Below are 114,465 nucleotides of genomic sequence, written 5' to 3'. Positions count from 1 at the left end.
GTCCCCGCCGATCTCGGCCTTGAGCATCTGCAGGGAGGCGCCGTAACCGGGCCGGAAGAGGTAGTCGAGGACCTGGCCGCGTTGCGGCTCGGGATAGTCGATCAGGAGTCTGCTGTTGCCGCCTCCCCCGCTGATCGCGCCGACGCCGTCGAAGGTCCGTCCGCCGGACGCGCCGTTGAGGGTGATGGAGGTGGCCGCCCGGGCCGGAGCGGCGGCTGTGCCCACGACGCCGCCGGCGGCCAGGACGAGGCCCGCGACCACGGCCGTCGGGACACGCAGGCGCACTAACAGCCGTGCGATTGCTGACACGGTGGGTTCCTTTCGCAGGTGGGGGGTGACCACGTCCGGTGCGGTCGGCGGACGGTTCAGCGGAGGAAGAAGTCCTGGTTGGTGCCGGGTGTGTTCTTGCACTGCCACTGGTCGAGTTGCTGGCCCGCGGTGCTGCCGGCGCCGTAGACGTCCAGGCACAGACCGCTGTTGCGGTTCTGGAAGGCGTAGGAGCCGTCGGACTGGCGGACGGGCAGCCAGAGACCGTTGGCCGCTGTGCCGGGGGGCTGTTGGACGATGTCCGGGGTGCCTGCCGTCGTGGAACTGCCGGCGACCGCCACGTCCTGGCCGGAGCTCTGGGCGCGCAGTTCGCCGTATCCGCCCGAGGTCGGCACGAACTGGAACTGCTGGTTGCTCTGCCCGTTGCAGGTCCACTGGTCGATCGCGGCGCCCGCACCGCTTGAGGCGCCGTACACGTCGAGGCACAAGTTGTTGTTGGCGACGACGAGTTGGTGGTAGCCGGCCGGGAAGCTCTCGCCGCCGGAGGAGGCGGGGGTGAGGTACACGGCGAACGCGTCGTGCGTGCCCTGGAACGTCAACGGGACGGTGATCGAGCCGCCCGAGGCGCTCAGGTTCTGGTCGTAGGCGGTCTGTGGCGCGGCGAGCGGTGCCTGGTCCGGGATGCGGTGCACGGTGACGTGCACGCTGCCGGCGCTGGTCAGCCAGGGGACGGACGACAGGCCGTTGAAGGTGACGGACGCGGTGCCGGAGTTGCCGTTCGCGTCGCCGATGATCGCCACCGCACGCTTGTTGGTGGGGTCCGCGGAGGCGGAGATCGCGGTCGAGCCGACCTGGCCGGAGGTGTCGACGAGGGTGCCGGTCATGTCGGCGTAGTCGCGAAGCGCCCACCAGTTGCCGGTCGGCTGCCAGGTGCCGCCGCTCTGGGTGAGGACTCCTGTCAGGTTGGGGGTGACGCAGCAGACCCAGTTGCCGCGCATCGCGTTGGTGTATCCGGACTGCGCAAACCGCGCCAGGTACCAGGCCGTCACCCCGGCGGTCTGCCGGTCGGCGGGCTGGTACTCGTTCGCGGACAGCGGCAGCGGGCCGATGCCCGCCGTGGTCAGGGCGCTGTTGAGGGACTGGGAGACGGTGACCGGGTCGTCGACATCCCCTTCGTCGTGGTTGGTGATCATGTCGGGTACCGTCCCGGCCGCTTTCACGTGCGCGAGCCAGGTCCGCCATTCACCCGGGTTGCTCTGCGGGGTGAACGCGAGGGAGGGTCCCACGATCTGCGCCGAGGGGGCGAGGCGCCGGATCTCCCGGTAGGCGGTGTCCCACATCTGGAAGTACTGGGCGCTGTTCACACCCCGGGTCCAGAAGGCGGAGATGTCCGGCTCGTTCCAGATGTCGTAGGCGAACGTCAGCCCCGATGCCTGCAGTGGCCCCACGGTGGAGTCGATGAAGCTGATCCAGTTGGAGCAGTCGCCGTTGTCGCACGGGTACCTCGTGGTGGACGGCTGCCCGCCGTTGGCGCCGTAGATGTCGCTGACCAGGACCTGGTACTGCGCGTGGTACGGCGGCTGGGTGAGCCGTTTCGCCTGTGCGACGATCGAGTCGAGGTCGGCCCGAGTGGCCGATCCGTACTGGTAGTTGTCCCTGATCCAGCCGCCGGAGAACCAGCCGCCGCCGCGGAACGCGTTGATCCCCAGCGGCTTGATGAACTGGTCCGCCGGCTGGCTGCCGTCCTGGGTGAAACCGTAGAGGAACCCCTCACCCACGCCGGTCGACGGGCCCCGCGTCGACGCCAGGTTCACGCTCAGCGCCTCGCCCGAGACGGCCCGGCTCTCGGCCGTCGCCGTCAGCTGCAGCACGAACGCCAAGACGATGCCGACGGCCAGTATGAGACGGCCGGGTCTCGCTCTCGTCCTCATTCGGTCCTCCTGGGTCACGTGTCACGGGGTCAGTTCAGTGACCACTGCTGGTTGGATCCGCCGTTGCAGGTCCACAGTTCGACGGGGGTGCCGTTGGCGGTGGCGGCGCCGGTCACGTCCAGGCACAGGCCGGACTGGGCGCTGGTGACGGTGCCGTTGGCGTTGACGTTCCACTGCTGGTTGGCCTGGCCGTTGCAGGTCCAGGTGATGACCTTGGTGCCGGGGCTGGCGCCTTGGTTGGAGGCGTCCAGGCACAGCCGGCTGCTGCCGGAGGACACGGCGAGCTCGCGGGAGTCGGTCCGGGACCAGGTCTGTTGCGCCGCTCCGGTGCAGTCCCGGATCTGCGTCTGCGTGCCCGGGGTCGTGGACGCGCCCGGCACCTCCAGGCACTTGCCCGCGCCGACCGCGTGCAGCGCGGTCGACGTACCGCCGCCGCCCCCTGCGCCGTAGCCGGCCGCGGTGACGGCGGACTGGACGGCGTTCTCGGTGGCGTCGGAGGGATAGCCCGCCGTGATCGCGCCCTCGAAGAACTCGCCCACGCCGTTGGGGCTGTTGTCGCCCCCGGTGCCGAGCAGGACCGAACTGTCGACCTTCATCGGTGAGTAGCCGTTCGGCAGGGGTCCGGAGTAGGTGGTGGTCAGGCCGCCGCTCGCGCCGTTGCCGTATTTGAGAGTGAAGTTGCTGGTGCCGTTGTTCTTCAGCCACGCGCTGACGAACGGGTAGTGCACGCCCTGGTTGTTCGGGTCCTTGTTGGAGCCGGTGTTGGTGTGGAACATGCCGTTCTCCAGGTCGGCCTCGACCCACGGGCCGGTGCCGGTGCAGCCGCCGAACCAGCAGGCGGTGCCCCAGTAGATGGCGTTCATGGTGGCGTTGCCGGTGTCGGTGTGGGAGTTCTCACCGCTGCCGTAGTCGAAGCAGCACCACTGGCTGGTGTAGTTCGACGAGGTGACCATGTAGATGCCTTCGGGCTGGGCCCCGGTGGGCACCCCGCTCGCGTGGTCGATCCGGTAGCCGACGCCGGGTGTGACCTTGACGCCGAACACCTGGTGGCCGGCGGCGGTCACCGGCAGGGCCATGGCGTCCGCGCCTACGTCGGAACCGCCCGGCCCGGGCCCCTTCCAGTAGCCGCCCCAGGAGATCGGCATGTCGTTGTGCCGGGCGCTCTGGTCGTAGATCTTCGTGATCGTGCAGGACGTGCCCGAGCAGAACGACACCTGGGAGGCACTGTCCGCGTATCCGCCGGCACCGAGCACTCCGATGTCGCGGTAGCTGTGGTCGGAGGCCCGCTGGATCTGGTACAGCGGGCCGTTGTAGGCGGCGTAGAGCGCCCTGGTCGTGGCGTGTGCCGTCACGCAGGGCGTACCGCCCGCGGCGTAGAGGTCGCACGGGAGCGACACGTCCGCCGCGCTGTGGGCCGCCGGGTGGGCGACGACCGCCGTACCGGCCCGCGGAGACGTGGCGAACGCCGGTGCGCCGAACGCGGCCACCACCATCGCCAGGGCAACAAGGAGCACGGCTTTCCATCGCCTGCTTCGGCGATCACCGGTTGGTTCGAGCATGGAGACCTCCTCCTGGGTTCGAATGCGGAGTCATCCCAACGTCCACCGCTGGCTGCTGGCGCCGTTGCAGGTCCGCAGCTCGGCGAGGGTTCCGTCGGCGGTGGCCCCTGCGGCGACGTCCAGGCACAGGCCCGACTGGACGCCGGTGATCGTGCCGTTGGCGTTCAGCGTCCACTGCTGGTTGCTCTGGCCGTTGCACGACCAGATCTCCACCTTCGTGCCCGGAGTGGTCTGGTTGTTGTAGGCGTCCAGGCACATCTGGTCGCTGCCGGAGTAGACGGTCAACTGGTCGGACGCGGAGTGCGTCCATGTCTGGTTGGCACCGCCGTTGCAGCTCCAGATCTGCACCTGGGTGCCGGCGGTCCTGGTCGAGTTGGGTACGTCCAGGCACTTGCCCGCGCCCACCGCGTGCACCGCGCCGGTCACGCTGGTGCCGCCGCCGCTGGTGCCGCCCGCGACCCGGTACATCACGGTGCCGTGCGCAGGGACCGAGGCACTGATCGTGCCCGAGGTGGTGGAGGACGCCCCCGACCACAGGTCGGTCAGGGTGTAGGCGGACGCCCCGGTCTTGCCGATCGCGGCCGCGGTCGTGGAGATGGTCGCTGTCGAGCCCGTCTCGTTGAACAGCGCCACCGACACGTCTCCGTTGGCCAGGGGCTTGGCCAGCACGTCCCGGCCGCCCGAGGAGGAGACCATGGTGCCCTGCTTGCCGAGGGGGTCCTGGTCGACCGCGATCACCCGGGAGTTGGTCAGTGTGGACAGGGTCTCCGCACTGGCCGAAGGGATGTTGGTGCCCGCGATCAGCGGTGCGGCCATCTCCGCCCACAGGCTGAACTCGCTGCGGCTCTCGGTGGCCGTCATCGAGCCGTTGCCGACCTCCAGCATGTCCGGGTCGTTCCAGTGGCCCGGTCCCGCGTAGGAAGCGAGTCCCACGTTGCTGTGGAAGATGGACAGCATGCTGGCGAAGTTGGCGCTGATGTCCCCGGTGGTGCGCCAGCTGTTGCCCACGCCCGCGCCCCAGGTCCACACGGTGTCCTGGCCCCAGTTGCACAGGCTGTACAGGATCGGCCGGCCGGTGGCCGCCAGGGCGTCCCGCATCGCGGTGTACCGGCTCTGCGCGGAGACCCCGTTGTTGTTGCAGTTGTCGTACTTCAGGTAGTCCACGCCCCACGACGCGAACGACTGGGCGTCCGTGCTCTCGTGCCCCAGGCTGCCCGGATACCCGGCGCAGGTCGCGGTGCCCGCGTCCTCGTAGATCCCCAGCTTCAGCCCCAGGGAGTGCACGTAGTCGGCGGTGCCCTTGATGCCGTCGGGGAACTTGGCCGGGTCCGGCACCAGACGGCCGCCGGAATCGCGGTTGTGGGTCATCCAGCAGTCGTCGATGTTGACGTAGGAGTAGCCCGCTGCCTGCATGCCGTTGGTGTGCATCGCCTGCGCGGTGGACTTGATCAGCGATTCGGAGACGTTGCAGCCGTACGCGTTCCAGTCGTTGAAGCCCATCTGCGGGGTGAGTGCCAGCCCGTTGCCCAGCGCGGCGGCGGGCTGCGCCGTGCCGAGACAGACGAGGGGTACGCCCATGCAGAACAGCGCGATGGAGAACGCGACCGCCAATATTCGGGTGATCATGCGCATGTCATTAACTCCTGGGCCGAGTTGCGGCAGAACTCGCCGTGGGACAGAAGGACTCAGCGGTACCCGGCCGCGGTGATGTTGGCCTGCACCGCGTTGTCGGTCGCGTCGGAGGGGTAGCCGGCGACGATGGCCCCCTCGTAGAAGGTGCCGGCGCTCAGGTTGGCGCCACCACCGGGCTTGCAGCAGTCACCGCCGCTGCCGAGGACGATGGCGCCCTGCTTCTTCATCGGGCTGTATCCGCCGGGAAGTCCGCCGTCCCACAGGGTGGTCAGGCTGCCGGACTGCGCGTTGCCGCCCTTCAGGGCGAACCTCGACGTCCCGTTGTTCTTCAGCATCGCGGTGACGAACTTGACGGAAAAGGCCCGCTGGTTGCTGTTCCAGGACTGGCTGCCCCCGGAGTACAGGCCCCATTCGAGGTCGGCCTGGACCCAGGGACCGCTTCCCGAGCAGCCGCCGAACCAGCACTGGGTGCCGAAGTTGATCGCGTCCATCGCCCCGGCCGCGTCGGCCTTCCGGGTCGTCTCGCTGTTGCCGTAGTCGAAGCAGCAGCCGCTGTTGACGTGCGTGCCGCTGGTCACCATGTACGCCCCTTCGGGCGCGCTGCCGGTCGGCACGCCCGTCAGATGACCGTCCCGCCAGTAGCTGTTCCCGGGATTGATGTACAGCGAGTACGCCTTGGTGCCCCCAGCGGTCAGTGACTCCGAGGTCGCCTTCGCGGGACTGCTCTGACTCGACCCCGGTACCTGGGCCGATCCCTGGTACCACAGGTCGTTGCCGCGTCCGGACTGGTCGTAGACGACCGTGATCACGCAGGAGGTGCCCCCGCAGAACGAGTCCTGCACCGCCGCGTCGGCGAACCCGCCGGCCGCCCGCACACCGATGTTCCTGGTCGTGTTGTCCGAGGCGCGCCTGACCTGGTACAGGCTGCCGCTGTACGACCCGTAGAGCGCCCGCACGGTGCTGTGCGCGGCCACGCACGGCGTACCGCCCGTGGAGTAGAGGTCGCACGGGCCCGACCCGCCGGTCGGCGGCGGAGGTGGCGGTGTCGGGGTGCTCCACTTCTGGTTGCTCTGGCCGTTGCAGGTCCACAGGATGACGGCGGTGCCGTTGGCCGTGCCCGCCCCGTTGACGTCCAGACACAGGCCGGACTGGAGACCGGTGACGGAGCCGTCGGAGTTCTGTCGCCACGCCTGGTTCGGCTGCCCGTTGCACGACCAGATGATCACCGGGGTTCCCGGCGCGGTCCGGTTGTCGTAGGCGTCCGCACAGCGGGTGCCGCTCATCGTCCTCAGCTCGCCCGCCGAGGTGAACTCGAACGCCTGGTTCGGCTGGTTGTCACAGTCCTGGATGTCCAGCGCCGTTCCCGGCGCATCGACATTGCCCTTGACGTCCAGACACCGCCCCGACGCCGAACTCACCAAGGGCGCCGGTGTCGATGCGAGGGCGGGGGCCGGTGCGGACCATGTCTGCGATGTCGCCAGCATCATGGCCAGCAGCGCCATCACGCCTACGGCGGCGAACGCCGGCAAGCGTGGTCTGCGAGCCGCAGGACTGCGAAGGGAAGAGGGTGAAGGCCGCATTCTGTTCCTCGGGGATGTGGGGGAAGGGGACAGAGGGTGCTGTGCCTGACCGAACGGGATGGTGGCGGGGCACTCGATAGCACCCACAGGAAACACTCAGACATCCCATGTCATAGTGATTCCATAGGCCTCTCATAGAGTCAATACGCCCGGCGCTCCCAATTGAATTCTGATCCATCCCATGTATTGCCCCTGGTCAGTCCGTTATGAGGGCATGCCGGAACCCGCGTCCGGCGACGGCCGCCGTGCCGGACGCGGGGTGTTCGTTCCGGGTCACCTCACTTGAAGTTCCAGTGCTGGTTGGCGCCGCCGTTGGAGTCCCAGATCTGGACCGGGGCCCCGTTGCCGGTCTGCCCGCTGGGGACCTCCAGCGCCCGGCCCGAGGCGACGTTGATCAGGGTGTACGAACCGTCGCCGTTGACGCTCGCCCGCCAGTGCTGGTTCGCACCGCCGTTGGAGTCCCAGATCGCCATCCGGGTGCCGTTGCCCGTCTGGCCGCCGGGCTCGTCGAGGACCCGCCCGCTGGCGATGTTCGTCAGCGTGTAGGAGCCGTCGCTGTTCTGACTCGCCCGCCACTGCTGATTCGCTGCAGTGCCGTTGGCGTCCCAGATCTGCACGGTGGTGCCGTTCGCCGTCTGTCCGCCCGGCACGTCCAGCACCCGCCCCGCGGCGACATCGCTCAGCGAGTACACCTGGCCCGAGACGATGCCGCCGCCCGGGTTGCCCGTACCGCCGCCGAGCGCGGACAGGGAGGCGTCGTAGGCCGGCTTCTTGTTGCCGTTGTTGTCGAACAGCAGCGGGTTCTCCCCGGTCCGCCACGAGTCGCTGTCCCTGATCCCCCACACCGTGATGCCGGTGCAGCGGGCGACGTTCATGCAGGCCCTGACCGTGTTCGCGTAGGCCGTCGACGAGGCCTGGGCGATGTCGAGTTCGGTGATCTGGACGTCGACGCCGAGGGCGGCGAAGTTGGACAGGGTGGTCTGGAAACTGGCGGGCGGGCCACCGGCGCCGAAGTGGCTCTGGAGGCCGACGCAGTCGATGGGCACACCGCGCGCCTTGAAGTCCTTGACCATGTTGTAGACGCCCTGGGTCTTGGCGTCGGTCCAGTTCTCGATGTTGTAGTCGTTGTAGCAGAGCTTGGCCGCAGGGTCGGCGGCCCGCGCGGTGCGGAACGCCTCCTCGATGAAGCCATTGCCCAGCACGTCATGGAACACCGAACTGCGCTGCTGGCCGCTGCCGTTGTCGGCAAAGGCCTCGTTGACCACGTCCCAGGCGTAGATCTTGCCCTTGTAGTGGTTCATCTCGGTGGTGATGTGGTTGTTCATCACGCTGCGCAGCGTGTTCGCGTCCCTGATGGAGCTGACCCAGCCGGGCAGTTGCTGGTACCACACCGTGGTGTGGCCGCGCATCCGTTGACCGTGCGCGATGGCGTGATTGACGATCTGGTCGGCCGGGCCGAAGTTGAAGTTGCCGCGGGACGGTTCGATGGTGTCCCACTTCATCTCGTTCTCCGGGGTGATCATGTTGAATTCCCGGTCGAGAATCGTGGAGTACGTCGAGTTGCCGAGTTTCCCGGCAGGCACGGCTGTGCCGAAATAGCGGCCGCTGTCGGCCGCGGCCGCGCCCAGCGTGCTGGAGGCCGCGTGTGCGGCGGGGCTCGCCGGCCCGGCCAGGGCCAGTACGGTGCCGGCTATCAAACCGGTGGCCGCGGCCAGGGCCTTGCGGAGTTGGGGCTCTACATTGAGCCAGGACATGAGGAATCATTCTCCTTTTGTGTGGGGAGGCGGACACCGGTCACGAGACGGTGCCGCGGTGGAGTGGGGTCACGGGGTTCAGGTGACCGGCAGAGCGGTCCACTGCTGGTTGGCGCCGCCGTTGCAGTCCCACAGGGCCAGTTGCGTACCGTCGGTGGTGGACGCGCCGGGGTCGTCGAGGCAGCGTCCGGAGACCGGATTGCGGTAGCCGCCGTTGTACGTCTGCCATTGCTGGTTGGTTCCGCCGTTGCAGTCCCAGATCTCGATCTTGGTGCCGTTGGCGGTACCGCGGCCGGTGGCGTCGAGGCACTTCCCGAGCGCCCGCAGGGTGCCGTCGGAGCGCGCGGACCACGTTTGCGCGGCGGAGCCGTCACAGGACCGGATCTCCGCGGCGGTCCCGTTGGCGCTGTTGCCGCCGCCCACCCCCAGGCACTGCCCCGCGATCCCGGAACGCACCTGCCCGACCGCGGAATCCGGCGGCTTGATCCAGCCTGCCGCGTCCGCGGCCTGGATCCCCGCGTTGAAAGCGTCCGCCATCTTGATGAAGCCGCTGTCGTTGGGGTGCAGGGCGTCGGACAGGTCCGCGGCGGTCAGGGCGCTCATGTCCACCAGACGTACGTGCTTGCCGGCAGCCTGCTCGGCCTGGACGATCCCGGGCAACTTGGCGTTGAACGCGGGCCGGTTGGCCTCCTCGGTGCCGCTGGTGGAGATGATCACGGTGCCGACGAGCACGGTCGCGTCGGGTGTGGCTCTGGTGATCTGGTCGATGAGCGCGCGGAGCCGGTCGGCCGCGGTCGGGATCTGGTAGCTGCCGTTGAGGTCGTTGGTGCCGATCTCCAGGGTGACCACGTTCGGCCGGTAACGGGCCAGCACGGAGTCCGCGATGCCGGCGATCTGGTCGATCCGCCAGCCGGAGTGGCCCTCGTTGTCCGGGTCGGACATGGTGCCGTTGCGCCCCGAGCCGACGAAGTCCAAGGTGTGTCCCTCGGCCGTCAGCTTGTTCGCAAGAAAGGACCGGTAGCTGTTCCCGGAGGAGCTGCCGACGCCCCAGGTGATCGAGTCGCCCAACGGCATCAGCCGCAGGGGCGTGGGCGCGGCGGCCAGCGTTGCGGAGTGCGGCGCCTCGGCGGCGGCGGCCGCGGCGGGCCACGCGGCGCCCATTCCGAGGGCGACCGCCAGCGCCGCGGCCAAGGGTGCCCAGTACTTCATCATCAGTGTTCCTCACTGGGTGGGGACAGTGGGTGGGGGTGAACGAACCGCCGGTCCGTGCAGGCGCTCCAGAGGCGCGAGCAGGTCAGCGGGGGGTGAAGTCCTGGTTGGTGCCGGGTGCGTTCTTGCACTGCCACTGGTCCAGTTGTTGGCCCAGGTTGCTGCCGCCGCCGTAGACGTCCAGGCACAGACCGCTGCTCTGGTTCCTGAAGGAGTACGAGCCGTCGGTCTGCGCCACCGGCAGCCACAGAGTGCTGGACGCTCCGCTCGCGGCCTGCTGCACGATGTTCGGCGTACCGGCGGTCGTGGAGCCGCCCGCCACCGCCACGACCTGTCCGGAGCTCTGCGCGCGCAGTTGCCCGTAGCCGCCCGAGCCCGGCACGAACTCGAATTGCTGGTTGCTCTGCCCGTTGCAGGTCCACTGGTCGATCGCGGCGCCCGCGCTGGTGGAGTTGCCGTACACGTCCAGGCACAGGCTGTTGCTGCCGATCACCAACTGGTGTTGGCCCGTGGGAAAGCCGCCGCCGCCCGAGGACTGGACGCCCGCCTGCTGGATGACGTCTCGGGCGCCCTGAGGCCAGTTGGTGCCGCTGACCAGGACGTTGCCGGTGAGCACGTTGTTGTGCGGAGGGCCGGTGGCCACGTAGGTGTTGCCGCCGTTGTACCAGTTGCCGGAGAACGTGCTGTCGTCGGTGTGGTTGTTGGCGTTGGCGTTGGTGAGCGCCCAGTTGCCCGCGTCCTGCACCACGTTGGCGGACACCTTCAGGTAGCGGGAGCCCTCGTCGAGGTACAGGGCGGTGGTGCGGTTGTTGTCGTACATGTAGTTGTCGGAGATCACCGAGCCGGGGGCCGCGGACAGGCTGTAGATGCTGCCGCCGTCGAACATCGCGTTCTTGGTGTCGAAGACCAGGTTGTGGGAGACGGTGTTGTTCTTCAGCGTCGTGGGAGTGCTGTAGATCGGCTGGTAGGTGTACGTGCCCCGGTTGACGTAGTCCTGACTGCCGCCCGGGTCGTTCATCCCCCAGCCCCAGCCGATGTCGATCCCGTCGTAGGGCAGGTGGTCGCACTGGTTGTGGGTGATCGTCGCGTTCGTGACGTAGGTGGACAGGATTCCCGCGGTCTCCTTGTAGTCGGTGCCCACCCCGCTGACCTTGTTGTTGCTGATGGTGATGTTCTGGTTGGTCATCTGCGGGTTGGCGGGGTGGTGCGCGTCCGGCTGGATCCCGCCGACCTGGATGCCGCTGCCGGCGAGGTCGGTGAACGTGTTGCCGGTGACGGTGACGCCGTTCGCCCCGAGTCCGGTGCCGGAGGCCGTGGCGACGCCGTCGTTGCCCACGCCCAGTCCGGCCTGCCCGAGTTCGGAGAACGTGTCACCCGAGAACGTGATGCCGGTGGCGGCGGAGACCTGGACGGCCGCGGGCATCTGCACCCAGTGGTTCCGGGTGGCCTCGAACTGTGTGCACCCCGACTTGCAGGTGCTCAGCCAGTTGGCGGGCATCGCGTAGGCACCAGTGATGTGCGCGCCGCTCTGCTGGTCCGCGTATCCGTCGGGTCCGCTCGGGCCCAGCCAGGAGGTCCCGGTGAACCGGATGCCGGTGAATCCGAGGCCGGTCGCGGGTGAGCCGTAGCTGCCACTGATGCCCAACAGGCTCTGCAGCCGGGGCAGTTCGACGTCGAGGCTGTTCGGGTTCTGCCCCGACTGGGCCCGGTAGTAGAGGTCGCCGGTGGACGAGTCGAGGTACCACTGCCCGGCTTGCTTGAGGAAGGCGTAGTTGTTCTCCAGGTACATGGTCCCGCCGGCGAACGGCGCGTTGATGGTGTCGTAGCCCCAGGAGTTGTTGTTCCATGCGGGCTGCTGCATGGTGATGGTCCTGCCGCTGATCGACTGGACCGGCGCGTAGCGGTCGGTGAAGGAGTTGAGGCTCTCGACTTCCATGTGGCTCTGGTCGGAGAGACCGGCCAGGTAGTCGAGGGAGGAGTCGATGGCAGTCAGGCCGGTCTGGGTGAAGGTGAAGCCGGAGCGGGGCACCTGGATCGCCGCGCGCGGTGCCTGCTTGCCGTTCACGTACAGCTGACGCGTATTGACGTCGGTGCCGACGTGGGCCGACCAGATGTTGCTGTTCTGATCATGCACCTGCCAACCAGATATCTGCTGGGCGCCGCTCACGACCGGCTGCTGCCCGGCCATGGCCTGGTAGGTGATCGTGTGGCCGTTCTGGCCGCCGTCGCCGGAGCCGAAGGTCAGCGGCTTGGACTGCCGGTAGGTGCCACCGGCCAGGTGGACCACGACGTCAGAATCGGCCGAGAGCCGGTGCGCGGGCTGCCGCGCCTGGTCGATCGTCGCGAACGGCTGCTCAGCGGTGCCGTTCCCGCCGGGAGCCGCACCCGGGGCCACGTACAGGTCGGCGGCCGCTGCCTGGCGCTCGGCCGGTACGGCGAACGCGGCCCCGGCCATGGGCAGGCTCGCGGCGAGTAGGGCGAACAGAGCTACGGGGGCGGCCCAAAGGCCGCGGAGCGCTCTGGCTCCGGACATCGTCATCCTCCAGTGGGGGGCGGTGGCGCCTGGTGTGGGGCCCAGTGGTTGTTCGGCCGCCGGGGCCGCCTGCATGACCAGCCCCCTCCGGCTGGGGCGAGGGAGCGGGTCACGGGCGTTGGGCCGGCGAAGGCCCGTGTCCGGCGGAGAGCTGGAGCCGTTCCTCTCAGCTGAGGTTCCATCGCTGGTTGGAACCGCCGTTGCAGGTCCACAGTTCGGCCAAGGCGCCGTTGGCCGTGGAGGCACCGGTGACGTCGAGGCAGAGTCCGGACTGAGTGCCGGTGACGCTGCCGTCGGAGTTCAGCTGCCACTGCTGGTTGGCGCCGCCGTTGCACGGCCAGGTCACCACCTTGGTGCCGGCGGTGGTCTGGTTGTTGTACGCGTCCAGGCACAGCTGGCTGCTGCCGCTGTATACGGTCAACTGGTTGGCGGAGGTGCGCGTCCAGCTCTGGTTGGCGCCACCGCTGCAGTCCCAGATCTGCAACTGCGTGCCGGCCGTGGTGGACGAATTCGGGACGTCCAGGCACTTGCCCGCGCCCACCGCGTGCAGGGCGCCGGTGCCCGTCCCGCCGGTCGAATTGCTGTATCCGGCCGCGGTGATGTTGGCCTGAACCGCGTTCTCGGTGGCGTCCGACGGGTAGCCGGAGGTCATCACGCCCTCATAGAAGGTGCCTTGGGCGCCCTTGCTGTTGTCACCACCGATGCCCAGGATGATGGCGCCCTGCTTCCGCATCGGGTTGTAGCCCGCGACATTGGGGCGCGGACCGTCGTAGAACGTGGACAGGCTGCCCGACTGCGCGTTGCCACCGCGGATCGCCCAGTGGTTCGGGCCGCCTTTGACGATGGCGGTCGTGTACCGGTAGTTGATCGTCGGGTCGTTCGCGTTGTAGTGCTGGTTCACCCCGGAGAACAGGCCGTTCTCCAGGTCGGCCATGACCCAGGGGCCATTGCCCGCACCGTAGCCCCAGACCTTGATATTGCCGAAGTAGATGGCCTCCATGGTGCCGTTGCCGTCGTCGTTGCTGTCCGTCTCGGCATTGCCGTAGTCGAAGCAGCAGCCGCCGTTGTAGTGCGTGCCGTCGAAGATCGCGTACATGCCCTCGGGGTTGTCCCCGGTCGCGATGCCGTTGGTGTGGTTGTTGCGGTATCCCGTACCGGGTGCCACGAAGACGCCGTAGGCCTTGTGACCGCCCACCGTGGTGGGCGCGGCCGTCGCGTTCGCGAGGTTGTCGGGACCACCCGCGGCACCGCCGCCGGGCGCCTGGGTCAGGTTGTTTGCGCGACCGGACTGGTCGTAGATGATCGAGATCAGACAGGTCGTCCCCGAGCAGAACGAGTCCTGCGCGGCGGCATCGACGTACCCGCCCGCACTCAGAACGCCGACGTCGCGGGTGGTGTTGTCCGAGGCGCGCCGGACCTGGTAGAGCGGCCCGTTGTACGAGGCGTACAGCGCGCGTGTCGTGCTGTGGGCCGCCACACAGGGCGTTCCGCCGGCCGCGTAGAGATCACACGGTCCGGAGGTGGCGGCGCGGGCCGTCCCGGTCGTGGCCGTGGCGCCGGCCAGCGCGCCGACGGCGAGCACGGCCGCGGCCCCCGCCCGGGCGAATGTTTTCGGCGTAGAGGTGCGGGAGCGCTCCCACGAACGGACAGATGCCTGGTCCGGCCCATTTCCCGGCCTTCCGCGGCGCCGTATCGCAGCGAGCAGTCGTTGGACGCCACCGCGCCCGAACAGCGCGTGGCGTTCGGTCCCTGTGGTACCTGTCGTTCCCATCCGATCTCCCTACCGTGCCAGCGGATCCAGTCGGGTTCTGTGCTGGGAGCGCTGACACATGCGGCAGCGCTTGAAGGTGCCGTTCTTGCAGTGGGATTGCAGAGAGGTTTCGGGGGGAGACGGTGCTCCCGATTCCGTAGGGCTGTCAAGAGTCCGGACATCCTCTGTCCGACTCCTGCGCGGAATCGGTTCGATCGCCGATCTTCCCGGATTCCCTTCCACCGGGCCCCTCAGGCAGGTTCGGCGTGAGGGTGGACGAGCGGTGGTGCGCGCTGTCGTCGGGGCGGCGCGGCGGGTCGCGGGGGTCCGATCGACGGCCGGGCTCCGCTCGCTCGGGCGCACCCCTGCAACGGCGCTGAGCAGGAACGTGGCCGTCGAATATGGCTGACGAGGGGTCAGCACGCACCGAATCGGCTGATGCGCCGGCCCTTCACCCGTGCGTGGGCACCGCCTTCGCTGTGCGGCACGTCATTGACCCCATGTTCCGCCGGTCGCAGCATCCCGTCGAAGCGCTTGCGTGGAACCGATTCGATTCCGGCCACGGAAGGTGTGCGACGCCGAGGGGCGTGACGGGCCCGGCAGTCAGGCGTGTTACTCCCTGCGTACTCGTTGCGGTCGGGCGTTCTGGGTGTTCGGCTTCAGTGCGGCAGTAGAGCGCTACGGCACTGTGGCGCAAAGGTGACGAGTCCGCGGGGCGCGGCAAGCCCGGGCCTTCCAACGTGAAGGTGGGCACGCGGTTATTGATCACGCGGCGAGCGTGAGTTCAGCGGTGTGCCGTCGACGTTCGTATTCGTTGGGGCTGAGGTGGCCGTTGGCGGAGTGCCGACGGCGGGTGTTGTAGCAGGTCAGCCAGGCACATACCGTCCTTCTGCAGGCGCCGGGGTCACCGTAGTCGTGGGCACCCTGGAGGGTCTCGCATTTCAGGGACACGTGCAAGCTTTCGCAGGCCGCGTTGTCGGCGCTGGTGCCGACCGCGCCCATCAACCGGGCGAGGCCGAGCTGATCGCAGAGGCCGGCGAAGGCCCTCGATCCGTACTGGGCGAGTTCAACCAGTCGTTGCAACACCGGGCTGTTGCAGCGAGCGTAGCTGCTCTTCGAAGACCTCGTCGGGTGTCCGCCAGCCGACGACCTTGCGGCTGAAGCAGTCCAGCACAGTCGCGAGATAGAGGAACTCCCCGCCTGCGAGCGGGAGATACGTGATGTCGCCCATGTACAAGCGTCCTGGTTCGGCGGCGGTGAAGTCCCGCTGGAACAGTTCCGGGAACCGGTGAGGTGGCCGGGTCCGCGACGGTGGTGCGGACGCGTCTGCGCAGGCGGATGTCGGTGATGGAGAACCTCCGCGTGATGGGCATCTCCCGCCACTGCCCATCGGTCTTGAACCGCCAGATCACACCCTCGAACTGCTGCCGCAGCCGCTCGGGGTAGGGGCCGTACTCGCCAATCGGCAGGTACGGCCCGATGAACTCCCATTCCCTGTCAGTCAGTTGCACTGGCGTCACGCAAGGAGATCTACCGGTTCAGGCCCCGGCGCGAGGGCAGCTCCCGCAGAATGATCACGGCCCTATATGCGACCTACGATCAGTCGAGACCACGATGAGCAGCCCACAACGCCCCGGCATGGCTGGCAGCGTCAGAGACCAGGGCCGCCAGTTCGGGTTTATCGGGGACTGGGAACGAGACATATGCGCCCCGACCACCAGCGACTGGTCTGCCATAGGCCTTCACAGCGAGGTGACCGTCCGGGAGGAGCCGAACGTTGAGCGTGGTCAGCGTGAATGCTTCACCGCGTCGAGTGTCCGTCCAGCGGAGCGCCTGCGGGATCACGACATTGATCGCCAGAGCACTTACTTCCAGATCGCTGCTCATGGACGGATGATCTCACGCGAGTCGCCGCAGGCGCGATCATGAGGGCTTCCAGGAACCTCCTGGGTCAAGCGATCATCCGCAGCGTTCACGGCAAGGCCCGCCTGTCACGCCTCTACAACGGTCACTCAACCCGCGACGGCTTGACCGTGTCACTGGGCGAGCACGTGGCCATACTCGAGCTGCTCCACCATCGTGACGCCGCGGAAGCCGCCCTCGCGATGCGCGAGTTCATCGCTCGGGCATGGGCGAGCCGCCGACCGGCCCCGCAGCCGTGACGTCACCGACGGGCCCCAGGTCCGCCGGCACCAACAGGCTGGGTTCTCCGGTCATGCCGCCGGCCGATCGCTGAATGGCCGGTCGCCGGTATCGACGATCAGGGCCGGCGACTCATCACCTTCTGACAGCTGCCAGGCATGCGCCGGCGCAACGGTCAGCCGAACAGGCGTCGCTGGATCTCTCGTCGGTAGTCTTCCAGCGTCCGGTCGAGGTGGACGGCCGTGGCCTCGGCGGCCTCGTCGGGGCGGCCGTCGCGAATGGCGCGGTAGATCGCCTCATGCTCCTCGACCGCGGCCGCGGTGCCCTCGCCGAAGGTGTCGTGGACGATCGCGCTGGACTGACGCTGCAGTCGGCGGGCGTCGCGCACCGCGTTGCCGAGAAAGGTGTTGTGCGAAGCCGCGGCCACCGCCGCGTGGAAATCGTCGTCCGCCTGGTTGAAGACGTCGATCTCGCCGTGGACGTAGCCGTGCCGGCACTGCTGCATGGCCACCTCGATGGTGTGCAGTTCGGCGGGCGTGGCCCGAGTGGCCGCGAGCTGTGCGGCAGCCGTCTCCTGAACCCGGCGGAACTCGAACAGCATCAGCACGTGATCGAGGTCCACGGGACGGAAGAAGCCGCCCCGGCGACTGCTGATCAGCATGCCGTCGTCGTCCGCGACGAACAGTCCGCGGCCCTTGTGCGCCCGCACCCGGCCGAGCGCCGAGAGGATCTTCACGGCATCTCGGACAACACCCCGGCCGATGCCCAGCTGCTGGGCCAGGTCCTTCTCGGTGGGGATCCGGTCGCCGGGGACCAGGCGCGATTCGGCGATGAACGCGATGATCCGCTCCGCCACGACCTCGTATCCGGGCCGGTAGTCGCGCCGCTCGTCCGCGCCGTTCACCTCTGCCGCCACGCAGGGCGTGTCGTTCATGTGTCCTGCCTCCGGCTACTGCGACGACGACTGATCATCCTTAAACCGCGTTCATCGTAACCCAAGCGATCTAATAAGTCGTACTCATTTTGGGCTCTTGATCGCGGATTCGCGTACGAATCAGGAGTATTAGTGCCGTTTTAGCAGCGTATATGACTCGCCGTAGTCAGCTTGGCCTGCACGCCGAATCTCAAGAAAAGACCTACACACCCCTTGACTGACTCTTCGGTATGGCGGCTAATTTCTTCCGCGGCGGTAATGACAGAGCCGTCAGCCTCACGCAAACCGAGTGGAGTCGCTCATGTCCGTCTACAAGTCCTCGGCCGGCCAGGAGACAGGGACCAGCAGGAGGCGTGCCGCGTTGCTGGCGGGCTGTGCCGCCACCGTGCTGCTCACCGTGACCGCCTGTGGCGGCGGTGGCGGCACGACCGGCACGACCAAGGACGGCTTCGCCCAAGCCGCCCAGAACGACGGGGCGTTGACCGTCTGGGTGGATGCGACCCGCATGGACGCCGCGAAGCAGTACCAGGCATCGCACCCGGACGTGAAGATGGACATCGTCAACTACGACGGCGACGCGAACGGCTCGAACTACCTCCAGACGAAGGTCCAGTTGTTCAACCGCACCCAAAAGGGCTGGCCGGACGTCGTCTTCAGTTCCCAGAACAACGAGGCGAGCTGGGCGGTGGACGCCGGCTTCGCGGCGCCGCTGAACAAGGGCCTGATCCCGGACGCGACCCTGGGCGGGTTCGCCAAGGGCGCCAACGACGTCTGCACGGTCGACGGCACCCTGTACTGCCTGCGCAACGACCTCTCCCAGGCGGTGCTCTGGTACAACGCACCGCTGCTGAAGAAGTTCGGCTACACGGTCCCGACGACCTGGGAGGAGTTCCAGGCGCTCGGCGAAAAGGTCGCCAAGGAGCACCCCGGCTACCTCGTGGGCGACGCCGGTGACTCCTTCACCCCCGAGATCTACCTGTGGGCGAGCAAGTGCGGCGCCAACCACATCACCGGCCCCAAGTCCGTCTCGGTCAACACCACCAGCGAGGCCTGCACCAAGATGGCCAAGCTGCTGGACGTACTGATCAAGAACAAGACCATGTCCATCAGCGGCGTCTTCAGCACCGACTTCGGCAAGAACAACGCCGACAAGGTCCTGCTCATGCCGGGCCCGGCGTGGTACGGCGGCGCGGTGTTCAAGGACGGCCTCAAGACCCCGGCGAAGCAGATCGCGGTGGCACCTGTCCCGCAGTGGCAGGGAGACACCTCGCCGTCCACCGGCAACGTCGGCGGCGGCACCTGGCTGCTGTCCCAGCACTCCAGCCACATCAAGTCGGCCACCGACTTCCTGAAGTGGGTCACCACCGACAACGCCTACCAGGGTGAGAAGGCGCCGGGCTTCCCGGCCTACGCGCCCGCCGCCGAGAACTGGCTCAAGGCACAGGCCGCCTCGGGGTACTTCGCCGGGGACCTCACGCCGCTCAAGGACGCCTCCTCGCAGGTGTGGTCCGAGTGGGGCTCGGGACAGTTCAGCCAGGAGGCGATCTGGGCCGCGACCGTCAAGCCCGGCATCACACAGGGAAAGACCATCGAATCGCTGCTGCCCGCCTGGCAGGACTCGATCGTCAAGTACGCCAAGTCCAACGGCTACAAGGTCTCCCAGTGACCGTCGCGCACTCCTCGGCCGGCTCTGTCCGCAGGCGCCCTCGCGGCACCTCCCGGCAGAGCCGGGCAGGCGCGGCATTCGTCGCCGGCTACGTACTGCTGCTGATCGCCTTCGGCGTCCTTCCGACCTGTTACGCCATCTACTTCGCGTTCACCGACGCCGGAGGCACCTTCACCGGCATCTCCAACTTCGTCACCACGGCACAGGACTTCCGCTTCGTCGACTCCCTGAGCCACGTGGCCCTGTACCTGGTCTTCTGGCTCCTGTCCCTCGTGGTGTTCGTGGTGGTCCTGGCGCTGCTCCTGCACAAACTGTCCTCCGGGCCGCTCAGTCAGGCACTGCGCTTCCTCTACTACATCCCCGGCGCCCTCGCCGGCGCCGCGAGCGTCCTGGTGTGGCTGTTCATGCTCGACCCGACGGTCAGCCCGGTCAGCTCCCTGCTGGGGACGCTGGGATTCCACACCTTCGGCGAGGTCATCGCCCCGGGGAACCTGGCGCTGCTGTTCACGATCATCGCGTTCTGGACCGGCGCGGGCGGCTGGATCGTCGTCATGTACGGCGCACTCAACAACATCCCCCAGGACGTCATGGAGGCCGCCCGGATCGACGGCGCGAACGGCTGGCAGACCGCCTGGCGGGTGCAGATCCCCATGCTCCGCAAATGGATCGTGTACATGGTGATCCTGGCCTTCGCGGGCGGCGCCCAGCTCTTCGTCGAGCCGCAGCTGCTCTCCCTCGCCAGCACGGGCGTGGCCGGACGCGACTACTCGCTCAACCAGCTCACCTACGACTTCGCCTTCCAGATGAACAACATCAACGGCGCCGCCGCCGTCTCGGTGGAACTCCTGGTCGTCAGCATGTCGGTCGCCGGTGTCTTCGTCGCACGATCGGGGTTCTTCGATGCCGACTGAAACACGACCCACTCCCCATGCCGGCGCCCCACGCACGGAACGGGATACGAACGTCATGAGCCCAAGCCGACACGGGGAAACGCGGCACCGCAGCCGCCCCCAGCGGCACGTGGCCTCGCGGCTGCTGGCGGGCTCGGTGCTCGTCGTCTTCGTGGTGTTCTTCGTGCTCCCGGTCATCTGGCTGCTGCTCGCGGCGACCAAGACCGACCAGCAGCTGGTCCACGACAACCCCCTGTCCTTCGGGTCCTGGCACGCCCTGTCGGCCAACTGGCACGCGCTCACCGCCTTCCAGGACGACGCCATCCTGCTGTGGCTGCGCAACTCCGCCGTCTACGCCGCGATCTCGCTGGTCATCACGCTCGGCCTGGCCATTCCGGCCGGGTACGCGCTGGCGATGACCGAGTTCCGCGGCCGGCGCACGCTGCTGATCGCGACCCTGGTCGTGATGCTGATGCCGAACGCCACGCTGGTGGTGCCGCTGTTCCTGGAGCTCAACGCGGTGCGCCTGATCGGCACGATGTGGTCGATCATCCTGCCGTACTCGTTCTACCCGTTCGGCGTGTATCTGACGTACATCTACTTCACCACCGCCGTGCCCAAGGACCTGCTGGCAGCGGCGCGCATGGACGGCTGCTCGGAGTTCGGCGTCTTCCGGCACATCGCGCTGCCACTGGCCACCCCGGTCATTGCGCTGGTGGGCTTCTTCAGCTTCGTCGCCAACTGGACGAACTACTTCCTGCCCTACGTGATGCTCCCCGACAGCAACCAGATGCCCATCCAGGTGGGCGTTGGAAGCCTGCTCAGCAACGTGCCGTCGTTCAACCCGACCGTCGGCAACCTCGCCATCCAACGCCCGCAACTGGCACTGGCCACGCTGGTCGCCATCACACCGGTACTCGTCGTGTTCCTGTTCGCCCAGCGCTTCCTGGTCAGCGGAATGCTCGCCGGCGCCACCAAGGAGTAACAGCTCTCATGCCCCACAGCCTCGACCCCCACTCATCCGGAGACGACACCCCGGCCTGCGACCGGCCCGCACCCGACATCTCGGCCGGAGTTCCGTTGCTCGAACCCCCCGGCTGGGCCATCGCCCAGCGCGCTCTGTTCGACCTCCTCGACGACGCCTGGCGCCGCTTCGCCCGCGACTTCACCGGCCCCGACGGACGGCTGAACTACACCGGCCCGCTCACCACCCGCGACGGCGTGGACGACTTCTACGAGGTGTTCTTCAACTGGCCCCAGCTGTACCTCCTCGGCGGCGCCGACGACCTGCTGCCCGCCAGCGAGAAGCACTGGGAGGGCGTGACCCGGCAGCTGACCGAACTGGACATGCTGCGCGACGAGTTCGAGCGCGGCTACGACTGGTTCCACCAGGGCGAGAGCCTGCTGCTGCTCTACTTCCTGTCCATGGCCGCCCCCGACCGCTGGCGTGAGCGCGCCCTGCGCTTCGCCGAGCTGTACGTCGACCCCGCCAACGGCAACTACGACCCCGCCCACCGCATCATCACCCGCCCGCACAACGGCAGCGACCCCGAGCGCACCGGCCTGTTCGACGGCGACGTCTACCCCTGGCTGCCCAAGGAGGCGCAGACGTACGGCTTCCCCCTCGACTGGATCCCCGAGGCCGCGAACGGCCCCTTCCCCCTGTCGGCGGACCCGCGCCTCGGAAACCAGATGCGCGACCGGACGGGCGTCGGCGACACCGCGGTCAACCTCGCCGCGGCCGGCCTGGTCCTCAACGCCTGGATCCTGTCCGGCCAGGAGCGCTACCGCGCCTGGATCATCGAGTACGTGGGCGCCTGGCGCGAACGCACCCGCGAACAGGGCGGCCTGATCCCGGACAACGTCGGCCCGGACGGCGACGTCGGCAGCCTGCTGGAGGGGCGCTGGTACGGCGGCCACTACGGCTGGTCCTGGCCGCACGGCTGGCACAGCGTCGGACACGCGGCCTGCGTGGCCGCACTCGCGGCGGCCACGGTCACCGGCGACGACGACTACCTCTCCATGGTCGCCACCTCACTCGACACCCTCATAGGCCACGCCAAGGTCATGCCCTACACCGAGGCCGACTCCAGCCTGCCCTCCAAGTGGGCGGTGGAACTCGGGCCGGACCGTCACACGCCCACACCGCACCTGCCGTTCCGCCACAACGACTCCGGCTGGTTCGACTACAACCCGGCCACTCCCCCCGTGCCAGTGGCCCTGTGGCACCACACCTCCTCCCAGGCCGACCGGGCCCGGCTGGAGGGACTGCGCGAAGCGGACGCAATCGACTGGCGCACCGTGCGGCCGTTCCGGTCCAAGGAGGACTCCGGTCACGAGAAGGCGTGGTTCGCCTTCCTCGCCGGCGACGACCCCGGCTACCCCGAGCGGATCCTCGCGGCCGCCCAGGCCCAGGTCCGCCACCGGCTGCGGCGCATCGACCGCTACGGCGACCTGGACGTGCCCGAGGCCGACATCCATGTGTGGCAGCTGTGCAACCCGGTGGTCACCGAGGCCCTGGTGCAGCTGACCTGGGGCGGCCCCCAGGTGCTGTACCAGGGCGGTCTCCAACAGGCGCGGCTGCGCTACCACGACGCCGACGCCCGCCGCGCCGGCCTGCCCGCCGACGTCGCCGCCCTGGTCACCTCCATCGACCCCGAGGCAACCACCGTCGAACTCGTCAACCTCTCCCCCGGCAGAGACCGCACGGTCATCGTCCAGGCGGGCGCGTTCGCCGAGCACACCATCACCGGCATCCGGTACACGACCTGCGCCGACGACGGCTGGATCGGCGACATGTACGACTACGGACACACCGAGCCGGTCATCTCCGAGGCCGAAGTGCCGTGCGACGGTCCGTATCTGACGGTCCGTCTGCCCGCCTCCACCCGTATCCGGCTCACCCTGCGGCTCGGCCTGCGCACCGGCACACCCAGCTACCGCACACCGTTCGACGGCTCCAACTCCCATGACATGACAGGGGAATCGGCGTGAAGCGCATCGCCCAGACCATCAGGCTCCGGCCCGAACACCGCGAGGAGTACCTCCGGCTCCACTCCGCCGTGTGGCCCGGCGTCGAAGCCGCCCTGCTCCGGGCGGACATCCGCAACTACAGCATCTTCCTCCACGGTGACGTGCTGTTCGCCTACATGGAGTACCACGGCGACGACTTCGAGGCGGACATGTCCTCCATCGAGGCCGATCCCGAGACCCAGCGCTGGTGGAAGCTCACCGACCCCTGCCAGGAGCCCTTCCCCGACCGGGGCGAGGGCCGCCAGTGGAGCGAGCTCCCCGAGATCTGGCACCTGAGCCCGCCCGGCGACGACGCCACCGCCTGACCCGGCCCGCACCAGCCCGACCCGACTGGGACCACCCGTGAACGCACCCGTGCTCGTCGACGCCCACCACCACCTGTGGGACCTCTCCCAACGTCCGCAGCCCTGGCTGGACGACCCCGGCGTGGCATCGATCCGCCGTACCTTCACCCCGAATGACCTGCGCTCCACCGCCACTCACCCCATCGCGGGCCGGCACCTGCACGGCACGGTGGTCGTCCAGTGCGTCGCGGAGGTCGCCGAGACCGAGGACCTGCTCGCGCTCGCCGCACAGGAGCCGCTGATCCAGGCCGTGGTCGGCTGGGCCGACCTGACGTCCTCGTCGATCGGGGACGTGCTCGACGCGCTGCTCGCCGGGCCGGGCGGCGGGTACCTGCGCTCCCTGCGACACCTCGTCCAGAGCGAGACGGACCCTCACTGGCTGCAACGCCCCGATGTGGAAAGAGGATTGCGGGCGGCCCGGGACCGCGGACTGCACTACGACGTGCTCGTACGCGACCACCAGCTCGATCAGGCGATCCGCCTCGCGGAACGCCTCCCCGACCTGCCCCAGGTCCTCAACCACGCGGGCAAGCCGGACATCGCCCGACAGGACATCGCGGACTGGGAACGCGGGATCCGGCAGCTGGCCGCACACCCGCAGGTGGTGTGCAAGGTCTCCGGGCTGATCACGGAGGCCGACCACTCCCGCTGGACCACCGCCGACATCCGCCCCGCCTGGGACGTACTGGTCTCCGCCTTCGGGCCCGAGCGGCTGATGTTCGGCTCGGACTGGCCGGTCGCCGACCTCGCCGGCAGCTGGAACCGGTGGGCCGCCACCGTGGACGAACTGCTCACCGGCTGGAGCGAGAGCGACGTCGACGCACTCCTGGTCGGCACCGCGAGAGCGTTCTACGGCCTTGCCCCCGCCGTCGCAGAGGGCGACGCCCCCGCTGCGACGACCTGACCCCACCCCACCCTGCTGCACCGCACCGCACCGCACCGCACCGACCAGCGTCGGACACACCGTCACGGAGGCCGTTCCCTGGCTTCCGCATACCCCGGTGCGCGCCGAAGGGACTCCGACCTCCCATGACACTAGCCGCCCGATATCTGTCCGCCCGCACCCTCGACACGGCCCCGGCCCTCAGCGCGCCGCCGGGACCCGGTGAGGTGGAGCTGGCCCCCGCCTACGTCGGCATCTGCGGAACCGACCTGCACATCTTCCACGGCGACATGGACGCCCCGGTCGCCGTGCCCGCCGTCCTCGGGCACGAGATGGCCGGCCATGTCGTCCGGGTGGGCCCGGACGTCGAAAACTGGGCACCCGGCGACGCGGTCACCGTGATGCCGCTGCTCTGGGACGACGCCTGCGCGGCCTGCCGCAACGGCCACCAGCACATCTGCCAGCACCTGGACTTCATCGGCATCGACTCCCCCGGCGCCATGCAGCAGCGCTGGACCGTGCCCGCCTCCACTCTCATACGACTGCCCGACTCCCTCCCCCTGGACCGGGCCGCCCTCGTCGAACCCACCGCGGTCGCCGTGCACGACGTCGGCCGGGCCGAAGTGCGCGACGGCGAGCGGGTCGTCGTCGGTGGCGGCCCGGTCGGCGTCCTGATCGCACTGGTGGCCCGGGCCGCCGGGGCGGACGTACGAGTGGTCGAGCTGAGCGCCCACCGGAGGCTGCTCGCCGAGGAGCTGGGGCTGACCGCGTGGAACCCGGCCGACGACGACGTGCCGGTACTGGTGCGGGAGTGGACCGGGGACGCGGGGGCGGACGTCGCCTTCGAGGTGCTCGGCGTGCGCGGCCGGCTGTGTCTCGTCGCCATCCACCCCCGCCCCCGCGAGATCAACCTGCACCGCTTCTTCTGGCGCGAACTCACCCTCGTCGGGGCCCGGTTGTACGACCGCTCCGACTTCGAGAGGGCGGTGGCACTGGTCGCGGACGGCACCGTTCCGGCAGAGCGGATGATCAGCAAGGTCGTCCCGCTCACCCAGGCACCGGCCGCCTTCGAAGCGCTGGAAGGCGGCGGAGACGTGATGAAGATCCTCGTGGACTGCACCGACGACAGCGACGACGCCCGGAGAGCCGCCGTATGACCGCCTTCGACCTCACCGGGAAGCTCGCCGTCGTCACCGGGGCCCGGCGCGGGATCGGCCGGGCCATGGCCCGCGCACTCGCCGAGGTGGCGGACCTGCTGCCCGACGTCACGGTGCTGGCCACAACTCTGCGCGAGGTGCCCTCGGCCGGCGTCAACGACTGCTCCTCGGCCGCCTGGTCCGCGGAGACCCGTTACGTCACTGGACCGCGCATGCCGGGCCTGCACGTGTTGGACCGCATCGGCTCCGGCGACGGCTTCGCCGCCGGACTCATCCACGGCCTGCTCACCGGGGCGGGCCTCGAACGGGCCCTCGCCTACGGCACCGCCCACGGCGCCCTCACCATGACCACCCCCGGCGACGTCTCCATGGCCACCCTCACCGAGGTCGAAGCTCTCATCGCCGGCGGCAGCGCCCACGTCCGACGCTGACCGGCACTCCCACCCGTAATCCCAGGAGCACATCGTGCACCACCGCACCATCCCCGACACGTCCCTCCGCCTCACCGAACTCGGCTTCGGTGCCTCTGTGATCGGCAACCTGTACCGGATCACGTCGGCCGAAGAAGCGTCAGCAGCGGTCGAGACGGCCTGGAACGCCGGCATCCGCTACTTCGACACCGCGCCCCACTACGGCCTCGGTCTCTCCGAACGACGCCTCGGCACCACACTGCGGAACCACCCACGCGAGCAGTACGTCGTCTCCTCCAAGGTGGGCCGCCTGCTCGTCCCCAATGAACAGCCACGAGGCGTCGACACCGAGGGCTTCGTCGTACGCGACGACCTTCGCCGCCAGTGGGACTTCAGCCGCGACGGCGTACTTCGCTCCATCGACGACACCCTCACCCGCACCGGCCTGGACCGCCTCGACATCGTCTACCTCCACGACCCTGACGATCACTGGCCACAAGCCGCCGACGAGGCCATGCCCACCCTCGCCGACCTGCGCGACCAGGGTGTGATCGGAGCCATCGGCGCCGGCATGAACCAGTCCGCCATGCTCGCCCGCTTCCTGCGCGAGACCGCAGCCGACGTGGTCATGCTCGCCGGCCGCTACACCCTCCTCGACCAGACTGCCCTCGACGACGTCCTGCCCGCCGCACAGGAGACCGGCAAAAGCGTCGTCGCCGTCGGCGTCTTCAACTCCGGGCTGCTCTCCCGCGACCGGCCCACCGAAGATCTGAAGTACAACTACCAGGACTCCCCGACGGACCTCGTCACCCGTGCCCGGACGATCGCCGAAGTCTGCGAAGCCCACGGCACCACCCTGCCCGCCGCCGCCATCGCCTTCCCTCTGACCCATCCCAGCACCGTCAACGTCACCCTCGGCATGCGCAATCCCGACCAGGTGACACGCAACGCGGAACTCCATCGGAGCACCATCCCGGAGGCTCTCTGGGACGATCTCCGCTCCCAGGGACTGATCAGGTCCGACGCGCCCACCGGCTACGGCGACTTGATTCCGCACGGCACGGGTGGTCCCCATACATAGAACCCCCGGTGTCCCTGACCGACAGGTGATCGCGGCAGCCGAATCGGTGGGTGGGCACAGTCCACGCACTCCGTGCCTACCCACCGCGCCGAACGGGGCTCCGCCGCAAGCGCGCTGACCACGTCCCGGAGCCGATTTTTTGTACGCCTGCCGCAAAATCAGGGCTGGGATCCCGAGGCGGGTCGAGCCCGCGCACCCGTCAGGGCCGCGCGACGAAGCCTGCCCGAGCCACACGCGATCAGTCGATTCCACCGCCGGGCCGGACATGACGATGTGCAGGCGCTGCCCCTGGGAATCAAACTTGTACTGCGAACCGGGCACGTCTCATCGTGGCAAACACCGGTGCGACCTACGGGGAGACGGTCGTTCAACAGCTCCTCCCATTCCAGCGCCTGTCACTGGCTCCAGGCCAGTCGGAGCGCATCGAAGTGCAAGCACCCCTCGCCCGTCTCCACTACACCCGCCCCGGCGGCACCCGCGGCAGGAGAGGCGGAACTTCCGCCCGATCAGCGTGCGCACCCGCGCGGCGGTGCACACCTGATTGTCGCTCCAGCCGTGCGCGGCCGGCCTTTCCTCCAGCCAGACGGTGAGCCTGGCCTGCAGATCGGGGCCGAGCCGGCAGTCGTAGCCCAGCGGCCCGTGGGAGAGCAGACGCCCCCGTCCGGATACCGCATCCTTCCGGACTCCCAGCCAAGACGGACCCTGTCACCAGGTCCGACGAAAGCCCAGACGCTGTAAAGCCAAGGTCAATGAACGACAAGCTCAGCCGCGGTAGTGATCGACCAGGACCGGCCCGCACCGCGACGGAGCTCTCGGCGAGCTACTACTGCTGCAGGGCCTGGGTGAAGGCCGGCAGGATCCGAACGGGAAGAGGGCGTCGCGACCGGCCGCCCGGCACTCCGCATATGATAGATGCAGTTAACTATCTAACGTCGGCAGGTGAGTGATGAGTCGGGTTTCGCAGGCACAAGCGCTCGAGAACCGCAGGCGCGCGGTCACCTCGGCCTCCAAGCTGTTCCGGGAACGCGGCGTGAACGGCATCAGCGTCGCCGATCTGATGAAATCCATCGGGCTGACCACGGGTGGCTTCTACAAGCAGTTCCCGTCCAAGGAGGCCCTGGTGGCCGAGGCGGCTCAAGCTGCTTTCGGCGACCTGGACGTACTCCTGGCAGGTTTCGACGCGGACCACGGCGATCACGACACCGCGCGCGCCGCCCTGGTCGACTTCTACCTGTCGGCCGAGCACCGTGACCAGCCCGGCACCGGCTGTCCCACCGCGGGATTCGCAGGGGACATGGCTCGCGAGCCCACAGCCGGGGACGTGCGCGAAACATACGCGGCCGGAGTCCAGGACTTCGCCGCATGGATGTCCACCGACGCCAACGGCGGCCTGCCCGTGGTGGCCACCCTGGTCGGCGCGATCCTGCTCGCCCGCGCCACGGCGGGCACAGAACTGTCGGAGAAGATCCTGGAATCGACCCACAAAGCCCTGACCGCGTCACAGAACCCTGAACCGGAATCCTGAGGTCGCGCGGACACCCTCCAGGAAGTGCGGGGTACGGATGGTCGTGCACGCGAGGGAGAGTTCGGCGTCCAGGCACTGGCACAAGGTGCGCTGCCTGCCCCGGGCCAGCAGGGCGTGGGTGATCTCCAGGCTCTGCTGCGACGCGGACTCCAAGGCGGCCAGTGCGGTTGCCGCCCAAGGGGTGTCGAGGTGGCGCAGGCGTTTGTCGATCTCGCCGAGGGTCGGCGCGCCGAACGCCCGGTCCACGTCCCCTCGTACCTGTGGGCCGCCCTACCGCAAGAGGTCTCCGAGCGAGCCCACGAGCCGCTTCCGGAGTGAACGTCAACGAGATGCAGGTGCGGTGAACTCCCGCCGATCGAACGACAGCCGCAGCCCCGTCGACTCGGTCGGATCAGCGCCATGCCGCAGCCGAAGACCCCCCTCACGATCGCCCGGGCCTGAGGCCGGCCCCGAGGCTCGGCCGCGATTCAGCGAGGCAGCAGGACCGCGACCTGCCGCCGGATGTCCTGCACGATCTCCTCGACGTGAGCCCGCGACGAACGAGCAGGGCTGCGGCTTCTGCTGCGTACGTGCTCGCTTCCTGCCGGGTGTCAGCGTCGCTGGTTGGCGACGCCGATGTAGTGCCCCAGACGGTATTCGGAGTCGATGCCGGCCTGCTCGACGACGGCCTGCGTGCCGGCAGCTCGGGTGAGGAAACCGGGGAGGGTGAGGGAGTGACTGAACTCGCCGTACGCGGCGACCAGGTCCGCGTCGGGGGGCAGGGATGCCCGGTTGATCTGGGCTTTGGCTGCGGCGAGTGAGGTGCGGTCGAAGGAGGCGAGCCGGGCGACGACGGTGTCGACGAAGGCGTCGAGTTCGCTGTCGGGGAGGGCGCGGGTGATCCAGCCCCAGCGTTCGGCGGTGTCGGCGTCGTAGTCGTCGCTGGTGAGGATGACTTCCAGGGCGCGGTCGCGTCCGATGGCGCGAGGGAGCCGTTCGGTCCCGCCGCCGCCGGGCAGCAGTCCGCTGCCGACCTCGGGCTGCCCGAAGATCGCTTGCTCCCGGCTGGCGTAACGCAGATCGAGGGCGAGGGCGAGCTCGTTCCCACCGCCGCGGGTGCGTCCACGGATGGCCGCGATGGTGATGTAGGGCGCCTTGGAGAGTTCCAGGACCAGATTCGTCCATGCCGGCACCGCGGCCCGGTCCTCAGGGGCGGGGAAGTCGGCGGCAGCTGCCAGGTCGAAGTGGTTGTAGAAGAAGTCGGGGGTGGCGCTGTCGAACACCACGACCTGGATGTCCGGGTCCGTGGCCAGTTCTCCGACGATCTCGATGAGGCGCAGAACGGTCTCACCCGCGATGAGGTTGACGGGCGGGTTAGCGAAGGTGATCTTCGCGACCTGCGGTGAGGTGCGCTCGTATTGGATGGTGCTGTGCTCGCTCATGGCTGGCTCCGGATGCGGATGCGGATGGGTATCGGGCGACGACAGGGGCGAGGGGAGGGCCGGGAAGCCCGGGGTGGATCAATTTCCGAGCAATTCCGGCGGTCCCGCGTCCCAACTGTCCTTCCCGTCTGCGCTTCCCACCTGTGCCGCTCACTGCTCGTAGTGCGGGAGGATGACGCCGTTCTTGACGTAGGTGAGGGTGGCGGTGACGTCGTAGGCGTGGATCGCGGAGGCCTGCGGTGCCAGCCGGCTGGACAGGTCCTCGATCACGTGGCCGGTGAAGAAGGCGTCGCGTGCCGCGGTGTCGGTGAACCCGAGGCTGACCGAGGCGTGGAAGCGCTGGTCGGGGGGGTTGTCGTGGGCGACATGCGGAGTGTCCCAGAGCTTTTCGATCCAGGGCAGGAACGTCTGCGTGCGCAGCTCCTTCAGTACTCCGGTGCCGGCGAGCGCGGGAGCGAGCTGTTCGTTGACGAACTTACGGAAGGCGCCGGCACCGTCTCTGCGGCGCAGGTAGAGGAGAGTGCGGACGCCGACCGTCTCTCCGGGGCCCGCGACGTCGTACCACCGGGAGGAGTTCGGCGGTCCGGTGTAGAGCAGGGTGCGGCGGAACACGTTGATCTCGTCGGCATAGGCCAGCTTCGTCTGCTCGCGCCCTTTCAGGGGTGCGAGCGCCGACTGGAAGGTGACTTCCGCAACGCCGTCGATCTTCCGGTCGGCGGGGATCGCGGTCTGGACCCCGTCGATGGCCGGCCACCGGCCCGTGTTGTGCTCGGCGAGGTGGATCTGCCGGTACTCATCCAGGCCCGGGGTGGCGGAGATGATCCCTGAGTGCGGGCCCTTCCAGTGGTCCATGCCGCTCTGGCGGGGCTGGTCGGTGCGCACCCACAGCAGGATCGAGGAGGTGAGGGGCTTCTTCACTTCCGGGGGTGCGACGGACGGTGACGTGCTCATGGTGGTGCCTTTCTCTTCCCTGTCAGGCAGCGGCGGTGGTCATCGGGCGAGGAATTCGACCGCCACGGGGGCGAACTCCTGGTGGTACTGGAAGATGCCGCCGTGCCCGGAGTCGGGGTAGATGATCACCTGGCTGTCCTTGATTCGCCGATGCAGGTCACCCGACAGGACCGAGGGCACCATACGGTCGTTGTCGCCGTTGGCGATCAGGGTGGGCTGCGTGATCGACGACAGGTCGTCGGGGGTGGAGCGCCCCCACTTCTTGATCGCCTTCAGCTGCGTCTGGAACGCCTTGGTGCTGATCTTCGCGTCGCGGTCGACGGTGCGCTCGTTCAGCCGGTTGACGAACGCGCGCCCGGCGGCCTTGCCGACGGCGTCACGGTTGAAGAACAGGAACTCCTTGGGGTCCGAGCGGGTCAGGGTGGCGCGCAGGATGTCGTAGTAGGTGGTGGTGGCGACCTTGTCGATGTCCTTGCCGCCCCTGGGCCCGGTGCCGGTGAGGACGAGCTTGCGGACCAGCTCGGGGTGCTTCACCACCAGGGCCTGGGCGATCATGCCGCCGAGGGAGAAGGAGAAGACGTCGATCTTGTCGTAGCCGAGGGCCTTGATGAAGGTGTAGGCGTCGTCGGCCATCGCCTCGACACTGTCCGGCACCTGGCCGGTGGACGCCCCGACACCACGGTTGTCGAAGGTGATGACGTGACGGCCCTTCGCGACGGGGTCGACGATGCGGGGGTCCCAGTTGTCCAGGGTCGCGGCGAGGTGGACGAAGAAGACGACGGGGATGCCGCCCTTCGGTCCCAGCTCACGGTAGGCGTAGGTGACGCCACCGGCGCTGACCGTGCGGGCCGGGGCCTTCGCGTAGGAGGTGATGACGGCGTCGTTCGGGCTGTTGGTGCTGCTCATGACGGATTCTCCTTGTGCGTTTTGAGTCGTTGCGTGTCTTGAGTCGCTGCGTGTTCTGTGGCGCTGCGGGTTTTGTGGCGCTGGTTTTGTGGGGCCCGTCGCGGTTGCGGCGGGTCAGCTGTTGGCGATGACGGCCTTGCCGCGGATGCCGCCCTGAGACAGGGACTGCAGCGCCTGGGGGGTCTGGTCGAAGCCGACCACCTTCCCCACCACCGGACGCAGGACGCCCTGGTCAATGAGGCCGGCGATCTGGCGGAGCTGGTCTCCGCTGGCACGCATGAGCAGGAACTCGTACCTCACCCCGAGCTTCTTCGCCTGCCTGCGGATCTTGCCGCTCAGGCCTGCGACCGCCAGGCGCAGCAGCGGGTTCAGGCCGGCTTCGCGGGCGAACGCGGGGTCCGGGGGGCCGGCGATCCCGATGGCCTTGCCGCCGGGCTTGAGCACCCGCAGGGACTTGGCGAGGGTCTCCCCACCGAGGCTGTCCAGCACCAGGTCGTAGCCGGTCAGGAGCTGTTCGAAGTCCTGGGTGCGGTAATCGATCACCGTGTCCGCGCCGAGTGCGCGCACGAAGTCCGCGTTGGAACCGCTGGCGGTCGTGGCGACGCTCGCACCGAGGTGCGCGGCGAGCTGGATCGCGATCGAGCCGACCCCGCCGGCGCCGGCGTGGATGAGAACCTTCTGTCCGGGCCGCACCTTCCCGCGCTCCACCAGCGCCTGCCACGCCGTGAGCGCCGCCAGCGGGAGCGAGCCGGCCTCGTCCATGCTGATGGAGGCGGGCTTGAGCGCCAGGTCGCTCTCCGCGACGGCGATGCGCTCGGCGAACGTGCCGATGCGGTCCTGGTCGGGGCGTGCGTAGACCTCGTCTCCGGGCTTGAAGCCGCGAACCGCCGTCCCGACGCTGATGACAGTGCCCGCGACGTCGTTGCCCAGGATCAGCGGCAGCTTGTAGGGCAGGATCTGCTTGAACTCACCGGCGCGGATCTTCTCGTCCAGCGGGTTGAGCCCGGCGGCCTCCACTCGCACCAGCACGTCGTGCTCCCCGACGGTGGGCTCGGGGACGTCCGCCTCCTGCAGCGGCTCCTTGTACTTGGTGACGACGAACGCTCTCATGGGGCGCCACTCCTTGCCTTAGTCCTATTTATTCAGGTCTGGCCAGATCGGCCACTCCGCGGCGAAACCCCGGGGTCTCGCCTCACCCGGTCGATCCGAGTAGACTCAACTATGAGTCTACTCAGATTTATTGTCAAGGGAGGTCCCCATGGGACGCGGCCGGATGCCGACCGGGCGGCGCGAGCAGGCCAAACAGGCCAAGCGCGAGCGCATCATGACCGCGGCCCGCGAACTGTTCGCCGAACACGGCGTCGGCGGGGTCACGACGCAGCAGATCGCCGCCCGAGCCGATGTCGCGATCGGGACGCTCTACCTGTACGCGTCCACGAAGGCCGAGTTGCTGATCATGGTGCAGAACGAGAAGTTCGCCGCCGCCATCGACGCCGGCCTCGCCACCGCGAACGCCGCCGTCGACAAGCAGGGCGTGCTGGAGCCGGTCGTCGCCCTCATCCGCCCCGTGGTGGAGTGCGTGCGGGAACACATCGAGAACGGCCGCACCTACCTGCACGAACTCGTCTTCGGCGATCCGGCCGAGCCCTACCGGCAAGCGGGCCTGGCCCTTGCCGGCCGCCTCGAGGACGGCATCACCGGCCTACTCGTCCGCGACGAGCACATCAGTGCCGCCGACGCGGAAACGCTGGCGCGGGTGATCTCCGCGATCATCCACCTCAGCACCACCGCCACCGTGCACCTGCACCGCAGCGACGAAGCCGTCCTCACCGACATCCGCGACCAGATCCACGCCACCCTGGCACCCCACCACCGCGCCGTATGACCGCCCTCCCCACGAGCCGACCCTCGAACCCCGACTTGACCAAGGGGGCACCTCACGAGCGCGCACTACGGCGTTGTCGCCCTCGGAGCCGGCCCAGCGGGTACGTCACCGCGATCCGCGCCGCGCAACCCGACAGGACCACTCGGCCGTTGTCAGGCCCCCGGGCCCAGCGCCTCCGACCGGTCACTGTTGCCGTGTGTCAGTGACGCGAGAATTCCCTTGCGGCAGACATCGAGAATTTCGTCCGCCGGCGGAGAACCGTCAGGGCATGCCCGCGACAACATGACCGCGCCGACCGAATGGGCGAGCCTGCATGGTTCTTGGCGGATGTGATCGCCCTCGGCGCCCCATATCTACTGGTCCTCACCTGGCGGATACGCCGTGCAGGCGCACGCACCGCCTCGCGAACCGCCCCAGCCAGGACCTCGATGTCGCCACCGAGAACCCAGCGCCGATGGCCGACATCGTGGCGACGCCCCGTGCCGGCCTGGAAGCACGGGCCCGCAGGTAGAAGCACTGGAGACGGCCCCGCTGTCCGCCCGTTTGACCCTGCCCGACACGGCAACTGGGAAGAACTGCGAAGTCGACATCCACACAAGGAAATCCTCTGGCCGCCGGGCACCCAGAGCCCGTACGGCCCCGTGCCGGCGAAGGAGAAGGTGATCGAATGCGCCGAGTGGGCAGCACCAGCTGCCTACATCCCCACACCGCGCACCCTCTCATCACCTCCGCCCGGCGGTGGGTTACCGCCCTCCGCCCAAGATCCACGCCGAGTACGAGAAGTTTCGAGTCGGCGCGTGCAATGGACGGTCAGAAGCCTGTCCGGAAAACGCGAGGCCCCTCAGTTCTTGCTGCACGGGGAAACACCGGACCGGACGGGGAGCGTCGGGCCGCCTTGGCCATAACCGTCACGGCGGCTCAGCGGTGAATGCCGTTCTTTGCCGCCTGGCTCTGCAGAGCCGTTGCCAGAGCGGGCTTCTGTCCCAGAGCCAGGAACGCCAGCGGCACGGAACCATTGCGCGCGATCTCGAACCTGTGAAAAGTCAACCAGACCGACAGGGTGGCCGTCTGGTTCAGCCCGGTCACGTTGCTCCATGCCACCGCATCCCGTACACCGCCGAACAGGTTGGTGACGACCAGGCCTCCCGCGCAGACGTAGCACCTGCTGATCCCGAACCTGGCGGTCGCGCGATTCCACGCCAGTCCGAGGTCGAACAGGGCGAGCACCACGGCCATCGTGACGGCACCCTTGACGATTGCCGCTGACGGTCTGCTGACGAACAACTTGACGAGTACGACCCCAGCCAGCGCCACGACGCCCCGCCGCGCCATCTGCAGGAGAGCGCCTCCTACTCCCGCGATGGCATAACTCCCGCGCTGCTCACCGAGGCCAAGCCCGTTCACGTCCTGTCGCATGATCAATCGCCCCCTCCGGAACGAACCACGAATCCGATGCACAGCAGTCGAGGGAAGGTCCCTGCCGTGATTCACGCGAGTCACGCTGGTGACCGTCGGTCGGGCCATCGCCGGGTCTTCTCGATGAGTTGAGCGAGCAGCCGGGCGCGGGGGACGATCCGCGACACCTCGACGTGCTCGGTGTCCGCGTGGGCGCCGCCGCCCACCGCGCCCAGGCCGTCCAGCGTCGGACAGCCCGCCGCCGCGGTGTAGTTGGCATCCGAGGCGCCGCCGACGGCTGCCGCCCGCAGGGGCTCCTGGTCCAGTCCCGTCGCGATACGGGAGGCGAGGGCGAACAGGTCGGTGGAGGACACCGGATCCATGGGCGGCCGCTGTGCGCCGCCCAGGATCTCCAGCCGCGCACCGGGTACGCGGGCCGCGAGCGCGTGCATGAGCTCGTCGATCCATTCCTGCGCGTCCACGCTCGGAACGCGTACGTCCACTGCCACCCGCGCCCGTGCGGGCACCGTGTTGCGCGTGCTGCCGGCCGACAGCAGGGTGGGGGTGACGGTGGAGACGCCCAGGACGGGGTGGGCGGCCCCGACAGCGCCCATCGCGGCCCCGATGCCGGCGACGGCCAGCAACTGGTGGGCGGCCTCGACGGCTGCGTTGACCCCTCGGTGCGGTTCCAGTCCCGCATGCGCGGCGTGGCCGTGCACCACGACCTCGTACCGCGAGGTCCCCTTGCGGGCGGTCTTGAGCGCGCCCTTCTCGTCCGCGGCCGCCTCCAGCACGAGGGCGGCCCGGCACGCCCGCGCCGCCTCCTCGATCAGCTTTCGTGAGGTCGGTGAGCCGACCTCCTCGTCCCCGGTGACCAGCACGTGCACCCCGTCCATGGAGGGCAGCGAGGCCAGGGCGTGGAACATCTGCACCAGGCCGGCCTTCATGTCCAGGACCCCGGGTCCCCGTGCGATCCCGTCGGCCACCGACCAGGGATGTGTCCGGAGCGAGCCGATGGGCCAGACCGTGTCGTGGTGCCCCAACAGCAGCACCCGCGGAGTGCCGAAGGCCCACCGCAGATGGGTCACCCCGTCGATGACGACGGTCTCCGGCTCTGTCCCCAGGAGCCTTTTGCCGAGGGCGCCGACCACCTCGGCGCTGCGCGTCACCGACGCGTGGTCGGTGGAGAAGGACTCGCAGGTGACGAGCTCCTCCAGATCGGCCAGCATCACCGGCAGGGCGAGAGCGGGCCCCCGGCGCCGGCCTCGCCCCTGCTCAACTCCCTGTCGCGACAACACACTTCCCCCTACATCTCACGGGCGGTTGGGGCAGCGACCCACTCCCCTTCCGGTGCGCCGCCGCGTGACCGACGTTAGGACCGACCATGGCATGACACCAGCGACTGGATTGCATGAGATCCATGCGCCAGAGGAATGTGTTCGGGCAGGATGGCCGATGGCCGGACGAGGGTCTGGCGGCGGGGAGAAACGTGTACGAGATCGATGCGCTGCGGCTGCTCGTGACAGTGGCCGAGACCGGTTCGTTCACGCATGCCGCCGTCCGGCTCAACTACACGCAGTCCGCGGTGTCCCGGCGTATCGCCACGCTGGAACAGCAGGCGGGCGGGCCATTGTTCGAACGACTACCGAGGGGCGTACGGCTCAACCCCGCCGGGCGGGCGCTGCACCGGCACGCCGTGGAGGTGCTCGACCGGCTGGCGCGGGCGCAGCGGGAACTCGCCGTACTGCACACGGGTCACGGCGGGCTGCTGCACGTGGGCGCGTTCGCCACCGCCAACATCCAGCTGGTGCCCACCGCCCTGCGTGCCCTGCAGGAGGCCAGGCCGGACGTCGAGGTCGTCGCGATCGAGGGCCCGACCCACACGCTGATGCAGCGCCTCACGGACGGGACACTGGACCTCGCCGTCGTCAGCGACTACCCGTCCGGGCTGCAGTCGGCCGACGGTGTCACCACCACCGAACTGTGCGAGGACGAACTGCTCGTCGCCCTCCCGCGCAAGCACCACCTGGCCGAAGCCGAGACGCTCGGCCTGCGCGAACTACGCGACGAACCCTGGGTGCAAAGCGCCTACGGCGACCGCCCTACGATGCTCGCCGACGCCTGCGCCCGGGCCGGCTTCACCCCCAAGAAGATCATCAGGATCGCGGAGTGGACCGGAAAATTCGGCTACGTCGCCGCCGGACTCGGCGTGGCCCTGGTCCCCTCCCTGGCCGCCTGGGCCGTCCCCGACGAAATCGTCCTGCGTCGCCTCGACGACCCCGCCCTGCGCCGCACCCTCCACGCGGCCCTGCCGGCCACCCCACTGCCGGCGGCACTGAAGCTGCGGGACCTGCTGCGTGACAGCGCCGGCTGACCCCCTTGACGACCACTGCCTTCGCCACAGGGACTTCCTGGTCCGCGCCGACGCGAGCAACGGCACGGCGACCTTCACCAAGGACGCCACCTACTGCGCCCGGCCTATTTCCGTCACCGGCTCCGTCAGCCTGGAGTCGTTCAACTACCCTCGCCGCTACCTCCGCCACTACAACTTCGGGCTGCGCATCGACACCTTCCAGGACATCGCGACCTTCTGGCGCTCGCCGTCCTGCTGCATCAGCTCACGTGCACCGTCCACTGCCCTCCAGCGGCTTCTTCAGCCGAGGTGAAGGACGGTCAGGGCGGTGGTCCAGTCGGTGACTATGGCCTGCTGCGCGGCCGCGAGCGTGACCTGGCCCTTGCAGACCGCGGTGTGCAGCTTCGTCTCCACCGGGTCCTTCTTGTTGTTCACCCCGGCACCCTTCCTGTGGCCGGGGTCGGCCGGCTCCACCCACAGGTTCCGCGGATCGTTCGGGTCACCGCCGAGCTGCAGACTGATCAGGTGGTCGTACTCCGCATCACCCATGCGGCCGGTGAAGCCGTAGGAGGCGGCGTTGAGCTTCTTCTCCTTGCCCGTCACATACGTGGACGGACGCACGCCCGAGGTGTAGCCGCCCTTGCGGCATATCGTCGACTTCAGGTTCGCCTGCGTGACCGCCGGAGAGATCGCGCCCGGCGTGCAGGCAGGGTCCTCAAGGGGCTCGCCGTGCTCGGAGCGGTAGTGGCACGAGCCGACGGCCGGCTGCTGCTGCACGCTGTAGTGCTTCTGCGGGCCCGCCCCCACCGCGATCGCCCGCCCTGACCCGGCAGGCGCGCCGGGCACAGGGTTCTGAGTACTGGACGGTGTCGCTGTCGGTGTGCCGAGTTGGACGGACGAACAGCCCGTCATCAGGAGGCAGACAAGCAGGACGGGGAATACGGCACTGCGGACAGGAGGCATGACGATCCTTCACGGGCAGGTAATAGTTGAGCAGATGCTCCCCCATCACCACCCGGTCCTACCCGCCGGGGTGCGGCGTGCAGGCGCACGACCGCCATGCGATCCTCGGGCGGCATCTACCTGACGGGCCGCGCAAACTCCCCCACTTCATCCTTCCAGCTCATCGCGTCACAAACGGGTTCGCCATCCAGGCCGGCATCCGGTCGGCCCGGCGCGAGCTGCCGGCCCTCGCCGAGCAGGACGGGATCCTCCTGCTCGAGGACAACCCGTACGGCATGTTCCATGACGGCTCGGGACGCGTGCCGCCCCTCAAGTCACTGGACACGGGCGGCGGGTGGTCCACCTCGGGCCTTCGCGAAGCCCGTACTGCCCGGCGCCCTGGTGGGCCATGTGGTGGCCGGCCAGCGGGTCGGGCACGGACAGCGGCGGGTCCAAGGGTTCGCCGAGCAGCTGTCGAAGATCAAGAGCATGATCGCGGTGCACACCTCCCCCATCAGCCAGGCCGTCGTCGTCGGCGCACTCCTGGAGATCCACTTCAGCCTGGAGAGGGTGACCTCGCAGTCTCGGCAGGTTTGTCAGCGCAGTCTCGCGCCTGTCCTGAACGGCCTGGAGGCACTCTTCGGCCTGCAGGGCGGTTTCAAGTTCCGGGATTGGGTGGATCGTCCGCGTTGAGCGGGAGTTGACGCGGCAACAGCACAGGCACGAGACCGGTGATCATCAGGTGTCTACGCCAGCTGATCACATTGAGGTCCCGTGCCTGCCGCTCCATCTTTCCCGATTCCTGCCGTCCTGGCGAAACTGGCCCCCACCAGCACGACACCGGTCGCCTGCGCGCCCACCTCCAGCGCGTACCCGACCCGCGTTCGCGTCGCGGACGGTGGTATCCAGTGCTCGGCCTGCTGATCTGCGCCTGCACAGTCGTCTCCGGCGCCCGGACCATCACCGAAATCACCGAGTGGGGACAGCGCGCCAGCAACGGGGTACTGGAAGAACTCGGCATCCGCCGCCACCTGCCCGGACGTCGCCGCGCCCCGTCAAAGGCCACCCTCACCCGCCTCCTGGCCGCCCTCGACGGCAGGACCTCCAACAGCACCGGCCACGCGCGGGAGCGGGAGCGGGGTCCGCTCCTGGGCTTCGGAAACAGGGTGCGACGGGGGCATTCACGGATGCCCCACTGGGCACTATGGTGTGGGAGCGCTCCCACCGGTGGCACCGTGGTGATCAGCAGAGGGGATCCCCACATGACGATCGGACCCGTCGGCTGGGGCCGGACGCGGCGTGGCCTTGCTGCCGTCACCGGTGCACTGATCCCTTCCGGCCGATCCGGCCGGCCCGCGCGGTGACGGGTGTGCGGGCCGCCTGACCGTCTCCCGTTCCCCGTCCCCCAGCGAAAGAGGGATGTGTGATGAGACAACACCATCGGCCGCCGCGCCGCCGACGCCCGGCGTTGTGGTGCGTGGCCGCCGTGGCGCTGCTGACCGGCGCAGTGGGAACGCCGCCGGCCGCGGCGGCCGCCCCTCGACCTACGGCGGCCGTTGCCTCGCCGGCCTCCGGCACCGATGGCGTCACCGCGGGCAACGCCGCGATCGCCTCGGTCGACCTGGCCGGCACGTGGGGCTTCACCCCGGCGGGCCGGTCGGCGACGTCGATCACCGTGCCGGGCGGCGGCTGGTACAAGCAGGGCTTCACCGATGTGAACGAGGCGGCGTACTCCCGCACCATCACCGTGCCGGACTCCGGGCAGCCGCAGTCGACGTGGATCGAGTTCGGCGCGGTGAACCACCAGGCGACCCTGTCGGTCGACGGGCGGACGGTGGCGACCAGGACCACCGCCTTCACACCGTCGAACTTCGACATCAGCGCGTACGCGGCACCGGGTACCACGCACACCATCACGGTCGATGTGAAGGGCAGGGGCGCCCTGAAGAACCCCGCGAACGGCAGGTATCTGGTGCCCGACGCGGCCGACTGGGCCGAGGCCGTACCGCAGGGGATCTTCCGTTCGACGTTCCTGCGCGTGTATCCGGCGGTGTACGTCAGCGACACGTTCGTCCGTACGTCCGTGGCCAATCAGACCCTCACCTACGACGCGTCGGTGACCAACACCTCCGGCGCCGCGCGGACGGTGACGCTGACCGGTTCGCTCGCATCGGACAACGCCACGTCGTTCAACTACCCGGCGCTGCCGAGCAGCACGGTGACCGTGGCCGCCCACTCGACCGTCAAGGTGACGGTCGGGCCGGTGGCGTGGAACCTGGGCTCCTCCTCGTACTGGTGGCCCAACGTCCCCTACCGGCAGGGGTATCGCGCCCACCTGCACCGCCTGACGGTCCACGCGGCGACCGACGACGGCCGCACCAGCGACGCGACCTACCGCTTCGGATTCCGGGAGAGCAGCCAGAACGGCGAGTACTACTACCTCAACGGCGTGCGGGTGAACTTCCGCGGCGACAACCTCCAGGGCGCGGACTTCGACCGCATCAACAACGGCGGCAAGGGCGACGCCTACGACACCCTGCCCGGCTTCCTCGCGCCCTCCTCGGGAAACGGCGGCTGGCCGCAGGCGGTCGACAACTACCAGCGGCTGAACTACAACGTGGTCCGCATTCATCAGGAGCCGGCCAGCCCCTACATGCTCGACGTGGCCGACGAGATGGGCCTGATGATCATCGACGAGACCGGCATCCGCGGCTCCAACAGCCTTCAGGACTTCGTCGCCGGGCACGACAACATGGTCGACCACGCCCGCGCGCTGACCCTGCGCGACCGCAACCACCCGGCGATCATCCGCTGGAGCCAGAGCAACGAGCCCGGCAGCAGCGGTATGGACTCGGAGCAGTTCGAGAAGGACCTGTACGCGGCGATGAACGGCAACGACGGCACCCGGCCGGTCAGCGTCGACGCGTGGGTCGGCGCTCCGGCCAACCCCTACCCCACCATGACGTACGCCAACTTCGATGTCTTCGGGCACTACTTGGACGGTTTCGGCGCCTACGGCGAGAAGGTCGTGTCGGTGCCCGGCCGGCCCGACGGCGAGGGCGAGTACATCTGGCCGAAGTGCAACACCAAGCAGGGCTTCGAGTGGTTCGCCACCACGATGGCGGCCAAGCGCGGCAAGGACGCCAGCGACTTGCGCCCTTACACCCTGCTGTCCGCCTGGGCGGGCGTCATATCCGGCGTCCGCACCACCGACTTCACCCCCGAAGAGGGCGGCCATCCCGTCTACGGCGCCGACAACCTCTCCGACCCGTGGAGCAATCCGCAGTTCCAGCGGGTGCAGGCCGCGTTCAACCCGCTCGCCGCGATCGACCTGCCCTACTGGTCGGCCTCCGGCGCGTCGGACTCCAACGGCACCTTCCCGCTCCCGCAAGCCGTCCCCGGATACGCCGCCAACACCACCGTGAACCGTACGATCTCGGTGTTCAACGACGACTTCACCGGCACCGCCGTGGGCTTCGCCTGGAGCGCCCGCCTCGACAGCGCCACCGGCCCGGTGATCGCCTCCGGGAACACCACCCTCACCGTCCCGCTCGGCTCGAAGGCGACGCAGACCGTGTCGTTCACCGCGCCGTCCAGCGGCTCACGGGTCTACCTCGTCCTGTCCACCAGCAAAGCCGGGACGACCGTGTTCAGCGACGCGGTCGAGTACTTCACGTTGAGCGGCGGCGGGAGCACCGGTCCCGCGCCGGGCACGTACCGCATCGTCAACCGCAACAGCGGCAAACCGCTCGCCATCACCGGCAACTCCACGGCCGACGGCGCCCCGGCCGTCCAGCAGACCGGGAACGCGACCTGGACCCTCGGTTCCGCCCAGGACGGCGCCTACACCCTGCGATACACCGCGAGCGGCAAAATGCTCGACGTCAACGCCTCCTCCACCACGGCCGGACTGCAACTGCAGCAGTGGTCCGCCAACGGCGGCACGAACCAGCAGTGGTACCTCCGGCCCACCGGCGACGGCTACTACACCATCGTCAGCCGCGCCAGCAGCCTGGCCGCCGACGTGTCCGGCCAGTCGACCAGCGACGGCGCCCAAGTCGTGCAGTGGACCGCCAACAATGGCACCAACCAGCAATGGCAACTGACACCGGCCTGAGCCGGCGGCCCGCCTGCAGGATGTGCCGCCACCTTCCCGTGGCGGCACATCCGGGGCCTGTCCGGCGCGGCGGCGCGCACCAGGGCCGGCCGGCTGCTGGACAGGCTGGGCCTGGTGGTCGGACGCAACGCGTCGCTGCGCACTCTGTCCAAGGGCAACGCCCAGAAGGTCGCGCTCGCCCAGGCGCTGCTCGTCGAACCCGCTCTGCTGGTCCTGGACGAGCCGTGGTCGGGCCTGGACGCCTCCGGCACGGGCGCGAGGAGGGCTGCCCTGTGATCGCCCTGGCCCAGCAGGTCGGGTCGGGTGAGCGACTGTCGCAGTTGGTGGCCGTGGCGTTCCACACCGGCACCCACACCGAGGCCGAAGCTCCCACCACGACCAGCGTCGGAAGGGCGGGCACCCACAGCGCTCCGGAAGGACTCGCGGCGATGAGCGTCCTGCCCAACCCGAACCGGGCGAGCATCCGGTCGGCCGTCCACGCACCGCCGACGCCGCCGAGACCGACCAGGGTGAACAGGACCCCGACGTTCCCGGACCGAGCTCCGGTGTCCGACAGGCGCAGAGCAAGGACACCTTGGATGCCGCGGTGTTGCCCAGGTTGCGGATCACCGCGGCCGGGAGCCCCCCGATCGACGGTTCACCGAACCGTCGCCGCCTCTCCTGTCTGTGGCCGCCGTGTTCGTCAGCCGCCCGCCGAGGAGGTCGCCGTCGCGGTATCCAGTGGCCTCCTCCATGCGTGGCAGCCCACTCCTGTTGGCGTGAGCGGATGTCGGCGTCAGTGCCGGGCGGGGCTCGCCGGGTGGTCGCGGCCGACTGTCAGGCGGGCCGGCTGGTAGGGAACGTACGCCGCGCCGTCCAGATGCAGTGCGGTGGCGGACCGTTGGAGCGCGGTCGCGGTCGCGGCGTCGTTCCAGCGACCAGTGCCGACGCGGTGTTCGAGGGCGTGCAGGGCGGCTACGGTCTCGGCGGTGGTGAACGCGCAGTGCCCCTGGCGCTCGACGTAGGCCTGGCGAAGCAGCGCGCCGTCGCCTGAGGCGCGCACCTGGTCACCGAACCGCCGTTCCTGTTCGACCGGGACGAGGTTGTCGGCCGTCGTGTGCACGTTCAGCAGCGGCACGCCGAGGCCTTGGCCGGCGGAGGAGGTGCGCTGCGCGGTACGGACCGCGGCGGGGTCGGCGGTGACCGAGGCACTCCGGGTCAGGGATGTCAGGTCGGCGCCCAGGTCGAGTCCGGCCGCCCGGTACAGGGCGCGGACCTGCGGGGCGTAGACGGAACCGGCGAGCAGACGGCCGTAGTCGACGCCCCGGTTCCAGGAGTTGTTGCCGCCGACGGACTGCTCGATGGCATACCGGCCGCCTTCGACGAACGACAGGATGCCCTGGGCGAACCAGGCGTATTGCTGTTCCTGTTGGTCCGCCCAGTCGGTCGGGGCGGGCCGGTCCTTGCCGGGCGCCCAGGCGGGCAGATTGAGGAAGGCGGCCGCGAGGGCGATCCGGGCGCGGCCCTGCGGGGTGGCCTGCGCGGCGGTGACTGCGTCGGTGAGCTTCTGGGCGGTGGCGGCCGCGTCGGTGGCGGCGACGAAGCGGACCAGGGGAACGTCCTGCCCCGGCAGGAGCAGGCGGGCCACGGTGTATTCGGCGTCGAGCTGGTAGTTCTCCAGATCGTTGGCGCCCGCGACCAGGCCGCACAGTCCGAGCGCTCCGTCGACGCGCCCGGCGCCGTCGCGGGCGATCTGCGCGTTGACGAGTCCGCCCATGGACTGGCCAACGGCCAGGGTGCGCCGTGGGGTGCCGATTTTCGCGGTGACGGCGTCGAGGGTGGCGAACTGGTCGCGTTCGGCGCTGTTGAGGGCCCACATCGAGCCATTGGGGTCGTACGAGGACCCGGCCATCGCGTAGCCCTGGTCGAGCAACTCGGTTCGCATGGCGGCGGAGGGGGCGTTCTGGGCGACAGTGGGGCCGAAGCCGTGGCTGAACAGCAGGAGGGTGCCGTTCCAGCGTTCGGGGACGTCCGCGATCCAGGTGGCGCCGTCGGAGAGGGTGCCGGTGAGGCGGGTGGTGTCCGCGGTGTCCGCCTGGGCGGGGAGGGTGGTGAGGGCCGCGGATGTCAGCGTGGCCAGGGCGGCCAGGGCGATGCGCAGACGGGTGCGGCGAGCGTGGAGACGGATGCTTGCGGGCATGGGAGCGGCTCCTGTGGGGGTGTGGAGCGGTGGCCGGAAACAGATACTCAGTGCGCTGAACGAAGCGTCGAGGAATGTAGGGCTTGGTTCTAGCGTGCGTCACAATGATGCACAACCTCCCTGGCAGTGTGTTCATGTATCGCCCACCCCCTCGCCTTCGCGCCACCGGCGGACCACTCCCCCGGTTTCCCGAGGGGGCCCGGGCGCGGGCGACCCCCGACTATCCGGTGTGCGGAGGCACCAATAACGGCCCGTCAACCCGTCTACCACCGGCGGCTGCCGCACCGGCCACCTGGGCAGGACCAACAACTGAGCGCAGTCCCTGTGCAGAAACGGCTGGTGCGCCGACGTCTACGGCCTCTGCTTCGAGCGCGCGCGAGTGATCGCGCACCCGGATGCGTACGGGTTGACGTGGCCTCGCGGCCTGGTGGCAGATCGTCAGGAAGGCCTCGCAGGGGCCGTCCTCCGATCCGGGCTCGGCTGCGTGCGGGAGCGGCAGCGCCAGCGGCCGGCGTACGGCGTGCCCGTCCCGAGACGGCTCGTTGAAGGGCTCGCACCACGGCGCATCGCTGTTATTGGACCCATCGATGACCGGCGCCCCTGATGCGGGATGTACCCGGACTCGTGATGGGAGCGCTCCCCAACCCGGTGGTCAACGGGTGGCACCGTCGGCACTCGTGGGTTCGAGAGCCGTCGAAGCACTGCAGGCGTTCGTTCAGGCAGCAGTTGCGCCTGGACCGGCACTCGCATCGGTCGCAACGAAGCCCGTCGAACTGTCCGTTCGTGGCGCACCGGTCGGCAGAAGTCGACGGTGATTCGCCAACTGCTGTGCATGAACCGGGGTTTGCTGTTCGGCGCTGATCCTTGGATGCCTACTACGCCGCCAAGTCGGGCGACACTGCGGCGAAGACGACGGCGAAGGCACTCCTGGACGGCATGTGGAACAACTACCAGGACAGCCTGGGCATCGCGGTGCCGGAGAACCGGGCGGACTACAACCGCTTCGGTGACACCGTCCACGTCCCCAGCACCTTCAACGGCGCGATGCCGAACGGGGACAAGGTCAACTCGGCCTCGACCTTCACCTCACTCCGGTCGTTCCACAAGAGCGACCCGGCCTGGCCGAAGATCGAGGTCTATCCGAAGGGCGGCACGGTGCCGTCGTTCACGTATCACCGGTTCTGGGCCCAGGCGGACATCGCCCTGGCCATGGGCTCGTACGCGGAACTCCTCGAATAGCCCGCCGCTGAGGCCGCCTACGTGACCCCGTCACCGGACGACGGGGTCACCCGGCCGGGCGGCCCCCGCCCCCCTGGGGACCGCCCGGCCCTCGGGCTCGAACAACTGTCGAGCCACGTTCCACCCGCCCCACCTGCCGCTTCGGGAATGACCTCAAGACACCGAAGCGCATCTCCTTGTCAGGAACATGATCCTCTCCTACAGTCCCAGCGAGGCATCCGATTGGGAGCGCTCCCACTCCCAGGCGGAAGCCCTCGCCCCCCACATCCATCGCGGAGGACCCGCATGCAACCGTCACGTCACCAAGTCCGCAGGATGCGCGCCCTCTGCGGTGCGCTGCTGACCACGCTCGTCGCGCTGGCCTCGCTGCTCACGGGTGCCTCGGCCTCCCAGGCCGACACGTCGATCTGCGAGGCGTTCGGCACCACCACGATCCAGGGTCGTTACGTCGTGATGAACAACCGCTGGGGCACCAGCGCCACCCAATGCATCTCCGTCACAAACTCGGGCTTCAGGCTCACCCAGGCCGACGGCTCGGTCCCGACCAACGGCGCCCCGAAGTCGTACCCGGCCGTGTACAACGGCTGCCACTACACCAACTGCTCACCCGGCACGAACCTCCCGGCCCGGCTCAACTCCATCGCGAGCGCGCCCTCGAGCATCTCCTACAGCTACGTGAGCGGTGCGGTCTACGACGCCGCCTACGACATCTGGCTGGACCCGACCCCCCGCACCGACGGCGTAAACCGCACCGAGATCATGATCTGGCTCAACCGCGTGGGATCCGTGCAGCCGGTGGGCTCGCCCGTCGGCTCCGCCACCGTGGCCGGGCGCCAGTGGCAGGTGTGGTCCGGCAACAACGGCTCCAATGACGTCCTGTCCTTCGTCGCGCCCTCCGCGATCAACAGCTGGAACTTCGACGTGATGGACTTCGTGCGGCAGGCCGTCTCCCGCGGACTCGCCCAGAACAGCTGGTACCTGACGAGCATTCAGGCGGGCTTCGAGCCCTGGCAGAACGGCGCGGGCCTGGCCGTGAACTCGTTCTCCTCCACGGTGAACCTCGGCGGCAGCACCCCCGGCGACCCCGGCACCCCCAGCGGTCCCGCCGCGTGCAAGGTGACCTACGGCACCAGTGTCTGGCAGGACGGCTTCACCGCCGACGTCACCGTGTCCAACACGGGTTCCTCCCCGGTCAACGGGTGGAACGTCGCGTTCGCACTGCCCTCGGGGCAGCGGATCACCAACGCGTGGAATGCCACCGTCTCCTCGTCGACGGGGTCCGTGACGGCCGCCAACGCCGCGCACAACGCGTCCATCACGCCCGGCGGACAGGTCTCCTTCGGGTTCCAGGGCACCTACAGCGGCACTTTCGCCAAGCCGGCTGCCTTCAGCCTCAACGGAACGTCCTGCACAACGGCGTAACGCAGGACGGTTCACCCGCCCGGGACCTGCCCGACCGGCCACGTGCCGGCAGGGCGGGTCCCCCTCTCCTTCGCGCGAACCGCCCCGACTCCTTCGGCTCGACTCCTCCGGCTCGGGTGAGGTGCGTAGAGCAACCGCCCCTGAACGACCAGAACCCCACACCCCCTTGGCCGACTCGGCACGGGTTCCGCACGGAAGCCGTGTGCCCGGTTCCGTCGGCCCGTAAGATCGGTGATCTCTTGGGGGAGGTGGTCATGGGCACGCGAAGCCCCGGCACGCCGACGCTGGAAGAGGTGGCCGCTCACGCCGGGGTGGGGCGGGGCACCGTCTCCCGTGTCATCAACAACGCGGCGGGCGTGAAGGACTCGACGCGCCGAGCCGTGCAGCAAGCCATCGACGAACTGGGGTATGTCCCCAATCTGGCGGCCCGCTCGCTGGCCGGCCAGCGAAGCAACGCCGTCGCTCTCGTCCTGACCGAACCCGACTGGAGAGTGTTCGCGGAACCCTTCTTCTCGGAGATCGTCCGCTCACTCGGCGACGCGCTGGCGGACATCGGGATGCAGCTGATGCTGACCCTGGTCCGCTCGGACGCCGACCGCAAGCGCTTCCTGGAGTACGCGCGCGGCAGCCGGGTCGACGGAGTGCTGCTGCTGTCCGTGCATGCCGGGGACCGGCTGCCGGACATGCTCGCCGAGGCACGGTTGCCGACCGTGATGCTGGGACGCCGCTCGGGCGACGAGTACGTCAGTTACGTGGACGCGGACAACCTGGGAGGTGCCCGCAGCGCCGTCTCCCACCTGGTGTCACGGGGCCGCAGGACGATCGCCACCATCACCGGGCCGCTGGACATGGACGCCGCCCAGTGCAGGCTGCGCGGCTATCAGGACGCTCTGGCGCTGGCCGGTCTCGACAGTGAGAAGACCCTGGTGGCCGAGGGCGACTTCACACAGGACAGCGGGCACCGTGCCATGACGGAACTGCTCGAACGGCGCCCGGACATCGACGGCGTCCTCGCCGCGTCGGACACCACGGCCGCGGGAGCCCTGCAAGCACTGCGCGCGGCAGGGCGACGCGTGCCGCAGGACGTCGCCGTGATCGGATTCGACGACTTCCCGCTCGCCCAGCGCACCGAACCACGGCTCACCACGGTGCGTCAGCCGCTGGAGGAGATGGGCCGGGCGATGATCCGGCTGCTCCTGGACGACATGGAGGAACCGTCGGTGGCCTACCGCCACGTCATCCTCCGTACGGCGCTGGTGGTCCGCGAGTCGACCTGAGCAACGCCCCCTGTCCTGACCCGCACTTGACCGTCAGGAGTTCGGGAGCGCTCCCGATCCTCGCATCCCCTCGATTCCTTCGCATCCCCGCGCATGCCTGGCAGACGTTCGGACAGGCCGCGCAAAGTCGTCGGCAACCTTTTCGCCGTGGGTGGCCACTGACAGGTGCACCATCGGCTCGATCCTGAACGGACAGGTACTGATGACAACGAGGCAGGCCGCAGGGCAGCGCAGGCGCAGACGCAGACTCGTGCTGGGCTCCACGGTGGCGCTGACCGCCACGAGCGTTCTCGTCTACCTGGTCGTGGCGTTGCTCCCCGGCCACAAGATCGACGCGGGGCCGGCTTCGGCCACACCCCTCCTCACCACCCGGCCCGAAGCCGCCGCAACCGCCGGGACACCATCTCCGAGCGCGACGCCGAGCCCGTCGGCGAGCCCGAGTGCGAGCCGCTCCGCCACCCCGAAGGCGACGGCGGCCGGCAAGGCGGCGAAGCCGTCGCCCAAGGGCGCCCAGAAGTCCTCGCGCACGTCCACCACGGCTCCCTCTGCAGGACGGATCCGGCCCAACACCTCGTATCAGGGTGTCGCGACCGCCTACGAGGCCGGTGTCGGGGACGGGGCCTGTTTGTTCGGTCCGAGCCCGGACATGATGATCGCGGCGATGAACACCACCGACTACGAGACCGCCAGGGCCTGCGGCGCGTACGTGCTCGTCCGCGCGGCAAACGGCAAGTCGATCACGGTGCGGATCACCAACGAATGCCCTCTGCCCTGCGCTCCCGGGCAGATCGACCTCAGCCAACAGGCCTTTGCCAAGCTCGCCGACCTCAAGGTCGGCCGGCTCGCCATCACCTGGAGCCTGGTGAGCCCCGCCTCGGTCGGCACGATGTCCATCCGGTACAAGACCGGGTCCAGCGTCTACTGGTGCGGCATCCAGGTGATCGGTCACCGCAACCCGGTCGCACGGCTGGAGGTCAGTACCGGGGGCGGCTGGCGGCAGTTGCCCCGTACCGGCTTCAACTACTTCATCTCGGAGGACGGCACCGGCTGTGGCAAGGCGATCAGAGTCACCGACATCTACGGGGAACAGCTGACCGTCAGCGGACTCGCCGTGCAGGCGAACGTCGTACAGAAGACGCAAGTCCAGTTCGCCCAACACTGATCCCGGCAGCCGTCCGAGCCGGCCACGGCCCGAAGACGGCACCTTGAGCAGGCGGCCGCACAGAGTTCTGTGCGGCCGCTTTGCAGCTGGGGCGCGATCCCCCACCGTTCTTCGCCGGGGCCCATATCCGGGCCGGCGCCTTCCCTGTCAGCTGTGGTGATCCGCCGTCGGCCTCGGAGCGTCCGAACGCGCGGGAGCCGGGCCGGCCGCGGTCGCACTCATCGCGACGGAGAGGGACTTGACGCCGCCGTGGGCGGTGAGTCCGCCGTCGACGGGGATGTCGGCGCCGGTGATGAAGGACGATTCGTCGGACAGGAGGAAGGCCACGAGGGGGGCGACCTCGTCCACGGTGCCGGTGCGGCCCAGCGGGGTCTCGCGGATGTTCGCCTCGCGGAAGGCAGGCGCGGCGGAGGCGGTCATCTCGGTCTCGATGAACCCGGGGTGGATGGTGTTGACGCGGATCCCGCGCGGGCCGAGTTCTGTGGCGGCGGCCTTCGACAGGCCGCGCAGCGCCCATTTGCTCGTCGTGTAGGCGACCGGGTAGTGGCCGGTGAGCGCGGCGGTGGAGCCGACGTTGACGATGGACGAGCCGGGCGGCATGAGGGGCGTCAGGTGCTGGATGGCGAGGAGCGGGCCGGTGACGTTGACGGCGTGGATACGGGCGAGGTCGTCCGGGGTCACCTCGCCGAGGCGGGCGCGCCAGGTGATGCCGGCGTTGTTGACCAGGCCGTGCACCGCACCGTACGTCTCCCTCAGTTCGGCGGCGAGTTGGGCCCACTGGGCCTCGTCGGTGACGTCCAGGAGACGGCAGTGGGGGGCCTGGGTCACGTCGGTGGCGATGACGTGGGCTCCCTCGCGGGCCAGGGCCTCAGCCTCGGCGGCGCCCTGGCCGCGGGCGGCGCCGGTGACGACGACGACCTTGCCGAGGAGTCTTTTGGTGCGCGGGGTGTTCACGGCCGTTCCCGGGTGCGGCGGCGGGCGGTGGGCAGGGGCACCGGATTCTCGCCCGGGACCACGGTGTTGGAGACGGTGCCGATGCCCTCGACGGTGAGCGTGACGGTGTCGCCCGGCTTCAGTGGCGGCGGGGACTGTTCGCCCCGGACGCCCCACAGCTCGGCGAGGCAGCCGCCGTTGCCGCAGGTGCCCGAGCCGAGCACGTCGCCGGGGCGGACGACGGTGCCGCGTGAGGCGTAGGCGGCCATCTCCTCGAAGGTCCAGCTCATGTTGGACAGCAGGTCCTTGCCGACGACCTGACCGTTCACCTCGGCGGTCAGCGCCAGGCGCAGGAAACCGTCCCTGTCGCGGTAGGGCTCCAGCTCGTCGGCGGTGACCAGGTACGGGCCCAGGGTGGAGGCCGTGTCCTTGCCCTTGCACGGGCCGAGGCGGACCTGCATCTCGCGGGACTGGAGGTCGCGCGCGGACCAGTCGTTGAAGACTGTGTAGCCGATGATGTGCTTCCGGGCCTGCTCGGGAGTCAGGTCCCGCCCCTGGCGGCCGATGACGGCGGCGACCTCCAGCTCGAAGTCGAGGACGGCGCTGCCCGGCGGTACGGGGACGTCGTCGTGGGCGCCGAGGACCGCGTACGGGTTGGTGAAGTAGAACGTCGGGGCGTCGTACCAGGCCTCGGGCACCCCGCCGACACCGTCCACGGACCGCCGTACCCCTTCGACGTGCTCCTCGAAGGTGACGAAGTCTCGCACGGTGGGCGGCTGGAGCGGAGGAAGGAGCCGCACCTCGGACACATGGGGGCCGGGCGGGACGTCGAGTGTGGAGGCCCCGATGTCCAGGAGCGCGTCGAGTCCGTCGCCGGAGCCGATCAGCTCCGTGAGCGAGCGCGCCGCGGGAACGGGGAGGAGAGTGCCGTCGTCCTCCACGACGGCGACCCGGCGCTGCTCTCGGTGTTCATAGGTGGCGAAACGCATGCACGGCTCCAGGCTCCGACAATCGTGGAAAGCGATGAGGGTCGGGGAGGTCAGACCGGCGGGGCGACGAACACGCCGCGGTCGACGTCGTTGAAGGACTCCTTGGCGACCAGTTCGTTCATGGGGTTCGCGGTGCCCCACTGGTCGGTGACTTCGGGCTGGGAGAAGTCGTAGACGTGCGGGTGCCAGGTGTCCTCGTCCAGCAGCTCCAGCTCCGTCGTGTACTCGACGGTGTTGCCGTGCGGGTCGAGGAAGTACGTGAAGGTGTTGTCGCCCGCCACGTGCCGGCCGGGGCCCCAGACCTTCTGGATGCCGGCGCGCATCACCCGGCCGGAGCCGCGCATGTACTCGTCCAGGCCGCGCATCTCGAAGGAGACGTGGTGCAGGGAGGTGTGCGGGCCCTTGGCGATGGCCATGGAGTGGTGCTGGTTGCTGATCCGCATGAAGTGCATGACGTCGCCGACGTACGGCGAGCTGAGCGTGTCGGTGTGACGGAAGCCGAGGTGACGCTCGTACCACGCACGGGTCGCGTCGAGGTCCGGCGAGTTCAGCACGACGTGCGACAGCTTGACCGGGATGGCCTCCTTCTCCTCGATCCTGCGGTGCTGCCGTGCGTCCACGTCGGCGGAGACCTCGATGGTGCGGCCGTCGATGTCGAAGAAGCGGAAGCCGTAGCCGCCTCCGGGCGTGTCCACCTTGCCCGGCTGGGAGATCAACTGGACTTCGCCCGCCAGCAGTTGCTCGGCGAGGGTGTCCACGTCCGCGGCGGAGCCGGCTCCGTAGGAGACCAGGTCGAGGCGCTTCTCCTCGGCCTTGCGCAGGCGTACGACGTACTGTTCGGGGCTGCCCTCGGCGGCGAGGAAGGCGATCCCGGAGTCCTCGACCACCTTGGTCAGGCCCCAGACACCGGCGTAGAAGTCGAGTTGCTTGTCGTAGTCGGGGACGGCGAGGTCGACGTGCCGCAGATGGGTCAGCGGATATGCGCTCATGGTGGGGGGTCCTTCTCTGTGAGTTTCAGGTCAGGCCGAGCAGGGCCGCCGCGTTCCCGCCGCGCACGGCATGGAAGTCGGCGTCGGGAAGGCGTGCGGCGCGCACTGCGCCGACGGGGTCCTCGGTGCCCATGTCGAAGGGGAAGTCGGAGCCGAGCAGTACGCGGTCCGCGCCGGTCGCGCCGATCAGCGCCCGCAGGACGTGCGGGTCGTGGACCAGGGAGTCGAAGTACAGGCGTTTGAGGTAGCTGCTGGGCGGGTGGGCGCAGTCCGCGCCCGCGTCGGAGCGGGCGGACCAGGCGTGGTCGGAGCGGCCGATGTGGGTGGGCAGATAGCCGCCGCCGTGTGCGGCGATCAGCTTCAGCTCCGGGTGCCGGTCGAGGACCCCCGAGAAGATCAGGTGCGAGAGCGCGACGGCGTTCTCGGTGGGCTGGCCGACGGTGTTGGACAGGTACCACTGGTCCAGGCGCTCGTCGAGGGTGCAGCCGAAGGGGTGCAGGAAGAGAATCGCGCCGCTCGCGGCGGCCCGGGCCCACAGGGGCTCGTACGCCGGGTCGGACAGCTCCCGTCCCGGGGCGTGGCTGGAGATCTCGACGCCCAGCAGCCCCTGGTCCAGGGCCTGGTCGAGGGCCCGCACCGCCTGCCCGGGGTGCTGGAGCGGGACCAGCCCGAGTCCCCGAAGCCGGTCGGGCGCCTGGGCGCAGTGCGCGGCCGTGGCCTCGGCAGCGAGCCGGCACACTTTCTCGGCCGTCTCCTCGTCCGCCCAGTAGTGGTAGTGCGACGGCGAGGGGCTGACCACCTGCACGTCCACGCCCTGTGCGTCCATCGCTGCCAGCCGCAGGCGCACGTCGGTGGCCCTTGGGAGGACGGCGCGGACCATGGGGCCGCTGACCGCGAGGGACGCGGGGCCGTTGCGGCGGGCCTCCAGGTCCCTGGCCTCGGCCAGACCGGGATGCCCGGCCACGAGGGCCTCGACCTCGGGGATCAGCAGGTGCGCGTGTACGTCGACGGTCGGGGAAAGGGGTGCGTCGGTGTCCGGTGAGGAGGGGTGGCCGGGCTCGCGCCCTCCCCCGGCGGCGGGTGGCGGGTGGGCTGTCACGGCAGCTCCTTGAGCGTGGTCATGGTGGCGTCGATCAGGCCGGGAACGTCACCGTGGACTCCGTCGAGCTGCCACTGCCCGATCTGCACGGATGCCTCGACGACCATGCGGGCCCGGTCGATCCGCCGCTCGTAGTAGCGCGTGAGCAGTTCCCCGTCCCACGCGGCCTCGCTGGTCAGTAGCCGGCTCAGCACCCAGGCGTCCTCCAGGGCCATCGCCGCGCCCTGGGCCATCGTGGGCGGGCAGCAGTGCGCGGCGTCGCCGACGAGGACGACCCGCCCCCGGTGCCAGGACCCCTCCACCAGCATCTGGTCGAAGCAGGTGTAGTTCACCTGGGCCGGGTCGGTGATCGCGTCACGGATCTCGTCCCAGGGACCGCCGTACCCCTCGGCGAGGCGGCGCATCTCGCGCGCGTACGATTCGGGCGCGATGGTGGCGCGGTCGCGGCTGGGCTCGACCAGATAGGCGTAGACCGTGTCTGTGCTGGTGGGCGTGTAGCCGGCGATGTAGCAGGGCCCGCCGTGGGAGAGGCCGCTGCGCTCCACGCCGGCCGGGCGGGGTGCCGGGACACGCCAGATCGACATGCCGGTCGGCTCAGGTTTGGCGTCGATGCCGATGGCGGCGCGGGTCGCGGAGTGCAGGCCGTCGGCGGCCACGACGAGGTCGTAGCGGTCCTGGGTGCCGTCGCTGAGGCGCACGGTCACCGCTTGGTCGTCCTGGGTGAGGATCTCGGCGGTGGTGCCGAGGTGGACGGTGGCCCCGGATGCCCGGACGGCGTCGGCGAGGATGCGCTGGAGTGCCGGGCGCTGCATGCCCAGGGTGGCGGGCAGGTCGTCGCCGCCGGTGCGCAGGACGTCGCCGACGTGGAGCACGGTGCCGTCGGGGGCCGTGAGCCCCAGGGAGTCGAACGCGAAGCCCTGCTCGCGGACCTCGTCCCAGACGCCGATCTCGCGCAGCACGCGCAGGGCGTTGCCCTGGAGGGTGATGCCGGATCCGCGTACGTTCCAGTCCGGCCTGGCTTCGACGAGGTCGACGTCGATGCCGGCCCGGCGCAGCAGCACGGTCACGGCGTTGCCGGAGGTGCCGCCTCCGACGACCAGGACTCTCCTTCTTGGCGTCGTTGCTTCCATGGCCAACTCCTTTGTTGGGCGGGTCACTTGACGGCGACCGGGTTGACGGGGGAGCCGACGGCTCCGGTGATGGGCAGGGGCGCGGCGGTGAGCCAGAACTCGTGGACGCCGTCGGCCGCGCAGTCCTCGGCGAGGGGGTCGGGGTCCCACATCTCGCCGATCAGCAGGCCGATGTTGGGGATGGCGACCTGGTGCAGGGGCTGGAAGGCGGCGTCGAACTCATTCGGCCGTACCTCGAAGCCCCAGGTGTCGGTGGCGATCGCGGCGATCTCGCTCGCGTGGAGCCAGCCGGCGGTGGTGAAGGACAGTCCGGGTGAGTCGCCTCCCGCGTAGTCGCCCCAGCCCTCGCGGCGGGCGCGCGCCAGCCGCCCGGTCCGGACGACGACGAGGTCACCGCGCCCTACGGCCACACCGTGCGCCCGGGCCGTCGCGGTCAGGTGTTCCTCGGTGATCGCGAAACCGTCCGGCAGTTCTCCGCGTTCGTCGCCGATCACCCGTCCGACGTCGAGGAGGACGCCCCGCCCCGCGACGTACGGGGCCATGTGCTCGATGCCGGTGACGAGATCGCCTTCGGAGGTGACCGTGGCCGCGGCGTCCCGGCCGTTCCACGCCTTGCCGTGGTCGAAGATGTGCCCGAGCCCGTCCCACTGGGTGGAGCACTGCAGGGGCATCGCGATCACGTCGTCGGCGCCGCCGATGCCGTGCGGGAAGCCCTGGTTGCCCAGGGCTGCGTCGGTGCCGGTGTCCAGCATGGTGTGCACCGGGTTGGTGCGGCGCCGCCAGCCCTTCTGCGGGCCGTTCATGTCGAACCGCTGCGACAGCGAGAAGCTGACGCCCCGTCGGACCAGTGCCGCGCCTTCGCGGCGCTTGGCCCCGTCCAGGAAGTTCAGCGTGCCGAGGACGTCGTCCGCGCCCCAACGCCCCCAGTTGGAGTACGCCTTGGCGGCTTCGGCGATCGCGCCCTCGGGGTCGTGGCGGTTCGGAACGCCTGGGGCGTGACGCGTCGCAGCGCCTGGGTCGTGGCGGTTCACAGCGCCTCCGCCACACAGCGCGTGCGCTGCACTCCGAGCCCGGTGATGGAGCCCTCCATCACGTCGCCGTCGCGCAGCAACCGGCCCCAGTGGATGCCGTTCCCGGCCGGGCTGCCCGTCAACACCAGGTCGCCGGGCAGGAGTTGGGCGGTCTGCGAGATGTACGACACCAGCCGGGCGACCCCGAACAGCATGTCCTTGGTGGACTCGTCCTGCATGGTGTCGCCGTTGAGCTTCAGGGTGACCCGCAGGTCGCTGGGGTCGGCGATGGACCCGGCCGGCACGATCCACGGCCCGAGCGGGGTGAACCCGGGCGCGTTCTTGCTGCGCAGCCAGTCGGTGCCGATGGCCTTCATGTCCCGGCGGAAGACCGTGGCCCGGTCCGTGAGGTCGTTGGCGATGGTGTACCCGGCTACATGGTCCAGGGCGTCCTCGACGGACACCCGCTGGGCGGGCCTGCCGATGACGAGGGCCAACTCCAGCTCCCAGTCCGGCTGTTCGGCCCAGGACGGGAGCACGACGTCGTCGTAGGGGCCGGTGATCGCGCTCGGCAGTCCGATGAAGGCGTACGGCAGGTCCTCGGCGGCCCGGCGGTCCATGACCGCGGCGATCTCCGCACGGGCCTCCTCGACCGTGCGAGGGTCGTCGGGGGCGCGGTGGGCGACCTCCAGGTCGATCACGTGCTGCCGGTAGTTGGCGCCGGACTGGAAGATCTGGCGGGGCTCGACCGGGGCCTGTACGCGCAGGCCCTCCAGCGGTTGCCAGCCGGCCGCGGTGTCGGCGGCGAGTTCGTGCAGGCGAGGGAGCAGTTCGTGCCAGCGTTCGAAGATCTGCCGGGTCGTCAGGGCGGGCTCCGCGAGGGCGGCACGCAGATCCAGTACGCGTTCCCCCGGAATCACGAGAGCGGGAAAGGGCGCCTGGTCCGGGGCGCAGAGTGAACCGAGGGCGAAGGGTCCGGAGAAGGACGCGGAAGCGGCTGCGGGTTTCACGGGAATGTCCTCCAGATTGCGGTGGGACCAATCTGGCCCCGCACCCATTAATCTGGGAAATAGATTCTTCGGATGTTGATCATCTGTCTGGCAGATGCTGCCGCGGGGCAGCCCAGCCATGGAGGCGTCGTGTCCCTCTCCGGCCTCGATCTCAACCTCGTCCTGTCCCTGCGCGCCCTGCTGGAGGAACGCAACGTCACCCGCGCCGGGCAACGCGTCGGACTCAGCCAGCCGGCGATGAGCGCCGCCCTGGCCCGCCTGCGCCGCCACTTCGACGACGACCTGATCTCACGCAGCGGCAGACAATACGAACTGACCGCCCTGGGCCGCGCCCTGCTGGACCGCACGGCAACCGCATGCGACCTGCTCGACCGACTCTTCACCAGCAGGGCCGACTTCGCCCCGGACAGCGAGGCGCACGAGTTCACCCTGCTCTCCTCCGACTACGCGCTCAGCGTCTTCGGCGCCGAACTCGCCCGGAGAGTGCATGCCGAGGCCCCGGGGGTGAGGCTGCGCTTCCAGCGGACGCCCGGCGACGTCACCGAAGACACCGAAACCATGCTCAGCACCGCCGACGGACTGCTGATGCCTCACGGTGTCATCACCGGCTTCCCCTCCGTGGAACTGTTCGCCGACCGCTGGGTCTTCCTCGTCGCCGAGACCAACGATGAAGTCGGCGACCACCTGACCATGGACGACCTGGCACGGCTGCCCTGGGTCGTCTATCAGCGGGCCTACGACGCTCCCGCCGCCCGACAGCTGAGCATGCTCGGTGTCGAGCCACGCGTGGAGGTCTTCGTCGACAGCTTCCAGGCACTGCCCTTCCTGGTCGCCGGAACCCGGCGGATCGCCCTGGTGCAACAGCGTCTGGCCGAGCGGCTGAGCGGAGTGGCCGCCGTACGCCGTATGGAAGCACCCTACGGAGCGGTCCCGCTCCACGAGGCACTGTGGTGGCATCCGGTGCACACCCACGACGCGGCCCACATCTGGCTGCGCGAGACCGCGGCCCGGGTGGGAGCGGAACTGGCGGCATCCGAACCCGGCCGCCCTGCCCCCGTTCCACCGAGCCAGCCGACGGCTCCCCGCCGGCCCGTCCATCCAGGCCCTGGATGATCCGCATCTTCGATATCGATCGGACGAGGGCTAGGCACGACCTGCTCCTTGGCCCATAGTCGTCTCAACCCGGCACCGCAGCCGCACCCTCACAAGCTGCCGGGACCGTACGGACGCCCGGCGAGCCGACCCGCCGCGGCGTCCGGTTCCAAGGTCACCACAGCCGGGCGACCCGGCCACGACGGCTACCCGCGCACCGTCGCTCACCTCCCGACACGCCACGTGGAGTTCCCGCATGCCTGCACCCGTGTCCCCGCTCCCGGCCCCGCCCTCCGACACGGCCACGGACGACCCGCCCGAGCAGACCGTGACCGGCCCCGGCCACCGGCTTCGACTGACCCTCCTGATGGCCGGCGCCTGTCTGCCCATCCTGGGCGCCGTGCTCATCGCCCCCGTCCTGCCGCAGATGCAGGACCACTTCGCCGACGTGCCGGGCGCGAACGCCCTCGTCCCCATGGCACTGACGATCCCCGCCCTGTCACTGGCCCTGCTGGCCCCCTTCGCCGGCGTCCTCGTCGACCGACTCGGCCGCAAACGCCTGCTCGTCGTCGCCACCGTGGTGTACGCGGTCCTCGGCACCGCTCCCCTGTGGCTGGACTCCCTCGTCGCCATAGTCGCCGCCCGCGCCCTCGTCGGCGTCACCGAAGCCGCCATCATGACCTGCTGCACCACGCTCCTCGGCGACTACTACTCCGGCCGACAACGCGACCGCTACCTCGCGATGCAGACGATGTGCGCCGCGATCTCCGCGACCGCCTTCTTCGTCCTGGGCGGCGCGGCCGGATCGGCCGGCTGGCGCATGCCGTTCTGGGCCTACGCCGTGAGCCTGCTGCTCGCCCCCGCCATGGCCGCCTTCCTGCCCCCGCCCCGACCCCACGACACCGCGGACGGCCACTCCCCCGCCGTCCCTGAGCCGGTCGCCGCCCGCCCCTTCCCCTGGCGGCCACTGGCGGGCACCTGCGCGCTGACCGTCTTCGGCGCCGTCCTCTTCTACACCGTCCAGGTGGAGATGGCCTATCTCCTGGACGACATGGGCGTGAGCAACACCGCGGTGATCGGGCTGGCCGGCGCCGGCTCCAGCGCCGCGATCGTGATCGGCGCCGTCGTCTTCACCAGGTCCGGCCGCAGCCCCCGGGACTGGCTGCCCACCGCCTTCGCCCTGTGCACCCTCGGCTTCGCGGTGATCTGGCTCGCCCCCGATCCCGTCGTGCTGACCCTCGGCGCCGTCATCAACTGCCTGGGCGGCGGCATCATGCTGCCGAGCCTGCTCACCCTCGCCATGTCCCAGCTCGACTTCGCCGACCGCGGCCGCGGCACGGGCCTGTGGACGGGCTCCTTCTTCCTCGGCCAGTTCATCTGCCCGCTCGCGGTCCTCGCCCTCACCTCCGCCGTCGGCACCCGGGCCAACGCCCTGGGCGTACTCGCCGTCGCCGGGGCAGCCGCCACCGTGGCACTCGGCCTGGCCGCCCGACGACGCCGTACCCAAGCCGCCCTGGAACCGATCCGGCAGCCGGCGGGCTGAGCCGAAGCAGCGCCGGGCCCGCAGGGCCGCCGTGGCCAAGACGGCGGACGAGAGCAAGGACCTCGCGCAATCACAGCAGGTGGACTTCGTCCTCACGCCGCTGATCATGTGCCCCTGAGGAACGGCACCCGGTCCCGGTCACGGTTTCCAGGTGCGCAGGAAAGAAGCGATCCGTCCGGCGGTGCAGCGAGGGTTGTTCAGCTCATGAGCGAGTGCGGTGAGCTGTTCGCGGGTCGGATTGACGGGAATGTTGCTGGCTTCGAGATACATGACAGCGACGGCGCAGGCGACGGTGAGGTTGGAGCGCTCCAGCCATCGGCAGCGGCCCAAGGTGTGCACCAGAGCGGCGGCCCGCGTGAAGGCCCCGTCGTAGACGGGGGTGTCGAGGAGTTCACCGCGGTGACGGGCGACGGCGGCGATGGGCACGCCGTAGTCGTCGGCGGCCGGGTCACGGTGCCCGGCCCGCTCCGCCACTTCGAGGACCCAGGATTCGTCGACGTACAGGATCACGCGGCGGCGCCCGGCTGCTGGTCGTACGGGGCGTCGAGCTGCTGTTCCAGGTCGTCGAGGAACGCGCCGTGCTCAGCGATGAGCCGCTGGGCGGCTGCCATGCCGGCAGCGCGGGCGCCGGTCGTGTCCTCGACGATGAGTCGCTCCACGTACCTGTTGAAATCAAGCGAACGTGAGCGTGCGGCGGCCTTTCCCGCTTCCAGCACATCCTCATCCAGCCGGACCTGCGTCTGCTTCTTCGTAGCCATACCTCACGGTAGCAGGGTGGTAGCAGGCGTGGGCGGCGAAGGACCGAACCGTGCGTCGGCACCTCGTCACCCGCGACGGCGAGCGCAGACCGGAGCACCGGCCGGCTCGATGCCGAAGGCATCGGACCAATCCTTCGCCGCGAGTCCGCCCATGCCGAGCGACGGGAGACCGTCGAGTCGGTCGAAGACGCCTTCGTTTGCCAGGCGGCGAGGTGACGTGGCCCGTCGCCCACGGCGGGAAGCCGTCTCGCGACCGCATCGCCGAACGGGACAGGTCGCCGTGCCTGTTCCCAGCCAACAACCCGCCCTGCCCCCGTTCCCACCGGCCGAGGCCACCCGCCGTCATACCTGAGGCGTACCGCGGTTCGCTGCCCGAGTGGTACCGCGGTACCACTCGGGCAGCGAAGTGTCTCCCGTGGTCCCAGGGTTCGGGCCGGCAGCGCTCCTAATCTCGGCTGCACAGGTCGTGGCGCGCTCGCCCGGCCGAGTCCAAGGCAGAAGGGCCCATACTCGTGATCGAAGCACGGGAGTTGACCAAGCGGTACGGCGACAAGACCGTCGTCGACGAGCTGAGTTTTACCGTCAAGCCTGGTGAGGTCACCGGCTTCCTCGGCCCCAACGGTGCCGGCAAGTCCACCACCATGCGCATGGTCGTGGGTCTGGACGCCCCCACCAAGGGCTCGGTGACCGTCAACGGCACGTCGTACGCGAAGCACACCGCACCACTGCACGAGATCGGCACCCTGCTGGAGGCCAAGTCGGTCCATCCCGGCCGCAGCGCGTTCAACCATCTGATGGGGCTCGCGTACACACACGGCATTCCGCGCCGCCGGGTGGACGAGGTCATCGAACTGGCCGGACTGACCAGCGTGGCCGGTAAGCGGGTAGGAGCCTTCTCGCTCGGCATGGGCCAGCGGCTGGGCATCGCAGCGGCTCTGCTCGGCGACCCGGCGATCGTCATGCTCGACGAACCGGTCAACGGCCTCGACCCCGAAGGCGTGCTGTGGGTACGCAACCTACTGCGCTCGCTGGCCGACGAGGGCCGCGCCGTGATGCTCTCCTCACACCTGATGAGCGAGACCGCGCTGATCGCCGACCACCTGGTGATCATCGGCCGTGGACGGCTGCTCGCAGACACCACCGTCGACGACTTCACCCAACAGGCGAGCGGCGGCGGTGTAAAGGTCGCCACCACCGAGGCCACCAGGCTGCGCTCGCTACTGGCAGGCCCGGACGTCACCATCTCCTCCTCCGCGGCCGAAGAACTCCTGGTGTCCGGACGCGACGCCCGGGAGATCGGGCTGATCGCGGCCGAACACGGGGTGGCACTGTACGAACTCACCCCGCAGGCCGTCTCGTTGGAGGCGGCGTTCATGGACCTGACCAGGGACGTCGTCGAGTACCAGAGCCATCCGGCAGAGACCGGGCGAAAGGCAGCCTGTTGACTTCCTCCCCCTCGTGAACGAGGGGGAGTTCCTACGGCTCGCGCCGTGGGGGTTTCTGCTTCATCGCCGGCTGCCCCGTCCGGGAGGACTCCCGTTGAGGTCTTACACCAGCTCCCCAGACAGACACCGCCAGCCCGGCGGCCAAAAGATTGTTCGCCGCGTTCACGTCCCGGTCATGGACCGCACCGCACTCACACGTCCACACGCGGACGTTCAGCGGCAGCTCCGCCCGGATCGTGCCGCAGACACCGCACAGTTTCGAGCTGGGGAAGAAACGGTCGACGACCACCAGTTCCCGCCCGTACCAGTCGCTCTTGTACTCCAGCATCGTCCGCAGTTCTCTCCACGAGGCGTCGGAGATCGCGCGGGCGAGTGTGTGGTTCTTGACCATGTTGCGGACGGTGAGGTCCTCGATCACGACCGTTTGGTTCTCACGGACGAGCCGAGTGGTCAGCTTGTGCAGGAAGTCCCGGCGCCGGTCGGCGATCCGGGCATGGACACGGGCAACCTTGCGGCGCGCCTTGGCCCGGTTCGCACCGTCACCTTTGGCCTTGCGGGACAGTTCCCGCTGGGCCCGGGCGAGCCGGGTGCGGTCCTTGCGCTCATGCCGCGGGTTGGTGATCTTCTCCCCGGTGGACAGCGTCAGCAGGGACGTGATCCCCGCGTCAATACCGACCGTGTTCGTGGTGGCCGGGGCCGGGGGGTTCGTGTCGTCGCAGAGCAGCGACACGAACCAGCGCCCCGCCGCGTCCTGGGACACCGTCACCGTGGACGGCTGCGCCCCCTGAGGCAGCGGCCGCGACCACACCACGTCCAGCGGATCGGCCATCTTGGCGAGGGTCAGCCGGCCTTCACGCAAGCGGAAACCACTGGTGGTGTACTCCGCGCTCCTGCGGGACTTCTTCTTCGACTTGAAGCGCGGGTACTGCGCCTGCTTGCCGAAGAAGCTGGTGAACGCCACCTGCAGATGGCGCAGTGTCTGCTGGAGCGGAACCGACGACACCTCACCCAGGTAGGCCAGCTCCTCGGTCCGCTTCCACGCGGTGAGCATCGCGGAGGTCTGGTTGTAGTTGACCCGCTCCTGCCGCGCCCAGGCTTCTGTGCGGGCGCTCAGTGCCAGGTTGTAGACCTTCCGCACGCATCCGAAGGTGCGCGACAGCTCAGCCGCCTGCACATCCGTCGGATGGAAGCGGTACTTGAACGCCCGCTTCACCTGCTTCACGGTCATGCTCACAAGCTAGCGTCACTACTGGTTAAGTTCAAATCTGCGGGTCAGAGCACTGGGATCCGCCCTGGCGGCGAATCCCAGCTCCCTGCCCTGCTCCGCAGGAGTCCGATTCCTCCCCGGCCTGAAGGCCGGGGTTTCCTCGGAGGTATCCGATGACCGTCACCGAACTCTCCCGACCCACGGCCTACAGGATCACCGGTCCACGGGTGCTGCGCGCCGAGTGGGCCAAATTCTGGTCACTGCGCTCCAGTTGGATCACCCTCGCCGTCGCCGTGGTCCTGCTCATCGCCCTCGGCTCGATCGCCTCCGCCACCTACAGCCCCGACGCAGTCGCCCAGAGCGGGCCATCCGGGCCCGGATCCGGCGACCAGGACGCGATCAGCCTCGCCCTGCTCGGGGTGACCTTCGCGTCGCTGGCCGTCGGCGTGCTCGGCGTCCTGCTGTCGGCCGGCGAGTACACCACCGGCATGATCCGCTCCACCCTCACCGCCGTCCCCCGCCGTCTGCCTGTGCTGTGGTCCAAGGCCGCAGTGATCGGCCCTGTCGTCCTGGTCCTGGCCACGCTCGGCGCCCTGGTCGCGTTCCAGTTGGGCACACTGGGTCTGGACGGCGAGAAGATCGCCATGTCCTTGGACGATGCCGGTGTACTGCGCAGTCTGGCCGGTGCCGGCCTCTACCTCGCTCTGGTGGCCGTCACGGGGGTTGCTCTGGGGGTGATGCTGCGCTCCAGCGCCGGGGCGATCGCGGTCCTGGTCGGCGTCCTGCTCATCCTCCCGGGCCTGGCCTCTCTGCTTCCCGATTCCCTGTACGACAACATCAACCCCTACTTCCCCAGCAACGCGGGTTCGGCGCTGTACGCCCTGCACCAGTCCTCCGACGCCCTCTCCCCCGGGGCGGGACTCGCCGTCTTTGCCGGGTGGGCGGCCCTCAGCCTCGCCGGAGCGGCATGGCGGCTCCTCAAGAGCGACGCCTGAGCAGCAGTGCGAGTCAGTGTGGCAGTGGCACAGTGGGGATCATGAGACAGGACTCCGCGACCGCCGCCCGGGGGACGGCTGCTGCGTCGTCACCCGGGCTCGCCGACGTATGGGCGCACCCGCTCCTGGGCCGCATGCTGCGCGGTCAGAGCGCCCGGCGCCGGTTGGACCAGCGGCATCCCTGGCTGCTCGACACCACGGTCGTACTCGTTGTCGCCCTGCTCAGCCTCCCCGACCTGCTCTCCCACAGCCGCCGCGGTCCGTTCGGGGACACGACGGACCGCGGCCAGTTTCCGACCGCGGTACTGGTTGCCTTCGCCGTCGCACTCGTCGTCCCGTTGTGGTGGCGTCGCAGGAACCCGGCCGTCACCTACGGGATCATCTCCGCGGTGTCCCTTACCCAGTGGTCGCTGGAAGTGTGGCAGCAGACCGGCATGGCCGGCCTCGTCGCCCTGTACAGTCTGGCCCTGCACGGATCACTGCGCGCGCTCGGCTGGGCCGCCGCTCTCAGCGCGGCCCAACTGACCCTGGCAGTCTGGCTTCTGGCCCCCGTCGAGCACCCGTTCCTGGGTCTCTTCTTCCTGCTGGGTACGGCGACAGCGGCCATCGCCATCGGCCTGACGCTGCGGATCCGCCGCCTCTACTGGGCGGCATCGGAGGACCGGGCCAAACGCCTTGAGATCGCGCACGACCAGCACGTCAGGCTCACCAGTGCGGCCGAACGCGCCCGTATCGCCCGCGAGATGCACGACATCGTCGGCCACAACCTCTCCGTCATCGTCAGCGTCGCCGACGGCGCCGCCACCCTCGCGACCAATCGCGGCGAGACGTCCGCCGATGCCCTGCGCGTCCTCGGCGACACCGGCCGCCAGGCGATGAGCGAACTCCGACGGGTTCTCGGCGTGCTGCGCGAGGACCAGGACGAGGAACGCCTCCTCAGCCCCCAGCCCGGCGTGCGTGACCTGGACCCGTTGCTGACGCGGGTACGCGCGGCGGGGTTGCCCGTGACCTACCGGACCACGGGGGACCTCGACGCCCTCGCCGACGGCGTTCAACTCACCGTGTACCGCATCGTCCAGGAAGCCCTCACCAACACCCTCAGACATGCCGGCGCAGGCGCCACGGCCGACGTCACCGTCGCCAAGGACGCCGGCACCGTGCAGATCAAGGTCGCCGACACCGGCGTGTCCGACGCGGATGCGCCGTCCGGCGAGGCGGGGCACGGCCTCGTCGGCATCCGCCAGCGTGCCGCCATGTACGGCGGCACGGTCACCCTCGGCCCGCATGCCACCGGCCACGGCTGGCTCGTCGACGTCGTCCTCGACGTACCCCCGGGAGATCATCAGCCATGACCACCGTCCTCGTCGCCGACGACCAGCCCCTCCAGCGCATGGGCGTCCGCATGCTCCTGGAAGGCACTCCCGGGCTGACCCCGGTCGGCGAGGCCGCCCACGGCGCTGAGGCCGTGCGCATGACGGCCGAACTCCGCCCCGACGTCGTCCTCATGGACATCCGCATGCCCGGCATGGACGGCATCGAGGCCACTCGCCGCATCGTCGCCTCCGGCGGCCGCACCCGCGTCCTCATCGTCACCACCTTCGACCTCGACGAGTACGCCTACGAAGGCCTGCGCGCCGGAGCCGGCGGCTTCCTCCTCAAGGACGCCCGCCCTGAGGAACTCGTCGCCGGAATCCACGCGGTCGCCACCGGCGATGCCGTCGTCTCCCCCCGCCTCACCCGGCGCCTCCTGGACGCCTACACCCAGCAGGTCCTGTCCCCCGCCGACACTCCACCCGCCGAGGACCCCCGCCTGCAAAGCCTCACCGACCGTGAACGCGAGGTCCTCGTCGCCCTCGGCCAGGGCTGGACCAACACCGAGATCGCCGACGGCCTCGTCCTGACCGAATCCACCGTCAAGAAACACGTCGGCCGCGTCCTCGCCAAGATCGGCGCCCGCGACCGCATCCAGGCCGTGATCACCGCCTACGACACCGGGCTGGTCAGAGCCAAGCCGTAGCCCGCTCATGCGTCCCCGCTTGGTGGGCGTACGACACGCCGCATGAAGCTGGGCCTCCTGTTGGTCACCGTCTCGGGTGTCACCGGCCATCACGCACGCCCCCATACCTCCCGTGCTCCCGCCCAGGAGCACCGCAGATGTGGTCCATCGCCTCACCCGGTCCGACCGGCACAGGTTGCCGTGCCCGGCCCGGACCCAACCGTCGACACCGCCGGCCCTCGACCCGGGAGCCCATGCGATGCACAGTCAACTCCGCCATGAACCGGACGTCTTGATAGTCGGGGGCGGTCCTGCCGGGCTCTCCGCGGCGATCCTGCTCAGCTTGCGGGGCGTCGATGTCCTTGCTCGATCCTCGGCCTGCAGCCATGACAAGCACAGTGCGTGCCCTCGGCACTTCGGGGACTGACTCCATTTATCCGGTCAGGAACGGCACGTTGGACGACGACCTCTGCGCGCGGATCGCATCCTCTCCCGTCCCCAGGGCACCAGGGGCTTCGTCGTCCTGCCCCGCCGCACTCCGGGGCCCATCAGAACGGGCGCTCATCGCCCTGGTGACCAGGCGGCTCACCGGCAAAGCCCGCCCACCAGTCGGGGGACGGAAAGGCCCAACCCGCTGACCTGGCCGGGCCGGTGTGTTTGGAGGGTGGGCAGCACCTGTGCGAGCCTTCTGCCACTCCTCCGAAAGGGCTGAACCTGATGCTCGGCATGGTTGTCTGGGACGTCCCCTCTCGCGCTTCGACGCGAGAGCGGTAACGACCACCTGCCTCAACGCACGCGCCTGTCCGATGGACAGGCGTGGGTTCACCCTGCTCCCCGTCGAAGTGCTCTTCGTGCCCCTGCACGTTCGACCACGAGGAGTACGTGGTGTCCACCATTCACTGGACCACAGGCCGCATCCACCAGTCCGCCCGCTGGCATTCCGAGACCGCCGCACCCCTTCCGCGGCGGACTGTCGTCGCCGACGACCGGATGAAGGCCAACACCGCCTACCGCCAGGCGTGTGAGGGAACGGCCCTGCTCTGGCAGGGCGACTTCCACAACGCCCGGCAGCTGCTGCGGGCGATGGGCAGCCGCATCGACCGCAAAACGCCCGGGCCCAGCGCCTCCCTGAGCGAGGCCTTCCACCTGCACCGACGCAGCAGCAGCCACCAGGCTCTCGTCCTCGGAAAGCTTCTGGTGCTGCTGGACAGCGACTACACGCTGGCGTTGCGTCGGGCTCCCGACGTCCGCCAGGCATGTCTGGAGGCCTACGGCCCCTCAACGGGACCCATGGCAGTTTCGCTCCGGGAACTGTTGGGAGTGATCGGCGCTCACCAGTGGCGCCTGAAAGGGGTCGACGTGCCGGCGCTCGGCACCCGGCTGCACCCCCACTACGGCGTGTTCGCCCCGGTCAGAGGCGAGTACGTCGACCTGGTCGCCGATACGCCCCTGCCCCCGGCGGCCCTGCACAGTCCCGCCACCAGTACGGCGTTCGATGTCGGCACGGGAACCGGCGTCCTCGCCGCGGTGCTGGCCCGCCGCGGCATCAACCGCGTCGTGGCCACCGACATCAACCCACGCGCCCTGACCTGCGCCGGGGAGAACGCCCGTCGGCTCGCGCTGGACGACCGCATCGAGGTGTCGGGTCCCGGCCTGTTCCCCGAAGGCCGCGCCGACCTCATCGTGTGCAATCCGCCTTGGCTGCCCGCCCGTCCGACCAGCTCCATCGAGCAAGGCGTCTACGATCCGGACAGCACCATGCTCCACGGCTTCCTCGCTGGTCTTTCCGTCCACCTGCGGCCCGGCGGCGAGGGTTGGCTCATCCTGTCCGACGTGGCAGAGCACCTCGGTCTGCGGACACGTCAGCAACTGCTCGACGCGATCCAGACAGCACGCCTCCGCGTTGTGGACAAGATCGACATCAAGGCCCGGCATCCACGTGCCAGGGACGCCACCGACCCACTCCACGCAGCACGAAGCGCCGAGACCACGTCCTTGTGGCGCCTGACAGCTTGACCGGCAGTCCCCTCATGCGACGGCATCTCACCTCCCGGTTCCCCAGGTGAGCACATCCCGTGGGTGACCTCGCCACGCCCACGGGATGACCCGAATCTGCCCGAGCCTGAGGATCGACAACACCTACTGAGCTCACTCACCGGCACCCGTTCACACCCGTCGCGAGCAGTCCGTTGACGACGAGGGTTCTATCCGCCGTACACATCATCGGCGTACGGCAAGATCTCCTACGGTCATGGTGACCCGGTAGGCGACAAGGTGCCGTGTGAGAAGAGTTGCAGTGGCCGGCCCTGCGCGTCCGGTGATGCACCGCCCTCGTCGGGACGGTCGATGATCCGCCCCAGTGGGTGTGGCATGTCGGTGCGGGTCCACTGCGGGATGTCGATGAGGTAGATGCCGGCCCCGGCCCTGTCGTAGGCGTCGAGGGGCCGGTGTTTCAGCACTTTCGGGGCGAGGGGACGGCCGAACGGGCGGAAGGGAAGCTGCCGTTGCGGTCGATGAGGCAGAGCGCGCCTGGCCGTAGGAAGCGGGTACGTCGATCTTGTCGCGGCGGACGCGCTTGCCGTTGGCCTGGATGTGGGAAATGCGGGTGACGGTGAGATTGGGGTGGACCCAGCGGGGTTCGCAGTCCATGGGCTCGCTGATCAGCGGCCACTCCGCTGTCGCGCTGCTCATTGCGGATGACCGGGACCGGGTGCATCTTCGAGCGTCCGACCGCGTCCTTGAGGATCTTCAGGGTGGGGAAGGCGTGGCCCTCGGGCTCGTCCTACTCATCCCTCGGGCGCAAACCGTCCTCGGCGTCGTCTTGTTCGTCCTCAGCCGCCCGGGGCCGGCCGCGCGACGCGGTCGACCACAACCGGCCACGGACTTCTCCACCCGCGGTTCCACCCATGGGTCCAGGCGTCACAGGCCCGGTGACAGCACGCTTGGGGACATGACAACAACCGAGTGGATCACCGACATCGCTCTCCTCCTCGTCGTCTTCCGGCAGCTGCGGGAAGGTCGGCTGGACCTCAAGACCTTCCTGATCCCGCTGGGGATCGTGGCCTTCGTGGCTCACACGTACCTGGACTCCGTTCCCACCGGGGGCAACGACCTGATACTGGTCGGAGCGCTCGTGGGAGCAGGCGCCGTACTCGGCATCGCCGGCGGCGTCTACACCCGGGTCAGGTCCGCGGGCGAGCACATCCTGATCAAGGCGGGGGCGGTCTCCGCGATCCTGTGGGTGCTCGGCATGGGTGCCCGGATGGGCTTCCAGCTGTGGACCGAGCACGGCGGCGGCGCCGACGACGTCGCCCGGTTCAGCATCGCCCACCACATCACCAGCGACCAGGCATGGGTGGCGGCCTTCGTCCTGATGGCGCTCACCGAGGTCGTCACCCGGCTGGCCACGATCTTCATCCGCAGCCGGATGCTGACCGCCGGGCAGCCCACCCCTGCCTCGAACCGTGTCGCGGTCCGACCGTGAGTTATGGTCTGGCCGTGCCCACCGCCGAGACCGCCTCCTCCCCCGGACAGGTCCCGCCCTCATCGGCCGCCCCGCGGCCGATCCCGGGCCGGGACCCCCGGGCGCAGTGGGCCCTGACCGTGGCGGTCATCGTCAGTGGGGCCCTGACGATCCGGCCGATGGGCGTCAGCGGGCCGGGGCTGGTGGTCGCGGTCCTGTTCGTACTGAACTGTGCGGCGCTGCTGGCCCGGGGCCTGCCCCCGGGCAAGGTCCCGCCGCGTGCCGCCCTCGTCTGGCTGTCGCTGGGCGTCCTCGCGGCGGCCGCGCTGATCGGCCTCAGCCGCAGCGGAACGGGCTACCTCTTCGCCTTCTTCCTCTGCGGTCACACCGGATACCGACTGCCGACCAAACAGGCCCTCGTCCTGGCGATGGCCTGCAGCCTGCTCTGCGGCGGCATCCTGTACTTCGGTGTCGGACCCGGTCACCACCTGCTGCCCTGGGCCGTCGGCCTCGCCACCGGCGCACCTGTCCTGATCGGGATACTCAACCGCGTCCAGCACCAAGCCGTGGACGCCGCGCTGTCGGCGGCCGAGAGCGCGGAGCGCGCCGCCCGGGCCGAGGCCCAGGCCGCTGTACTCGCCGAACGCGGCCGGATCGCCCGGGACGTGCACGACGTCCTGGCGCACACCCTGGCCGGGATCAACATGCAGCTGGAACTGGCCGACGCCCTTCTCGACAACGGCGACCTGGAGAAGGTCAGGGCGGCCAACAACAGGGCCCACAGTCTCGTCAAGGAGAGCCTGAAGCAGGCGCAGTGGACCGTCCACGCGCTCCGCGAGGACTCGCTGCCGCTGGTGGAGACCCTCACCGCGATGCTCGAGTCGTCCGGCCACCGCGACGCCCTGACCGTCTCCGGAACCCCCGTGGAGGTACCGGCCCGGGTCACCCAGAACCTGCTGCGGATCGCCCAGGAATCGTTGACCAACGCCGCACGGCACGCCCCGGGCGGTGAGGTGCGGGCGGAACTGGCCTTCGCGGCTTCCTCGACGACACTGACGATCCGCAACCGACACGCCACCCGTACGGTGAACTCGGGGGTCGGCAGCGGAATGGGACTGATCGGAATGCGCGAACGCGTCGCCCTGCTGGGCGGCACCCTCACCGCGGGACCGGTCACCGAGGGACCGGACCAAGGCGGCTGGCAAGTGGAGGCAGTGATCCCGCGATGAGTGAACCCACCGAGAACTCCCGGCCGTTGCGCGTGATCGTCGCCGACGACCAGGCCGCCATCCGCGAACCGCTCGCCGCGGTGTTGGCTCTGGCCGAGGACATCGACGTCGTCGCGGCGGTCGCGGACGGCAACGGCGTACTGGACGCGGTCGCCGCCGGTCCGGTGGACGTCGTGCTGATGGACCTGCGCATGCCCGTGCTCGACGGAATCGAGACCACCCGCAGGCTGAGCGACGAACACCCCGAGGTGGCCGTCGTCGTGCTCACCACGTTCGCCGACGACGACTCGATCCTGGCCGCCCTCAGCGCGGGCGCCCGCGGCTATCTGACGAAGAACGCCGGACGCCAGGACATCGTCCGCGCGATCCGCGCCGCCGCCGCGGGCCAGTCCGTCCTGGATCGCGAGGTCCAGGATCGTCTGCTGGCCACCGTCCGCGCCAGGCCGACGGCGTCCGGACAGCAACTGCCCGCGGATCTCACGCCCCGCGAACGCGAGGTACTCACCCTGATCGGCCAGGGCCTGCCCAACCGCGCGATCGCCGAGAAGCTCTTCGTGAGCGAGGCGACCGTCAAGACGCACATCAACAACCTCTTCGCCAAGGCCGACATCCGGGACCGGGCCGACGCCGTGCGCCGCGCCATCGCGGCCGGCCTGGCCTGACCTATCGGCGCCGCGGGGCGGCCCCACAGCAGGTGGAGGCCGCCGTCCACGTCGAGGCCATGGGTGAAGCGGTCGCCAAATCCGAGTGCGTCCTTGATGCCCTGCGGAGGGCCCCCGCGTCGTTGACGCCGCCACAGGTGCGCCGCTGGCCTGGACCACGTGGTCACGTTTCGATCCCTCCCTGACCAGCCGGCGACAGAAGTGGGTTACCGGCGGTAAATTTCCGCTGCCCCCTCCACTTCACAGGAGTTCCACTTCATGCGCCGTCTTCTCACCTGCCTCACGGCCGCGGCCATCACCTGCGGCGGGTTCGTCGCGACCGCGTCCCCCGCCGCTGCCGCGGACACGGCTTCCGGGTCCTTCAGCACCCTCACCTACAACGTCGCGGGCCTGCCCGCGATCCTCTCCAGCGCGTCCACACCGCGCGACACGAGCACCACGGCCATCGGCCAGCGCATCGCCCCGTACGACATCGTGCACGTGGAGGAGGACTTCAACTACCACGCCTACCTCTACGCCGCGGACACGGCGCACGCCTACCGAACGCCCACCAGCGGTGGGGCAGGAATCGGCAGCGGTCTCAACACCCTGTCCAAACTCCCCTACGACGAGGGCGACTTCGAGCGGGTGCACTGGAACTCCTGCCAGTGGGACTCCGGCGACTGCCTGACGCCCAAGGGGTTCACGTTCATACGTGAGCGCCTCGCGGAGGGTGTCTACGTCGACTTCTACAACCTGCACACCAACGCCGGCACCAACGACGGCGACGAGGCATCCCGCGCCGACAACCTCACCCAGCTCACCGCCTTCATCAGCACCCATTCCGCCGGCAACGCCGTCGTGGTCATGGGCGACACCAACACCCGCTACACCCGCAGCGCCGACACCATCGCCGAGTTCGGCGCCGCCAACGGACTCACCGACGCCTGGGTGAAGCTCATCCGCGGCGGCACCCCGCCCACCAAGGGCAGCGACGCCCTGGTCTGCGACCAGACCGGAACCACCGTCCCCAACACCTGCGAGGTCGTCGACAAGGTCCTCTACCGCAGCAGCAAACTCGTCTCGCTCAACGCCACGTCGTACAACAACGAGCACGCCAAGTTCCTCACCGACGCCGGGCAGATGCTCTCCGACCACGACCCGATCTCGGTCGGCTTTTCCTGGTCGCGCAATGCCGACTTCCAGCTCAGCGACCAGTACGGCGGCCCCCACGGCGACTACTACAACGACATCGACGCCGTACCGGCGGGCGCCCGCCCTGTCAGCCTCTCGCTGCGCAGCGGCTCCCGCGTCGACGGTGTCGGCCTGACCCTCGACAACGGCAAGGTCCTCACCCACGGCGGCACCGGCGGCACGGCGTCGTCCCTGACCCTGGGCAGCGGCGAGTACATCACCTCCGCCCAGCTGTGCCAAGGAGAGAAGGACGGACACACCCGGATCTTCTACGCCAAGTTCGCCACGAACCTCGGCAGAAGCCTGTCCGGCGGATCCACCACGTCCGACTGTGTGACCCGCACCGCGCCGTCGGGCTGGCAGCTCGCCGGGTTCAACGGACGGTCCGGCGACGAGATCGACAAGCTCGGCTTCATCTACACCAAGCGCTGACACGCACTCCACATCGCACCGAACACATGCACCGATGAGCCGGAGCGCGATAGTTGGCACATAGGCAGGCTTGTTGTCACCGGCCGGACTGCAAGCTCATATGACGGCCTGGCTCCAGCACCGGTTCGCTATGGGGATGTGAGGGCATCTTCGGGGTGCCGGCCAGCATCGCCTCGTAGGCTTTGCGCAGTCCGCTGCAGCCGGTGCTGGCCGAACCCTGGAAGTTACAGGCCCCGATGGGCTCGTACAGCGTGAGCACACCGTCGGTGTCCCCGGCCTCGGCGCGGTCGAGCCACAGTCGGCCCAGATCCTCGGGCTTGTGCGCCTTTCGCGACCGTGGTCGGTGACCGCCGGCTTCTAGGCCTGCCCTGGGCTCTGGGAGAACATGTACTTGTGGATGCGCCACCCGTCCGGCGTGCGACGCAGCACGAACAGCTCGCGGAAGTAGGCCTGGGTGCGAGTGCCGTCGGCCACGGCAATCACCGTGACGGGCTGCTCGGATCGGACGATCGCGATCTCGTCGTAGACCTCGGTCGAGACCACCTCCACGTCGACCTCCATCCCGATGGCGGCGAAGGTGCTGGCGTAGAAGGAGTCAACGGCGTCGCGGCCGCGCAGGCTGGGCAGGTTCTCGGGGATGATCTCGGCCTCGTCGGCGTAGAGCCGCAAGATCGTGTCAGTGTCCTTGATCTGCAGCGCTTGCATGTACGCCTTGACTACGCCGACCGCGTCGGCGGTGCTGTCGTTGTTCGTCATGTGGTGCTCCTCCGATATTTGGTTGGCAACCCACACCACGCGTGCCGGTGACGTGCCAACTCCGTTTGTGTGAGCCGGTCAGTACGCGACGTGGACGGGGCGGCGGGTGAGCTCGCCCCGCTGCAGCTCGTCGACGAGAGCGACGGCGTAGTCCTCGGTGCTGATGTGGCTGTTGCCCTCGCCGTCGCTGAGCAGTTGGTGATCGCCTGTCCGGTACGCGCCCGTGCGCTCGCCAGGCGTGATCACCACGGGCGGGGAGAGGTAGGTCCATTCCAGGTCGTCGGCGTCGTCCCGGACAAGCTCGAACAGCGCCACCTGGGCGCGAACCGGCGGCAGGGCGTCCTCTGGGAGCCCGGGGGTGTCGACGACCCGTACACCGGGCGAGACCTCCAGGATGCCCGCGCCGCCCACCACCACCAGGCGACGCACCCCGGCCCTGCGTACGCCGTCCAGTACGCCGCGGCCCACCTCCAGCAGTGACTCGGTGGCCTCGATGCCGCCTCGTGGCGGTGACACGGCCAGGACCACCGCGTCGTGGCCGGCCGCCAGGCGCGCGACGGTGTCGGCGTCGCTCGCGTCCGCCGCGAGGGTGCCGTCCTTCCCGTTGCGCGTGACACCGGTCACCTCGTGGCCCCGCTCGCCCGCCTCGGCAGCGATCCGGCTGCCGATCATCCCGGTGGCTCCGATGAGCAAGATGCGCATCCCATGACCTCCTCGTAGTCATCGCGTGTACCGCGCACACGCCTTCACCGGGAAGGTATCAATGAGATACTGGTTACTTCAAAGATACTGAAGTACCCTTTGGATATGATGAAAGAAGCTGCCGCCGACTCCGAGATCTGCTGCCCGTCCCGGCTGGTCCTCGACCGCATCGGTGACAAGTGGTCGGTGCTGATCGTGCTGAGCCTGGGCGACGGCCCCATGCGGTTCAGTGAACTGCGGGATCTGCTTCATCACGTGACGCCCAAGGTCCTCACCTACACCCTGCGGGGAATGGAACGTGACGGCCTGCTCACCCGCACGGTCTTCGCCGAGGTCCCGCCCCGCGTGGAGTACGAACTGACCCCGCTGGGCCACTCCCTGCGGCCCGTCATGGAGCCGATCACCACCTGGGCCGAGGAGCACGTCGACGAGGTCCTGTCCTTGCGCAAGGCCCACGACACCCGCTCCGCGGACGAGTTCGCGGGCTGATCACCGAGTAGTCCGACTGCGAGATACGGCCCGCCATGCAGGAGACCATGGCTGAATGAGCGTTTGCGACAAGTCGCGTGCCTCATTGGTGACAACCAGACTGCTTCGACCGGTCTTATCCAGCAGCTCAACCGGCTCTGTAGGTGACCACTACTGAGCTTCGGCTCAACCCAACACGCGGCGGCGGCCTCAGGGCCGTCGCCGCTTCGTCCGCAACTCACGGCGTCTCCTGCGCAATTGGCGCTGACACGCCTGCCGGAAGGCGCCTGAAGCCACCCCGGCAAGCCCAGCACCTTCGCCGGCGCCAACGGGCTGAAGCTGCACAATGAGGCCGTGCGGGCCACCAATCTCAACAAGGGCACCGTCCTGCACCTCCCGGTCACCGCGCACGGTACGGCCGGCACCATCCAGGTCCGCGCGACCGGGATGCCGTACATCGACGACTTCGCCTTCACGGACCACGGGCGGCACCCTCCTCGCCGCCCGCGACGACAACGAGGTCCGCCCCGGCGACGAAGCCGCCATCGAGTTGGAGCCGCTGACCGGGCACCGGACCGAAGGCTCGACCTCACGTCGGCGCAGCCGAGCAGCCCATGACGTTCGGCGGCGGACTTCCCCGCTTGGCCACACTGCGGGGTGAAATCTCCGTCAGACCCTCTGGCTTCGTGAGTTCACCATCGCCGCGTAGGCTCCCGTCATGTCCTCCCCAGACCTTGAGCAGTTCGTTGAGCGGCTCCACCAGGACGTCGCCCGCCCCGAGCACGACCTGCTTGCGCCCGGCAGCACCTGGAACCTCTCCCAGACCGTGCAGCACTGCGCCCAGACCGTCCGCTACTCCGTGATCGGATATCCCGTACTCAAGCCTGCCCTGTACCGGGCCACGGTAGGGCGCATGGCCAAACAGGTCTTCCTCCGCCGAGGAGCCATGAAGCATCCGCTCGGTGCGGAGATCGACGGGGCACCACCGCTCGACCCCGGCCTGGCGGTGTCCGACGCTGCGGCCGATCTCGCCGACGCCGTGGCCGTGTTCAACGGCCACACCGCAGACCATGCCACCCACCCCGCCTACGGACGCTGCACGCATGACGAGTTCGCGCAGCTCCACGCGATGCATCTCTCCGATCACCTGCCCGGTCTGGCGAGGAACTGAGCTGAGACAAAACCTCAGGCTGCCACCGTCAGCCACGGGAAGCCACCTGGCCGCAGATGCAGCAGACTCCACTCATGCTGGCGCGCCCTCGCCCGCGCCCTCGCGCTCTTCGCCAGGGTGGCCTCGTCGAGTACGGCCAGCGTGCGCCCCGCAGTGGCGTCCGAGGCCGCAAGTCCGAACAACGGCCGTTGATGCAGATGGAGTTGCTCAATCGCCGTCAAATTCGCTGCCCCCGGCACGATCGCGATCGCAAGGTGCACCAGCACCCCCGCACGGTCCCGCAAGCCGAATGCGGCGCGGCCGGCAGCAACCCCGGCCGACACGTCCGTCAGCCCCATGCGATCCGCGCATCGGCGCAGAAGCACCGCCCCGGGAGGTCCGATCAGCCTACGTTCCGCCCCAGACGATCACTGCCTCACTCCCTGACCCGTCACCGTGACCTGAGGCGCCCCCTCAAAGGAATTCGTTCGCTGTCCGAGGCGATCGCTTCTAGCCTGCGTCGCGTGATGACGGCTGAAGACGTGTTGTCTGTCCTTGCTCTGCTGCGACAAGCAAAGGTGGACGTCTGGATCGGCGGAGGATGGGGGATCGACGCTCTCGTAGGTGAACAGACCCGAGATCATCGCGACTTGGACCTGATGCACCGGCAGGACCAGGAGAACGTTGTGATGTCCGCTCTCGCTGAGGCCGGATTCGTGGAGAGCCTGAGCTGGAGGCCCATCCGCTTTGTCGTTACTGCTCCGGACGGCCGGGAGATCGACCTTCACCCCCTCGTCTTCGCCGACGATGGCTCGGCGGTGCAGGCTTCACCCGAACCGGAACGCCCCTTCACCTATCCCTCATCGTGCTTCGTGACCGGGACGGTCAAGAGAACGGCTGTCCTACCTTTCAAGGCGTGGGTCTGATCTGATCGTTCGTAGGATCAGAGGGGCCCGGGGGCTCCGGGTATGGCTGTAAAGGCTGAGCCGACAGATGGCTTACGGGACTTGGCCGCCCAGAGCCCCGCGACGACTCGACCGCTGATTGGGAGACGCGACTCGATCGCTGCTGTAGGACAACGTCGGCGAGGTCGTCTGCGGGATCAATGTCAGACGAACTGGCGGAGGGGCATATGTCCGAGATCTGGGCCGGGGTGGACATCGGCAAGACGCATCATCACACCGTGGTGATCAATGCAGAGGGCGAGCGGTTGCTGTCCCGCCGGACCCTGAACGACGAGAGTGAGCTGCTGGCGCTGATCGGCGAAGTGCTGGCGATATCCGACGATGCGCTTTGGGCCGTCGATCTCAACCACGGGGGCGCCGCCCTGCTGATCGGCCTGCTCATCGCCCACGACCAGCCAGTCGCCTACCTCACCGGCCTGGCGGTTCACCGAGCCTCGGCCACCTATCGGGGCGAGGGGAAGACCGACGCGAAAGACGCCTTCGTCATCGCCGACCAGGCCCGCGTCCGCCGGGACCTGGGACTGCTCAGGCCCGGGGAAGAGATCGCTGTCGACCTGCGCACCCTGACCACCCGGCGCCTTGACGTGGTCTTCGACCGCACCCGGCAGATCAACCGCCTCCGGGCCCAACTGCTGGAGATATTCCCTGCGTTGGAACGGGCGCTGGACTTGACCAACAAGGGTCCTGCGATCCTTCTGACCGGCTACCAGACGCCGTCAGCGATCCGCCGCGCAGGCGCGAAGCGGATCGAGACCTGGCTGAAGAACCGCAAGGTCAAAGGTGCCGCCGCACTCGCTCACATCGCCGTGGAAGCCGCCCGGGCCCAGCACACCACGCTGCCCGGCGAGAAACTGGCCGCCGCGATGGTGGCCCGCCTCGCGAAGGCGGTGCTGGCCCTCGACGAGGAGGTCGCGGAACTCGACGCCCTGGTCGAGGCCCGGTTTTGCGAACATCCCCACGCCGAGGTGATCCGCAGCCTGCCCGGTATGGGGCCCAGGCTCGGCGCCGAGTTCATCGCCGCGACGGGTGGCGACATGGATGCCTTCGGCAGTGCCGACCGCCTGGCCGGCTTCGCCGGCCTGGCCCCGCAGCCCCGCGACTCCGGCCGCGTAAGCGGCAACCTGCGCAGACCCCGCCGCTACCACCGCGGCCTGCTGCGGGCCATGTACTTGTCGGCGATGGCCAGCCTCAAGTCCTGCCCCGCCTCCAAGACGTACTACCAGCGAAAGCGGAGCGAAGGAAAGGGGCACAAGCAGGCTCTCCTCGCCCTCGCACGTCGACGCATCAACGTTCTGTGGGCGATGATCCGCGACAGCGAGTGCTATCACTCCTCACTTCCCACCACAGAAGCGGCTTGACATAAGCATTGGGAAGTCCCGTGTCTGTCCGTCGAGCAGCAGGTGTATTTCCATCAGGGATACGAGCCGACGGACCGCGATCAGCACGACATGACTCAACTCCGTCGCGTCTTCGGGATCGCCACCCACTTCTGATTCACCTGACCAACGCTGCGAGCACACGTGAGTGTGCATCGCCCCGGATTTGATGGAGACATCGGACTGTCCCGAGTTGGGTGGAGTCGAGTTGCCTGAACGTGCGACGCGGATGGAGATGGAGGCCCACAGGGGCCCCGTCGGCCGGACCGGTGCGATCCGGCGGATCGCCGAGCAGCTCGACGTCCATCCCGAGGCCCTGCGGACCTCGTCGCAGGCGTTCGCAGGCGGTCATGGGCTCAGTGGCTGGCCGGGGGACGGTGTCAGCGGGTCGTTCTGGCGGCGCAGGGTCACCGGTAGCGTCATGGCAAGGAGGGCTGCCACGACGGCCAGGGCGGCCAGCGCGGGCTGGAGGCCTCCGGCGGCGGCACACAGGCCCGCAACGACCAGCGGGCTAGGGCGTGTTGCGAAAGTGGATCAAGGCCGTGGATGATCGCGTTTCGTGCGGCGTGGAGATCCGACGAACGGCCAGTGGGCCCGGCTGGAGCCGTTGTTGCCGACGGGCAAGAAGCCAGGCCGTCCGCAGACGTGGACGCGGCGGCAGCTGATCGACGGCATACGGTGGCGGACCAGGGCCGGTGCGCCGTGGCGCGACGTGCCGGAGCGGTACGGGCCGTGGGACCGGGCCTACGACCTGTTCCGGCGCTGGCAGCGGGACGGCACCTGGAAGCAGATCTTTGTCCAGCTGCAGGCCGAGGCCGACGCGAAGGGCCTGATCACCTGGGACGTCAGCGTGGACTCCACGATCGCGCGGGCCCACCAGCATGCTGCCGGGGCCCGTAAAAAGGGGCCGCGCAGAAGGAGCCTCCTGGTGGCGTCGAGACCGAGCCCGACGACCATGGCCTGGGGCGCTCGCGCGGCGGGCTGACCACGAAGCTGCATTTGGCGGTTGAGCAGGGACAGAAGCCGTTGTCGCTGCTGGTCACGGCGGGCCAGCGGCACGACAGCCCGCAGTTCCAGCCGGTCCTGGAAGCCATCCGGGTGCCCCGCCTCGGTTTGGGCCGGCCGCGTACCCGGCCGGCCCAGGTCCGCGCTGACAAGGAGTACGGGTCACGCTTGAACCGCGTCTATCTGCGCCGGCGTGGCATCCGCTGCACGATTCCGGAGAAGGCCGACCAGGTCCGCAACCGTAAGAAGCGTGGCTCGCGCGGCGGCCGACCGCCGAAGTTCGACAAGGTCGACTACCGCGAGCGACACGCGGTGGAGATGAGCAAGCCGCAGTGCTGTCATACGTGCGGTTCGACGTCATTGCCGTGGTTTCCTTCCTCGTTTCGGATTATCGTCGCCTGCTGGTGGTCGAGCCAGGCTTGTCGTGGTCGGTGGCCGCGGGACTGCTGGTGGAGCTGGCGGAGTCGCTCGACTTCTGCGGGGTCGGCGTGGATGGTCCAGGACCGTCGCTGGTCGGTGAGCTGGTGGGCAGTGACCCAGTCGCGTTTGATCCATCCGAAGAGCGTCACCCGGGGCATGCCGAGCTCGCGGGCGAGGTCGGTCAGCCACCACTCGTGGTGGCCGAGTGGTGCGGCTCCCCGCCGAAGAGCTTGTTCCTGGTGGCTGACGCAGCCCAGTTCCTGCAACAGCGTGCGGACGCCCTGGGTGCCGAAGTGTTCGCGGCGTTTGGGCGGGCGGAAGCCCTCGGAGTTGAGGATTTTCGCGATGGCCGGGGCGGAGTGGCCGGCTTCGGCGAGTTGGCGGGCCCGCGCGGCCAGGCGGGGAAAGTAGCTGAGCTGGTCCAGGCGGGCGACCGGGCGGACGAGTTCGCCGGTGGTGCGGTGTCCGCCGGCCCAGGTGACCTGGACGGTGACGCGCTCGCTGTCCCCGACGACGGTGACGGTGACCCTCTCGATCAAGTGCCTGGTCAGCTGTTTCCGGTCCGCATCGGTCGTGGTGGGTGCCTGCCAGACGGCGGGGAGGTCGGCGGCCAGGGCCCGGATCTGGTCACGCTCGGCGACGGTGAGGATGCGGGGCCGGGCTGCGATGAAGCGGTCGTACTCCTCACCGAGCCGCCGCCGTTCGGCCAGCGCATGCTCCCACTCCTTCTCCAGTTCCCTCACCACCAGGCGGTTCTCGGGCTCGGCCAACTGATACTGGCGCCGGGCCCGGTCGGCCGCATAGCCCGCTCGTTCCAGACGCTGCTGCCAGATCCGGTCCACCTCTTTGCGCCGTTGCTTGGCCTGCTCGGCCGCCTGCAGCGAGACCTCCAGAGCGGCCGGCGCCATCGCTGCAAGCAGCAGACCGGTCACATAGCGGTCGACGCAGATCCCGGACAACTGCTGGCACAGCTCACCGCCGTAGTCGGCCTTCGCCCGGCTGCACTCGTACTTCGGCCACAGCTTTCCGCCCTGGCCGCGCTGGTAGTGCACGACCATGCGGGTGTCGCACCGCCCGCAGAAGACCAGCCCGACCAGCAGGGCCGGCCCGTCGCGCAAGGCGCCCATGCTCTGGGAACGGGCCCGGTTCGCCTCGATCCGCGCAAGGTTGCGTTCATGCCGCTCGGCGCTGATATAGGCAGGCAGGACGTCGGGCAGATAGACCAGCCAGTCCTCGGGCGGCCTGCGGACGCGCCCGGTGAACGGGCGTCCCGCCACACGGCGGCGGGGATCGGTCCGGCTGCGGCCATAGACATAGACCCCGGCATAGGCGGGGTGGCGGAGCATGTTCTGGATCACGATCCGGCTGGGACGCCGCCAGGCCAGCGTCCCGCGTTCGGGACCCTCGCGCACCCGGATGCCTATCTGGATGCCGTGGTCGACCAGGAACCGCAACACCGCGTTGATCGTGGCGAGTTCGTCGAACAGGTCGAAGACCAGACGGACCACGGCCTGCACCTGCTCGTCCGGATCACGCACGACCTGACCGTCCGGGCGTCGCAGATAGCCCACGGGCAGTGGCACTGCCAGCTCGCCGCGACGAGCCTTGCCGATCCGTCCGTTCCACATCCGCTGCTTGATCAGATGCAGTTCCGCTTCGCTGATCGTGCCCTTCAGTCCCAGCAGCATCCGGTCGTTGTGCTCGGCGGGGTCATAGACCCCGTCCGGGTCCGCCAGCAGAGCACCCGACAGCGCGCACAGCTCCAGCAGCTGATGCCATTCGCGGCCGCTGCGGGCCAGACGCGACATTTCCATGCCCAGCACCAGGCCCACGTGGTCCAGGCCGACCTCGGAGACCAGACGCTGGAAGCCCGCCCGGTCCACGACACCGGATGCGGAGTGGCCCAGATCCTCGTCGATCACCAGGACCCGGGACGCAGCCCAGCCCAGGTCGACGGCCCGTTGCGTGAGTCCGTACTGCAGCCGGGTGGACTCGGCGTGATCGAGGACCTGCTGGGGAGTCGACTGACGGACATAGACCACCGCGAGCCGGTCACGATGCCACGGCTGGATCTTGCCTTCAATCCGGTCCCACGGCGCTGCAGCCATCGTGCTCACCGAGGTCACCCCCGTCCTGCGCGTCCGGGTCCACCGCGGTCACCATCCGTGCGGCCAGCACTGCCAGCAACCGCACCACGAGGTGGCGGTTCAGCTCCGGAACGGCTCCCCACTGCGGAATCTGGGGAGCTCAGCGGCGACATGTCCGTCCACTGACCCTCACCGCCCTCTCCGTCATCAGCCAGTCGCTCACGCAACTGCCGAACAAAAGCAGCGGTGTTGAGCAGGCCATCAACCCCTACAACAGGCCTGTTCCCCACCTCGGGCACATCTATGTGGGCATTACGGCTTACTCCTTGAGTGCGGCATCAACCGGCTGAAGAGGCACCGCGCGGTGGCGACGAGATACGACAAGCTCGCCGTCCGATACGAGGCAACCGTGCTGGTCGCAGCCATCAACGAGTGGCTGTGACCCCTCACACAGCACGCTCCATGCACACCAGCTGATCCCGTTCCTCCCACGACTCGGCGACGGTGAAACCGAGCCGTTCGTACAGGGCGACGGCACCTGCCCGCCACTTCCATACCGACAGCCGTACCGTGCTGACGCCACTTTCCGCGGAATGCGCAAGCGCTGCGCTGACCAGGCCGGACGCGATGCCCCGGCTCCGGAATGCCGGGTCTGTCCAGAGCCTCTTGACCTCTGACCGGCCGCCGACGGGGGCGGTCACCACCAGGCAGCCCACGGCTGTGTCGCCGCTCAGAGCCATCAGCACGACATCGTCGGCGAACGCGGCCCGCGGGTCCAAGATTTCTGCCCGGTAGCGGTCCGGCAACCCGTCCACATCGACAACGGCCTCGCCCTTCTCTGCCTCCGTCCGCAGATGGTAGGCCGCCAGCAACTCGGCCAACCGATCCACGGAAGGGCCCTGACCTGGCCATCGGACGATGACAACCTCGCGTTGATCAGTCATTGCGCCAGCATCACACGACCCATACCAGACACCGAACGAGCCCCTTGATCCACTTTCGCAACACGCCCTAACTGCCCGAGGGTCAGTGCGCCGCTCCACCAGCCGGTGCCCCGGCCGCGCTGCGTCTAAAGCGTGTCTCTTTGATCGGTTCGCCTGTTGATCGGATGTGTCCGACTAGTGATCACTGATGCGATGTGGGACCGGATCGAGCCGCTGATGTCGGCCGATCCGGTCCGTGGTCGGCGGTGGGCCGATCACCGTCGAACCTTGGAAGTCATCGCGTGGAGGTACCGCACCTGCTCGCCCTGGCGGGACCTGCCCGATGAACTCGGCTCGTTCCACGCCATCGCCTACCAGGCCGCACTCCACCTCGCCGCCATCCTCCTCATATGGACGCGGCGATGACGACGAAGCAACGGTGATTCAGTCGTAGAAGAAGAGCTCAAGGTCCTCTACGGATCCCGGCCCGGTGAGGAAGCCTTCAGCCTTCGCGATCTCGTCTTCTGGTGGCAGCTCACCCGTCAGGAGCTGCCGCATCCAGATTTCTCCTTGCTCGCCGACCACGTAGATGCCAGACAGCAGCTCGGTCATGCCAGCAGGGTTTGGCGGGATGCGCCCGGCGACGGGTTGGAGCACCCATCCGCCTGATCGGGCCGCGAGCCGCAGTACCCCGGCCCAGTTCGCGACCCTCCCGATGCGTACGTGCCACGAGTCCTCGGTGAACGGGGCCATCCGTCCGCCATGGAGAGGGTTTGTGGCGGCGCCGATGTCGTTGATGACCTGCCGTTCCACGGCGTCACGGACCCAGCGCCCCTCCTGCGCTTCTTCAAGGGGCGAGATCGATGAAGGAGACCGGCCGGCCCTCCTTGGAAACGGCGCTGTCGGGCCCCACGTCGTAGCGGCAGACGACCTGATGCCCCCAGCGAGAAAGCCCCGGGTGACAGAGCATGTCCCGCACCACGGCACCGGCCACGACACCGGCCACAGCGACCTGCACGTCGGTCCACTGCTTGACCCCGCACGGCACCCAGCCTGGCCCGCCGGAAGTGTCCCGCCCCGCGCCGTCCCGGCCGAGACATCACGGCGCGCCGGTGAATCCTCGCTCCCCCAACACGCTCAGAAGGTCGGCAACGAACGGCGAGGCGGCCGAGTGAACCACTCCAGGATCGGACAAGGCTCTACGCATTGACGTTCAAGAGGTACTCCAGCGAGGGTCGCGGCCGAGGTAACGCAGGAGGACCGCCATGTCGTCGTCACCCCGCTCGGGTGCCAGGGCGGCAGCGAACGCGCCGTACGAGCGCAGCGGCTCGACGATCTCCCTGGCGACCCTGAGGAGGGGGCGGGCCAGCTCGGGTGTGAGCGGCGACGGCCGGCCCGTCGCCAGGGCGATGTCCCAGGCGTGGACCGCTGCGTCCAGCCCGCACGCTGCCGAGCCCGACCACGGGGACATCCTGTGCGGCGGCACCGGGGTGGCCACCTCGGCGGCGTTCCGGTCGACCTCCGCCCACGCCCTCGCCGCACGCGCGAGGCCGTCCTCCAAAAACGCCGACGGGTACACCCCCTCCATCTCACCCGACGGGTCGAACGGATCGAAGCCGGGGCCAGGTTCGCCGGTCAGCGCGGCGGCGAAACCGATCTGATCGCCGACGGCATGCTGGAAGACCTGGGCGACATTCCAGCCCTCACAGGGCGTCGGCAGGTGCCAGGCCTCGGCGGGGACGCCGCCCACCGCCACACGAAGTGCCTTGTGGGAGGCATCCAGAACGTCCCAACCGCTGAAGATCGCGCCTTCACTCATCAACGAGCCCTCATTTCCTGGTGCCCTCACTCATTGCCTTGTTGGTGCGCACCCGGTCTTCCATATCGGCACGGGAGGGGTGCAGCACGTTCAAGACTCCTCAGGTGCTGATGGGCGGGCCTGACGCGGCGAACGATCAGCAGTATGTCCTCCGGCCGACCCTCGCGGGTGTTCAATCCCGTCAACTCGGCGACGAAGCAACCCTCTTGGAGACAGCCGTCCTGGTGCACGGAGGTCTCCCCTGGGCCTCACGCGGACGGGATCGGTGCGGATCTCGGTGAGTATCCGCCGGTTCTCGAGATGGGCGAAGCCGTGCTCGGATGGGGAGCATGCGGCGGCGAGTGGCTGGTTCCCTTCGTTGGGGACGCTCTGCTACGGCAACGACTGACGGCCCCGATCAGGCGTACTGCTTCTGCGGGTGCAGGTCGAATGTGATGTGCGGGGCGAGGGCGTGCAGAAAGTCGGAGGCGTCGAAGATCTCGCCGGCGGAGACGACACCGACGGTCTTGGTGCGGCCCGCCAGGACACGTTCGAGGGCCTCGGTGACGAGGGGCGCAGTGACGGCGTAGATGTCCTGACCGCCTGCTGTGGCCCGGCGTTCGGCTCCGCCGGAGCGGACGACGACGTCCACGAGGAAGGTCTGGTCCGAGCGCCCGCTCTCGTCGGCGGCGGTCGGTGTCGGCGTGTGGGGGGCGGCGATGTCTCGGACGGCCTGGGTGGTCATGTAGGTGGTCACGTCGGGGCTGGCGAGGTGCTGGGCCACGGTGACGACGTCGGCCATCGTGAACTCCCCGATCACCGACCGGGATCCCATCGGTTCCGGGAAGGTCCACTCCGTAGTGGGCGCGGCATCGGTGCGGTGCTCCCACTCGCCGCCGCGGTAGCGCAAGCGGTACTCACCGCGTCGCTCGCGGGAGACCGCGCCCGAGCGCCGGGTTCCGGCGGTGGGGTGCCAGTTGCTGAGTGCGTAGGCGATGTGCACCTCGTCGGCGTCGGTCCAGTCGCCCATCGCCGCGGTGGCCAGCAGGTCGCCGAGGCCGCCGAAGAAGGCCATGGCGGGAACGATCACCGCTGCTGCGTCCCGCGCCCGTTCGCGGTAGTGGGCGAAGGTGTCGAGGTTGGCCTCGAGCTCGGCTGCCACGTCCAGGTAGGGGATCCTCGCGCGGAGCGCGGCCTCGATCACCGGGCCGGTGGTTTGCGCGAAGGGGCCGGCACAGTTGATGACCGCCGCTGTTCCCGCCAGGGCCCGGTCCAATGACGCCGCATCGTCGACCGACGCCACCCGGGCCTCCACCCCGTGCTCATGTGCCAGCTCTTGCAGTGCCTGTGCGTTGCGCCCGGACAGCACGGGGACGTACCCACGCGAAGCCAACTCCGCGACCACGAACCGCCCGGTGTGACCGTAAGCGCCGAACACCGTCACCAGCTGACCTGACCCCATGAGACCGCTCCCTTGTACTCGAACGCCCGCCGCGGAATCGATCCGCCGCGGCCCGACCTCCACATCTTGTCCCTCCGCCAACACCCCGCACGAGTGTCGGAAACGACATGCCGCGTACAGTTTCGGACATGCCCGCTGTTGCCCTGGCCGTTACCGACGGCATGCTCCACTACGAACTGTCCGTGGCCATCGAGGTCTTCGGCTCCGACCTGACGCACATCGTCAACCCCTGGTACGACTTCTCCCTGTGCGGGAGCGGCCCGGTGCACATCGGCCGCTTCCACCTGGAACCCGACCACGGATTCGACCACCTCGCGCACGCGGACACGGTGATCGTCCCCGGGTGGGCCGACACCGACCTCGCCCCGCCCGCCGAACTGGTGGAGGCGGTGCACGCGGCCCACGCGGCCGGAGCCCGCGTGGCCTCACTGTGCACAGGCGCCTTCGTCCTGGGCGCGGCAGGGCTGCTCGACGGCAGGCGTGCCACCACACACTGGGCCCACACACGGGAACTGGCCCGGCGCCACCCGGAAGCCACCGTCGATCCGGACGTCCTCTACGTCGACAACGGCGACGTCCTCACCTCCGCGGGCAAGGCCGCCGCCATGGACCTGTGCCTGCACCTGGTCCGCCTCGACCACGGCTCGGCCAACGCCAACACGATCGCCCGACGCCTGGTCATCCCGCCCCACCGCGACGGCGGCCAGGCCCAGTTCATCACCACCCCCCTCCCGGCCCCGGGCAACCACCCCCTGGACGAGCTCCTCCCCTGGGCCCTGAAGCGGCTGGACCAGCCACTGACCGTGGAAGACCTGGCCCGCAAAGCCCGCATGAGCACACGCCACCTCGGCCGCCACTTCAAACACCTCACCGGTACCACGCCCCTGCAATGGCTCCACACCCAGCGCATCCGCCACGCCCAGCAACTGCTGGAGACCACCGATGCCACCGTGGACACCATCGCCGCCGCCACCGGCATGGGCACCGCCACCACCCTGCGCCGCCACTTCCACCGCAGCGTCGGCGTCCCACCCGACACCTACCGCCGCACCTTCCGTCCCTGAAGGCTCGGACTCGTGGGGTACCCCAGCTTGACCGGGAACCGTTTGGACGTGGTCCACCCTCCGTGATCCTCCTGCACGCCATGGGCGACCTCGCCCGGGCAAGTCGATGCCAGCCGCCGCGCCCGTTGTCGGCCCTCTCGCCGAATCCTCCATGCCCAGGGCCTCGTCCCCGGTGGCGCCGAAGCGTGTCAGTCACAACGGGGACTTCGCCCGAGGTGCCGGCGCTGCGGCGATGAGCAGCCCCCGAGCTCGTGGCAACCAGATCGACGCCGTGCTCGTTGCTGACAGCGCGATAGCGGCGGGTGCCCTGACGACCCTGCGTACATCAGAGCTCAAGGTCCCGGACGACGTGACGCTCGTCGGTTTCGACGCCGGCTACGGGGGCGCGGACGACGAACCGCACATCCCCTCGGTCCACCCACCTGTCGAGGAATGGGGCCGCGAAGCCGCACGCCTCATGCTCACGCTGCTCCGCGGTACCGCCGTTGCCCAGAGCAAGGTGACTCCGGGCGCACCTCAGGTCTTGCGCACTTCCGTGTGCGACGACTCGCTGCGAGCCGGGCTGAGGCGGCACAGCGCGAGGGCGAACGGGAGGTTCTCGGATCGTGGGCCCGACTCGTCCGCGACTGCCGCCGTCACAGGCTCAACAACAGGTCCCGGACAGCAGTGGGCTGGGACAGGAACGGGTGATGGCCGGCGTCGAGCTCGATGACGCTGCCGGCACGGCGGGCGAACTCGCGCTGCAGACGCGGCGGGGTGCCCCGGTCCTGGGCACAAACGACGTATGTCGAGGGCACCTGCTGCCATGCGGCCGCCCCGACCGCCTGCCCGGCCACCTGCATGCTCTGCCGGGCCAGGTGATCGGCCGCCCGCGCCTGGACCTCGGGGTCGCAGTCCTGCAGGAACGTGTCCACAAGCAGCTCGGGGCGAACCCCGAAGGTGCCGGTGTCGGGGTCGACGTCGAGGAACGGGGCGGGGCTGCCGTCCCCGAACTCCGACAGGCTCTGCCCGACCTCGGGCAGGTAGCTGGAGACCATCACCAGGTGGTGTACCGAACCGACGCCGGCGGCGGCTTCCGCGGTGACGATGCCGCCGTAGCTGTGGGCGACCACAACGGTCGGCTCGTCACTGTCCAGCAGCGCCTGCCGCACTGCCGCGACGTCCTCGGAAAGCCCCGGACCTTCGACGCCTCCGGGCCGGCCCGCCTCGCCGCAGCTCGGCAGCGCCGGGGCCACGCTCAAAACCCCCCGTTCCTGCAGTAGTTCGGCGGTGCGGTGCCACCACCACGCCCCGTCCTGTACGCACGCCCCATGCACGAACACGACCCTCATCGCTACCTCCATGCCTGCCGTGACTGCCTTTCGATCAACGGTAGACGTAGCTCGCGTTACGCGAAAAGATGTCGGCATGGGCAGGCGACCGCAGCCAGACATCAAGGACAAACTGCTCGACGCGTGTGCCGACTACGCCCTCGCGCACGGACTGCCCGATCGGCTTGAGCCACTGGCCACTGCCACCGGTGCCTCGGCCCGCATGCTGATCTATCACTTCGGCACCCGCGACGCCCTGTTGCGGGCCGTCCTCCGGCGCGCGCGCCAACGTCAGCTCGACACGTTCGGCGACCTCCTGCGGGTGCGACCGGACGAGCCCTACACCGCCACCCTTGATCGCGCCTGGACCTCGATCACCGGCGCGGGCGGCAAGCCGTACCTGCGAATGTTCAGCCAGCTGCGCGAGAGCACGGTGCAACAGTTGTGGCCCGATTTCCGGCGCGCCGCCACGACCGACTGGCTCGGGCCGCTCGAGGACGGCCTGCGCAGCATCGGCCGGCCGGAACTGGCGACGCTCGTTCTCGCTGTCATCCGTGGTCTCCTCATGGACCTCGACGCCACCGCCGACACCCCCCGCACCGACCGGGCCTTCCGTGACTTCCTCACCGAACTCGGTCATCTGTCCAGCGGCGACGACCGCTCGACCGCCCACCCCACCCAGGAACGCGTCGACAGCAGCAGGACCAGCACCGACACCGCGCCGGGCACGTAGCGCCGCGAGTGCTCAGATCAAGATCAGGGTTTTCACTGGAGGCTGCCGGCAACCCCATCACTCAAACTCCGCTGACAACGCTCAAGGTTCGATGCGAAGGAGACACACTCTCCCTGAGTCCGGCGAGACGGCAACGACCGGATGCGACCCGGCCCAGCGCGTCGCCAACTCATGTCACGCGACACCTCGACCCGTGCGGCGATGATCGTTACGGTGGCTCCATGGCGTCGATCAAACAGTTCCAGGTCACCTTCGACTGCGCAGAACCTGAGCGTGTCGCTCGTTTCTGGTGCGAGGTGTTGGGGTACGTCGTACCGCCGCCACCGGAGGGGTTTGCCACTTGGGACGCATACGATCACTCTCTGCCGCCTGAGCGTCAGGGTTCGGCGTTCGCCTGCATTGATCCCTCGGGTGTGGGCCCGCGACTGTATTTCCAGCGCGTTCCCGAAGGCAAGGCCGTCAAGAACCGGCTGCACCTTGACGTGCGGGTCGGCACCGGACTCGTGGGTGAAGAGCGCCTGGCCGCGCTTGAAGCCGAATGCGCACGACTGATTCCGCTTGGCGCGGTACACGTGCAGACACTGCGTGCCGATGGCGTGAACGAGTCGTGCATCCCGATGCAGGACATCGAGGGCAACGAGTTCTGCATCGACTGAGGGCCCGCGGATCTGTCCTCGTTTCAGCCCCCATGGACCGAAGCGAAGCCCCGGGCCGCTGGCGTGCTGAGTGCGATCACCACACCAGCGACGAGGGGCTTCGGCATTCACCCCACCGACCAGGATCAGAGAGATTCAGAAGCGCTACTTCGATGCGGACATCAGTGCTGAAGCAGGGACCCTGAATTCATGAAAGGGACTTTCCAGTGGAATGCGATGCCGTCGACGTAGATGAGGGTGCCGCCCTTCTCGGCGGCGGCGATATGAAGTCCGCGCCCGCGTCGAGCACGCCTTCGCCCGCATGAAGACTTGGAAGGTCCTGCGCGACTGCCACCTCAGGGGCGACGGCTTCCGCCACACCGTTCTCGGCATCGCCCGCCTGCGCGACCTCGCCCTCGCCGGGTGACCAAGAAGACGATCAGGTCAGCCGGCACGCCGTAGATCATTTACGGGACAAGGCCTGGACGGGCCGCAGGTCAGGAATTCTTGCTCGTCGGCATAAAGTTGTCGACTCGGTGCGGCCAGCCGGTAGTCCCGGCTCGGTGGGCTGGGAATCTCCGGCGCAGCCACGTGCTCTTCGAATTCAGCCTCGGTGCGAGGCGCCTGACGCAGGCAGCCGTGGTCTGCCACGACCGTCTTCTGCACCGCCTCGCACCGGTTCTTCCACAACTGGAAGCGGTCCGCGACCTGTACGGCTTCCGGCGCGCCAGCCCGGACAGCTCCGCCGCGATCGCGACACACGATTTCGACGCCGGGATACTCGTCCAGCCAATTGGTCGGCGTCTGGGCCTCGCACTGTCACCCCGCCGCCCGGGTCCCGAAGGACCCGGGCGGCGCGGTGCTGTTGCCTCCGTGTCAGGGTGTCAGCTGCCAGCGCGCGATGTACCCGACGTCGATGGACGCCCGGTCCTGCACTCGCAACTTCCAGGTGCCGTTGAGCGGTTGGGCGGAGGCGTTGACCGTGAAGGTCTGGTCGACGTTGTCGGCGGAGCCGCCGCTGCGGTTGAGCAGGGAGTAGACGGTGCCGTCGGGGCCGACGAGGTCGACGGTGAGGTCTCCGCGGTAGGTGTGGACGATGTTGACGTAGACCTTGGTGGTCGCGGAGGCGTTGCCGTCGCGGCCGGTGATGGTCACCGGCGACTCCACGGCCGCCCCGTTGTCGGGGATGTCCACGCGGGTGGAGTTGGCGTAGACGTAGGCGATCTGCCAGGTGAAGGTGGCCGAGGCGCTCGCCCCGGTGTCGTCGGTCACCGTGACGGTGACGGCACTCGTGCCGAGGGTGGTCGGGGTGCCGCTGATCAGACCGCTCGGGCTGACGGTCAGGCCGTCGGGCAGGCCAGTGGCCTCGTAGGTCAGCGGGGATCCGGTGTTGGTGGTGTAGGCGTCCAGTTGGAGGGCTACGACCTGGTTGACGCCGCTGGTCTGGTCGGCGACGGGGGCGAGGTTGACGCCGAGGGCGATGCGGTTGCCGACGTTGATCGCGGACCAGGCGTCGGCGACGGCCAGGTAGGTCGGGCTGTAGGCGCCGAACAGGTCGGCTGCGGCGGACAGGGTGGCGGTGCGGGCGCCGGCGTAGTCGGTCGTCGAGGTCATGTACGTGGTCAGCGCGCGGTACCAGATCGCGGCGGCGTTCTCGATGCCGATGCCGGTGACGGCTCGGCCGTCGTAGGTCGGACTGTCGTAGGAGACGCCGTTGACCGTCTTGGCACCGCTGCCCTCGGAGAGCAGGTAGAAGAAGTGGTTGGCGGGGCCGGAGGAGTAGTGGACGTCGACGCCGCCCAGGGTGGAGCTCCAACTGTCGTACGAGGAACCGTCCTTGGAGGGCTTGTCCATGTAACGCAGCGGGGTGCCGTTGCCGTTGATGTCGATCTTCTCGCCGATGAGGTAGTCCCCCGGGTCGGCCGGAAGGTTCTCGTGGAACTCGACGGCGGCGGCGAAGATGTCGGAGGTCGCCTCGTTCAGGCCCCCGGACTCGCCCGAGTAGACCAGGCCCGCGGTGGCGGCGGTGACGCCGTGGCTCATCTCGTGGGCGGCCACGTCGAGCGCGGTGAGCGGGTGGGTGTTGCCCGAGCCGTCGCCGTAGGTCATGCAGAAGCAGGAGTCCTGCCAGAAGGCGTTGACGTAGTTGCTGCCGTAGTGGGCGCGGCTGTAGGCGGCGACGCCGTCGTTGCGTATGCCGTTGCGGCCGTAGGCCTCCTTGTAGAAGTCCCAGGTGGCCGCGGCGCCGAAGGCCACGTCTACGCCGGCGGTCTGGCGGTTGGCCGGCAGGCCGTTGCCCCAGACATCGTTGTCGTCCGTGAAGAGGGTGCCGGTGCCCGAGGTGCCCTGGTTCAGGTCGTACGTCTTGTGTCCGGCGCGGTCGGCGTCGAGGAGTTGGTACGTCGATCCGGACAGGGTCGTGCCGAGCGGGACCGTGCCGACGTACTGGCCGGTGCCCTCGCCGGTGTGCACCGTCTCGGCGGCCAGGAGTTCCTTGCCGGTGGCGGCATCGGTGACGACCTGGAGCTCGCTGGGTGTGCCGTCCCGCTGGACGCCCTCGACGAGGGTCTCCCAGGCCAGCACGGGTTTGCCGCTGCCGGCCCAGACGACCAGGCGGGAGGCGTTCTCCACTTCGGCGCCTCTGACCCGGTCCTTCTTCGAAGCGGCGAGGGCCTTGGCGGCGGCACCGGCGGACGTGATCTTGGGGCTGAGCGAGGGTACCGACAGCTGCGCCGCGTTGGCCTTGGTGACGGTCGTACGGCCGCCGTCGTCATGGACGACGAGGTCGCCGCCGAGGACGGACAGGCCCGCGAGGGTGCGCTCGTAGCGGGTGTGCGTGGTGCCGTCGGCGTCCTTGATGACGTCCTTGACGACGAGCTTCTCCTTGGCCCCGAGGCCTATGCGCTGAGCGGTGCCGGTCGCCGCCGACTGCGCGCTCTTGACCAGGGCGGCGCGGCGGGCGGGGGTCAGCGAGCTCTGGGTGGCGCCGGTCCGGGGGGTGGCGGTGATCTTCGCGGGGGTCGGGCGCGCGGGGGCCGCGCCGGCCAAGTCCGGTGTGGTCAGGGCGAGCAGGGAGCTCACGGCCGTGAGGGCGAGGGCAGTGGCGGAGGTACGTCTGCGCCGCACGATGGCGCGGTGGGGCTGGGGCAACGGGGTCTCCTTCAGTACGACGGCCGGCCCCTGGTGGGGGCCGTGGACGAGGCGAATCGGCGGGGTACGCCGATCCGGAGCGCTGCACGGCATGCGGGTGGAAGGAGGTGGGGGGGAGGAGGTGGGGGGAGGGAAACGCGGCGGGGTCGCGTGATGAGACTGTGAGGGAACTGTGAATGCCGGGAGTAGAGTGGCATCACTGCCCGGGTTTTGTCATGCAAGTATCAAGTCAACGGCTGGAATTGACCTTGAGGGCCAGGCAAATCGGCACACGCGGCGCCGGTTTTCGGCCTGAGGCGGTTGCGGTGTGGCGCCAGTCCCCCGGCCGATGGCCGGGACGAGACAGCCCCGAGGGAGCGTCGCACTCTGTCCCGGCCAAGCCCCGGCGCACTGGACCAGGTGCCGGCAGGGCCCGCACCGTCGTCGGCGAGCACAGTGCAACCGGTGGCGAGGGTGGCCCAGGCACGGAACGGGCGGCAGCCGCCCCCGCCTTGCACCGCAACCGGCCCGGCACCCACGCCGACTTCAAGGACGGGGACACAGGCACCCGCGACCTGTCCCAGTGATGTCTCGGCACGGCGGCTGAGCTACCCACCATCCACCCTGCGACAGCTCAACTGCGCACAGTTTTGGTGAAGTCACGGTCAGAAGCGAAAGCGGAGTGCTAGACATCGGACGGACCTGCTTTGGTCAACTCCCTGTGACCGCCCCGTTGTAGAGAGTGTCGGCGTGAGGCGGAACTGAGCGGATAGGACGACCGTGTCGCACACCCCCACTCCAGTGCGCCGAAGATTCGGTGCCCGCAACCTGCGTGTGGCCCAGAAACTCCAGGCCATCCTGCTGATACCGGTGCTCGTCGCCCTCGCCCTCGGCGGCGTACGGGTGAAACGTACCGTCGACACCTGGCAGACCGCCGAGGACGCGGTCCGCGTGGCGGAGTTGGTCCAGGCCGCCAACAAATACGCCAATGACGCCATCAACGAACGCGACGTCTCCGTCATCCCGTTGGTCAAGGGCGACCGGAACTCCGCCACGGTCGTCAAAGCCCGGCAGATCACCGACGAGGACGCCAAGAGGTTCGACGCCGAGGTCGACCGCATGCCCAAGACCGCCGGTCTCAAGCGCCGGGTCTCACTCGTGCGCGAGGGCGAGAAGCAACTGCCTGTGGTGCGCGCCAGCGCCTTCACCGCCAAGCTGACCGGCGTACAGACCGAGGAGAGCTATCACGCCGTCCAGCACCCGCTGATGGAGATCTCCAACGAACTGGGCTTCGGCATCACCAGCCAGTCGACCTACGGCCGCACCCTCTACGCCGTCTCCCTCACCCAGGCCGCCGAGTCGCTGATCCGCGCCATCGGCACCCACCTCCTGGTCCAGGACCGCAGCAAGCTGTCCAAGGGTGAACTCCAGGCCCAGCTCGGCTCGTTCAGCTCCTACGTCTACCTCGAACAGATCGGGCTCCAGGAGTACACGGGGTTCGCCGGCACCACGGAGACGACCCGGTTGCGCGAGGCGCTGACGGACGCGCAGAAGAAGGGGCAGGAGCAGTCCATCGAGGCGCGGACCCAGGCCGAGGCGGCCGGCAAGACCTTCGTCCCCCCACCGGGCCTGGCCGAGATGTACCGCGCCATCGCCTCCGGCGCACCGGCGGCGAAACTCGCCGAGCAGGGCATCACACCGGAGGCCTTCTTCGCGGCCTCCACCCTCAGTTTCGACGCCTACCGCAGTGTCGAGGTGTATCTCACCGACACCGCGCTGGCCAAGGCGCACACCATCGCCGACGACGCCCGCAATGCAGCGATCCTCAACGCAGCGCTCGTGCTCGCCGCCATCCTCGCCGCCTTCCTGCTCGCAAACTGGGTGGCCCGGACGATGAGCACCAGCATGCGCAGGCTCAGCGCCTCCGCCCACGAGATCGCCGCCCAGCGGCTGCCGGCCCGGCTGACTCAGCTCACCCGTGCCATCCCCGGCAGGGTGGACAGCGACGTCGAACCGATCCCGATCACCACCACGGACGAGATCGGCGAGGTCGCCCGCGCCTTCGACCACGTCCACCGCGAGGCCGTCCGGCTCGCCGCCGAACAGGCCCTGCTGCGCGCCAACATCAACACGATCTTCAGCAACCTGGCACGCCGCAACCAGTCCCTCATCGAACGTCAGCTCACCATGATCACCGACCTGGAAGGCAGAGAAGCCGACCCCGACCAGCTGGAGAACCTCTTCCAGCTCGACCACCTCGCCACCCGGGTACGCCGCAACGGCGAGAACCTCCTGGTCCTCAGCGGCGAGACCCCCGCCCAGCAGTGGGACCAGCCACTGCCCCTGGTGGACGTCATCCGGGCCGCGGTCTCGGAGGTCGAGCAGTACGAGCGGGTCCAGCTCGCCGCTGTTCCGGAGGCCCCCATCGACGGACGGGCCGTGAACGACCTGGTGCACCTGCTCGCCGAGCTTCTGGAGAACGCCACCACCTTCTCCTCACCCCACGTCCCCGTCCACGTCACCGCCTCACGGCTGCCCGACGGCAGGATCATGCTCGAGATCCACGACAGGGGGATCGGGCTGCCTCCCGAGGAACTGGCGGTGATCAACCGAAGTCTCGCCGATCCGCCCACCGTGGACGCCGCGATCTCCCAGCGCATGGGCCTGTACGTGGTCGGCCGGCTGGCGGACCGGCACGGCATCCGCGCCCAGCTGCGTCCCGGCGACGCGGGCCAGGGAACGACAGCCCTGGTGATGCTGCCCGACACCATCAACCATCGGTCGGCGACCGAGGAACCGGATGCCGACACCATGGCCATGGTCGCGTTCGTGGACAGTCGCTTCAGCGACGGCACCACGTGGACCAACGCACCGTCCTGATCCGCGGCCGGTCCGCGCCGGGGCGGCGCAGGCAGCCGCAGCCCCGGCGCCGGCACTTCGGGGACCCCGGCACAGGCACCATGGACTCCCCCGCCGCTCAATAACCCGGACTGCGACTGGTCGGACAACGCCGACGACAAGCCACGATGCAGCCCGGATCGTCCTGCACCGGTCCCGGCGGTTTCCGTCAGGAAGGGCGGCGGATGGGGTTTCGGGGCGGATTCAGATCCAGACGGGCGCGTACTCGTCGGAGTAGCGGGCGCCGAAGCCGCCGTGCGGGAGGATCTCGTCGATCGCGGCGAGGTCGGCCGCGGTCAGGGTGACATCGGCGGCGCCGGTGTTCTCCTCGATGCGCCGGACGCTGCGGGTGCCGGGAATCGGCACGATGTGCTCGCCCCGGGTGAGCAGCCAGGCCAGGGCCAGCTGGGAGACGGTGATGCCCTTGGTCGCGGCCAGGTCGCCGAGCCTGTCCACGGCCTCGACGTTCTTCTCGAAGTTGCCGGGCTGCCAGCGGGGGTCGACGTTGCGAATGTCGGTGGCGTCGTATGCGCTGGCGGGCTTGGCGGTGCCGGTGATGAAGCCGCGGCCGAGCGGTGAGTAGGGGACGAAGCCGATGCCCAGTTCGTCGAGGAGCGGGAAGAGCTGCTCGACGTCCCGCTCGAACAAGGAGTGCTCGGTCTGCAGGACGGATACCGGCTGCACGGCGTGCGCCCTGCGAATGGTCTGCGGGCCGGCCTCGCTCAGGCCGAAGTACTTGACCTTGCCCGCGTCGATCAGTTCCTTGACGGCGCCGGCCACGTCCTCGATCGGCACGTCCGGGTCGACGCGGTGCTGATAGAAGACGTCGATCTGGTCGACGCCCAGGTAGCGCAGGCTGTTGTCGGCGACCTTGCGGATGTTGTCGGGGCGACTGTTCAGGCCCAGGCCCTGCTCGGTCTGCGCGAAGCCGAACTTGGTCGCCAGCACGACCTCGTCGCGGAAGTCGCTCACCGCCTTGCCGAGCAGGACCTCGTTGTTGCCGGTGCCCCAGCCGTAGAGCTCGGCGGTGTCGAAGAAGGTGACGCCCAGGTCGTGGGCGCGGCGGATGGCGGCAACGCCCTCCTGCTCGTCGCCTGGACCGTAGGCCATCGTCAGGCCCATAGAGCCGTAGCCGATCGCCGAGACCTTGAGGCCCTGGCTGCCGAGTGTCCTGTGCTGCATGACGCACTCCTCCGGTCAAACCAAACTGTTTGGTTTTTACCTTACGCCCCGCGGGCGCTCTTTACCAAACGGAACTGTTTGGTTGGGTGGTCTTCAGGCATGGCAGCTTCGACCGGCACAGACTCGACCCGTGACCGCATCCTCACCGCGGCACGGACCGAGTTCGCCCGGTACCGAATCGCCGGCGCGCGGATCACCCGTGGATTGGGGCGGTTCGGTTACGCCGGAGAAGGTGGCCGAATCGGCCCTGAACGTCAGTCGCTGCCGGCTGCGAGGAATCGGGCGACGGCGGCCTTCCCGACGCCGGGCGGCCCACAGGACGGCGGCGCCGAGCCGCGGCGGCTCTGCCGGGCGCGAGCCGTCGGCTGCTGGCCGGCAGCACTGGTCCCTCCTTCAGGAACGGCTGGGGGCAGGTGAACCTCATCCGCAGACGAGTGCAACTCACGGACGATCGGACGACCTGTCTTCGCTTCTCCGGCCGTGACAGCTCTTCGCGGGCATCGGCCGCTCAGCCGCGTTGCCGGCGGGCACGCAGAGCGGCCCACTGGCGCAGGCGCTCGCTGATCTGGGCTTCGTAGCCGTTGCGGGTGGGCTGGTAGTACGTCTCGCGGTTCATGCCGTCCGGGAAGTAGTCGTCACCGGAGAAACCGTCGGCCGTGTCCGGGTCATACTGGTAGTCCTTGCCGTAGCCGAGGTCCTTCATCAGCCGGGTCGGGGCGTTGAGGATGTGGGCGGGCGGCATGAGTGAGCCGGTGTTCCGAGCTGACCGGTGTGCGTCGTTGAAGCCCCGGTAGACAGCGATGGACTTGGGGGCGGTGGCGAGGTAGACGACGGCCTGGGCGATCGCCAACTCGCCCTCGGGGGAGCCGAGCCGCTCGTACACGTCCCAGGCGGTGAGGGCCTGCTGGACGGCGTGCGGGTCGGCCATGCCGATGTCCTCGCATCCGAAGCGGACCAGGCGGCGGGCGACGAACAGCGGGTCCTCGCCGCCGTCGAGCATGCGGGCGAGCCAGTACAGGGCTGCGTCCGGGTCGGAGCCACGCATCGACTTGTGCAGCGCGGAGATCAGGTTGTAATGGCCCTCTTGCGCCTTGTCGTACAGCGGGGCGCGCTGCTGGATGTGACGGGCCAGCCCGGCGGTGTCCAGGGCGGTTTCGGTGTCCGGGAGAGCCTGGAGCTGTTCGGCCATGTTGAGGAGGTAGCGGCCGTCGCCGTCCGCCATGGCGATCAGGGCGCGGCGCGCGTCGGCGTCCAGGGGCAGATGGTGGCCGGTGAGCTCCTTGGCGCGGTCGAGGAGTGTGGACAGTGCGGCTTCGTCGAGGCGTTTGAGGACGAGGACCTGGGTGCGGGACAGGAGGGCACCGTTGAGTTCGAAGCTCGGGTTCTCCGTGGTGGCGCCGATCAGGGTGACGGTGCCGTCCTCGACGTAGGGCAGGAAGCTGTCCTGTTGGGCGCGGTTGAAGCGGTGGATCTCGTCGACGAACAGCAGGGTGCCCTGGCCGATGGTGCGTCGGCTGCGGGCGGCGGCGAAGACCTTGCGCAACTCGGCGACGCCGGAGAAGGTGGCCGACACCGGTTCGAAGGCCAGGTTGCCGGCGTCCGCGAGGAGGCGGGCGATGGTCGTCTTCCCGACGCCTGGCGGGCCCCACAGGACGGCGGAACTGAGGCGTTGCTGGGCGACCATGCGGCCCAGCGGGGCGTCCAGGGCAAGGAGGTGGTCCTGCCCGACGACGTCTTCCAGCCGGGTGGGGCGCAGGCGGTCGGCGAGGGGCCGGGCGGGCTCCTCGCCGAAGAGCGGCAGGGTCGCTTCGGTCGGTTCCATCGGTCTCTCGGATCGCAGGCGGAGGTGTGCGGGCATGGCGAGCCTTGCACGAGGCACTGACATTGATGCTGGTACTCAGGCCCCGGTGGTCGTGGCTCTGGCACTGACTGACGTCAGGCGTCGGCTCAGCGGCTCGTGGGCGCGCTTGCGGTGCTCATCGGATACGCGGGCGGTCGCGTTGCGGCAGCCGCTCGACGGCCAGGTCGTAGGAGTCCTCGACCGCGTCGGTGACCAGTCGCTCGGTGATGCCGGGTCCCGGCCCGAGGGAGATCCAGTGCCGTTTGTCGAGGTAGCGGCCCGGTGTGATCGAGGCGTGGCCGTGCATGTGCGCGTGGGCGCGCTCGGGTTCGCACTTGACCGTGATGATCTGCTCGTCCGGGTCGTCGGTGACGATCAGGAACACCTTCTCCGCGACCTTGTACACGTCGAGTCCGGGAGCGAAGGGGTATCCGTGGCTGACGTCGGGGAGGGCCAGGGCCGCCTGGCGGGCGGTGTCCTGGAGCCGGTCGCCGGCCGCGCTCACCGGGCCGCCCGCGTGCCGGTGCCGTAGGTGTGGGGGTCGACGGGCCGCTCGGCCCTGGGCAGGTGGGCGACGACCAGCAGATAGGAGTCCGTGACGAGCTCCTCGACCAGCTTCTTGTCGACGCCTTCCCCGCTCTCCAGGGTGATCCAGTGCTTCTTGTTCATGTGGTAGCCGGGGGTGATGTGGCTGTACTGCTCCCGCAGGGCGTGGGCCTCACCGGGATCCGCCTTGAGGATCACGACGGGCCGCCCCGGAACCTCGGTCATCAGCATGAACACCTTGCCGCGTACCTTGAAGACCTCCCAGTCGTCGCCGAAGGGATGCCCCAACTGCGCTCCGGGGAGTTCCTCCGCGCAGTCGGCGGCGGTCTTGTGCAGGGCCGATCCGTTCATCGGGGTGAGCCTCCTGGGGTGGTCACGGGCTGCGTCATCGAAATAGGCGGAGGGCGCCGCGCGGGCACGGCAACACCCCCCCATCCTCCCGCCGAAGCCGGCCGGCAGGACGGTAGGCTGCGGACACGTGATGGTCGACAAGCGACACCCCGGGCCAGATGAACGGGCCGGACCAGCTGCGGTTCCGCTGTACGGTTTCCAGCCCCCGGTCGGTACTCCCTACGGCCTTGAGGTGAGTACCGTCGAGGATTTCTTCACCCAGCACGAGGACTGGCCGTGGAACCCGCCCCGTCCGGGCCGTGCCACCTTCCACTACCTCATCGCGGTCACCGAGGGTGAGCTGCGGCACGACGTCGACCACGTCACGCGGACCGTCGCCCCCGGCCAGTGGCTGTGGGTGCGTCCCGGGCACGCGCAGTGCTGGCATCCGCCCGGCGCCGCCCGCGGCCCGTTCATCCTGTTCGAACCGGACGTGCTGCGGCCCGACCTCGCCCGTCTCCTGGCCCCGCTCACCGCGCACGAGGCCCCTGCCGTGCTCAGCCCGCACCCCGACGACACCGCCTGGCTGCAGCAGACCGCACTCCAGCTCCTGGACGAACACCGCGCGCTGGGGCGCCGCCCCCTCGACGTCCACCACGCCCTGCGGCGCAGCCTCCTCGAAGCGCTGCTGCTGCGCTTGGCCAACTCCCCGGGCATCGTCCCCGTCGGTACGACCACAGCCACGGCGCGCGCCGACCGTGGCCGCGCCGACCGGTACGGGCGCTTCCTGGACGCCTTGGAACTGCACTTCCGTGAGCTGCACCAGGCCGCGGACTACGCCGAATTGCTCGGCTGCTCGGTCCGCACCCTGAGCCGCGCCGCCCGGGACGCCACCGGCAAGGGAGTGCGTGAACTCATCGACGAGCGGCGCCTCCTGGAAGCCCGGCGCCTGCTGGGAGGCGCCCGGTGGGACGCCCGGACCGTGGCCGACCACCTCGGCTTCACCGACCCCGCGAACTTCGGCCGCTTCTTCCGCGACCGCACCGGCCTCACCCCGGCCGCCTACGCGGCCGGCGACACCACGCCCGACCCGTGAGCTGAGCGCGGCGCCGCCCCGCGGCCCCCTGACCGTCCGGGACCCGGGTGTTCATGCTGCGTGACTCCCGCTCGTTTCGGAGGTCAACTCGGTTGGGTTCAGACCTAGTTGGGGACATGCTCTTCGGTGCAACGGGCGCCGAATCCGCCGGTCGGGGGGATCTCGTGGATCGCGGCGAGGTCGGCCTCGGTGAGGGTGACAGCTCGCTGGTGGCGCTGTGCTGTGCCTGCTCGGTCGGCTCCCTCTGGACAAGGTCCACCCGGCCCTGACGGCAGGACCTCGGGCCGCCCAGCCTGCCTGCGGTACGAGAAGGAGAGGGAGCAGCGAAGTGTCACCTGGCGACCACCGGATGGCCGCTGTCTGCCGGGCGACGGATCGGATTCCAGGGGATGCTCGGAGGGCGTCACCGCGCGCAACCAGCCGCCGACACAGCGCGCGAAGCACCCGAACCGCGCCGGAAGGAATCCGACGTCATGACCGCCACCGTCCCCAAGGCTCCGACTGCACCAGGAGTGCGTTCCTGGTGGGGGATTCCGTACGCCACCGCCGAGCGGTACCGCCGCCCCGTACTCGCGGACTTCGATCCGCACCTCCCCTACGACCGCAAGGGCGTCGTCTCCGTCCAGCCCGACAGCGGTGACTGGCTCGAAGCGGACAGGGGGATGGGCGAGGACTGCCTGAACCTGAACGTGTGGGCCCCCGAGCAGCCGGCCGACAAGGTGCTCCCGGTGACCGTGTACATCCACGGCGGCGGATTCGAGTACGGCGCGAACACCCAGATCACCTCGAACGCCTCCGGTCTCGCCGCGTCGGGGCGCGTGGTGAGCGTGTCCATCAACTACCGGCTCGGCGCCCTGGGCGCCGTCTCGCTCTCGCAGTACGGAGGGCGACTCGCCGAGGCCAGCAACCTCTGCCTGCAGGACGTCATCGCCGCGCTGACGTGGATCAAGCGGAACATCGCCCACTTCGGCGGCGACCCCGACAACGTCACCGTCTACGGCCACAGCGCCGGCGCCTATTCCACCTTCGGGCTGCTCGGCGCCGCCTCCGCCGACGGCCTGTACCGGCGGCTGGCCGGGTTCTCCGCCGGGCCCTCGCGTCTCCAGCCGGCCTGGTGGGCCGAGGAACTCGCGCACCGGTTCGTCACCGAACTCGGCGTCGCGGACAACCCGGAGAAGCTGCTCGACCTCGACACGGCCTCCCTGAGGGACGCCCTGCACAAGGTCACCCCGACGGACCTCGGAGTCCGCGGCGGGATGGACAGCAAGAGCCTCGGCGTCGTCCTGGACACAGGACAGCCCAGCGCGGTGCTGCACGCCCACCCCATGGACGTACTCGCCTCGGGCGCACACCGTGATGTCGACGTGCTGCTGAGTATGGCCAGCGACGACATGGGCTGGTGGGTGGCGAACGACCTCGACCGGTTCGACCCGGGCACCGTCGACCGCATCGTCGACGAGATCGCGGGATGGCGCATTCCCCGCTCCAGCGCCAAGAAGGTCGTCGACGGCTACGACCAGGACGGCCACACCCCCGCCGAGGTCCGCGCCGCACTCCTGACGGACTACATCTTCGGGCTCCCCGCGGCCCGCGGCGCCCTGGCGCACGCCGCCGCGGGCGGCAACGCCCGTCTCCTTCTGATCGGGCCCGCCGAAGGCGCGCCCGCCATGCACGGCACCGAGATGTACGCCCTCGTCGGCCAGGACAAGCCTGGCCGCAGCGCCGAACAGGCCGAGCGTGACACGCGTATCCGCGACGTCGTCCTCGACTTCGCCACCGGCGAGGAGTCCCGCCTGTGGCCCGCCGTCACGGACCGGCCCACTTCGGGCAGCGTCGGCAACCCGCCCTTCGAGGCCAATGCCCACTACCAGGCGGCCCTCGACCTGTGGGAGGGCATCGACCGCCCCTGACGGACGGCGGGCGATCCGGAACAACGCAGGGAACAACACGGAGTGAGGTACTCGGCATGAGCCAACCGACAGCAGCGGCCGGCGGCGCCGCACCGGTGACGATGCGGGCCGTCGTCGTCACCCGGCCCGGCGGCCTCGACGCACTGGAGATCAAGGATGTCCCGGTGCCCGTCCGCAAGCCCGGCTGGGTGCGGATCAAGGTCTTGGCGTTCGGCGTCAACGAATCCGAGGTCACCACCCGCAAGGGCGAGTCGGACGCGGAGGTCACCTACCCGCGGGTGCCCGGCATCGAGGGCGTCGGCGTGGTCGATGACGCCGACGAGGACAGCGGCCTGCGGCCGGGACAGCAGGTGGCCACGATGATGGGCGGCATGGGCCGCACATACGACGGCGCGTACGCCCAGTACGTGGCCGTCCCCGCGGCGCAGGTCATCCCGTTCGAGACAGGCCTGCCGTGGGAGGTCGTCGGTGCGCTTCCGGAGATGTTCCAGACCGCCTACGGATCGCTGGTCACCGGTCTGGACCTCAAGGCCGGGCAGACGCTGCTGATCCGCGGCGGCACCTCCACGGTCGGGCTGAGCGCGGCCACGATCGCCAAGGACCTCGGAGCCACCGTGCTGTCCACCACCCGCAGCTCGGACAGGGCAGGGGAACTGCGGGCCGCGGGCGTCGACCATCCCCTCGTCGACAACGGCACCATCGCCGACCAGGTGCGCAAATTGATGCCGGACGGCGTCGACGCCGCACTGGAGCTGGTGGGCTGCTCGGCCCTCGCCGACACCCTCCGCACCGTCCGCCGGCACGGCACGGTCTGCTTCACCGGAGCTCTGGCCGGCCAGTGGACGATCCCCGACTTCAGCCCGTTCCTGATCCCGGGCGGGGTGCGGCTGACCTCCTACGGCGGTCAGGCCGCCGACCTCCCGGCCGACGTCCTCGCCCACCAGCTCCAGGCCATCGCCGAAGGACGCCTCAACGTCCCGGTCGCGAAGGTCTACCACGGCCTGGAGCAGGTCCGTGACGCCCAGGCCGACGTCGAGTCCGGCACCACGCCGGGCAAGCACGTCGTCGTGCTGGACGACTGAAACCCGACCAAGGTGATCACCCTGACCACCTTCGACCTCGACGAGTACGTCTACAACGCCCTCGCCGCAGGAGCCGACGGGTTCCTGCTCAAGGACACCGACCCCGCCGAAATACTGCGCGCGAGGGCCCGCCGACGAGTCCCCGGGAACCGATGAGAGGCTCGTAGGAGTGGCCCTCGGGCGTGAAGATGAGGACGAAGTCTTCTCCCATCCGAACAGCTACCTCCCGCAAGCGGACCAAGACGTCTGCCTGGGCCGACAGGTCGAGGCCCAGGGCCGCCGCGGCACGGTCTCTCCGGGCCACGAGATCCGGCATGTCCGCCAGGTACTCGGCCGAGAGCTCTTGACTCTCCTCGTCCGTGAACGCTTGGCAGTCGCGCCTCGCCACCATCACCGCAGAAGAAATATGTGCCCCCAGCGCCGTCGCCGGCGAAACCCTCGAGCGCAGCCCCCGAGGCGAGGTGGACCTCTTCGACATGGTCGCTGCGGTCCAGGTCGAAGTCGCCCGGCCAGGCGAGAAACCGGGCAGCCGCGTCCTGTTCGCGGACGGCAGTGATCACCGAATCCATGAGCCGCACCCTACGGCTCACTGGTTGACAAGCATCATTGGGAATCAATCACGCGACGGAACCGGTAGCTCTGCTTGCGCGTTGGCTCGGCAGTGCTTTGGGAGGGGAGAACCTTGTCGAGTGTGAGTTTCCCGCCGGTGCGGGCGGTCGGACGCGGGGCGGCCTGGTACCGCGGGGATTGCCATGTCCACTCCGTCGACTCGGACGGGGAACTCACTCCTGAAGAGTTGGCCGTTCGGGCGCGCGCTGCCGGGCTCGACTTCATGGCGACAACGGAGCACAACTCAGCTGCAGAACCCGGTGCATGGGGGCATCTGGCTACCGATGACTTCTTGATCGTTCTCGGTGAGGAAGTGACCACGAAGACCGGGCACTGGCTCGCGCTTGGCATCAACCCCGGCGAGGTCGTCGACTGGAACCACCAGGTCGGGGACGGGCTGATCGAACAGTGCCTGGATCAGGTCCATCGCGTGGGGGGCCTGTGTGTGGCCGCACACCCGCATGCGCCCTATCCGTCGGGCGGCTTCATGTTCTCCTTCCGGGGCTTCGACGTGGCGGAGGTCTGGAACGGACTGTGGGCTTCGGACCGCCCCTGGAACGCTGACAACGAGACCGCCCTGGCGCAGTGGGGGCGCAGCCTCGCAGCGGACATCCACACGGGCTCGTGGCGGCCGGCGATGGGCAACAGCGACACCCACTTGGAGGGGCAGATCGGCATCCCTCACACCGTGGTGTTCGCCAATGAGCTGAGCACCGAGGCGGTCCTGGCCGGAATCCGTGCCGGCCGCAGCTGGATCGCCGAGTCGGCGGACGTGGACGTGTCGTTCACCGCCAATGCCGATGGTCGCGCTGCCGGGGTGGGAGAACAGCTCACAACTCATGGTGGGCAGGTCGAAGTGCAGGCGGCAGTACGAGGTGTGCCGGTGGGGACCGTCAGTTTCCACACCGATCAAGGGCAGGTTCACTGGGCGTCTCTCCCCGGCGACGGGGCAGGTGCGGTGCAGTGGGACACGACGGCGCAGGACTCAGCGTTCGTCCGCATCGAGGTCCGCCATCCCAACGGGCACGTCGCCGCACTCACCAATCCGATCGTCCTTACCTGACCGCTCGTATCACCCTACGGTGCGCAGGCGACGGAGGCAGGAGATGCTGCAGACCAGTTCGAGCGGGCCCTGATGTAGATCGGCGCGTCCTTCGTAGCGGAGCCCAAGCCGTTTGAACTGGTGCAGCCAAGCGAAGGCCCGCTCCACCACCAGGCGGACCTTGCCAAACCCCGAGCCATACCCGAAGACCGTCGCCCGCCGGACTTTCCTGGTCCGTGCGGGCGACGGTGAACGTTCCGTATGCCGCGGCACCGCGGTTGCCGGGTCGAGCGGGGCCGTCTCGCGGGGTGGATCGCCGTCCTGACCTGAAAGGGCAGCGGACCGTACATCTATGTGGTCCGCGCTCTCAGCGGCCAGGAGGAAGATCCCTTCACCACCGAGCCGCGCGGCAGTTCCACCACGCCAGAGACGTCGCCACTGCCTCTGATGACGGTGACGGCCGGGTGCAGGACGGTCAGGGCCCTGGTGATCAGGACGCCGGTGTGGCCGCGGTCAGCAGCCGAAAGAACTGCACCAAAACCGGGGATCAGGCCGCGACGAGCTCCTGCTCGCGTTCCGGCGCCTTGACCTTGGGCTTCTTGTTCGGCAGCGAGAGCCGGAAGACCTTGTGCCAGGCGGAGAACACCTGCTTGGGCAGTGGCCCGGTGACGTACTCCAGCTCGTACTTCTCGAACAGCGCGCGCACCTTCACCGCGACCTCGGCGTACCGGTTGCTCGGCAGGTCCGGGAAGAGGTGGTGCTCGATCTGGTGCGACAGGTTGCCGGACATGAAGTGCATGGCCTTGCTGCCGCTGATGTTCGCCGATCCCATCATCTGGCGCAGGTACCACTGGCCGCGCGTCTCGCCCCTGATCGACCGGCGCTCGAAGACCTGTACGCCCTCGGGGAAGTGCCCGCACATGATCACCGAGTGGGTCCAGACGTTGCGGACCAGGTTCGCGGTGAACGTGGCGGCGAGCGTGGTGAGGAACGACGGTCCCGACAGCAGCGGGTGGATCACGTAGTCCTTGAGCACCTGCTTGCGGATCTTGCGACCCACGTCCCTGGCCCGTGCGCGGAACTCCGGGTTGCCCCGGCGGCGCTTGCTCAGGTTCTTGCCGAGCTCCAGGTCGTACGCTGCGATGCCGTACTCGAAGAAGCAGGCGTTGAGGAAGTTCCACAGCGGCTGGCCGAGGTGGAACGGGTGCCACTTCTGGTCCTCGTCGACCCGCATGATGCCGTAGCCGAGGTCGTTGTCCTTGCCGATCACGTTGGTGTACGTGTGGTGCAGCTCGTTGTGCGAGTGCTTCCACTGCTCGGCCGGCGAGACGTGATCCCAGTCCCAGGTGGTGGAGTGGATCTTCGGGTCTCGCATCCAGTCCCACTGGCCGTGCAGGATGTTGTGGCCGATCTCCATGTTGTCCATGATCTTCGCCACGGACAGACCCGCGGTGCCGATCAGCCACGCCGGCGGGAAGATCGAGAACAGCAGCACGCCCCGGCTGGCCAGCTCCAGCTTGCGCTGCACCGAGATGACCTTGCGGATGTACGCGGCGTCCTTCTCGCCGCGGGCGGCGATCACCTCGTCGCGGATCCTGTCCAGCTCGCGGCCGAGCTCCTCGATCTGCTCAGCGCTCAGGTGGGCGGTGGGGTCGATGGCGGTCAAGGTGCTCCTACCGTTCGATGTCGCAGGGGCCCGCCGCAGCGGACACACAGGTCTGGATGATGACGCCCGGCTCGGCTTCGGTGATCTCGCCGGTGCGCAGGTCACGGACGGCGCCCGCCTTGAGCGGCGTGACGCAGCCGAAGCAGATGCCCATACGGCACCCGGACGGCATGAGCACACCGGCCTCCTCGCCGACATCCAGCAACGGCGTGGCACCGTCCGCGTCGACGGTCTTGCCGCTGGCGCTGAACGTGACCTCGCCGCCGTCGCCGGCGACGACGATGCTGGGGCGGAAGCGTTCGGTGTGCAGGCGCTCCAGTACGCCGTGCTCTCTCCAGTGCTCTTCGGCGGCGTCGAGCAGGCCGGCGGGCCCGCAGGCCCAGGTCTCGCGCTCGGCCCAGTCGGGCACGACGTCGTCGAGGCGGGCGATGTCGAGCGTGCCGTCCGTGTCGGTGTGCACCTCGGTGAGCCGCAGCTTCTTGTCCGCGACCAGGCCGTGCAGTTCGTCGCGGAAGATCACGTCTTGCGGCTGTGGCGCGCAGTGGACCATGACGACGTCGTCGAACTCGGTGTCGCGCAGCATGCCCATCACGGGCGTGATTCCACTGCCGGCCGTCAGGTAGAGCACCTTGGCGGGCTTGGCCTGCGGCAGCACGAAGTCACCGGTCGCCTGGTCGAGCTGGATCAGCGTGCCCGGTTGCGCCCTGCGGACCAGGTGGTTGCTGACCTTGCCGTCCGAGATCGCCTTCACAGTGATCGTGACCCGGCCGTCCTGCCGGCTTGTCGGCGAGGTGATGGAGTAGGCACGCCACAGGCGCACCCCGTCGACGTCGACCCCGATCCGCACGTACTGACCGGCTGTGTGGCCGCGCCAGCCGCGTCCCGGTCTGATCACGATGGTCGCGGCGTCACCCGTCTCCGGGTGCACGGCCTCGATGCGCCCACGCAGGTCAGCACCCGCACGAAGCGGGCTGACCAGGTCGAGGTAGTCCGACGGCAGCAGCGGCGTCGTGACCATCTCCAGCAGTTTCCACGCCCTGCTGCGGAGGGCTGTACTCGTCATGACTCCAGCTTGCTGCGTCTCAAGGCGTAAAGTCCTGACCGCAGGACGTAAATCTGGTCGGCCGAATTGTTCGTAGGGAACAAAAAGTGAGCCATGCAATCCGGAGGGCCAGCGAACTGGCCCTGGATGAGACGACGGTCACCGTACTTCGGGCCGCGCTGAGGACCACCGCCGACGAGATCGTCCAAGCGATCATCGACGAGGTCCCTCCCTACGCCCACGCCCTCTCGGGCCGCATGGGCGCCACCATCCGCCGAGCCGTCCGCACCGCCCTGGGACACTACCTGGACCTCGCGAGCGGGAACGCCACGGGCGCCGACGCCGGTGACGCAGCCTACGAACTGGGCCGCGGCGAAGTACGCGACGGCCGTTCGATGGACGCCCTGCTCAGCGCCTACCGCGTCGGCGCCCGCGTGGCCTGGCGATGCCTGGCAGCCGGTGCCGTCCCCGCAGGACTGCCCGCCGCCGAGGTCGCCAAGTTCGCCGAACTGACCTTCGCCTACATCGACGAACTCTCCGCCGCGAGCGCCGCCGGCCACGCCGACGCACTGGCCGCCCGGGGCAGGGCTCATGAGCGCCACCTGGAACAACTGGCCCGCGCCCTCCTCACCGACGCGAGCCCGGACGTGCTGCTGGCCTCGGCTCAAAGGGCGGGGTGGCAGCCTCCGGTTTCCCTGACCGCGGTCCTGCTGCCCGCCGCCCAGACCCGGCCCGCCTATCGGACGCTCGACCCGAGCACCCTCGTCCTCGACGATCTGCCGGACGCCTCCGGTGTGCTGCTCGTCCCCGACGCCGACCGACCGCATCTCCTGCGGCAGCTGACCGACCGCACCGCCGTGGTCGGCCCGGCCCGGCCATGGACACGTGCGTCCGCCTCATACGCACGAGCCGTACGCGCGCGGTCCCTCTCCTCCGATATCCGCGACACCGAGGACCACCTGCCCGAGCTGGTGCTGAGCGCCGACGTGGACGCGTTCGCAGACCTGCGTGCCCGCGCCCTCGCACCGTTGCGGGCCCTGCCTGCCGCGACCGCGCGGAAGCTGGAGGAGACGTTGCGGGCGTGGCTGCTGCACCAGGGCAGGCGGGACGAGGTGGCGGCGGAGTTGTTCGTCCACCCCCAGACCGTCCGGTACCGGATGGCGCAGCTGCGGGAGCTGTTTCCGGATCTCGCATCGCCACACCGGGTCCTTGAACTGACACTGGCGGTCGGTCTCCGAGACAGCTGACGCGTACGTCGACCGTCCACGTCCTTGTCCGCAACCGGCCCGGGAACCGTGCCTCGCTCTCGGTTCCGACAGGTCAACCGGACGACCGGCCGGGCCGGCCTGGCACACCCCGCAAGGGATGATGGGGATGAAATGACGGAACGTGAGATCAGGAGCTTCCATGGCGCAGCGGGTTCACCGACCCCGTGAGGACGCGGAGTTCAATTTCATCCTCGGGATGAGCGCGGTTCCGGTCCTCGCATACTTCATCGGGACCTGGCCCAAGGCAATCGAACCCTGCCAGGTGATGGACCTCGTCGTGGGCGGCATCGCCGACGACTACACGGGCCGCCTGACGGCCGTCCGCGCCGACATCACGCGCTGTCCGGCCGCAACCGAGCGATACGGGATCACCGGCGCCCCGTCCTACCTCCTGCTCAAGGAGGGAGAGGCCGTGGCGCAGGGCACGGGGCCCATGACCACCGCCGAGGTACGGAAGTTCCTGGACGGCCACCTCTGAGCGGCCGCTGCGGCACGTGGCCGCGACGCCCGTCACGTTTCGGCTCGGCTCGTCCCGCACTCCGCGAAGCAACCAACGACCGAACGAAGACGCACCTGGGCCGACCACGGCAGGACTGCGCCGCGCCCTTCAGCCGTCCGAACTCGGCGCCCCGGAGGTGAGGTGCGTTCCGTCCGTCCGGTCCGTCGCTTCAGGTACTGCGGCCTGCCTGCTCCAGGGCCGTACGACCTCGACGGCCGCGCACCAGCTGCCCGCCTGATCCTCCCCAGCGCCATCCAGCACTGACGGCGGCCTGATCCGCCCGGCTCGGCCCCCGTCTGCGGACGGCCCCGGCGCGGTCCGGGGGAGCCGGACAGCCAGGCCCGCCAACTGGAGGACTTCATGACGTCACCCCGAACCGAATGCTCCAGAGGAGCTAGCAGTTCGTGATCCAAGAGACCCAGGCCCATGAGGCAGAGTCGTCGCTGCTGTGGGCACCCGGTGTCGTGTAGCCGAGATTCCAATTGCCGTCATACATCCGGGCTTTCGTGCCTCGCGTCTGGTTGTTGTCCCACGATCCGGTGACGCCCCACGGCATGGGATAGTCGTCGCAGGTGTACATCTCGATGTAGCCGCCCCTGAAGTTCGGCTCATCGTAGGCGCAGAACCAGCCGTAGTCGGCTCCGCCTGTGCACGGGTCGTAAGAGGCGGCATCAGCACCGAGGACAGACCTCAGGTCCCGCGGTTCAGCTTCTCCCGGCACGGCTACGTGCACGCTGTTCTTGCCGCCAAGGGCGATCGTGTTGAGGTTGACGCGCGTTCCGCCCATCTTGGCCTGGATACGTTCGACTTCGGCATTCAGTGCAGCGGTCTGCGCGCCGGTCAGATTGATCGCCCTCGCTTGCGCGGCGAAATCCTGGCTGAGGTTGGTGGATACAGAGGCGCTGGCAGTCGTGGTGGCCATCACCGCGAGCAGGGTGCCTGTGAGTGCGACGAGAAGCCGCCATCGCCCGCCACCTGCAAGGACGTCGTGCTTGGTCATTGAGTCCCTTTCCCCTCAGCCCGGACCGGGCTGGTCCGATCGACCCCGAACTCGGCCATACGGGCAGCCATTTCGGACTCGGCCGCCGTGACCGAGCCCGTTCGGCATGCTAAATCCGAGGCTCGAGCACCAGCCATCAATTCGAGGAGGGTCGAAAGGCGGAGCGCCGACGAGAGGGCACTCCTTCATCACTCCTTGATTGCGCTGCTCGTCGCGGGCGTCACGAGCGCCCTGGTCTGACGGCCCCGCGTCCCCTGCCGCTTTCCTGCCGACGCCGGCACGGGGCGGGAGCGGGCGCAGGCGCGGACAGCTTGGCCCGGCACCCGAGAGAGGTTCGCCATGCACGACACCCTCACCACGGCGACCCGCCCGTACGACGCCGACTCGCCGCTGGCCCACCTGCTCAACATGGTGCAGGCCCTCGGCCGACCCACCCAGGACGAACAGCGCGAGGACGCTGTCACGGCCGTCGCCCGCTACGTCTACCCGGATACCCTCGCCAAGGTGCTGGACTTCATGGGCGGGAACGGCAGCCCCGCCCTGCGCTCCCCCGGCTTCGACTTCGAGGCGGCCGCGACGGCCTGGCTGGACGGCGGGCTGTGGCTGCACCGCACCCCGCGCATCAGCGAGGCCGACGGCGCGGTCGACGTGCTCACTCTGATCGTGCCGTGCACCTGCGGCCGCGGCTACAACGACATCGTGCTCGACTGCGAGGACATGCTGATCGAGCTCCTCACCGAACTGGGGCCCACGCACGGCTGGTCGGTGCACGACGACAGCCTGGAGGACTGCCGCAGCGTCTCTAAGAAGTCCGTTTCCCTCGTACATGGGCCCCCGACATCATGGTCGTCGGTAGGTTCATCTGCGAGAGGACGAGTGCGGCGGGTGCATGGAGACGGGCAGACCGATCTGACGGAACTGTGGCAGCAGCGTTGGCCCAGTCGCCCTCCGGTCGGGTACAGGCTTCGCGACCCATATCGGGACGTCTGGGTGCGCTTTCACAGCCTTCCGGAGTCGAAGCGGTACGCGGAGGACGAGAGCGAGTACACCGTCGTCCTGGAGCGCTACAACACCGTCCTCGATGAGTTGTTCGCTGATACGGATGTGTATGTCATCACTCCGCTCTGGACGACCGAAGCCGAGGTTCCGTCAGCGGAACCCGTCACGGGGTTCTGGCAGAGCCTGCTGGTGAAGGACGATCCTGACCCCGAGTTCCGCACGTACTGCCACCTGTTCGCCGCCCGCCGATCCTGGCAGCGCGGCTGCATCGACGACTTGCTCCGAGATATCGCCGACGACAAGACGGCGGGAGTCCTCATCACCGACACCCGCATGCAGCGCATCCACCACCCCTACGACGGTGGCGCCGACGTCTTCCTCGCCACGCCAGGAGAACGGGACCAGATGCGCGATCGGCACGCCGACTGGCTTTCCAGTCACCCCTCGGGTCTCTGACCGGCCCGGATCGCCGCCCCGCTCAGAATGGTCTCCACCGCAAGCACCGGGTTGAAAGGCTCCACCAGTTCCTTTGCAGCGACGGCCACGAGGCGCGCCGGCGCGTCACCCTCCAGCAACGCGCTCACGTATTCGATGGCCTCCGCAGGCGAGAGCACAGACAGCCTTTGGCGCAGTGTCCGCACAGCATGCATGCGTCCGCGCGTAGCGGCCACCCCGCGGAGCGCATCGTGTAGATCGTCCACTGCAGTGCGGACCGGCAGGCCGCGTATCCGAGCCCGGTAGTCGGCCTCCCACTCCCCGGTTACCGCGGAGACGACGCCGATCTGATGCAGTCCCCCGTCGACACGGTCGACCAGATACGGCCCATTGCCAATCAGTGCGTACTTCGAGTTCCGTGTGCGTACGAACTTTTCGGACTGCCAGGAGACGATCCACACCAGCTCGTGCTCCTCGACACGTACCACAGCCATCCTCACCGCGTCCGCGCTCACAGCACGCCACTGCTGATAGTCGCGCTCCAGCAGCTCTTCGACGGCCCGACCGGCGGCTTCCTGCTCGATCATGCGTGCAGCATCCCGTACCGGCCCTCTGCCGACCAGCGAATTCTCATGGCCCAGCGCCACGTGCGAGGGTCCGGACGGACCTTCTTACTCAGGCGAATAGATCGTGAAGTCCCGCACGGCTGCTCGCGTCCGCTCGGATCTCCGGTGTTGAGTGACTTCCCGCTCTACTGCTCGGCGGTGCCGTTCGCACCGTCAATTTCGTAGATCCGCTCCTGAAGCCGTTCACCGGCCCAGTCCAGCTCGACACCCAGGTCAAGCCAGTGCCGATCCTTGCGGACCCCGGGCGGTGAGAGGTTCACCGCCGCCCACGAGAACACCCCCAGGAGGATGGAGCGTCCGTGCCGCGCGGGTCACCAACATGGCCTGTTCCTCCTCAGAATGTCGACGCCCACCCGTGAACACTGAGTTGCCGCCTTCTTGAAGGGGCGGGTCACGGGGCTGGTGTGACGTTGTCGGGTGGGTCAGCAGCCGGAGGAGGTGCGAGAGGGGCCAGCCGTGTTGGGTGGCGACCGGGTCGACTCGTCGTGGGCGCCTGATGGTCGCGGTCCGGCCCGCCGCTCGCGAGCAATGGGCGACCAGGGCATGCGCCAAGCTGCCGGCGGAGTATCCGTAGCGCGGTGGTAGCCGCGGACAGGGGGCTTTCCGGCATCGGTCGCGGTGTGTCCCCGTACGACAACGGGGCGCCCCCGAGAGACGCCCCGTCGCGGTGTCGTCGTTGCCGGTCAGTCGGCCGGTGTCAGCGCGACCTCGGCGCTGCCCGAGAGGGACGGCAGGCCGTCCGGGGGCGTGTCCGTGTAGGTGGCGTTGAAGACCGCCTTGAGGTTGTCCGAACCGGAGTGCCCGCCGTCCAGGAACGTCTTGAACGATCCGGAGCAGCCGTTGCTCGTCGACAGCGGGTGTCCGTGCGAGTCGTGGCCGAGGATGAACGAGACGCTGACCTTCGCGCAGTCCACCGGCTGGTCGTCGGTGACGGTGACCTGCCAGGTGACCGTGTCACCCCAGTGGAAGGGGGTGCCACCGTGCGGTGCCGGGTCGGTGGTGAGCGCGACGACCGGCGCCTTGTTGCCGACGACGACGGGGACGGACGCGGAGGCCGAACGCCCGGTGCTGTCGGTGACCTTCAGCGTGGCGTCGTAGACCGCGTTGTCGGTGAACGTGTGCTTCGGGTTCGCCTCCCTGGAGTCGACCGTGCCGTCGGCGTCGAAGTCCCACGCGTAGCGCAGGGCGTCGCCGTCGGCGTCCTTCGTGCCGGCGCTGGAGAACTGGACGGTCAGCGGGCTGGTGCCGTTGACGAGGTCCGCGGCGACCTTGGGCTCCGGGGTGCGGTTGCCGCGGGTGAAGTCGATGCGGGAGAGCTGGGCCTCGGGCAGTTCCGCGAAGTACCCGGTGCCGTACTCCAGGACGTACAGCGCGCCGTCGGGGCCGAACTCGGCGTCGATCGGGCCGTCCGTCTTGATCGTGGGGATCGCGTCCTCGATCTTGAGGACCTGGTTCTTCTTTCCGAGGGTGATGGCCTTCATCTGGTCGCGGGTCCACTCGTAGAAGAGCGGCTTGCCGTCGAAGTACTGAGGCCAGCGGTTCTGGGCTTTGTTGCGCTTGTCGTACTGGTAGACCGGGCCGCCCATGGGGCCGATGCCGCCGGTGCCGAGTTCCGGGAACTCCACCGAGGCCCCGTAGCCGTACACGATCTCCGCGTTCTCGACCGGGGGCAGCACGCTGCGGCCGGTGTTGTTGCGGGAGTCGTTGACGGGCTTGGCGCAGTCGAAG

Annotated in this window: 98 protein-coding genes and 14 pseudogenes (2 of these 112 only partly in view); 57 read left to right on the top strand and 55 right to left on the bottom strand. The window is 69.0% G+C overall.

All coding sequences use genetic code 11. The annotated features are described in order from the left end of the window. The 13 genes and pseudogenes from OHT57_RS45840 to OHT57_RS45780 form a co-directional block, all read right to left on the bottom strand. Positions 1-309, bottom strand: the start of a protein-coding gene (locus tag OHT57_RS45840; RefSeq protein ID WP_328752910.1) for a ricin-type beta-trefoil lectin domain protein. 2,100 nt of this gene lie to the left of the window's left edge; the window shows 309 of its 2,409 coding nt (coding positions 1-309); its start codon is at positions 307-309; the stop codon falls past the left edge of the window. Between the two features lie 56 nt (positions 310-365). Continuing rightward, positions 366-2,198 carry an RICIN domain-containing protein gene (locus OHT57_RS45835; RefSeq protein ID WP_328752909.1) on the bottom strand — a complete coding sequence of 611 codons (1,833 nt, stop codon included), beginning with the start codon at positions 2,196-2,198 and terminating at the stop codon, positions 366-368. Between the two features lie 29 nt (positions 2,199-2,227). Continuing rightward, on the bottom strand, positions 2,228-3,757 hold the full coding sequence (locus tag OHT57_RS45830; protein WP_443053568.1) for an arabinofuranosidase catalytic domain-containing protein: 1,530 nt from the start codon (positions 3,755-3,757) through the stop codon (positions 2,228-2,230). A gap of 30 nt (positions 3,758-3,787) precedes the next feature. Next, a complete protein-coding gene (locus OHT57_RS45825; protein WP_328752907.1) occupies positions 3,788-5,389 on the bottom strand; it encodes a glycoside hydrolase family 27 protein in 1,602 nt (533 codons plus the stop codon). A 53-nt stretch (positions 5,390-5,442) separates the two neighbouring features. Beyond that, positions 5,443-6,891 (bottom strand): arabinofuranosidase catalytic domain-containing protein, encoded by a 1,449-nt coding sequence (locus OHT57_RS45820; RefSeq protein WP_328753521.1) that lies wholly within the window; start codon positions 6,889-6,891, stop codon positions 5,443-5,445. 359 nt (positions 6,892-7,250) lie between these two features. After that, positions 7,251-8,723, bottom strand: a pseudogene (locus OHT57_RS45815) (endo-1,4-beta-xylanase); the annotation flags it as partial. Between the two features lie 78 nt (positions 8,724-8,801). Then, complete coding sequence (locus OHT57_RS45810; protein ID WP_328752906.1) at positions 8,802-9,935, bottom strand: ricin-type beta-trefoil lectin domain protein; 1,134 nt, start codon at positions 9,933-9,935, stop codon at positions 8,802-8,804. Between the two features lie 82 nt (positions 9,936-10,017). After that, entirely contained in the window at positions 10,018-12,465 is a 2,448-nt protein-coding gene (locus OHT57_RS45805; protein WP_328752905.1) for an RICIN domain-containing protein, read from the bottom strand. Positions 12,466-12,631: 166 nt separating this feature from the next. Continuing rightward, positions 12,632-14,047 (bottom strand): arabinofuranosidase catalytic domain-containing protein, encoded by a 1,416-nt coding sequence (locus OHT57_RS45800; RefSeq protein ID WP_328752904.1) that lies wholly within the window; start codon positions 14,045-14,047, stop codon positions 12,632-12,634. 933 nt (positions 14,048-14,980) lie between these two features. Next, positions 14,981-15,298, bottom strand: coding sequence for an integrase core domain-containing protein (locus OHT57_RS45795; protein WP_328752903.1), 318 nt, complete (start codon positions 15,296-15,298; stop codon positions 14,981-14,983). Further along, positions 15,282-15,605 (bottom strand): DDE-type integrase/transposase/recombinase, encoded by a 324-nt coding sequence (locus OHT57_RS45790; protein ID WP_328752902.1) that lies wholly within the window; start codon positions 15,603-15,605, stop codon positions 15,282-15,284. The genes OHT57_RS45795 and OHT57_RS45790 overlap by 17 nt, the downstream gene beginning before the upstream one ends. After that, positions 15,583-15,735: pseudogene (locus tag OHT57_RS45785) on the bottom strand (transposase); the annotation flags it as partial. The pseudogene OHT57_RS45785 and the gene OHT57_RS45790, both read right to left, overlap by 23 nt. 79 nt (positions 15,736-15,814) lie before the next feature. Beyond that, positions 15,815-16,102, bottom strand: a complete 288-nt coding sequence (locus OHT57_RS45780) for a hypothetical protein (RefSeq protein WP_328752901.1) — start codon at positions 16,100-16,102, stop codon at positions 15,815-15,817. A 38-nt stretch (positions 16,103-16,140) separates the two neighbouring features. On the opposite strand from OHT57_RS45780, the gene OHT57_RS47625 reads away from it, so the two are divergent. Next, positions 16,141-16,377, top strand: a complete 237-nt coding sequence (locus OHT57_RS47625; RefSeq protein WP_443053567.1) for an FCD domain-containing protein — start codon at positions 16,141-16,143, stop codon at positions 16,375-16,377. A 155-nt stretch (positions 16,378-16,532) separates the two neighbouring features. Here OHT57_RS47625 and OHT57_RS45775 read toward each other — a convergent pair whose 3' ends face one another. After that, positions 16,533-17,291, bottom strand: coding sequence for a FadR/GntR family transcriptional regulator (locus tag OHT57_RS45775; protein WP_328752900.1), 759 nt, complete (start codon positions 17,289-17,291; stop codon positions 16,533-16,535). Between the two features lie 301 nt (positions 17,292-17,592). Between OHT57_RS45775 and OHT57_RS45770 the strand changes: the two genes are divergently transcribed. The 9 genes and pseudogenes from OHT57_RS45770 to OHT57_RS45730 all read left to right on the top strand — a co-directional run bounded on the left by OHT57_RS45770 (position 17,593) and on the right by OHT57_RS45730 (position 26,755). Next, entirely contained in the window at positions 17,593-18,957 is a 1,365-nt protein-coding gene (locus OHT57_RS45770) for an ABC transporter substrate-binding protein (protein ID WP_328752899.1), read from the top strand. After that, positions 18,954-19,868 (top strand): carbohydrate ABC transporter permease, encoded by a 915-nt coding sequence (locus OHT57_RS45765; protein ID WP_328752898.1) that lies wholly within the window; start codon positions 18,954-18,956, stop codon positions 19,866-19,868. The genes OHT57_RS45770 and OHT57_RS45765 overlap by 4 nt, the downstream gene beginning before the upstream one ends. Positions 19,869-19,923: 55 nt before the next feature. Beyond that, positions 19,924-20,832: a carbohydrate ABC transporter permease gene (locus OHT57_RS45760; RefSeq protein ID WP_328752896.1), complete on the top strand. Its 909-nt coding sequence runs from the start codon at positions 19,924-19,926 to the stop codon at positions 20,830-20,832. An 8-nt stretch (positions 20,833-20,840) separates the two neighbouring features. After that, positions 20,841-22,841: a hypothetical protein gene (locus OHT57_RS45755; protein ID WP_328752895.1), complete on the top strand. Its 2,001-nt coding sequence runs from the start codon at positions 20,841-20,843 to the stop codon at positions 22,839-22,841. After that, positions 22,838-23,185: an L-rhamnose mutarotase gene (locus OHT57_RS45750; RefSeq protein WP_328752894.1), complete on the top strand. Its 348-nt coding sequence runs from the start codon at positions 22,838-22,840 to the stop codon at positions 23,183-23,185. Before OHT57_RS45755 ends, OHT57_RS45750 begins: the two co-directional genes overlap by 4 nt. Positions 23,186-23,222: 37 nt before the next feature. Next, positions 23,223-24,128: an amidohydrolase family protein gene (locus OHT57_RS45745; protein WP_328752893.1), complete on the top strand. Its 906-nt coding sequence runs from the start codon at positions 23,223-23,225 to the stop codon at positions 24,126-24,128. A 125-nt stretch (positions 24,129-24,253) separates the two neighbouring features. Beyond that, positions 24,254-25,264: a zinc-dependent alcohol dehydrogenase gene (locus OHT57_RS45740; protein WP_328752892.1), complete on the top strand. Its 1,011-nt coding sequence runs from the start codon at positions 24,254-24,256 to the stop codon at positions 25,262-25,264. A gap of 71 nt (positions 25,265-25,335) precedes the next feature. After that, positions 25,336-25,695, top strand: a pseudogene (locus OHT57_RS45735) (PfkB family carbohydrate kinase); the annotation flags it as partial. Positions 25,696-25,729: 34 nt separating this feature from the next. Beyond that, positions 25,730-26,755 carry an aldo/keto reductase gene (locus OHT57_RS45730; protein WP_328752891.1) on the top strand — a complete coding sequence of 342 codons (1,026 nt, stop codon included), beginning with the start codon at positions 25,730-25,732 and terminating at the stop codon, positions 26,753-26,755. A gap of 483 nt (positions 26,756-27,238) precedes the next feature. Here the strand turns inward: OHT57_RS45730 and OHT57_RS47620 are convergent. Next, a pseudogene (locus OHT57_RS47620) lies at positions 27,239-27,427 on the bottom strand (IS630 family transposase); the annotation flags it as partial. A 274-nt stretch (positions 27,428-27,701) separates the two neighbouring features. Between OHT57_RS47620 and OHT57_RS45725 the strand changes: the two are divergent. After that, a complete protein-coding gene (locus OHT57_RS45725) occupies positions 27,702-28,280 on the top strand; it encodes a TetR/AcrR family transcriptional regulator (RefSeq protein ID WP_328752890.1) in 579 nt (192 codons plus the stop codon). Here OHT57_RS45725 and OHT57_RS45720 read toward each other — a convergent pair. The 5 genes from OHT57_RS45720 to OHT57_RS45700 form a co-directional block, all read right to left on the bottom strand. Then, positions 28,254-28,526, bottom strand: a complete 273-nt coding sequence (locus OHT57_RS45720) for an enoyl-CoA hydratase/isomerase family protein (RefSeq protein ID WP_328752889.1) — start codon at positions 28,524-28,526, stop codon at positions 28,254-28,256. The genes OHT57_RS45725 and OHT57_RS45720 overlap by 27 nt on opposite strands. A gap of 344 nt (positions 28,527-28,870) precedes the next feature. Continuing rightward, positions 28,871-29,701 carry an enoyl-CoA hydratase/isomerase family protein gene (locus OHT57_RS45715; RefSeq protein WP_328752888.1) on the bottom strand — a complete coding sequence of 277 codons (831 nt, stop codon included), beginning with the start codon at positions 29,699-29,701 and terminating at the stop codon, positions 28,871-28,873. Positions 29,702-29,851: 150 nt separating this feature from the next. Then, a complete protein-coding gene (locus tag OHT57_RS45710) occupies positions 29,852-30,652 on the bottom strand; it encodes a strictosidine synthase (protein WP_328752887.1) in 801 nt (266 codons plus the stop codon). Between the two features lie 39 nt (positions 30,653-30,691). After that, entirely contained in the window at positions 30,692-31,558 is an 867-nt protein-coding gene (locus OHT57_RS45705; RefSeq protein WP_328752886.1) for an alpha/beta fold hydrolase, read from the bottom strand. 114 nt (positions 31,559-31,672) lie between these two features. Continuing rightward, on the bottom strand, positions 31,673-32,668 hold the full coding sequence (locus tag OHT57_RS45700; protein WP_328752885.1) for an NADP-dependent oxidoreductase: 996 nt from the start codon (positions 32,666-32,668) through the stop codon (positions 31,673-31,675). Positions 32,669-32,816: 148 nt separating this feature from the next. Here OHT57_RS45700 and OHT57_RS45695 point away from each other — a divergent pair, with 148 nt between their 5' ends. Next, positions 32,817-33,443 (top strand): TetR/AcrR family transcriptional regulator, encoded by a 627-nt coding sequence (locus OHT57_RS45695; protein WP_328752884.1) that lies wholly within the window; start codon positions 32,817-32,819, stop codon positions 33,441-33,443. 299 nt (positions 33,444-33,742) lie between these two features. Continuing rightward, a pseudogene (locus tag OHT57_RS47615) lies at positions 33,743-34,108 on the top strand (hypothetical protein); the annotation flags it as partial. Positions 34,109-34,361: 253 nt separating this feature from the next. Here OHT57_RS47615 and OHT57_RS45690 read toward each other — a convergent pair. Both OHT57_RS45690 and OHT57_RS45685 read right to left on the bottom strand, forming a co-directional pair. After that, a complete protein-coding gene (locus OHT57_RS45690; protein WP_328752883.1) occupies positions 34,362-34,859 on the bottom strand; it encodes a hypothetical protein in 498 nt (165 codons plus the stop codon). A gap of 80 nt (positions 34,860-34,939) precedes the next feature. Next, on the bottom strand, positions 34,940-36,067 hold the full coding sequence (locus OHT57_RS45685) for a M20/M25/M40 family metallo-hydrolase (RefSeq protein ID WP_328752882.1): 1,128 nt from the start codon (positions 36,065-36,067) through the stop codon (positions 34,940-34,942). A 260-nt stretch (positions 36,068-36,327) separates the two neighbouring features. On the opposite strand from OHT57_RS45685, the gene OHT57_RS45680 reads away from it, so the two are divergent. Together OHT57_RS45680 and OHT57_RS45675 are read left to right on the top strand one after the other, a co-directional pair. Continuing rightward, entirely contained in the window at positions 36,328-37,212 is an 885-nt protein-coding gene (locus OHT57_RS45680) for a LysR family transcriptional regulator (RefSeq protein ID WP_328752881.1), read from the top strand. Beyond that, complete coding sequence (locus OHT57_RS45675) at positions 37,196-37,504, top strand: AbfB domain-containing protein (RefSeq protein ID WP_328752880.1); 309 nt, start codon at positions 37,196-37,198, stop codon at positions 37,502-37,504. The genes OHT57_RS45680 and OHT57_RS45675 overlap by 17 nt, the downstream gene beginning before the upstream one ends. Here OHT57_RS45675 and OHT57_RS45670 read toward each other — a convergent pair. Beyond that, entirely contained in the window at positions 37,492-38,154 is a 663-nt protein-coding gene (locus OHT57_RS45670) for a hypothetical protein (protein ID WP_443053566.1), read from the bottom strand. The genes OHT57_RS45675 and OHT57_RS45670 overlap by 13 nt on opposite strands. A 282-nt stretch (positions 38,155-38,436) precedes the next feature. Here OHT57_RS45670 and OHT57_RS45665 point away from each other — a divergent pair, with 282 nt between their 5' ends. From OHT57_RS45665 to OHT57_RS45655, 4 genes and pseudogenes are all read left to right on the top strand, one after another. Next, entirely contained in the window at positions 38,437-38,826 is a 390-nt protein-coding gene (locus OHT57_RS45665) for a hypothetical protein (protein ID WP_328752879.1), read from the top strand. Between the two features lie 38 nt (positions 38,827-38,864). After that, positions 38,865-39,497, top strand: a complete 633-nt coding sequence (locus tag OHT57_RS47610; protein WP_443053565.1) for a transposase family protein — start codon at positions 38,865-38,867, stop codon at positions 39,495-39,497. Between the two features lie 62 nt (positions 39,498-39,559). After that, positions 39,560-42,250 (top strand): RICIN domain-containing protein, encoded by a 2,691-nt coding sequence (locus OHT57_RS45660; protein ID WP_328752878.1) that lies wholly within the window; start codon positions 39,560-39,562, stop codon positions 42,248-42,250. A gap of 48 nt (positions 42,251-42,298) precedes the next feature. Further along, positions 42,299-42,496 (top strand): annotated as a pseudogene (locus OHT57_RS45655) (ATP-binding cassette domain-containing protein); the annotation flags it as partial. Positions 42,497-43,025: 529 nt separating this feature from the next. Here the strand turns inward: OHT57_RS45655 and OHT57_RS45650 are convergent. After that, positions 43,026-44,429, bottom strand: coding sequence for an alpha/beta hydrolase (locus tag OHT57_RS45650; protein WP_328752877.1), 1,404 nt, complete (start codon positions 44,427-44,429; stop codon positions 43,026-43,028). An 870-nt stretch (positions 44,430-45,299) separates the two neighbouring features. Here OHT57_RS45650 and OHT57_RS45645 point away from each other — a divergent pair. The 4 genes and pseudogenes from OHT57_RS45645 to OHT57_RS45630 all read left to right on the top strand — a co-directional run. Continuing rightward, positions 45,300-45,668, top strand: a pseudogene (locus OHT57_RS45645) (glycoside hydrolase family 48 protein); the annotation flags it as partial. Positions 45,669-45,953: 285 nt separating this feature from the next. After that, positions 45,954-47,090, top strand: coding sequence for a GH12 family glycosyl hydrolase domain-containing protein (locus OHT57_RS45640; protein WP_328752876.1), 1,137 nt, complete (start codon positions 45,954-45,956; stop codon positions 47,088-47,090). Between the two features lie 254 nt (positions 47,091-47,344). Continuing rightward, positions 47,345-48,367, top strand: a complete 1,023-nt coding sequence (locus OHT57_RS45635; RefSeq protein WP_328752875.1) for a LacI family DNA-binding transcriptional regulator — start codon at positions 47,345-47,347, stop codon at positions 48,365-48,367. Positions 48,368-48,569: 202 nt separating this feature from the next. Then, entirely contained in the window at positions 48,570-49,529 is a 960-nt protein-coding gene (locus OHT57_RS45630; RefSeq protein ID WP_328752874.1) for an expansin EXLX1 family cellulose-binding protein, read from the top strand. Between the two features lie 147 nt (positions 49,530-49,676). Here the strand turns inward: OHT57_RS45630 and OHT57_RS45625 are convergent, their stop codons facing one another. From OHT57_RS45625 to OHT57_RS45595, 7 genes are read right to left on the bottom strand one after another with little or no spacing between them, the layout of a single operon-like run. Beyond that, positions 49,677-50,483 carry an SDR family NAD(P)-dependent oxidoreductase gene (locus OHT57_RS45625; RefSeq protein WP_328752873.1) on the bottom strand — a complete coding sequence of 269 codons (807 nt, stop codon included), beginning with the start codon at positions 50,481-50,483 and terminating at the stop codon, positions 49,677-49,679. Then, positions 50,480-51,451, bottom strand: coding sequence for a fumarylacetoacetate hydrolase family protein (locus OHT57_RS45620; protein WP_328752872.1), 972 nt, complete (start codon positions 51,449-51,451; stop codon positions 50,480-50,482). The genes OHT57_RS45625 and OHT57_RS45620 overlap by 4 nt, the downstream gene beginning before the upstream one ends. A 50-nt stretch (positions 51,452-51,501) precedes the next feature. Beyond that, entirely contained in the window at positions 51,502-52,440 is a 939-nt protein-coding gene (locus tag OHT57_RS45615) for a VOC family protein (protein ID WP_328752871.1), read from the bottom strand. Positions 52,441-52,465: 25 nt separating this feature from the next. Then, complete coding sequence (locus OHT57_RS45610; protein ID WP_328752870.1) at positions 52,466-53,539, bottom strand: amidohydrolase family protein; 1,074 nt, start codon at positions 53,537-53,539, stop codon at positions 52,466-52,468. Then, positions 53,536-54,669 (bottom strand): FAD-dependent oxidoreductase, encoded by a 1,134-nt coding sequence (locus tag OHT57_RS45605; RefSeq protein WP_328752869.1) that lies wholly within the window; start codon positions 54,667-54,669, stop codon positions 53,536-53,538. The genes OHT57_RS45610 and OHT57_RS45605 overlap by 4 nt, the downstream gene beginning before the upstream one ends. Before the next feature lie 23 nt (positions 54,670-54,692). Next, complete coding sequence (locus OHT57_RS45600) at positions 54,693-55,700, bottom strand: cyclase family protein (protein WP_328752868.1); 1,008 nt, start codon at positions 55,698-55,700, stop codon at positions 54,693-54,695. Then, complete coding sequence (locus OHT57_RS45595; protein ID WP_328752867.1) at positions 55,697-56,689, bottom strand: fumarylacetoacetate hydrolase family protein; 993 nt, start codon at positions 56,687-56,689, stop codon at positions 55,697-55,699. The genes OHT57_RS45600 and OHT57_RS45595 overlap by 4 nt, the downstream gene beginning before the upstream one ends. Positions 56,690-56,818: 129 nt before the next feature. Here OHT57_RS45595 and OHT57_RS45590 point away from each other — a divergent pair, with 129 nt between their 5' ends. Continuing rightward, positions 56,819-57,802, top strand: coding sequence for a LysR family transcriptional regulator (locus OHT57_RS45590; RefSeq protein WP_328752866.1), 984 nt, complete (start codon positions 56,819-56,821; stop codon positions 57,800-57,802). 235 nt (positions 57,803-58,037) lie between these two features. Beyond that, complete coding sequence (locus tag OHT57_RS45585) at positions 58,038-59,324, top strand: MFS transporter (protein WP_328752865.1); 1,287 nt, start codon at positions 58,038-58,040, stop codon at positions 59,322-59,324. Between the two features lie 138 nt (positions 59,325-59,462). Here the strand turns inward: OHT57_RS45585 and OHT57_RS45580 are convergent, their stop codons facing one another. Together OHT57_RS45580 and OHT57_RS45575 are read right to left on the bottom strand one after the other, a co-directional pair. After that, positions 59,463-59,834, bottom strand: coding sequence for a fic family toxin-antitoxin system, toxin component (locus OHT57_RS45580; RefSeq protein ID WP_328752864.1), 372 nt, complete (start codon positions 59,832-59,834; stop codon positions 59,463-59,465). Beyond that, positions 59,831-60,082 (bottom strand): hypothetical protein, encoded by a 252-nt coding sequence (locus OHT57_RS45575; RefSeq protein ID WP_328752863.1) that lies wholly within the window; start codon positions 60,080-60,082, stop codon positions 59,831-59,833. The genes OHT57_RS45580 and OHT57_RS45575 overlap by 4 nt, the downstream gene beginning before the upstream one ends. Before the next feature lie 512 nt (positions 60,083-60,594). Here OHT57_RS45575 and OHT57_RS45570 point away from each other — a divergent pair. Beyond that, positions 60,595-61,527 carry an ABC transporter ATP-binding protein gene (locus OHT57_RS45570; RefSeq protein WP_328752862.1) on the top strand — a complete coding sequence of 311 codons (933 nt, stop codon included), beginning with the start codon at positions 60,595-60,597 and terminating at the stop codon, positions 61,525-61,527. Positions 61,528-61,558: 31 nt separating this feature from the next. Here OHT57_RS45570 and OHT57_RS45565 read toward each other — a convergent pair whose 3' ends face one another. Further along, complete coding sequence (locus tag OHT57_RS45565) at positions 61,559-62,755, bottom strand: RNA-guided endonuclease InsQ/TnpB family protein (RefSeq protein WP_328752861.1); 1,197 nt, start codon at positions 62,753-62,755, stop codon at positions 61,559-61,561. Positions 62,756-62,907: 152 nt separating this feature from the next. Here OHT57_RS45565 and OHT57_RS45560 point away from each other — a divergent pair, with 152 nt between their 5' ends. From OHT57_RS45560 to OHT57_RS45525, 9 genes are all read left to right on the top strand, one after another. Next, positions 62,908-63,729, top strand: coding sequence for an ABC transporter permease (locus OHT57_RS45560; RefSeq protein WP_328752860.1), 822 nt, complete (start codon positions 62,908-62,910; stop codon positions 63,727-63,729). Positions 63,730-63,770: 41 nt separating this feature from the next. Continuing rightward, complete coding sequence (locus OHT57_RS45555) at positions 63,771-65,081, top strand: sensor histidine kinase (protein WP_328752859.1); 1,311 nt, start codon at positions 63,771-63,773, stop codon at positions 65,079-65,081. Further along, positions 65,078-65,746: a response regulator transcription factor gene (locus tag OHT57_RS45550; RefSeq protein ID WP_328752858.1), complete on the top strand. Its 669-nt coding sequence runs from the start codon at positions 65,078-65,080 to the stop codon at positions 65,744-65,746. Before OHT57_RS45555 ends, OHT57_RS45550 begins: the two co-directional genes overlap by 4 nt. A gap of 238 nt (positions 65,747-65,984) precedes the next feature. Continuing rightward, positions 65,985-66,152 (top strand): FAD-dependent monooxygenase, encoded by a 168-nt coding sequence (locus tag OHT57_RS47605; protein WP_443053564.1) that lies wholly within the window; start codon positions 65,985-65,987, stop codon positions 66,150-66,152. Between the two features lie 458 nt (positions 66,153-66,610). Next, positions 66,611-67,741: a class I SAM-dependent methyltransferase gene (locus OHT57_RS45545; protein WP_328752857.1), complete on the top strand. Its 1,131-nt coding sequence runs from the start codon at positions 66,611-66,613 to the stop codon at positions 67,739-67,741. A 934-nt stretch (positions 67,742-68,675) separates the two neighbouring features. Beyond that, a complete protein-coding gene (locus tag OHT57_RS45540) occupies positions 68,676-69,209 on the top strand; it encodes a hypothetical protein (RefSeq protein ID WP_328752856.1) in 534 nt (177 codons plus the stop codon). A 158-nt stretch (positions 69,210-69,367) separates the two neighbouring features. Next, the gene (locus OHT57_RS45535) at positions 69,368-70,417 is read left to right on the top strand and encodes a sensor histidine kinase (RefSeq protein WP_328753519.1); all 1,050 of its coding nucleotides are present in this window, start codon (positions 69,368-69,370) and stop codon (positions 70,415-70,417) included. Then, a complete protein-coding gene (locus OHT57_RS45530) occupies positions 70,414-71,079 on the top strand; it encodes a response regulator transcription factor (protein WP_328752855.1) in 666 nt (221 codons plus the stop codon). The genes OHT57_RS45535 and OHT57_RS45530 overlap by 4 nt, the downstream gene beginning before the upstream one ends. 258 nt (positions 71,080-71,337) lie before the next feature. Beyond that, positions 71,338-72,684 carry a jacalin-like lectin gene (locus OHT57_RS45525; RefSeq protein ID WP_328752854.1) on the top strand — a complete coding sequence of 449 codons (1,347 nt, stop codon included), beginning with the start codon at positions 71,338-71,340 and terminating at the stop codon, positions 72,682-72,684. Between the two features lie 357 nt (positions 72,685-73,041). On the opposite strand, the gene OHT57_RS45520 is transcribed toward OHT57_RS45525, so the two are convergent. Together OHT57_RS45520 and OHT57_RS45515 are read right to left on the bottom strand one after the other, a co-directional pair. Next, on the bottom strand, positions 73,042-73,440 hold the full coding sequence (locus tag OHT57_RS45520; RefSeq protein ID WP_328752853.1) for a YybH family protein: 399 nt from the start codon (positions 73,438-73,440) through the stop codon (positions 73,042-73,044). A gap of 78 nt (positions 73,441-73,518) precedes the next feature. Next, complete coding sequence (locus OHT57_RS45515; protein WP_328752852.1) at positions 73,519-74,142, bottom strand: NAD(P)-dependent oxidoreductase; 624 nt, start codon at positions 74,140-74,142, stop codon at positions 73,519-73,521. Positions 74,143-74,247: 105 nt separating this feature from the next. Between OHT57_RS45515 and OHT57_RS45510 the strand changes: the two genes are divergently transcribed. Continuing rightward, the gene (locus OHT57_RS45510) at positions 74,248-74,631 is read left to right on the top strand and encodes a winged helix-turn-helix transcriptional regulator (RefSeq protein ID WP_328752851.1); all 384 of its coding nucleotides are present in this window, start codon (positions 74,248-74,250) and stop codon (positions 74,629-74,631) included. Between the two features lie 697 nt (positions 74,632-75,328). Next, the gene (locus OHT57_RS45505; RefSeq protein ID WP_328752850.1) at positions 75,329-75,781 is read left to right on the top strand and encodes a DUF1569 domain-containing protein; all 453 of its coding nucleotides are present in this window, start codon (positions 75,329-75,331) and stop codon (positions 75,779-75,781) included. Positions 75,782-75,795: 14 nt separating this feature from the next. On the opposite strand, the gene OHT57_RS45500 is transcribed toward OHT57_RS45505, so the two are convergent. Next, a complete protein-coding gene (locus OHT57_RS45500) occupies positions 75,796-76,119 on the bottom strand; it encodes a hypothetical protein (protein WP_328752849.1) in 324 nt (107 codons plus the stop codon). A gap of 168 nt (positions 76,120-76,287) precedes the next feature. Between OHT57_RS45500 and OHT57_RS45495 the strand changes: the two are divergent. From OHT57_RS45495 to OHT57_RS47600, 4 genes and pseudogenes are all read left to right on the top strand, one after another. Continuing rightward, positions 76,288-76,662 (top strand): annotated as a pseudogene (locus OHT57_RS45495) (nucleotidyltransferase domain-containing protein); the annotation flags it as partial. Positions 76,663-76,892: 230 nt separating this feature from the next. After that, positions 76,893-78,083 (top strand): IS110 family transposase, encoded by a 1,191-nt coding sequence (locus OHT57_RS45490; RefSeq protein WP_328743927.1) that lies wholly within the window; start codon positions 76,893-76,895, stop codon positions 78,081-78,083. Between the two features lie 15 nt (positions 78,084-78,098). Continuing rightward, positions 78,099-78,218, top strand: a pseudogene (locus OHT57_RS45485) (nucleotidyltransferase domain-containing protein); the annotation flags it as partial. Positions 78,219-78,660: 442 nt separating this feature from the next. Beyond that, a pseudogene (locus tag OHT57_RS47600) lies at positions 78,661-79,424 on the top strand (IS5 family transposase); the annotation flags it as partial. Between the two features lie 20 nt (positions 79,425-79,444). On the opposite strand, the gene OHT57_RS45470 reads toward OHT57_RS47600, so the two are convergent. Next, complete coding sequence (locus OHT57_RS45470) at positions 79,445-81,634, bottom strand: recombinase family protein (protein ID WP_328753518.1); 2,190 nt, start codon at positions 81,632-81,634, stop codon at positions 79,445-79,447. Positions 81,635-81,938: 304 nt separating this feature from the next. Between OHT57_RS45470 and OHT57_RS45465 the strand changes: the two are divergent. Beyond that, positions 81,939-82,055: pseudogene (locus OHT57_RS45465) on the top strand (IS5 family transposase); the annotation flags it as partial. 4 nt (positions 82,056-82,059) lie between these two features. On the opposite strand, the gene OHT57_RS45460 reads toward OHT57_RS45465, so the two are convergent. Further along, a complete protein-coding gene (locus OHT57_RS45460) occupies positions 82,060-82,557 on the bottom strand; it encodes a GNAT family N-acetyltransferase (protein WP_328752847.1) in 498 nt (165 codons plus the stop codon). Positions 82,558-82,749: 192 nt separating this feature from the next. Here OHT57_RS45460 and OHT57_RS45455 point away from each other — a divergent pair. Beyond that, positions 82,750-82,935: pseudogene (locus OHT57_RS45455) on the top strand (transposase); the annotation flags it as partial. Positions 82,936-82,980: 45 nt separating this feature from the next. Here the strand turns inward: OHT57_RS45455 and OHT57_RS45450 are convergent. The 4 genes from OHT57_RS45450 to OHT57_RS45435 form a co-directional block, all read right to left on the bottom strand. Continuing rightward, positions 82,981-83,148, bottom strand: coding sequence for a hypothetical protein (locus OHT57_RS45450; protein WP_328752846.1), 168 nt, complete (start codon positions 83,146-83,148; stop codon positions 82,981-82,983). A 235-nt stretch (positions 83,149-83,383) separates the two neighbouring features. After that, positions 83,384-83,554 carry a hypothetical protein gene (locus OHT57_RS45445; protein WP_328752845.1) on the bottom strand — a complete coding sequence of 57 codons (171 nt, stop codon included), beginning with the start codon at positions 83,552-83,554 and terminating at the stop codon, positions 83,384-83,386. Between the two features lie 195 nt (positions 83,555-83,749). Next, positions 83,750-84,355 (bottom strand): TIGR03086 family metal-binding protein, encoded by a 606-nt coding sequence (locus OHT57_RS45440; protein WP_328752844.1) that lies wholly within the window; start codon positions 84,353-84,355, stop codon positions 83,750-83,752. Positions 84,356-84,752: 397 nt separating this feature from the next. Beyond that, positions 84,753-85,796 carry a saccharopine dehydrogenase family protein gene (locus tag OHT57_RS45435; protein ID WP_328752843.1) on the bottom strand — a complete coding sequence of 348 codons (1,044 nt, stop codon included), beginning with the start codon at positions 85,794-85,796 and terminating at the stop codon, positions 84,753-84,755. A 128-nt stretch (positions 85,797-85,924) separates the two neighbouring features. On the opposite strand from OHT57_RS45435, the gene OHT57_RS45430 reads away from it, so the two are divergent. Both OHT57_RS45430 and OHT57_RS47595 read left to right on the top strand, forming a co-directional pair. Next, positions 85,925-86,860, top strand: coding sequence for a helix-turn-helix domain-containing protein (locus OHT57_RS45430; RefSeq protein ID WP_328752842.1), 936 nt, complete (start codon positions 85,925-85,927; stop codon positions 86,858-86,860). 106 nt (positions 86,861-86,966) lie between these two features. Further along, positions 86,967-87,572 (top strand): substrate-binding domain-containing protein, encoded by a 606-nt coding sequence (locus OHT57_RS47595; RefSeq protein ID WP_443053563.1) that lies wholly within the window; start codon positions 86,967-86,969, stop codon positions 87,570-87,572. Here the strand turns inward: OHT57_RS47595 and OHT57_RS45425 are convergent. Then, on the bottom strand, positions 87,496-88,191 hold the full coding sequence (locus OHT57_RS45425; protein WP_328752841.1) for an alpha/beta fold hydrolase: 696 nt from the start codon (positions 88,189-88,191) through the stop codon (positions 87,496-87,498). The two genes, OHT57_RS47595 and OHT57_RS45425, sit on opposite strands and share 77 nt — an antisense overlap. Before the next feature lie 76 nt (positions 88,192-88,267). On the opposite strand from OHT57_RS45425, the gene OHT57_RS45420 reads away from it, so the two are divergent. The 3 genes and pseudogenes from OHT57_RS45420 to OHT57_RS45410 form a co-directional block, all read left to right on the top strand. Continuing rightward, positions 88,268-88,903, top strand: coding sequence for a TetR/AcrR family transcriptional regulator (locus OHT57_RS45420; RefSeq protein WP_328752840.1), 636 nt, complete (start codon positions 88,268-88,270; stop codon positions 88,901-88,903). A gap of 221 nt (positions 88,904-89,124) precedes the next feature. Further along, positions 89,125-89,559, top strand: a complete 435-nt coding sequence (locus OHT57_RS45415) for a VOC family protein (RefSeq protein WP_328752839.1) — start codon at positions 89,125-89,127, stop codon at positions 89,557-89,559. 265 nt (positions 89,560-89,824) lie between these two features. After that, positions 89,825-89,965: pseudogene (locus tag OHT57_RS45410) on the top strand (IS5/IS1182 family transposase); the annotation flags it as partial. Between the two features lie 449 nt (positions 89,966-90,414). On the opposite strand, the gene OHT57_RS45405 reads toward OHT57_RS45410, so the two are convergent. Then, positions 90,415-92,688 (bottom strand): M4 family metallopeptidase, encoded by a 2,274-nt coding sequence (locus OHT57_RS45405; protein WP_328752838.1) that lies wholly within the window; start codon positions 92,686-92,688, stop codon positions 90,415-90,417. Between the two features lie 780 nt (positions 92,689-93,468). Between OHT57_RS45405 and OHT57_RS45400 the strand changes: the two genes are divergently transcribed. Further along, positions 93,469-95,547, top strand: coding sequence for a sensor histidine kinase (locus OHT57_RS45400; RefSeq protein WP_328752837.1), 2,079 nt, complete (start codon positions 93,469-93,471; stop codon positions 95,545-95,547). 222 nt (positions 95,548-95,769) lie between these two features. On the opposite strand, the gene OHT57_RS45395 is transcribed toward OHT57_RS45400, so the two are convergent. The 4 genes from OHT57_RS45395 to OHT57_RS45380 form a co-directional block, all read right to left on the bottom strand. Further along, positions 95,770-96,747, bottom strand: a complete 978-nt coding sequence (locus OHT57_RS45395) for an aldo/keto reductase (protein ID WP_328752836.1) — start codon at positions 96,745-96,747, stop codon at positions 95,770-95,772. Positions 96,748-97,255: 508 nt separating this feature from the next. Beyond that, on the bottom strand, positions 97,256-98,569 hold the full coding sequence (locus OHT57_RS45390) for a replication-associated recombination protein A (RefSeq protein WP_328752835.1): 1,314 nt from the start codon (positions 98,567-98,569) through the stop codon (positions 97,256-97,258). Positions 98,570-98,723: 154 nt separating this feature from the next. Then, positions 98,724-99,092, bottom strand: coding sequence for an MmcQ/YjbR family DNA-binding protein (locus tag OHT57_RS45385; protein WP_328752834.1), 369 nt, complete (start codon positions 99,090-99,092; stop codon positions 98,724-98,726). Further along, positions 99,089-99,484, bottom strand: a complete 396-nt coding sequence (locus OHT57_RS45380; RefSeq protein WP_328752833.1) for an MmcQ/YjbR family DNA-binding protein — start codon at positions 99,482-99,484, stop codon at positions 99,089-99,091. The genes OHT57_RS45385 and OHT57_RS45380 overlap by 4 nt, the downstream gene beginning before the upstream one ends. Before the next feature lie 232 nt (positions 99,485-99,716). Here OHT57_RS45380 and OHT57_RS45375 point away from each other — a divergent pair, with 232 nt between their 5' ends. From OHT57_RS45375 to OHT57_RS45355, 5 genes and pseudogenes are all read left to right on the top strand, one after another. Continuing rightward, positions 99,717-100,559 carry a helix-turn-helix domain-containing protein gene (locus OHT57_RS45375; protein ID WP_328752832.1) on the top strand — a complete coding sequence of 281 codons (843 nt, stop codon included), beginning with the start codon at positions 99,717-99,719 and terminating at the stop codon, positions 100,557-100,559. 473 nt (positions 100,560-101,032) lie between these two features. Beyond that, on the top strand, positions 101,033-102,469 hold the full coding sequence (locus OHT57_RS45370) for a carboxylesterase family protein (RefSeq protein WP_328752831.1): 1,437 nt from the start codon (positions 101,033-101,035) through the stop codon (positions 102,467-102,469). A gap of 56 nt (positions 102,470-102,525) precedes the next feature. After that, positions 102,526-103,551, top strand: a complete 1,026-nt coding sequence (locus OHT57_RS45365; RefSeq protein ID WP_328752830.1) for an alcohol dehydrogenase catalytic domain-containing protein — start codon at positions 102,526-102,528, stop codon at positions 103,549-103,551. After that, positions 103,552-103,674 (top strand): annotated as a pseudogene (locus OHT57_RS45360) (DNA-binding response regulator); the annotation flags it as partial. 538 nt (positions 103,675-104,212) lie between these two features. Continuing rightward, positions 104,213-105,223 (top strand): CehA/McbA family metallohydrolase, encoded by a 1,011-nt coding sequence (locus tag OHT57_RS45355; protein WP_328753516.1) that lies wholly within the window; start codon positions 104,213-104,215, stop codon positions 105,221-105,223. A 526-nt stretch (positions 105,224-105,749) separates the two neighbouring features. On the opposite strand, the gene OHT57_RS45345 is transcribed toward OHT57_RS45355, so the two are convergent. Both OHT57_RS45345 and OHT57_RS45340 read right to left on the bottom strand, forming a co-directional pair. Beyond that, positions 105,750-106,868 (bottom strand): fatty acid desaturase family protein, encoded by a 1,119-nt coding sequence (locus tag OHT57_RS45345; RefSeq protein WP_328752829.1) that lies wholly within the window; start codon positions 106,866-106,868, stop codon positions 105,750-105,752. 7 nt (positions 106,869-106,875) lie between these two features. After that, positions 106,876-107,931, bottom strand: a complete 1,056-nt coding sequence (locus OHT57_RS45340; protein WP_328752828.1) for a ferredoxin reductase — start codon at positions 107,929-107,931, stop codon at positions 106,876-106,878. Between the two features lie 86 nt (positions 107,932-108,017). On the opposite strand from OHT57_RS45340, the gene OHT57_RS45335 reads away from it, so the two are divergent. Both OHT57_RS45335 and OHT57_RS45330 read left to right on the top strand, forming a co-directional pair. Then, the gene (locus OHT57_RS45335) at positions 108,018-109,157 is read left to right on the top strand and encodes a PucR family transcriptional regulator (RefSeq protein ID WP_328752827.1); all 1,140 of its coding nucleotides are present in this window, start codon (positions 108,018-108,020) and stop codon (positions 109,155-109,157) included. Between the two features lie 160 nt (positions 109,158-109,317). Continuing rightward, positions 109,318-109,656, top strand: coding sequence for a thioredoxin family protein (locus tag OHT57_RS45330; RefSeq protein WP_328752826.1), 339 nt, complete (start codon positions 109,318-109,320; stop codon positions 109,654-109,656). 415 nt (positions 109,657-110,071) lie between these two features. Here the strand turns inward: OHT57_RS45330 and OHT57_RS45325 are convergent, their stop codons facing one another. Then, positions 110,072-110,677 (bottom strand): hypothetical protein, encoded by a 606-nt coding sequence (locus OHT57_RS45325; RefSeq protein WP_328752825.1) that lies wholly within the window; start codon positions 110,675-110,677, stop codon positions 110,072-110,074. A gap of 339 nt (positions 110,678-111,016) precedes the next feature. Here OHT57_RS45325 and OHT57_RS45320 point away from each other — a divergent pair, with 339 nt between their 5' ends. Continuing rightward, the gene (locus OHT57_RS45320) at positions 111,017-112,132 is read left to right on the top strand and encodes a DUF3885 domain-containing protein (protein WP_328752824.1); all 1,116 of its coding nucleotides are present in this window, start codon (positions 111,017-111,019) and stop codon (positions 112,130-112,132) included. On the opposite strand, the gene OHT57_RS45315 is transcribed toward OHT57_RS45320, so the two are convergent. The 3 genes from OHT57_RS45315 to OHT57_RS45305 all read right to left on the bottom strand — a co-directional run. Beyond that, entirely contained in the window at positions 112,114-112,698 is a 585-nt protein-coding gene (locus OHT57_RS45315) for a YrhB domain-containing protein (protein WP_328752823.1), read from the bottom strand. The genes OHT57_RS45320 and OHT57_RS45315 overlap by 19 nt on opposite strands. A 164-nt stretch (positions 112,699-112,862) precedes the next feature. Next, positions 112,863-113,015, bottom strand: coding sequence for a hypothetical protein (locus OHT57_RS45310; protein ID WP_328752822.1), 153 nt, complete (start codon positions 113,013-113,015; stop codon positions 112,863-112,865). A 405-nt stretch (positions 113,016-113,420) separates the two neighbouring features. Continuing rightward, a protein-coding gene (locus tag OHT57_RS45305) for a PQQ-dependent sugar dehydrogenase (RefSeq protein WP_328752821.1) crosses the window boundary here: on the bottom strand, positions 113,421-114,465 show its 3' portion. 1,076 nt of this gene lie beyond the right edge of the window; only the last 1,045 of its 2,121 coding nucleotides appear in the window; its start codon lies beyond the right edge, outside the window — the gene reads right to left on this strand; the stop codon is at positions 113,421-113,423.

It is taken from the genome of Streptomyces sp. NBC_00285 (assembly GCF_036174265.1).
Lineage (GTDB): Bacteria > Actinomycetota > Actinomycetes > Streptomycetales > Streptomycetaceae > Streptomyces.
Note: the sequence above shows the minus strand (reverse complement) of the source record. Positions and strands in the feature narration are given on the sequence as shown.

Coding starts and splice junctions, on each gene's coding strand:
- OHT57_RS45835 (WP_328752909.1), bottom strand. CDS start 2,198: ATGAGGACGAGAGCGAGACCCGGCCGTCTCATACTGGCCGTCGGCATC.
- OHT57_RS45830 (WP_443053568.1), bottom strand. CDS start 3,757: ATGCTCGAACCAACCGGTGATCGCCGAAGCAGGCGATGGAAAGCCGTG.
- OHT57_RS45825 (WP_328752907.1), bottom strand. CDS start 5,389: ATGCGCATGATCACCCGAATATTGGCGGTCGCGTTCTCCATCGCGCTG.
- OHT57_RS45820 (WP_328753521.1), bottom strand. CDS start 6,891: ATGGCGCTGCTGGCCATGATGCTGGCGACATCGCAGACATGGTCCGCA.
- OHT57_RS45810 (WP_328752906.1), bottom strand. CDS start 9,935: ATGATGAAGTACTGGGCACCCTTGGCCGCGGCGCTGGCGGTCGCCCTC.
- OHT57_RS45805 (WP_328752905.1), bottom strand. CDS start 12,465: ATGTCCGGAGCCAGAGCGCTCCGCGGCCTTTGGGCCGCCCCCGTAGCT.
- OHT57_RS45790 (WP_328752902.1), bottom strand. CDS start 15,605: ATGGGCAGTGGCGGGAGATGCCCATCACGCGGAGGTTCTCCATCACCG.
- OHT57_RS45780 (WP_328752901.1), bottom strand. CDS start 16,102: ATGAGCAGCGATCTGGAAGTAAGTGCTCTGGCGATCAATGTCGTGATC.
- OHT57_RS47625 (WP_443053567.1), top strand. CDS start 16,141: ATGAGGGCTTCCAGGAACCTCCTGGGTCAAGCGATCATCCGCAGCGTT.
- OHT57_RS45775 (WP_328752900.1), bottom strand. CDS start 17,291: ATGAACGACACGCCCTGCGTGGCGGCAGAGGTGAACGGCGCGGACGAG.
- OHT57_RS45770 (WP_328752899.1), top strand. CDS start 17,593: ATGTCCGTCTACAAGTCCTCGGCCGGCCAGGAGACAGGGACCAGCAGG.
- OHT57_RS45760 (WP_328752896.1), top strand. CDS start 19,924: ATGAGCCCAAGCCGACACGGGGAAACGCGGCACCGCAGCCGCCCCCAG.
- OHT57_RS45755 (WP_328752895.1), top strand. CDS start 20,841: ATGCCCCACAGCCTCGACCCCCACTCATCCGGAGACGACACCCCGGCC.
- OHT57_RS45740 (WP_328752892.1), top strand. CDS start 24,254: ATGACACTAGCCGCCCGATATCTGTCCGCCCGCACCCTCGACACGGCC.
- OHT57_RS45725 (WP_328752890.1), top strand. CDS start 27,702: ATGAGTCGGGTTTCGCAGGCACAAGCGCTCGAGAACCGCAGGCGCGCG.
- OHT57_RS45715 (WP_328752888.1), bottom strand. CDS start 29,701: ATGAGCGAGCACAGCACCATCCAATACGAGCGCACCTCACCGCAGGTC.
- OHT57_RS45710 (WP_328752887.1), bottom strand. CDS start 30,652: ATGAGCACGTCACCGTCCGTCGCACCCCCGGAAGTGAAGAAGCCCCTC.
- OHT57_RS45705 (WP_328752886.1), bottom strand. CDS start 31,558: ATGAGCAGCACCAACAGCCCGAACGACGCCGTCATCACCTCCTACGCG.
- OHT57_RS45700 (WP_328752885.1), bottom strand. CDS start 32,668: ATGAGAGCGTTCGTCGTCACCAAGTACAAGGAGCCGCTGCAGGAGGCG.
- OHT57_RS45695 (WP_328752884.1), top strand. CDS start 32,817: ATGGGACGCGGCCGGATGCCGACCGGGCGGCGCGAGCAGGCCAAACAG.
- OHT57_RS45690 (WP_328752883.1), bottom strand. CDS start 34,859: ATGCGACAGGACGTGAACGGGCTTGGCCTCGGTGAGCAGCGCGGGAGT.
- OHT57_RS45685 (WP_328752882.1), bottom strand. CDS start 36,067: ATGCTGGCCGATCTGGAGGAGCTCGTCACCTGCGAGTCCTTCTCCACC.
- OHT57_RS45670 (WP_443053566.1), bottom strand. CDS start 38,154: ATGCCTCCTGTCCGCAGTGCCGTATTCCCCGTCCTGCTTGTCTGCCTC.
- OHT57_RS45665 (WP_328752879.1), top strand. CDS start 38,437: ATGACGGCTCGGGACGCGTGCCGCCCCTCAAGTCACTGGACACGGGCG.
- OHT57_RS45660 (WP_328752878.1), top strand. CDS start 39,560: ATGAGACAACACCATCGGCCGCCGCGCCGCCGACGCCCGGCGTTGTGG.
- OHT57_RS45650 (WP_328752877.1), bottom strand. CDS start 44,429: ATGCCCGCAAGCATCCGTCTCCACGCTCGCCGCACCCGTCTGCGCATC.
- OHT57_RS45640 (WP_328752876.1), top strand. CDS start 45,954: ATGCAACCGTCACGTCACCAAGTCCGCAGGATGCGCGCCCTCTGCGGT.
- OHT57_RS45635 (WP_328752875.1), top strand. CDS start 47,345: ATGGGCACGCGAAGCCCCGGCACGCCGACGCTGGAAGAGGTGGCCGCT.
- OHT57_RS45630 (WP_328752874.1), top strand. CDS start 48,570: ATGACAACGAGGCAGGCCGCAGGGCAGCGCAGGCGCAGACGCAGACTC.
- OHT57_RS45620 (WP_328752872.1), bottom strand. CDS start 51,451: ATGCGTTTCGCCACCTATGAACACCGAGAGCAGCGCCGGGTCGCCGTC.
- OHT57_RS45615 (WP_328752871.1), bottom strand. CDS start 52,440: ATGAGCGCATATCCGCTGACCCATCTGCGGCACGTCGACCTCGCCGTC.
- OHT57_RS45605 (WP_328752869.1), bottom strand. CDS start 54,669: ATGGAAGCAACGACGCCAAGAAGGAGAGTCCTGGTCGTCGGAGGCGGC.
- OHT57_RS45585 (WP_328752865.1), top strand. CDS start 58,038: ATGCCTGCACCCGTGTCCCCGCTCCCGGCCCCGCCCTCCGACACGGCC.
- OHT57_RS45575 (WP_328752863.1), bottom strand. CDS start 60,082: ATGGCTACGAAGAAGCAGACGCAGGTCCGGCTGGATGAGGATGTGCTG.
- OHT57_RS45565 (WP_328752861.1), bottom strand. CDS start 62,755: ATGACCGTGAAGCAGGTGAAGCGGGCGTTCAAGTACCGCTTCCATCCG.
- OHT57_RS45560 (WP_328752860.1), top strand. CDS start 62,908: ATGACCGTCACCGAACTCTCCCGACCCACGGCCTACAGGATCACCGGT.
- OHT57_RS45555 (WP_328752859.1), top strand. CDS start 63,771: ATGAGACAGGACTCCGCGACCGCCGCCCGGGGGACGGCTGCTGCGTCG.
- OHT57_RS45550 (WP_328752858.1), top strand. CDS start 65,078: ATGACCACCGTCCTCGTCGCCGACGACCAGCCCCTCCAGCGCATGGGC.
- OHT57_RS47605 (WP_443053564.1), top strand. CDS start 65,985: ATGCACAGTCAACTCCGCCATGAACCGGACGTCTTGATAGTCGGGGGC.
- OHT57_RS45540 (WP_328752856.1), top strand. CDS start 68,676: ATGACAACAACCGAGTGGATCACCGACATCGCTCTCCTCCTCGTCGTC.
- OHT57_RS45535 (WP_328753519.1), top strand. CDS start 69,368: ATGGGCGTCAGCGGGCCGGGGCTGGTGGTCGCGGTCCTGTTCGTACTG.
- OHT57_RS45530 (WP_328752855.1), top strand. CDS start 70,414: ATGAGTGAACCCACCGAGAACTCCCGGCCGTTGCGCGTGATCGTCGCC.
- OHT57_RS45525 (WP_328752854.1), top strand. CDS start 71,338: ATGCGCCGTCTTCTCACCTGCCTCACGGCCGCGGCCATCACCTGCGGC.
- OHT57_RS45520 (WP_328752853.1), bottom strand. CDS start 73,440: ATGACGAACAACGACAGCACCGCCGACGCGGTCGGCGTAGTCAAGGCG.
- OHT57_RS45515 (WP_328752852.1), bottom strand. CDS start 74,142: ATGCGCATCTTGCTCATCGGAGCCACCGGGATGATCGGCAGCCGGATC.
- OHT57_RS45510 (WP_328752851.1), top strand. CDS start 74,248: ATGATGAAAGAAGCTGCCGCCGACTCCGAGATCTGCTGCCCGTCCCGG.
- OHT57_RS45505 (WP_328752850.1), top strand. CDS start 75,329: ATGTCCTCCCCAGACCTTGAGCAGTTCGTTGAGCGGCTCCACCAGGAC.
- OHT57_RS45500 (WP_328752849.1), bottom strand. CDS start 76,119: ATGGGGCTGACGGACGTGTCGGCCGGGGTTGCTGCCGGCCGCGCCGCA.
- OHT57_RS45490 (WP_328743927.1), top strand. CDS start 76,893: ATGTCCGAGATCTGGGCCGGGGTGGACATCGGCAAGACGCATCATCAC.
- OHT57_RS45470 (WP_328753518.1), bottom strand. CDS start 81,634: ATGGCTGCAGCGCCGTGGGACCGGATTGAAGGCAAGATCCAGCCGTGG.
- OHT57_RS45460 (WP_328752847.1), bottom strand. CDS start 82,557: ATGACTGATCAACGCGAGGTTGTCATCGTCCGATGGCCAGGTCAGGGC.
- OHT57_RS45450 (WP_328752846.1), bottom strand. CDS start 83,148: ATGACCGAGCTGCTGTCTGGCATCTACGTGGTCGGCGAGCAAGGAGAA.
- OHT57_RS45440 (WP_328752844.1), bottom strand. CDS start 84,355: ATGAGTGAAGGCGCGATCTTCAGCGGTTGGGACGTTCTGGATGCCTCC.
- OHT57_RS45435 (WP_328752843.1), bottom strand. CDS start 85,796: ATGGGGTCAGGTCAGCTGGTGACGGTGTTCGGCGCTTACGGTCACACC.
- OHT57_RS45430 (WP_328752842.1), top strand. CDS start 85,925: ATGCCCGCTGTTGCCCTGGCCGTTACCGACGGCATGCTCCACTACGAA.
- OHT57_RS47595 (WP_443053563.1), top strand. CDS start 86,967: ATGCCAGCCGCCGCGCCCGTTGTCGGCCCTCTCGCCGAATCCTCCATG.
- OHT57_RS45425 (WP_328752841.1), bottom strand. CDS start 88,191: ATGAGGGTCGTGTTCGTGCATGGGGCGTGCGTACAGGACGGGGCGTGG.
- OHT57_RS45420 (WP_328752840.1), top strand. CDS start 88,268: ATGGGCAGGCGACCGCAGCCAGACATCAAGGACAAACTGCTCGACGCG.
- OHT57_RS45415 (WP_328752839.1), top strand. CDS start 89,125: ATGGCGTCGATCAAACAGTTCCAGGTCACCTTCGACTGCGCAGAACCT.
- OHT57_RS45395 (WP_328752836.1), bottom strand. CDS start 96,747: ATGCAGCACAGGACACTCGGCAGCCAGGGCCTCAAGGTCTCGGCGATC.
- OHT57_RS45390 (WP_328752835.1), bottom strand. CDS start 98,569: ATGGAACCGACCGAAGCGACCCTGCCGCTCTTCGGCGAGGAGCCCGCC.
- OHT57_RS45380 (WP_328752833.1), bottom strand. CDS start 99,484: ATGAACGGATCGGCCCTGCACAAGACCGCCGCCGACTGCGCGGAGGAA.
- OHT57_RS45370 (WP_328752831.1), top strand. CDS start 101,033: ATGACCGCCACCGTCCCCAAGGCTCCGACTGCACCAGGAGTGCGTTCC.
- OHT57_RS45365 (WP_328752830.1), top strand. CDS start 102,526: ATGAGCCAACCGACAGCAGCGGCCGGCGGCGCCGCACCGGTGACGATG.
- OHT57_RS45340 (WP_328752828.1), bottom strand. CDS start 107,931: ATGACGAGTACAGCCCTCCGCAGCAGGGCGTGGAAACTGCTGGAGATG.
- OHT57_RS45330 (WP_328752826.1), top strand. CDS start 109,318: ATGGCGCAGCGGGTTCACCGACCCCGTGAGGACGCGGAGTTCAATTTC.
- OHT57_RS45325 (WP_328752825.1), bottom strand. CDS start 110,677: ATGACCAAGCACGACGTCCTTGCAGGTGGCGGGCGATGGCGGCTTCTC.
- OHT57_RS45320 (WP_328752824.1), top strand. CDS start 111,017: ATGCACGACACCCTCACCACGGCGACCCGCCCGTACGACGCCGACTCG.
- OHT57_RS45315 (WP_328752823.1), bottom strand. CDS start 112,698: ATGATCGAGCAGGAAGCCGCCGGTCGGGCCGTCGAAGAGCTGCTGGAG.